Source organism: Rhodococcus sp. 15-649-2-2, from assembly GCF_002258645.1.
Lineage (GTDB): Bacteria > Actinomycetota > Actinomycetes > Mycobacteriales > Mycobacteriaceae > Rhodococcoides.
Window position 1 is genome coordinate 230,685 of sequence record NZ_NPFM01000031.1, and the last position, 115,343, is coordinate 346,027.

Annotated in this window: 95 protein-coding genes, 1 tRNA gene and 1 riboswitch (2 of these 97 cut by a window edge); of the genes, 40 read left to right on the forward strand and 56 right to left on the reverse strand. The window is 65.0% G+C overall.

Translation table 11 applies throughout. The features are described from left to right. The 6 genes from CH305_RS21860 to CH305_RS21885 all read right to left on the reverse strand — a co-directional run. Nucleotides 1–5,475 carry the 5' portion of a non-ribosomal peptide synthetase gene (locus CH305_RS21860; RefSeq protein ID WP_094704885.1) on the reverse strand. The gene continues 21,303 nt to the left of window position 1, outside the view, so the window shows 5,475 of its 26,778 coding nt (coding positions 1–5,475); its start codon is at nucleotides 5,473–5,475; the stop codon falls past the left edge of the window. A 667-nt stretch (nucleotides 5,476–6,142) separates the two neighbouring features. Beyond that, on the reverse strand, nucleotides 6,143–7,741 hold the full coding sequence (gene lnt, locus CH305_RS21865; RefSeq protein WP_094704886.1) for an apolipoprotein N-acyltransferase: 1,599 nt from the start codon (nucleotides 7,739–7,741) through the stop codon (nucleotides 6,143–6,145). After that, entirely contained in the window at nucleotides 7,731–9,326 is a 1,596-nt protein-coding gene (locus tag CH305_RS21870; protein WP_256983953.1) for an amidohydrolase, read from the reverse strand. The genes lnt and CH305_RS21870 overlap by 11 nt, the downstream gene beginning before the upstream one ends. A gap of 17 nt (nucleotides 9,327–9,343) precedes the next feature. Next, on the reverse strand, nucleotides 9,344–9,880 hold the full coding sequence (locus CH305_RS21875; protein ID WP_032403436.1) for an FxsA family protein: 537 nt from the start codon (nucleotides 9,878–9,880) through the stop codon (nucleotides 9,344–9,346). Nucleotides 9,881–9,961: 81 nt separating this feature from the next. Then, the gene (locus CH305_RS21880) at nucleotides 9,962–10,618 is read right to left on the reverse strand and encodes a response regulator transcription factor (RefSeq protein WP_032403435.1); all 657 of its coding nucleotides are present in this window, start codon (nucleotides 10,616–10,618) and stop codon (nucleotides 9,962–9,964) included. 33 nt (nucleotides 10,619–10,651) lie between these two features. Continuing rightward, entirely contained in the window at nucleotides 10,652–11,815 is a 1,164-nt protein-coding gene (locus tag CH305_RS21885) for a sensor histidine kinase (RefSeq protein ID WP_094704887.1), read from the reverse strand. A 17-nt stretch (nucleotides 11,816–11,832) separates the two neighbouring features. On the opposite strand from CH305_RS21885, the gene CH305_RS21890 reads away from it, so the two are divergent. The 3 genes from CH305_RS21890 to CH305_RS21900 are packed head-to-tail and all read left to right on the forward strand — an operon-like array spanning nucleotide 11,833 to nucleotide 15,501. Further along, complete coding sequence (locus tag CH305_RS21890) at nucleotides 11,833–12,600, forward strand: TSUP family transporter (RefSeq protein ID WP_094704888.1); 768 nt, start codon at nucleotides 11,833–11,835, stop codon at nucleotides 12,598–12,600. Between the two features lie 10 nt (nucleotides 12,601–12,610). After that, entirely contained in the window at nucleotides 12,611–14,137 is a 1,527-nt protein-coding gene (locus CH305_RS21895) for a TldD/PmbA family protein (RefSeq protein ID WP_094704889.1), read from the forward strand. Beyond that, nucleotides 14,134–15,501, forward strand: coding sequence for a metallopeptidase TldD-related protein (locus CH305_RS21900; RefSeq protein ID WP_094704890.1), 1,368 nt, complete (start codon nucleotides 14,134–14,136; stop codon nucleotides 15,499–15,501). Before CH305_RS21895 ends, CH305_RS21900 begins: the two co-directional genes overlap by 4 nt. Before the next feature lie 12 nt (nucleotides 15,502–15,513). On the opposite strand, the gene CH305_RS21905 is transcribed toward CH305_RS21900, so the two are convergent. The 3 genes from CH305_RS21905 to cobN form a co-directional block, all read right to left on the reverse strand. Next, the gene (locus tag CH305_RS21905; RefSeq protein ID WP_032403691.1) at nucleotides 15,514–15,939 is read right to left on the reverse strand and encodes a VOC family protein; all 426 of its coding nucleotides are present in this window, start codon (nucleotides 15,937–15,939) and stop codon (nucleotides 15,514–15,516) included. An 86-nt stretch (nucleotides 15,940–16,025) separates the two neighbouring features. Beyond that, nucleotides 16,026–16,406 (reverse strand): PPOX class F420-dependent oxidoreductase, encoded by a 381-nt coding sequence (locus tag CH305_RS21910; RefSeq protein ID WP_094704891.1) that lies wholly within the window; start codon nucleotides 16,404–16,406, stop codon nucleotides 16,026–16,028. Between the two features lie 18 nt (nucleotides 16,407–16,424). Beyond that, nucleotides 16,425–20,030, reverse strand: a complete 3,606-nt coding sequence (gene cobN, locus CH305_RS21915) for a cobaltochelatase subunit CobN (RefSeq protein WP_037150435.1) — start codon at nucleotides 20,028–20,030, stop codon at nucleotides 16,425–16,427. A gap of 73 nt (nucleotides 20,031–20,103) precedes the next feature. Then, nucleotides 20,104–20,179: riboswitch (cobalamin riboswitch) on the reverse strand. A gap of 82 nt (nucleotides 20,180–20,261) precedes the next feature. Here cobN and cobG point away from each other — a divergent pair. From cobG to CH305_RS21930, 3 genes are read left to right on the forward strand one after another with little or no spacing between them, the layout of a single operon-like run. After that, on the forward strand, nucleotides 20,262–21,392 hold the full coding sequence (cobG, locus tag CH305_RS21920) for a precorrin-3B synthase (RefSeq protein WP_094705238.1): 1,131 nt from the start codon (nucleotides 20,262–20,264) through the stop codon (nucleotides 21,390–21,392). 54 nt (nucleotides 21,393–21,446) lie between these two features. Continuing rightward, complete coding sequence (locus CH305_RS21925; protein ID WP_037150438.1) at nucleotides 21,447–22,073, forward strand: precorrin-8X methylmutase; 627 nt, start codon at nucleotides 21,447–21,449, stop codon at nucleotides 22,071–22,073. After that, the gene (locus tag CH305_RS21930; RefSeq protein WP_094704892.1) at nucleotides 22,070–23,560 is read left to right on the forward strand and encodes a precorrin-2 C(20)-methyltransferase; all 1,491 of its coding nucleotides are present in this window, start codon (nucleotides 22,070–22,072) and stop codon (nucleotides 23,558–23,560) included. The genes CH305_RS21925 and CH305_RS21930 overlap by 4 nt, the downstream gene beginning before the upstream one ends. Here the strand turns inward: CH305_RS21930 and CH305_RS21935 are convergent. Genes CH305_RS21935 through CH305_RS21945 form a run of 3 tightly spaced genes read right to left on the reverse strand, consistent with a single transcriptional unit; the run spans nucleotide 23,546 to nucleotide 26,273 of the window. Then, nucleotides 23,546–24,307 carry a cobalt-precorrin-6A reductase gene (locus tag CH305_RS21935; RefSeq protein ID WP_094610361.1) on the reverse strand — a complete coding sequence of 254 codons (762 nt, stop codon included), beginning with the start codon at nucleotides 24,305–24,307 and terminating at the stop codon, nucleotides 23,546–23,548. The genes CH305_RS21930 and CH305_RS21935 overlap by 15 nt on opposite strands. Further along, nucleotides 24,286–25,542, reverse strand: a complete 1,257-nt coding sequence (gene cbiE / locus CH305_RS21940) for a precorrin-6y C5,15-methyltransferase (decarboxylating) subunit CbiE (protein ID WP_256983955.1) — start codon at nucleotides 25,540–25,542, stop codon at nucleotides 24,286–24,288. Before cbiE ends, CH305_RS21935 begins: the two co-directional genes overlap by 22 nt. Then, nucleotides 25,515–26,273, reverse strand: coding sequence for an SDR family NAD(P)-dependent oxidoreductase (locus CH305_RS21945; protein WP_032403425.1), 759 nt, complete (start codon nucleotides 26,271–26,273; stop codon nucleotides 25,515–25,517). Before CH305_RS21945 ends, cbiE begins: the two co-directional genes overlap by 28 nt. A gap of 64 nt (nucleotides 26,274–26,337) precedes the next feature. Here CH305_RS21945 and CH305_RS21950 point away from each other — a divergent pair, with 64 nt between their 5' ends. After that, nucleotides 26,338–26,751, forward strand: coding sequence for a TIGR03618 family F420-dependent PPOX class oxidoreductase (locus CH305_RS21950; RefSeq protein ID WP_032403688.1), 414 nt, complete (start codon nucleotides 26,338–26,340; stop codon nucleotides 26,749–26,751). 19 nt (nucleotides 26,752–26,770) lie between these two features. Here CH305_RS21950 and CH305_RS21955 read toward each other — a convergent pair whose 3' ends face one another. Together CH305_RS21955 and CH305_RS21960 are read right to left on the reverse strand one after the other, a co-directional pair. Next, nucleotides 26,771–27,361, reverse strand: coding sequence for a nucleotidyltransferase family protein (locus CH305_RS21955; protein WP_230592491.1), 591 nt, complete (start codon nucleotides 27,359–27,361; stop codon nucleotides 26,771–26,773). Beyond that, a complete protein-coding gene (locus tag CH305_RS21960; RefSeq protein ID WP_094704893.1) occupies nucleotides 27,358–28,500 on the reverse strand; it encodes a Xaa-Pro peptidase family protein in 1,143 nt (380 codons plus the stop codon). The genes CH305_RS21955 and CH305_RS21960 overlap by 4 nt, the downstream gene beginning before the upstream one ends. Before the next feature lie 27 nt (nucleotides 28,501–28,527). On the opposite strand from CH305_RS21960, the gene CH305_RS21965 reads away from it, so the two are divergent. Further along, nucleotides 28,528–29,505: a 5'-3' exonuclease gene (locus CH305_RS21965; protein ID WP_094705242.1), complete on the forward strand. Its 978-nt coding sequence runs from the start codon at nucleotides 28,528–28,530 to the stop codon at nucleotides 29,503–29,505. Between the two features lie 18 nt (nucleotides 29,506–29,523). Here CH305_RS21965 and CH305_RS21970 read toward each other — a convergent pair whose 3' ends face one another. The 7 genes from CH305_RS21970 to pafA form a co-directional block, all read right to left on the reverse strand. Further along, nucleotides 29,524–30,564 (reverse strand): DUF4333 domain-containing protein, encoded by a 1,041-nt coding sequence (locus CH305_RS21970; RefSeq protein ID WP_094704894.1) that lies wholly within the window; start codon nucleotides 30,562–30,564, stop codon nucleotides 29,524–29,526. Nucleotides 30,565–30,705: 141 nt separating this feature from the next. Beyond that, a complete protein-coding gene (locus CH305_RS21975) occupies nucleotides 30,706–33,480 on the reverse strand; it encodes an RNA helicase (RefSeq protein WP_052058382.1) in 2,775 nt (924 codons plus the stop codon). 27 nt (nucleotides 33,481–33,507) lie between these two features. Beyond that, nucleotides 33,508–34,479: a twin-arginine translocase subunit TatC gene (tatC, locus tag CH305_RS21980; protein WP_032377889.1), complete on the reverse strand. Its 972-nt coding sequence runs from the start codon at nucleotides 34,477–34,479 to the stop codon at nucleotides 33,508–33,510. Between the two features lie 110 nt (nucleotides 34,480–34,589). After that, entirely contained in the window at nucleotides 34,590–34,856 is a 267-nt protein-coding gene (tatA, locus tag CH305_RS21985) for a Sec-independent protein translocase subunit TatA (protein WP_032377888.1), read from the reverse strand. Nucleotides 34,857–34,941: 85 nt separating this feature from the next. Beyond that, nucleotides 34,942–35,937: a YafY family protein gene (locus CH305_RS21990; protein ID WP_094704895.1), complete on the reverse strand. Its 996-nt coding sequence runs from the start codon at nucleotides 35,935–35,937 to the stop codon at nucleotides 34,942–34,944. Continuing rightward, nucleotides 35,934–36,926, reverse strand: a complete 993-nt coding sequence (locus tag CH305_RS21995; RefSeq protein WP_037150446.1) for a YafY family protein — start codon at nucleotides 36,924–36,926, stop codon at nucleotides 35,934–35,936. The genes CH305_RS21990 and CH305_RS21995 overlap by 4 nt, the downstream gene beginning before the upstream one ends. A gap of 94 nt (nucleotides 36,927–37,020) precedes the next feature. Beyond that, nucleotides 37,021–38,379, reverse strand: a complete 1,359-nt coding sequence (gene pafA / locus CH305_RS22000; RefSeq protein WP_170944814.1) for a Pup--protein ligase — start codon at nucleotides 38,377–38,379, stop codon at nucleotides 37,021–37,023. Nucleotides 38,380–38,477: 98 nt separating this feature from the next. Here pafA and CH305_RS22005 point away from each other — a divergent pair, with 98 nt between their 5' ends. After that, on the forward strand, nucleotides 38,478–39,947 hold the full coding sequence (locus CH305_RS22005; RefSeq protein ID WP_094705244.1) for a bifunctional phosphatase PAP2/diacylglycerol kinase family protein: 1,470 nt from the start codon (nucleotides 38,478–38,480) through the stop codon (nucleotides 39,945–39,947). A 35-nt stretch (nucleotides 39,948–39,982) separates the two neighbouring features. Here CH305_RS22005 and prcA read toward each other — a convergent pair whose 3' ends face one another. The 5 genes from prcA to arc all read right to left on the reverse strand — a co-directional run bounded on the left by prcA (nucleotide 39,983) and on the right by arc (nucleotide 45,435). Next, a complete protein-coding gene (gene prcA, locus CH305_RS22010) occupies nucleotides 39,983–40,768 on the reverse strand; it encodes a proteasome subunit alpha (protein WP_094704896.1) in 786 nt (261 codons plus the stop codon). Next, complete coding sequence (prcB, locus tag CH305_RS22015) at nucleotides 40,765–41,706, reverse strand: proteasome subunit beta (protein WP_032403418.1); 942 nt, start codon at nucleotides 41,704–41,706, stop codon at nucleotides 40,765–40,767. The genes prcA and prcB overlap by 4 nt, the downstream gene beginning before the upstream one ends. Further along, complete coding sequence (locus tag CH305_RS22020) at nucleotides 41,703–41,897, reverse strand: ubiquitin-like protein Pup (protein WP_008716348.1); 195 nt, start codon at nucleotides 41,895–41,897, stop codon at nucleotides 41,703–41,705. The genes prcB and CH305_RS22020 overlap by 4 nt, the downstream gene beginning before the upstream one ends. A 194-nt stretch (nucleotides 41,898–42,091) precedes the next feature. Beyond that, a complete protein-coding gene (gene dop, locus CH305_RS22025; protein ID WP_032403417.1) occupies nucleotides 42,092–43,591 on the reverse strand; it encodes a depupylase/deamidase Dop in 1,500 nt (499 codons plus the stop codon). 80 nt (nucleotides 43,592–43,671) lie between these two features. Then, entirely contained in the window at nucleotides 43,672–45,435 is a 1,764-nt protein-coding gene (gene arc, locus CH305_RS22030; protein WP_032403683.1) for a proteasome ATPase, read from the reverse strand. 184 nt (nucleotides 45,436–45,619) lie between these two features. Here arc and CH305_RS22035 point away from each other — a divergent pair, with 184 nt between their 5' ends. Further along, nucleotides 45,620–46,105: a hypothetical protein gene (locus tag CH305_RS22035; protein WP_032403682.1), complete on the forward strand. Its 486-nt coding sequence runs from the start codon at nucleotides 45,620–45,622 to the stop codon at nucleotides 46,103–46,105. Between the two features lie 39 nt (nucleotides 46,106–46,144). Here CH305_RS22035 and CH305_RS22040 read toward each other — a convergent pair whose 3' ends face one another. Beyond that, complete coding sequence (locus CH305_RS22040; protein ID WP_032403681.1) at nucleotides 46,145–47,005, reverse strand: tRNA (adenine-N1)-methyltransferase; 861 nt, start codon at nucleotides 47,003–47,005, stop codon at nucleotides 46,145–46,147. Between the two features lie 344 nt (nucleotides 47,006–47,349). On the opposite strand from CH305_RS22040, the gene CH305_RS22045 reads away from it, so the two are divergent. After that, nucleotides 47,350–48,189: a RecB family exonuclease gene (locus tag CH305_RS22045; RefSeq protein ID WP_094610428.1), complete on the forward strand. Its 840-nt coding sequence runs from the start codon at nucleotides 47,350–47,352 to the stop codon at nucleotides 48,187–48,189. Next, entirely contained in the window at nucleotides 48,186–48,998 is an 813-nt protein-coding gene (locus CH305_RS22050) for a thioesterase family protein (RefSeq protein WP_179278374.1), read from the forward strand. Before CH305_RS22045 ends, CH305_RS22050 begins: the two co-directional genes overlap by 4 nt. Before the next feature lie 13 nt (nucleotides 48,999–49,011). On the opposite strand, the gene CH305_RS22055 is transcribed toward CH305_RS22050, so the two are convergent. The 5 genes from CH305_RS22055 to metH are packed head-to-tail and all read right to left on the reverse strand — an operon-like array spanning nucleotide 49,012 to nucleotide 54,826. Beyond that, a complete protein-coding gene (locus CH305_RS22055) occupies nucleotides 49,012–49,368 on the reverse strand; it encodes a PaaI family thioesterase (RefSeq protein WP_094704897.1) in 357 nt (118 codons plus the stop codon). Continuing rightward, entirely contained in the window at nucleotides 49,369–50,220 is an 852-nt protein-coding gene (hisG, locus tag CH305_RS22060; protein ID WP_094704898.1) for an ATP phosphoribosyltransferase, read from the reverse strand. A gap of 49 nt (nucleotides 50,221–50,269) precedes the next feature. Further along, nucleotides 50,270–50,533, reverse strand: coding sequence for a phosphoribosyl-ATP diphosphatase (locus CH305_RS22065; protein WP_032378490.1), 264 nt, complete (start codon nucleotides 50,531–50,533; stop codon nucleotides 50,270–50,272). Between the two features lie 59 nt (nucleotides 50,534–50,592). Then, a complete protein-coding gene (locus tag CH305_RS22070; protein WP_032403416.1) occupies nucleotides 50,593–51,264 on the reverse strand; it encodes an HAD family phosphatase in 672 nt (223 codons plus the stop codon). After that, on the reverse strand, nucleotides 51,257–54,826 hold the full coding sequence (metH, locus tag CH305_RS22075) for a methionine synthase (RefSeq protein ID WP_094704899.1): 3,570 nt from the start codon (nucleotides 54,824–54,826) through the stop codon (nucleotides 51,257–51,259). Before metH ends, CH305_RS22070 begins: the two co-directional genes overlap by 8 nt. Nucleotides 54,827–54,978: 152 nt before the next feature. Here metH and CH305_RS22080 point away from each other — a divergent pair, with 152 nt between their 5' ends. From CH305_RS22080 to CH305_RS22115, 8 genes are all read left to right on the forward strand, one after another. Then, complete coding sequence (locus CH305_RS22080) at nucleotides 54,979–55,893, forward strand: PAC2 family protein (RefSeq protein WP_052058405.1); 915 nt, start codon at nucleotides 54,979–54,981, stop codon at nucleotides 55,891–55,893. A gap of 101 nt (nucleotides 55,894–55,994) precedes the next feature. After that, the gene (locus CH305_RS22085; RefSeq protein WP_032377878.1) at nucleotides 55,995–56,342 is read left to right on the forward strand and encodes a hypothetical protein; all 348 of its coding nucleotides are present in this window, start codon (nucleotides 55,995–55,997) and stop codon (nucleotides 56,340–56,342) included. Further along, complete coding sequence (nirB, locus tag CH305_RS22090) at nucleotides 56,342–58,831, forward strand: nitrite reductase large subunit NirB (protein WP_094704900.1); 2,490 nt, start codon at nucleotides 56,342–56,344, stop codon at nucleotides 58,829–58,831. The genes CH305_RS22085 and nirB overlap by 1 nt, the downstream gene beginning before the upstream one ends. Next, nucleotides 58,828–59,127 (forward strand): Rieske 2Fe-2S domain-containing protein, encoded by a 300-nt coding sequence (locus CH305_RS22095; RefSeq protein WP_037150453.1) that lies wholly within the window; start codon nucleotides 58,828–58,830, stop codon nucleotides 59,125–59,127. Before nirB ends, CH305_RS22095 begins: the two co-directional genes overlap by 4 nt. Nucleotides 59,128–59,251: 124 nt before the next feature. Beyond that, nucleotides 59,252–60,727: a TIGR02677 family protein gene (locus CH305_RS22100; RefSeq protein ID WP_373454581.1), complete on the forward strand. Its 1,476-nt coding sequence runs from the start codon at nucleotides 59,252–59,254 to the stop codon at nucleotides 60,725–60,727. Beyond that, entirely contained in the window at nucleotides 60,724–62,139 is a 1,416-nt protein-coding gene (locus CH305_RS22105) for a DUF2398 family protein (RefSeq protein ID WP_094704902.1), read from the forward strand. Before CH305_RS22100 ends, CH305_RS22105 begins: the two co-directional genes overlap by 4 nt. Before the next feature lie 4 nt (nucleotides 62,140–62,143). Beyond that, nucleotides 62,144–66,328 carry a TIGR02680 family protein gene (locus tag CH305_RS22110; RefSeq protein ID WP_094704903.1) on the forward strand — a complete coding sequence of 1,395 codons (4,185 nt, stop codon included), beginning with the start codon at nucleotides 62,144–62,146 and terminating at the stop codon, nucleotides 66,326–66,328. Continuing rightward, on the forward strand, nucleotides 66,318–67,556 hold the full coding sequence (locus tag CH305_RS22115) for a DUF2399 domain-containing protein (RefSeq protein ID WP_094705248.1): 1,239 nt from the start codon (nucleotides 66,318–66,320) through the stop codon (nucleotides 67,554–67,556). Before CH305_RS22110 ends, CH305_RS22115 begins: the two co-directional genes overlap by 11 nt. On the opposite strand, the gene mshC is transcribed toward CH305_RS22115, so the two are convergent. The 5 genes from mshC to CH305_RS22140 form a co-directional block, all read right to left on the reverse strand. Continuing rightward, nucleotides 67,553–68,794: a cysteine--1-D-myo-inosityl 2-amino-2-deoxy-alpha-D-glucopyranoside ligase gene (mshC, locus tag CH305_RS22120; protein WP_032403410.1), complete on the reverse strand. Its 1,242-nt coding sequence runs from the start codon at nucleotides 68,792–68,794 to the stop codon at nucleotides 67,553–67,555. The two genes, CH305_RS22115 and mshC, sit on opposite strands and share 4 nt — an antisense overlap. A gap of 24 nt (nucleotides 68,795–68,818) precedes the next feature. Next, nucleotides 68,819–69,592: an SCO1664 family protein gene (locus tag CH305_RS22125; RefSeq protein ID WP_165430252.1), complete on the reverse strand. Its 774-nt coding sequence runs from the start codon at nucleotides 69,590–69,592 to the stop codon at nucleotides 68,819–68,821. Between the two features lie 35 nt (nucleotides 69,593–69,627). Next, entirely contained in the window at nucleotides 69,628–70,218 is a 591-nt protein-coding gene (locus CH305_RS22130) for a DUF3090 domain-containing protein (RefSeq protein ID WP_032378488.1), read from the reverse strand. Nucleotides 70,219–70,354: 136 nt separating this feature from the next. Beyond that, nucleotides 70,355–71,062, reverse strand: coding sequence for a histidine phosphatase family protein (locus CH305_RS22135; protein WP_094704905.1), 708 nt, complete (start codon nucleotides 71,060–71,062; stop codon nucleotides 70,355–70,357). Between the two features lie 20 nt (nucleotides 71,063–71,082). Then, on the reverse strand, nucleotides 71,083–71,913 hold the full coding sequence (locus CH305_RS22140; protein WP_094705250.1) for an undecaprenyl-diphosphate phosphatase: 831 nt from the start codon (nucleotides 71,911–71,913) through the stop codon (nucleotides 71,083–71,085). 259 nt (nucleotides 71,914–72,172) lie between these two features. On the opposite strand from CH305_RS22140, the gene CH305_RS22145 reads away from it, so the two are divergent. From CH305_RS22145 to CH305_RS22160, 4 genes are all read left to right on the forward strand, one after another. Continuing rightward, the gene (locus tag CH305_RS22145) at nucleotides 72,173–73,105 is read left to right on the forward strand and encodes an aldo/keto reductase (protein WP_032403407.1); all 933 of its coding nucleotides are present in this window, start codon (nucleotides 72,173–72,175) and stop codon (nucleotides 73,103–73,105) included. Nucleotides 73,106–73,177: 72 nt separating this feature from the next. Beyond that, a complete protein-coding gene (locus tag CH305_RS22150; RefSeq protein WP_179278390.1) occupies nucleotides 73,178–74,182 on the forward strand; it encodes an ABC transporter substrate-binding protein in 1,005 nt (334 codons plus the stop codon). Continuing rightward, a complete protein-coding gene (locus CH305_RS22155) occupies nucleotides 74,179–75,246 on the forward strand; it encodes an iron ABC transporter permease (RefSeq protein ID WP_094704906.1) in 1,068 nt (355 codons plus the stop codon). The genes CH305_RS22150 and CH305_RS22155 overlap by 4 nt, the downstream gene beginning before the upstream one ends. Further along, nucleotides 75,243–76,106, forward strand: coding sequence for a heme ABC transporter ATP-binding protein (locus tag CH305_RS22160; protein ID WP_094704907.1), 864 nt, complete (start codon nucleotides 75,243–75,245; stop codon nucleotides 76,104–76,106). The genes CH305_RS22155 and CH305_RS22160 overlap by 4 nt, the downstream gene beginning before the upstream one ends. Here CH305_RS22160 and CH305_RS22165 read toward each other — a convergent pair. After that, on the reverse strand, nucleotides 76,081–76,446 hold the full coding sequence (locus CH305_RS22165) for a hypothetical protein (RefSeq protein WP_032377866.1): 366 nt from the start codon (nucleotides 76,444–76,446) through the stop codon (nucleotides 76,081–76,083). The genes CH305_RS22160 and CH305_RS22165 overlap by 26 nt on opposite strands. 158 nt (nucleotides 76,447–76,604) lie before the next feature. Here CH305_RS22165 and CH305_RS22170 point away from each other — a divergent pair, with 158 nt between their 5' ends. The 3 genes from CH305_RS22170 (at nucleotide 76,605) to CH305_RS22180 (ending at nucleotide 79,063) form a co-directional block, all read left to right on the forward strand. Then, a complete protein-coding gene (locus CH305_RS22170; protein WP_094704908.1) occupies nucleotides 76,605–77,642 on the forward strand; it encodes a YncE family protein in 1,038 nt (345 codons plus the stop codon). 35 nt (nucleotides 77,643–77,677) lie between these two features. After that, a complete protein-coding gene (locus CH305_RS22175; protein ID WP_032403404.1) occupies nucleotides 77,678–77,899 on the forward strand; it encodes a DUF5703 family protein in 222 nt (73 codons plus the stop codon). A 93-nt stretch (nucleotides 77,900–77,992) separates the two neighbouring features. After that, nucleotides 77,993–79,063 (forward strand): quinone-dependent dihydroorotate dehydrogenase, encoded by a 1,071-nt coding sequence (locus CH305_RS22180; protein ID WP_094705254.1) that lies wholly within the window; start codon nucleotides 77,993–77,995, stop codon nucleotides 79,061–79,063. 60 nt (nucleotides 79,064–79,123) lie between these two features. On the opposite strand, the gene CH305_RS22185 is transcribed toward CH305_RS22180, so the two are convergent. Both CH305_RS22185 and CH305_RS22190 read right to left on the reverse strand, forming a co-directional pair. After that, nucleotides 79,124–79,651 carry a YbhB/YbcL family Raf kinase inhibitor-like protein gene (locus CH305_RS22185; protein WP_032377863.1) on the reverse strand — a complete coding sequence of 176 codons (528 nt, stop codon included), beginning with the start codon at nucleotides 79,649–79,651 and terminating at the stop codon, nucleotides 79,124–79,126. A gap of 16 nt (nucleotides 79,652–79,667) precedes the next feature. Further along, nucleotides 79,668–81,026 (reverse strand): M20/M25/M40 family metallo-hydrolase, encoded by a 1,359-nt coding sequence (locus CH305_RS22190; RefSeq protein ID WP_080734375.1) that lies wholly within the window; start codon nucleotides 81,024–81,026, stop codon nucleotides 79,668–79,670. 179 nt (nucleotides 81,027–81,205) lie between these two features. On the opposite strand from CH305_RS22190, the gene CH305_RS22195 reads away from it, so the two are divergent. From CH305_RS22195 to CH305_RS22215, 5 genes are all read left to right on the forward strand, one after another. Beyond that, nucleotides 81,206–81,291 (forward strand) — tRNA-Leu (locus tag CH305_RS22195). A 145-nt stretch (nucleotides 81,292–81,436) separates the two neighbouring features. Continuing rightward, entirely contained in the window at nucleotides 81,437–82,897 is a 1,461-nt protein-coding gene (locus tag CH305_RS22200; RefSeq protein ID WP_176458313.1) for an SDR family NAD(P)-dependent oxidoreductase, read from the forward strand. Nucleotides 82,898–83,021: 124 nt separating this feature from the next. Beyond that, nucleotides 83,022–84,518 carry a glutamate-cysteine ligase family protein gene (locus CH305_RS22205; RefSeq protein WP_094704909.1) on the forward strand — a complete coding sequence of 499 codons (1,497 nt, stop codon included), beginning with the start codon at nucleotides 83,022–83,024 and terminating at the stop codon, nucleotides 84,516–84,518. A gap of 43 nt (nucleotides 84,519–84,561) precedes the next feature. Next, entirely contained in the window at nucleotides 84,562–85,827 is a 1,266-nt protein-coding gene (locus CH305_RS22210) for a trans-acting enoyl reductase family protein (protein ID WP_094704910.1), read from the forward strand. Between the two features lie 40 nt (nucleotides 85,828–85,867). Beyond that, nucleotides 85,868–87,133, forward strand: a complete 1,266-nt coding sequence (locus CH305_RS22215; RefSeq protein ID WP_094704911.1) for a CoA transferase — start codon at nucleotides 85,868–85,870, stop codon at nucleotides 87,131–87,133. A gap of 33 nt (nucleotides 87,134–87,166) precedes the next feature. Here the strand turns inward: CH305_RS22215 and proP are convergent, their stop codons facing one another. Then, the gene (proP, locus tag CH305_RS22220; RefSeq protein ID WP_242640151.1) at nucleotides 87,167–88,576 is read right to left on the reverse strand and encodes a glycine betaine/L-proline transporter ProP; all 1,410 of its coding nucleotides are present in this window, start codon (nucleotides 88,574–88,576) and stop codon (nucleotides 87,167–87,169) included. A 308-nt stretch (nucleotides 88,577–88,884) separates the two neighbouring features. Between proP and CH305_RS22225 the strand changes: the two genes are divergently transcribed. Both CH305_RS22225 and CH305_RS22230 read left to right on the forward strand, forming a co-directional pair. Further along, nucleotides 88,885–89,355: an OsmC family protein gene (locus tag CH305_RS22225; protein WP_094705256.1), complete on the forward strand. Its 471-nt coding sequence runs from the start codon at nucleotides 88,885–88,887 to the stop codon at nucleotides 89,353–89,355. Beyond that, nucleotides 89,352–90,428, forward strand: coding sequence for a nucleoside hydrolase (locus tag CH305_RS22230; RefSeq protein WP_094704912.1), 1,077 nt, complete (start codon nucleotides 89,352–89,354; stop codon nucleotides 90,426–90,428). The genes CH305_RS22225 and CH305_RS22230 overlap by 4 nt, the downstream gene beginning before the upstream one ends. On the opposite strand, the gene meaB is transcribed toward CH305_RS22230, so the two are convergent. From meaB to mutA, 3 genes are read right to left on the reverse strand one after another with little or no spacing between them, the layout of a single operon-like run. Further along, nucleotides 90,405–91,439, reverse strand: a complete 1,035-nt coding sequence (gene meaB / locus CH305_RS22235) for a methylmalonyl Co-A mutase-associated GTPase MeaB (RefSeq protein ID WP_249305453.1) — start codon at nucleotides 91,437–91,439, stop codon at nucleotides 90,405–90,407. The genes CH305_RS22230 and meaB overlap by 24 nt on opposite strands. A gap of 2 nt (nucleotides 91,440–91,441) precedes the next feature. Then, the gene (gene scpA / locus CH305_RS22240; RefSeq protein WP_037150476.1) at nucleotides 91,442–93,712 is read right to left on the reverse strand and encodes a methylmalonyl-CoA mutase; all 2,271 of its coding nucleotides are present in this window, start codon (nucleotides 93,710–93,712) and stop codon (nucleotides 91,442–91,444) included. Further along, nucleotides 93,709–95,598 (reverse strand): methylmalonyl-CoA mutase small subunit, encoded by a 1,890-nt coding sequence (gene mutA / locus CH305_RS22245; protein WP_094704913.1) that lies wholly within the window; start codon nucleotides 95,596–95,598, stop codon nucleotides 93,709–93,711. Before mutA ends, scpA begins: the two co-directional genes overlap by 4 nt. A gap of 169 nt (nucleotides 95,599–95,767) precedes the next feature. Between mutA and CH305_RS22250 the strand changes: the two genes are divergently transcribed. Genes CH305_RS22250 through CH305_RS22260 form a run of 3 tightly spaced genes read left to right on the forward strand, consistent with a single transcriptional unit; the run spans nucleotide 95,768 to nucleotide 97,621 of the window. Then, nucleotides 95,768–96,484 (forward strand): TVP38/TMEM64 family protein, encoded by a 717-nt coding sequence (locus CH305_RS22250; RefSeq protein ID WP_094704914.1) that lies wholly within the window; start codon nucleotides 95,768–95,770, stop codon nucleotides 96,482–96,484. 31 nt (nucleotides 96,485–96,515) lie between these two features. Next, complete coding sequence (locus tag CH305_RS22255; RefSeq protein WP_094610381.1) at nucleotides 96,516–97,115, forward strand: hypothetical protein; 600 nt, start codon at nucleotides 96,516–96,518, stop codon at nucleotides 97,113–97,115. Continuing rightward, a complete protein-coding gene (locus CH305_RS22260) occupies nucleotides 97,112–97,621 on the forward strand; it encodes a hypothetical protein (RefSeq protein WP_094610382.1) in 510 nt (169 codons plus the stop codon). The genes CH305_RS22255 and CH305_RS22260 overlap by 4 nt, the downstream gene beginning before the upstream one ends. 12 nt (nucleotides 97,622–97,633) lie before the next feature. Here CH305_RS22260 and CH305_RS22265 read toward each other — a convergent pair whose 3' ends face one another. The 3 genes from CH305_RS22265 to CH305_RS22275 all read right to left on the reverse strand — a co-directional run bounded on the left by CH305_RS22265 (nucleotide 97,634) and on the right by CH305_RS22275 (nucleotide 100,151). Then, a complete protein-coding gene (locus CH305_RS22265; protein ID WP_032377853.1) occupies nucleotides 97,634–98,818 on the reverse strand; it encodes an SPFH domain-containing protein in 1,185 nt (394 codons plus the stop codon). A 3-nt stretch (nucleotides 98,819–98,821) separates the two neighbouring features. Next, nucleotides 98,822–99,253, reverse strand: a complete 432-nt coding sequence (locus CH305_RS22270; protein ID WP_032378478.1) for an NfeD family protein — start codon at nucleotides 99,251–99,253, stop codon at nucleotides 98,822–98,824. Between the two features lie 88 nt (nucleotides 99,254–99,341). Beyond that, a complete protein-coding gene (locus CH305_RS22275; RefSeq protein WP_094705258.1) occupies nucleotides 99,342–100,151 on the reverse strand; it encodes a DUF3097 domain-containing protein in 810 nt (269 codons plus the stop codon). Nucleotides 100,152–100,227: 76 nt separating this feature from the next. Between CH305_RS22275 and CH305_RS22280 the strand changes: the two genes are divergently transcribed. Next, complete coding sequence (locus tag CH305_RS22280) at nucleotides 100,228–101,058, forward strand: hypothetical protein (RefSeq protein WP_176458314.1); 831 nt, start codon at nucleotides 100,228–100,230, stop codon at nucleotides 101,056–101,058. Between the two features lie 25 nt (nucleotides 101,059–101,083). Here CH305_RS22280 and CH305_RS22285 read toward each other — a convergent pair whose 3' ends face one another. The 8 genes from CH305_RS22285 to CH305_RS22320 all read right to left on the reverse strand — a co-directional run bounded on the left by CH305_RS22285 (nucleotide 101,084) and on the right by CH305_RS22320 (nucleotide 109,938). Further along, nucleotides 101,084–102,166, reverse strand: coding sequence for a ferrochelatase (locus tag CH305_RS22285; protein ID WP_094704915.1), 1,083 nt, complete (start codon nucleotides 102,164–102,166; stop codon nucleotides 101,084–101,086). Between the two features lie 102 nt (nucleotides 102,167–102,268). Then, entirely contained in the window at nucleotides 102,269–103,093 is an 825-nt protein-coding gene (gene inhA / locus CH305_RS22290; RefSeq protein ID WP_032377850.1) for an NADH-dependent enoyl-ACP reductase InhA, read from the reverse strand. A 60-nt stretch (nucleotides 103,094–103,153) separates the two neighbouring features. After that, nucleotides 103,154–103,876 (reverse strand): 3-oxoacyl-ACP reductase FabG1, encoded by a 723-nt coding sequence (fabG1, locus tag CH305_RS22295; protein WP_094704916.1) that lies wholly within the window; start codon nucleotides 103,874–103,876, stop codon nucleotides 103,154–103,156. Nucleotides 103,877–103,942: 66 nt separating this feature from the next. Continuing rightward, complete coding sequence (locus CH305_RS22300) at nucleotides 103,943–104,935, reverse strand: VWA domain-containing protein (protein ID WP_032403389.1); 993 nt, start codon at nucleotides 104,933–104,935, stop codon at nucleotides 103,943–103,945. Continuing rightward, on the reverse strand, nucleotides 104,932–105,930 hold the full coding sequence (locus CH305_RS22305; RefSeq protein WP_256983957.1) for a DUF58 domain-containing protein: 999 nt from the start codon (nucleotides 105,928–105,930) through the stop codon (nucleotides 104,932–104,934). The genes CH305_RS22300 and CH305_RS22305 overlap by 4 nt, the downstream gene beginning before the upstream one ends. Next, the gene (locus CH305_RS22310; protein WP_094705262.1) at nucleotides 105,927–107,189 is read right to left on the reverse strand and encodes a MoxR family ATPase; all 1,263 of its coding nucleotides are present in this window, start codon (nucleotides 107,187–107,189) and stop codon (nucleotides 105,927–105,929) included. The genes CH305_RS22305 and CH305_RS22310 overlap by 4 nt, the downstream gene beginning before the upstream one ends. 256 nt (nucleotides 107,190–107,445) lie before the next feature. Continuing rightward, nucleotides 107,446–108,957, reverse strand: coding sequence for an NlpC/P60 family protein (locus CH305_RS22315; protein ID WP_037150674.1), 1,512 nt, complete (start codon nucleotides 108,955–108,957; stop codon nucleotides 107,446–107,448). Nucleotides 108,958–109,395: 438 nt separating this feature from the next. Further along, complete coding sequence (locus tag CH305_RS22320) at nucleotides 109,396–109,938, reverse strand: DUF6676 family protein (protein ID WP_032403388.1); 543 nt, start codon at nucleotides 109,936–109,938, stop codon at nucleotides 109,396–109,398. Between the two features lie 347 nt (nucleotides 109,939–110,285). Between CH305_RS22320 and CH305_RS22325 the strand changes: the two genes are divergently transcribed. Beyond that, nucleotides 110,286–113,096, forward strand: a complete 2,811-nt coding sequence (locus CH305_RS22325; RefSeq protein WP_032403387.1) for an aconitate hydratase — start codon at nucleotides 110,286–110,288, stop codon at nucleotides 113,094–113,096. A 113-nt stretch (nucleotides 113,097–113,209) separates the two neighbouring features. Next, the gene (locus CH305_RS22330) at nucleotides 113,210–113,776 is read left to right on the forward strand and encodes a TetR/AcrR family transcriptional regulator (protein ID WP_032403386.1); all 567 of its coding nucleotides are present in this window, start codon (nucleotides 113,210–113,212) and stop codon (nucleotides 113,774–113,776) included. Between the two features lie 31 nt (nucleotides 113,777–113,807). On the opposite strand, the gene CH305_RS22335 is transcribed toward CH305_RS22330, so the two are convergent. Further along, nucleotides 113,808–115,343: the 3' portion of an ABC-F family ATP-binding cassette domain-containing protein gene (locus tag CH305_RS22335; RefSeq protein WP_032377844.1), read on the reverse strand. It continues 96 nt past the right edge of the window; 1,536 of the gene's 1,632 nt are visible here — the last part of the coding sequence; its start codon lies off the right edge, out of view; the stop codon is at nucleotides 113,808–113,810.

Sequence of the window (115,343 nt, forward strand, 5' to 3'; positions counted from 1 at the left end):
CGGAGCCACGCCGAGCGAGATGAGGTGCCGAGCGAGCTGATTGGCACGCTCGTCCAGTTCGAGATACGTGATGCGCTCGTCCTCGAACACCAGCGCGGTCGAGTACGGACTGCGAAGCACCTGCCGGTCGAACAAGCTGCTCAGCGTGACGCCGCTATCTCCGGCCGGGATCTGCTGGTGGACCGAAGACGATTCGATCAGTCGTGCGGTGTCGTTCCACTCGAACAGAACGAGTTCCCGTTCTGCGGCGGAGAGGATGTCGATGTCGCCGGTCCGGACGTCCGTCGATGTGCCGATGGTGGAGACGATTCGCAGGAAGCGGTCGACGAACCGATCGATGGTGTCGGGATCGAACAGATCCGTGGCGTAGGTGAAGGAGGCCGACAACGCACCGGACTCGTCGGCGGGGTTCTGATCGACACGCAGTTGCAGGTCGAACTTCGCTGTGTCGGTGCTGATTTCCTCGAACTCGACGGTGAGATCGGGCAGTTCCAGCGTGGCCGCGGCGTTGTTCTGGAATTCGAGGAGAACCTGGAACAGCGGTGAATGATCGGTCGATCTCGCCGGATCGAGCACATCGACGAGTCGCTCGAACGGAATGTCGGTGTTGTCGAAGGCAGCGAGATCGGATCGTCGGGTACCGGCCAACAACTCGCCGAAAGTCGCGTGCGGTTCGACCTGTGTACGCAGCACGAGCGTGCCGACGAACATACCGACCAGATCGTCGAGGGCTGCATCCCCTCGGCCAGCGATCGGGGTTCCGATAGCGATGTCGCGGGTGCCGCTCAACCGGGCGAGCAGCAAAGCGAGCGCGGAGTGGACCACCATGAACAGCGTCGACTCATGTTCGGCCGCAACCGAAGACAATCGAGCGGCGACATCGGCCGGAATGGTGAACGGGGTGACGCTGCCACGCATCGACTGCCGAATGGGCCGTGGTCGATCGAGCGGCATCGGCAACACGTCGGGTAGATCTGCCAGTGCCGACTGCCAGAAGTCGATCTGCCGCGATGCCACGGATGTGGGGTCGTTCTCGTTGCCGAGGACGGCATGTTGCCACAAGGCGAAGTCCGCATACTGCACGGCCAGGGGATCCCACATCGGAGCCGATCCCGCAGACCGGGCGCCGTAGGCGACCATGACGTCGCGCGCCAGCGGTGCCATCGAGGCACCGTCGGCAGCAATGTGGTGTACCACGATGGCGAGCACAAAACTTTCCGCGCCGGTCCGATACAGCACGGCCCGGAATGGAAGATCGACCGTGACGTCGAATCCTGTTGTCGCAGAGGTGCGGACGAGTGCGTCTACCGACGCGGCGTCGACCTCGACGAAGTCGAGTGGGAGGTTGGGTCCGGTGACGTCCTCGACCGGGGTGATGACCTGGTTCGGCAGATCTCCCACGGTGGGAAACACCGTCCGGAGAGATTCGTGGCGCGACAGCACGTCGCCGATGGCCGCGGACATCGCGGTGACGTCCAGGCGACCCGTCAAACGGACGGTGAGTGGAATGTTGTACGCGGGCGAGGCCACGTCGAACTGGTTGATGAACCACATTCGCTGCTGAGCGAGAGAGAGCGGAACGGACTCGGGTCGTTCGACAGCCACGAGTGCCGGGCGGCGGTGCAACGAGGCACCCTTTGCCTCCGCACGTTCTGCCAGTGTGCGCACCGTCGATGCCTCGAACAGGTCGAGAACTTTCAGATCGGTTCCGAGGGCAGAATTTGCTCGCGCGATCAATCGCGTTGCCACCAGCGAGTTTCCGCCGAGATCGAAGAAGCTGTCGGTCACACCGACCCGATCGACCTCGAGAACGTCGCAGAAGACAGCTGCCACAGCGGCTTCGTACTCCGTCTGCGCGGCCTCGAACGCACCGTGCGATCCGAGTTCCGGTTCGGGTAGTGCGTTTCGGTCGAGTTTGCCTGCCGGAGTCAACGGAATCGACTCGAGCATCACCAACGCCGACGGCACCATATGCGCCGGCAACACCGACCCCACATGCTCCCGCAACGACGCCGCATCCAGAACCGTCCCGGCCACCGGCAACACATACGACACCAACACCGTCGCCCCGGCCGCACTCTCACGCCCCACAGTGACCACAAAATCGACACCCGGCACAGCCGCCAACACCGAATCGATCTCACCCAACTCGATCCGGAAACCACGCACCTTCACCTGAAAATCGCTACGCCCCACATACTCCAACGCACCCGACGCATTCCACCGCACCACATCACCGGTGCGATACATCCGCGAACCCGCACCACCGAACGGATTGGCCACGAAACGCTCCGCCGTCAAACCCAACCGAGCGTGATACCCACGAGCCAACGCCGGACCCGCCAGATACAACTCACCCACCACACCCACCGGCACCGGATTCAACCGCGCATCCAACACCACCTCCGCGAAACCGATAGTCGGAGAACCGATATCGACAGACTCCCCCACCACCAACGCCGACGAAATCGACGAGAAAATCGTCGCCTCCGTCGGACCGTACGCATTGAACATCCGCCGACCCGGCGCCCACCGCGCCACCAACTCCGGCGCACACACATCACCACCGGTGACCACAACCTGAACCGAATCCAACCCCACCGGATCCACCGACGCCAACGCCGCCGGCGTCACGAACGCATGCGAGACCCGCTCCTGCGCCAACAACGACGCCAACTCCACCCCACCGAACACCAACGGCGGAGCAATCACCATCGTCGCCCCACCCGAAAACGCCAACACGAACTCGAGAATCGACGCATCGAAACTCGGCGAGGCAAACGCCAACACCCGAGACGACGGACCCACACCGAACCGAACCCGCTCCTCAGCAGCCAAGTTCCCCACACCACGATGAGTGACCACCACACCCTTGGGCACACCAGTGGACCCCGACGTATAAATCAGATACGCCGCATCATCGAGACGCAACACCCCCGAACGCTCGGCATCCAACACCGGAGCAGCCGACCGAAACGCCAGATCCGCCACCACATCCGGATCATCGAGCACCACCCACGACACCCCACCCACACCCGACACCGCACCCACATGAGCACCCAACGTCACACCCACCACAGCACCCGAATCGACCAACATGTGCTCGATCCGATCCACCGGATAATTCGGATCCACCGGCAAGAACGCACCACCGGCCTTCGCCACCGCCCACACCGCCACCACAGACTCCACCGACCGCGACAACGCCAACGCCACGAACGACCCCGGACCCACACCACACGACATCAACATCCGCGCCAACCGCGACGACGCCGCATCCAACTCACCGTACGAAAGCACCCGCGAACCCGACACCACCGCAACACCACCGACACCAGCCACACCCACTGCACCAGCCAACAACTCCGGCAACACCACACCCACCACAGACCGCGGACCACGAACCGGAGCCAGTCGAGCACGCTCGGCCGCGGACAGAATGTCCACGTCCCCGATCAGCAGCTCGGGTGCATCCGTGAGCGCGTCGAGAATCCGGACCACTCGGCGGCCGAATTGCGACATGCTCGCGGCGTCGAACAGTTCTGTGGCGTAATCGAAAACGACACCGACCGAATCGGACTCGTTGACGGTGACGACCAGATCCATGTCGACCCCGTCGTGCGGCAGAGCCGCGGGACCGAATCGAAGCGCAACCTGAGCCAACGGGCTGTGCGAGCCGGACCGAGACAGACCGAGCGCGTCGACGACGTCTTCGAACGACACGTCACCGTGTGCGAGTGCAGCGTCGAAATCGACCTCGGTCGAAGCGACGAAGTCGCCGAAAGACTGCCGTCCGTTCGGGTTGGTCCGCAGAACGACGGTTTCGCCGCTGTCGGCGGGCACGGCGATCGAGACGTCGTCGGTGTTGGCAAGGCGTGAAAGAAGCACGGCGAGAACGGATTCGAACACCACGAACGGCGTTGTCGACCGGTCGGCGGCCAGTTGTTCGACTGCGGCCCAGGACGTGGATCCGAGGGTGATTTCGTGCGATGCGCGAACATGGCCGATACGCGAAGGACGGACTCGATCGGTGGGGATGCCGATCAGGTCCGGAGAATCGGAGAGTCGATCCGTCCAGTAGGCGAGCTGAGCGGCGGCGCGTCGGCGTCGACGGCCTTCGTCGGCGCTGTCCGGATGTACTTCGGCGACAACGACATCGGGGGCGGCCGCAATGAATGCTTCGGCCATATCCACGAAACTCGAATGGTGCGCCGTGAGGTCGTCGTCGTCGTATCGGTTCGGGTTGGCCCTGAAATCGACGAATGTTCTTGCAGGTGAACCACTCTGGTACACGTTGACCAGAAGGTCCTCCACCGGCCCCGACGTGACGATGTTGAACTCGCCGACAATGGAACCGAGGTTGATCTGCTGGTGGAACAGCATCATGTTGACCATCGGCCCGGTGAGCTGCTTGTCGCTGCCCGAGGCCGCCAGCTCGCGCCGGATGTCCTCGATGCTGAACCGCTGGTGCCGAAGCGCGCCCATCAACTCGAGCTGGACCTGCTGTACCAGTTCACCGACGGTGGCGTCCTCTCGGACGTGCATCGGAATCGGTGCGACGTTGACCAGCATTCCGCCGGATCGGCGGAGCAACGCCGTGGTTCGGGCGGACACAGGAATGTTGACCAATACGTCGTCTCGTCCGGTCATTCGCGAGAGGTAGCAGCCGAACGCGGCGATGAACACCGCGGCCGAGGTTCCGCCCTTGGTGGAGTCGGAGTCTTCGAGAGCGGTGACGACGTCGGCGGGCAGAGCGATGCTGCGCAACTTGCTGGCGGCAATCGTGCGGCCGTCCGTGTTCGACAGAGTTGCTCCGTCGTGAATGTCGGCGGCGCGGGCGACCCAATATTCCTTGTCGGACTCGAAGCGTGTCGACGTCCGATACTCCTGATCGAGCTCGTACAGACGGCGCAACTCGGCCGCCTTGTTGGGCTCGGGTTCGGAGTGCTCGACGGCGGCTGTGTACAGCGCTGCGGTGCGGTTGACGAGGGTCATGGCACCGTAGCCGTCCAGGGCCACGTGGTGGATCTTGCTATACCAGAGGTTGCGCTCGTCCTCGACCTGAATGATCCAGCTCTCGACCAGCGGATCGTTCTCCATGTCGACCGGCTGCACGTAGTTGTGGTCGATCCAGCGCAGCGCCGAGGCCATGGGATCGTCTTCGCCGCGCAGGTCCAGGTAGTTCACGGATTGGTCGATGGAGTGATCGACCAGCTGAACGGCCTCTCCGTCGACTTCGGCCAGACGGAGGTAGGCGGACTGGAACTCGTGTCCGGCCTGAGCCGACGCTTCCTGCAGCACTGCTATGTCGAGGTTGCCTCGCAGGTCGACGTACTGGGCGATGCAGACTGCAACATCAGGGGCGAGCTGCTGAGCGAACCACATTCCCCGCTGGGCGGACGAGAGTGGGAAGCCGTTTTCGAAACCGGTGCCGGTCGGGGGCGTCTGAGACCCACCGGTTGTTGTTGCACGCATTCACTTGCCCTTCGGCGGCACGGTCGCGGTGGCGAAATCCGACGCCGAATTCATCGGCTCGAAGGTTTCGGTCCGGTTCGGGGTGTCGAGCCGCGGCGGCTGGTGCGCGCGATTGAGCAATTCTGGCTTCCGTTCTGGTCTGCGTTCGTGTCGGTTCACACACGCTCGATGTACTGAAAGGGCTCGTATTGCTTCGTCGCGCATCGCCGACCGGATTGAAACGGGGCGGCTCCCTGGTTCTACCGCTTCGACCGAACTGTGAGTTCGCAGGACGAGCGTGAGACGACGACCAATTGGATAAGTGTCTGCGACACGAGCTTCCCCTCCCCGAACAGGTGTCCGGCACGAACGCAACGTCGATGCCGACCCTTCGATCCCATTACAACGTGTGGCCGGAGCTGTCCAGCCCGTCCACCCACTGAAGCCGCACCCGAAAATCGGCCTCCAACACCTCCAGCGGCTTACAAAGATACAACATTGGCGGGAGCCTTTTGTGCAGTCGTCATAAGAAGCATCGACGACCGCTTCCAGCCTGTTACAGGAGTGACCGTGTTCGCCACTCGAACGTGCCCTATTCGATCGAACGAATGACTTCTCGAGAGGAAGGGGCGTCACGTCCCGGTATTTATCCGGCGCAGCGATCGGTAAAATGCCGCATTTACCGACTTCATGTTTGTTTGTGTGGCAACTCGCGCCGCCTGATCAGCAGGGTCGCACCGAGTGCACCGACAGCAGAAAGGCACAGGATCAGCTCTGATCCGAAGCCCAGCCGAGTGGCGACGGTGTGCGTTCGACGCAGTGCAACACTCGAAACGAGTACGTCGGGGGTGAACAGCGGCGTCTGTTGCAACACGGCGCCGTTGGGCGAGACTATCGCGCTGACCCCACTCGTCGCGGCCACCACGACAGTCCTTCCGTGTTCGACGGCTCGTACTCGCGACATCGCAAGTTGCTGGTAGGTCATTTCGGTGTCGCCGAAGGTCGCGTTGTTGGTGGGGATGGCAATGAATTCCGCGCCGGACCTGACCGATTCTTCGAGGGCGCGATCGAATGCGACCTCGTAGCACGTCGCTATTCCGGCGGCTATTCCCGCGGCGTGCACCACGCCGTTACCACTGCCGGGGACGAAATATCCCGCCCGGTCGGCATATTCCGAAAACAAACGGAAAAAGCTTCGGTAGGGCAAGTACTCGCCGAACGGTTGAATTATCTTCTTGTCGTGCCTCTCGCCGGGGCCGTCGTCACCGTTCCAGGCAATGACGGAATTCGAGTTCGTGCCATCGGCATTGACGAGCACCGTGCCCACGAGGATCGGCGCGCCGACCGCAACCGATGCTCGAGTGATGAGAGTCGCAGCATCGGGATTGCGCAACGGATCGATATCGGACGCGTTCTCCGGCCACACCACGAGATCCGGAGCCGGTTGTCTGCCCGCCTCGACATCGGCGGCCAGTGTCATGGTCTCCCGTACGTGATTGTCCAGAACTGCGCGGCGCTGTGCGTTGAAATCCAGACCCAATCGCGGAACGCTCCCCTGCACGGCCGCGATGGTGACCGTGCGTTCGCCGTCCTCCGCGTCGTTTGTGTGCAGGGTCGGTAGCAGAGCCAGCGCGAAGATGGACGCGACCGTCGTCGCGGCCACGGGAACGACGAAGGATCGCACAGTGCGCGGACGGCAGCTCGCCAGGATCAGCGCTGCCAGGCCGGTTCCGGTCAGGGCCACCCCGAAAGTGAGCAGCGGCGCGCCTCCCACGCTCGCCAACGGCAGCAACCAACCCTCGGGTTGCCCGAAAGCCAGCCGACCCCACGGGAAGCCGCCGAACGGAACACTCGACCGCAGCCATTCGGTCAGACTCCACGCCAACGCCAACGACAGTGGCCACCAGGCACTTCGCGCTGCAACCACACCGAGAACCCCGAACAATCCGACGAAGACGGACTCGGCGGCAGCCAACGCCAACCACGGCATCGGCCCCACGTACACACCGATCCACGGCAGCAGCGGAACGAAGAATCCGAGGCCGGCGGCATACCCGTAGCCGAAGCCTGCCTTCAGTGACACCGATCGTCGACCGCCGAAGCCGGTCAACACCAGCGCCAGTACCGCAATGCCGATCGGTGCCAGGAACCACAGGGTCCGAGGAGGGAAGCTTGCGAAGATCAGTACACCGGCACCGACCGACAGCAGGGTCGACACGGTGGCCCTGCGTAGACGATCACCCCGTGACGGCGTCGTCGCGACCGCCGGAACTCTGTCACTGTTCATGGATGACCTTGCCGCGATGCACGGTCATCGAACAACGCGGGCTTTCGGCCGACGCGTCGAGGCTGGGCAGCGGTGACACCCCGGCACGTGGGTCCGTCGACCAGCGTTGGACGCTGTCTTTGGGGGCCCGCACAACGAGTTCGTCGACGTCCCACACCGCGAAGGATGCAGGCGCACCCGGCACCAGCGTGCCCGCCACGCCATCTCGGACTCCGCCCGCGCGCCACGCTCCCCGCGTCGCTGCGGAGAACGCAGCTCGGGGTGAAACGGCACTGCCCGCCGTGTGGTGGTTGACGGCGGCCCTCGCCGTCGCCCATGGGTCGAGGCGCGTGACCGGTGCGTCGGAACCGAAAGCGAGGGCAACGCCGGCCGAGGCCAATCGGGCGAACGGATGGAGTGCGGAACCGCGTTCGGCACCGAGCCGTGCCGCATAGAGTCCTTCGGAACCGCCCCACAGTGAGTCGAACAGCGGTTGCACGCTGGCGATCACGCCCCACGAGGCCAGGAGATCGGACTGTTCCGGTGTCACCATCGACAGATGTTCGAGTCGGTGTCCGCATGCAGCAACGGCAGGTGTGCCGAGTTCGGCCACCACACGCGCGAAGGCAGTGACGGTGGCCGTGACCGCGGCGTCTCCGATGACGTGGAAGCCGGCTTGGACCCCGGCCGCGGTACAGGCCGAGATGTGCGCGGTGATCGCGTCGACGTCGAGGTAGGAGACTCCCGTTCCTGGGCCGTCGGCATAGCGAGACGACAACCATGCGGTTCGCGACCCCAGCGAGCCATCGACGAAGATGTCGCCTGCCAGGCCGTGCGCGCCGGTGTCTGCGAGCAGCTGCCGTGCCTGCTCGGCCGTGTCGACCGGCTCGCCCCAGTAGCCGCGCACTTCCACCCCGTGTGCGGTAGCCATCAGTTCACGGAAGTCGTCGATTCCCGACACGATCGGGCCCCCGCATTCGTGCACGGCGACGATTCCCTTGGCTGCTGCGTCGTCCAGCGCCGCCTTACGGGCCCGGGTGCGGGTGTCCGTGGTGAGCATGGCGCGAGCCGCCAGCCTCGCGAGGTGGTGTGCGTCGGCGGTGAGCGGGGACTGTGGCGAGAACCCCGTGGCGGTGTCGATACCGGACGCCGCCGCCCGCAACGGCGTCGAGACGGCAGCCGAGTGCGAATCGACTCGCGTGAGGTACACCGGCCGGCCCGGAGCTGCTGCATCGAGATCGGACGTCGTCGGTGACCGCCGTTCGATCCACTCCGATTCGTCCCAGCCGTGCCCCCACACCAGCGCGTCGGACGTCTTCGCTGCGAACTCGGCGAGTGCACGCATGCAGTCGTCGAGGGATCGGCAGTGAGACAGATCGAGTCCGATCAGGGACAACCCCAGATCGGTGACGTGTACGTGTGTGTCGACGAAAGCCGGTGCCACGAAGGAGCCGGCCAGGTCGGTGACGGGCACTCCGGGATGAAGCGCACGGCCGGTGCGATCCTCACCGATCCAACTGACGACTCCATCGGTCACGGCCATGGCGGTGGCGTCGGAGGCCATCGGACTGTAGATCCGTCCGCCGCAGAACAATTCGGTGGTCACGAACGACCAGTCTGCCCCTACCGATGCGGCTTCCGGAAATCCCCGGTCGGCCGATCGTCACGGTCCGCCTCGATCACCTGACCTTCGAGGACGAGTGCAGAACCCGCCGCCGATGACGCTGTGCCCGTGGTTTCGACGCGATCGTCGAGGATCTCGCCGTCGATGACGGTCGGACGCATGCGCCGCGTCGCAGTGGCGACCTGCGGCAGCCAACGCGCAGCCGCCCACATCACCGCCGGGCGCAACAGCCACCGAGTCGGCGGAATCAGCAGCAGCAAACCGATCACCGTGGTCACCAGGCCGGGGACGAACATCGCCACGGACCCCGCCGCGAACAGAGCGCCGTCGGCCACTGCGCCGCCGGCCGACCGCTCACCGCGCGATGCTCTCCGCAGACCGTCCAATACGCGTCTACCCTGCGATCGCACCAGCAGCGAGCCGATCAGCGATCCACCGATCAACAACACCACGGTCCACAGCACACCGAGCGCGCTCGAGACGGCGACCAGTGCGGCGACCTCGACGACGACATAAAGTACGAACAGAGCGAGCATGACGGTCCTTTCTTCGCTTCACCGGTACAACGCTCGAGCCGACGAAATCGCTCCCGAAGTGCCCTGTTTGCCGAGAAATTCTCAGGAACCCGGTCGTACGAGACCGGTCTCGTACGCCAGAACGACCGCTTGTACTCGGTCGCGCACGTCCAATTTCGTCAGAATCCGCCCGATGTGCGTCTTGATCGTCGCCTCGGACAGGTGCAGTACCGCCGCGATCTCGGCATTGGACAGACCGGTCGCCAAGTGCACCAGTACCTCCCGCTCACGACCGGTCAGTGCGTCGAGAACCGACGCATCGGTGGTCGAAACGGACTGGGCGACGAACCGCGAGAGCAGCCGCTTGGTGACCTTCGGTGAGACGACGGCATCGCCTGCGGCCACGCTGCGAATTGCGGATACCAAATCCTCTGGTGGTGTGTCCTTGAGCAGGAATCCACTTGCGCCCGCCCGAAGCGCTCCCAGGACATGCTCGTCGAGATCGAATGTCGTCATCACCAAAACCCTTGTATCGGAACCGGATTCAGTGATAGATCGAGTGGCGGACACACCGTCGATGCCGGGCATGCGGACGTCCATCAACACCACAGCCGGTGCCAGCCTGTCCACGGCCTCGATGGCACCGGCACCGTCGGATGCCTCACCGACCACTTCGATGTCGTCCTGGGCCTCGAGCACCATGTTCAATCCCATGCGCATGAGCTCTTGATCGTCAACGACGACAACGGTGATCGGCACCGATCCAACCTAGCTGTAAAAGGCACCTAGCCTTCACTCGATCGGCAGCGTCGCTCGCACGAGCCAGCTGCCGTGTGGAGTGCGGCCCGCATGCAGCGTGCCCTGCAGCACGGCCACCCGCTCCCGCATCCCGAGCAGTCCGTGTCCCCCGCCGTCCACGGATGAGACCGCGTCGGTGCCGGTGCCGTTGTCGGAGATCTCGACGGTGACAACATCTTCTTCCCGCACCACTTTGACGACGGCACGGGGTGCGTGGCCGGCGTGCCGCAGAACGTTGGTGAGCGATTCCTGCACCACACGGTGCACTCCCAGGCTGATTGCCGGGCTGATGTCGTCGAGATTTCCGGTCTGCTCCAGCTCGACGTACAACCCGGCGCGGCCCATCATCTCGACCAACCGGGCAAGGCCGGCTGTGCCGTAGTGAGGCATGTCGTCCGAGTCCGGGGAGGTGCGCATCAGCGCGACGGTTCGGCGCAGCTCTGCCAGCGCAAGCCGACCGGTCGCGGAAATGTTGGCCACAGCCTGCTCGGCGCGCTCGGGATTGCGCCGGATGGCGTACGAGGCGCCGTCGGCCTGAACCACCATGACACTGACGCTGTGGGCGATGACGTCGTGAAGTTCACGCGCGATGCGCGTACGTTCCGCGATCACGGCTTCCTCGGCGCGGCGGTCTCGGTCGTACTCGGCGACGACCAGTCGAGCCTGAGTCGCCTCGTCGTAGGCCCGCCGAGCACCGAGAAACTCTGCCGCGAGCCAGGACAGCGCGTAGAGAAGCGCACCGAACAACAGTGTCGTGAAGATCGGCTGGTCGAACAGCAGCATGGACGCTACCGAATACGCCGCGAGAGCAACGGCGTAGACGGCACCCTGAACTCGTCCTACGTACGCAACCAGGGTGTACAGCATGATCGGCAGGGCCAGCGTCGCCGGGTGACCGTTGACGGCGTCGCCCACCATGGCGCCCGCGATATCGCAGATGCCCGTGGCCACCAGAGTGAAAGCCGCGATCGACCGGGGAAAGCGTCGCCGCCATGCAACGGGTACCGCCAACACGACCGAGAACACGAGAAACAACGGCCCGTTCAGTCCATCGGCAGAACTGACGAACACCAAGATCTCGACGACGAACAGTCCTGCCGCCAGCAATGCATCGGCTACGAAGGGCTGCCCACGGAGCCACAGGCTGAAACGACGCATGTGATTGAGTTTGCCGTATGACTGCCGCGGACTGGGGACTGCTCATGGTGGCTGCGACAGCCGCTGGCTGGGTCGACGCCGTGGTCGGTGGAGGCGGCCTGATCCTGTTGCCCGCGATCCTGCTCGTGGCACCACAAATGACGCAGCAGGCGGCGCTCGCGACAAACAAGGCGACGGCGGTATTCGGTACCGTCGCCGCAGTCGTGACCTTCGCTCGGAAGGTCTCGCTGAACTGGACAGTCCTGGTCCCGGCCGGTGTCCTCGCCGCGGTGACCTCGGCGGCCGGTGCTGCCGCAGTCTCGCTGATCGACCGCGAGCTGTTCATCCCGATCATCATGGTCGTTCTCGTCGGCGTGGCAGTACTCGTGACGTGTCGCCCTACCATCGGTCGAACCGTGGCGTCGTCGCCGCCGACGCATCGCAAAGTTCTGATCGTCGTCGGTCTCGCGGCCGCGGGAATCGGTTTCTACGACGGAATCCTCGGGCCCGGAACCGGCACGTTTCTCATCATCGTGTTCGCCACGATGCTCGGAACGGAATTCGTGCGCAGTGCTGCAATGGCCAAGGTGATCAATGTCGGATCCAACGTCGGAGCCCTCGCGTTCTTCGCCGCCACCGGCAGCGTGTATTGGCAACTCGGAGCTGCCATGGCGGTGTGCAACGTGTTCGGGGCGGTGGTCGGGTCCAGAACAGCGGTCGCCAGAGGTGCCGGTTTCGTCAGAATTGTCCTGCTCGTCGTCGTGGTGGGGATGGTCCTCCGACTCGGGTGGCAGCAGTTCGGCTAGCGTCGGTGCAGTGACGAGACAACCGGATCGGTCGGTCGACGCCGACTTCCTCGCCCTGCCCCTGCGGGCCCTCGCGGATGCCGCACTGAGCACAGCGCGCTCGGCCGGTGCCACCCATGCCGATGTACGCGTGCAGCGATTGACGACACAGTCGATCTCGCTGCGCGACGGCTCGGTTCAGTCCTCGGTCGATGCCGGGGAGATCGGCCTCGCCGTGCGGGTCGTGGTCGACGGGACCTGGGGGTTCGCCTCCCATGCCGAACTCGGCACCGACGCAGCGTCCGAGACAGCCCGCAAGGCAGTCGAAGTGGCGACGGCGCTCCGTGCGCTCAATCGTGAACGGGTCGAGCTCGCGTACGAGCCTGTCTACTCGAATGCGACCTGGGTATCGGACTACGACATCGATCCGTTCGAGGTACCCACCGCCGACAAGGTAGGGCTGCTCGCGGAGTACTCGTCCCGCCTGGCCGCGTCGGACGGCGTCGACCACGTCACCGCGTCGGTGCTGCAGGTCAAAGAGCAGTCTTTCTACGCCGATCTGGCCGGCAGCAGCATCACTCAGCAGCGGGTGCGGCTGCATCCCCAGTTCGAGGCAACAACCGTCGACCGGTCCGTCGGTGCTTTCGAAACCATGCGTACCCTCGCGCCACCGGTGGGACGTGGTTGGGAATACCTCGGTGAAACCAGTACCTGGGACTGGGCCGACGAATTGGCCCGGATTCCCGAATGGCTGGCGGAGAAAGTGAAGGCACCGACCGTGGTGGCCGGACCGACCGACCTCGTCATCGACCCGACCAATCTGTGGTTGACCATTCACGAGTCCGTAGGTCATGCAACAGAATACGACCGAGCCATCGGTTACGAGGCAGCGTACGCAGGCACGTCTTTCGCAACGCCGGACCAGTTGGGGACGTTGCGGTACGGATCGCCCATCATGCATGTCACTGCCGATCGGACCGAAGTCAACGGCCTGGCCAGCATCGGTTACGACGACGACGGAGTGGCCTCGCAACGGTGGGATCTGGTCCGCGACGGGACACTCGTCGGCTATCAACTCGATCGCGTCTTCGCCCCTAGGCTCGGGCTGGAGCGGTCCAACGGGTGCGCATACGCAGACTCTCCTCATCACGTTCCGATCCAGCGCATGGCGAACGTGTCGCTGCAGCCGGACCCGAACACCGACCGAACGACTGCCGACCTCATCGGTGCGGTGGAGGATGGCCTCTACGTCGTGGGCGACAAGTCCTGGTCGATCGACATGCAGCGGTACAACTTCCAGTTCACCGGTCAGCGCTTCTACCGCATTCGCAACGGCGTGCTCGACGGCCAAGTGCGCGACGTTGCGTATCAGGCGACCACCACCGAATTCTGGGGTTCGATGGATCTGCTCGGCGGACCGTCCACCTGGCGGCTCGGCGGTGCCTTCAACTGCGGCAAGGCGCAGCCCGGCCAGGTTGCCGCCGTCAGCCACGGTTGCCCGTCAGCACTGTTCCGCGGCGTCAACGTTCTCAACACCCGATCGGAGGCAGGTCGATGATCGCCGCACAACACGTGATCGAGCGCGCCCTCGCCTGCGCGAGCGTCGACGACACCATCGTGATCGTCACCGACTCCAGCGACGCAACACTGCGGTGGGCCGGGAACTCGATGACCACCAACGGAATCGCGACCTCGCGGCGCTGGGAGGTGGTCTCGATCGTGCGAGACTCGACATCCGTTCGAGTGGGCACTGTGTCGTCGACGAGTGTCGATCCGGACGACATCGAGGCCGTGGTACGCGCGAGTGAGGCGGCGGCGCGATCGGCGGAGCCCGCCGACGACGCGATGCCCTTGCTGCCTCGAGAGTCGGCCTCGGACCCGCAGGACTGGGACCGCCGAGCGCAACACACGTCGATCGATGTGTTCGGCTCCCTGGCAACGGAATTGAATGTCGGGTTCGACGGTCGCGATGCCCTGTACGGATTCGCCCAGCATCGGGTCGACAACGTCTGGCTCGGGACCTCGACCGGCCTGCGTCGTACTTTCACGCAGCCGACCGGATCGATCGAGATCAACGGCAAACGATCCGGGGCCAGCGCTTGGGTCGGTACCGGCACCACGGACTTTCGGGATGTGTCTGCCGAGAACATGTTGGACGAGCTCTCCACCCGGCTCGGCTGGGCGCAGAACACCGTCGAGCTTCCGGCAGGACGATACGAGACGCTGCTACCGCCGTCGGCCGTGGCGGATCTGATGATCTACCTGATGTGGACCATGGAGGGACGTGGTGCGCAGGAAGGCCGCACCGCGCTTTCGGGTGCAGGCGGAACGCGCGTGGGCGAGAAGCTCACCGCTCTGCCGCTGACGTTGTACTCGGACCCGCGCGCAGTCGGTCTCGAGTACGCGCCGTTCGTGGTGGCAGGATCGTCCAGCGATTCGGTGTCGGTGTTCGACAACGGCATGGACATCGAGCGGGTGGACTGGGTACGTGACGGATCGGTCTCTGCTCTGGCGTATCCGCGCGCATCGGCCGGCAAGTACGGAGCACCCGTCGCGGTGCCGGGTGAAAATCTCGTCATGACGGGCGGCACGGACGCAGACCTGGACGCGATGGTGGCCGACACCGAACGCGGATTGCTCCTGACGACACTCTGGTACATCCGTGAGGTCGATCCGACCTCACTGTTACTCACCGGACTGACCAGGGATGGCGTCTACGCCATCGAGAACGGTCGAATCACCGGTGCTGTGAACAACTTTCGGTTCAACGAAAGCCCGCTGGATCTGCTGCGTCGCGTCACCGAAGCGGGTGCAACGGAAGCGACACTGCCGCGCGAGTGGAAGGACTGGTTCACCCGCACGGCGATGCCGCCGCTGCGCATTCCCGATTTTCACATGTCCTCGGTCAGCGCCGCTCAGTGAGGTAGGTCCGGGCTACTTATCGGGGCCGGAGAGCTCGAGCGCGATGTTGTCCGGGTCGCGGAACTCCACGATGGACAGCCCGGGCCCTGCGTCCTTGATGCCTTCGTGGGCGATGCCGAGATCGTCGAGCGTTTTGACGGCGTCTTCGAGTGCGGCTCGCGTGTCCACGGTGAAGCTCAAGTGGTCGAGCCCGCAGCGGTCTTCACCGAAAGTGTCGTCGCTCGGTGCGACCGGACGCAGGCCGAGCAGTCCCCCGCCGAACTTGTAGATGACTCCACCGAACAGGAACCACAGCGCCTTCTTGGTCTCCTCGTCGGCGTCGGGATCCCAGGCGTATGCGACCTCGAAGCCGAACACCGAGTCGTAGAACGACCTCGATCGCTCGATGTCGCGAACGGTGAGACGGACGTGGTTGTAGTCGGTCACTGCGATAGGCACGTGATACTCCATTCCGGCAGCAGGGGAAGCTGCCTCGTGAAGCATTCGGAACCGCGCATGCGAGCGATGGTGCCGATGTGTCGATTTCAGGCTGCGGTGATCGACAGCCCGACCGAGCCGCTCTTTCCTCGACGCAGCACGCTGCCCTTCACGGTGAGCCAGCCCAGGATTCCGTACTTCGACGCGACAGCTGCGCGGGCCTTCGCGGTGCCGGTCGCGTCGAGAATCTCGGCGGTGGCGTCCACTGCGTCGCCCTGCGGATTGCCGCGCATGTCGCACGCCGCAATCGTCACCTGTGGGTTGCGGCGAATGCGTTTGACCTTCCACGAATCGGCAACCGTCCACATGAGTAGTCGGTCACCGTCGAGCGCACCCCACAGCGGCGTCGGCACCCCGGTGCCGTCCTTCTTGAACGTCGTCAGCAGTACGTACTTGCCCTTGGCAATGTCTTCGAACGTGGCGGCCATACCGCTCAGAGTACGTCGCTACTCCCCTTCGAGCTCGCCCTCGGTCTCGAGGTAGATCTGGCGCAACCCGTCGAGAACCTGCTCGTTCGGCTCGGCCCACAACTTCCGTTCCACCGCCTCGAGCAGGCGTTCGGCGATGCCGTGCAGTGCCCACGGATTCGACTGCTGCATGAACTTCTGGTTTTGCTCGTCGAGCACGTAGGTTTCGGCCAGCTTCTCGTACATCCAGTCCTGTACGACTCCCGTGGTGGCGTCGTAGCCGAACAGGTAGTCCACCGTGGCCGCCATCTCGAACGCGCCCTTGTAGCCGTGCCTGCGCATGGCTTCGAGCCACTTGGGGTTCACCACGCGCGCACGGAACACCCGGGCGGTCTCCTCCGAGAGGGTGCGGGTGCGTACCGATTCCGGACGCGTGCTGTCGCCGATGTATGCCTCGGGCGACTTTCCGGTCAGCGCGCGCACAGTCGCCACCATGCCGCCGTGGTACTGGAAGTAGTCGTCGGAATCGGCGATGTCGTGCTCGCGTGTATCGGTGTTCTTGGCGGCAACGGCGATGCGCTTGTACGCGGTGCGCATATCGTCCGACGCAGGGACGCCATCGAGGCCGCGGCCGTACGCGAAACCGCCCCATGTGGTGTAGACCTGAGCCAGGTCGTCGTCGCTACGCCAGGTCTTGCTGTCGATCAACTGAAGCAACCCGGCACCATAGGTACCCGGCTTGGATCCGAAAATTCTTGTTGTGGAGCGTCTTTCGTCACCGTGTTCAGCGAGATCGGCCTGCGCGTGTGCGCGGACGTAGTTCTGATCGGGCTCCTCGTCCAATGCGGCGACCATCCGTACCGCGTCGTCGAGCAGGGCGAGCACGTGGGGAAACGCGTCGCGGAAGAAGCCGCTGATCCGGACCGTGACGTCGATACGAGGACGACCGAGCTCGCCGAGATCGATCACCTCGAGCCGAGTGACCCGGCGTGACGCCTCGTCCCATACCGGCGACACGCCCAGCAGCGCGAAGACCTCGGCGATGTCGTCGCCGGAGGTCCGCATCGCAGACGTGCCCCACACCGACAGGCCCACCGACTTCGGCCACTCCCCGTGATCCTGACGGTATCGAGCGAGCAATGACTCCGCCATCGCCTGACCGGTCTCCCACGCCAGTTTCGACGGCACTGCCTTCGGGTCGACCGAATAGAAATTGCGCCCGGTAGGTAGGACATTGATCAGTCCGCGCAGCGGTGAACCGCTCGGCCCCGCCGCGATGAACCCGCCGTCGAGAGCGTGCAGCACTTGCTCGATCTCGCGTGCGGTTCCGCGCAGACGCGGTACCACCTCGGCGGCGGCGAACTTCAAGATCTCTGCGACCACGTCACCATGTTCGCCTGCAACGCGCTCGGCCTCGTCCGGATTCCACTGCGCGGCCTGCATGGCTGCGACCAGACCGTGCGCCACGGCCTCGATGCTGTCGACGCGCGTGCGTTCCTCGTCGCCGTCCTCGCTGAGCCCGAGAGCTTCGCGAAGTCCGGGGACCGTCTGCTCGCCTCCCCACATCTGCCGAGCACGCAGCATCGCCAGCACCAACTCGACCTCGGCATCGCCGACGGGCTCCTGGCCCAGGATGTGCAGCCCATCGCGGATCTGCACGTCCTTGATCTCGCACAGCCATCCGTCGACGTTGAGCAGCATGTCGTCGAACACTTCCTCGTCGGGGCGCTCCTCGAGCCCCAGATCCTTGTGCATCTGGGCCGCGGTCATGAGCGTCCAGATCTGCTGACGAATCGCGGGCAGCTTGGCTGGATCGAGCGCCGAGATATTCGCGTGCTCGTCGAGCAACTGCTCGAGCCTCGAGATGTCTCCGTAGCTCTCCGCGCGCGCCATCGGGGGAATGAGGTGATCGACGAGAGTGGCGTGTGCTCGGCGCTTGGCCTGCGTCCCCTCCCCCGGATCGTTGACCAGGAACGGATAGATCAGCGGCAGATCGCCGAGGGCCGCATCGGTTCCGCAGGAGGCGGACATGCCGAGCGTCTTACCCGGCAACCATTCGAGATTGCCGTGCTTGCCCAGATGAACCATCGCATCGGCACCGAAACCGCCGTCTGTCTCGGTAGCGGAAATCCATCGGTAGGCCGCCAGGTAGTGGTGGCTCGGTGGAAGATCCGGGTCGTGGTAGATCGCGACGGGCTTCTCCCCGAACCCGCGCGGCGGCTGAACCATGATGACCACATTGCCGAATTGCATTGCTGCGATGACGATCTCACCGTTCGGATCGGCAGAGCGATCGACATAGAGATCGCCCGGTGGCGGGCCCCAATGCTCGATCACGCCGTCGCGCAGATCAGACGGGAGCTGCTCGAACCAGGTGCGATACCGCGCCGCCGAGATGCGAATGGGGTTGCCCTCGAGCTGAGCGTCGGTGAGCCAGTTCGGATCCTGGCCACCGCGGGCAATCAGCGCGTGGATGAGTGCATCACCGTCGCGAGCAGCCAGACCGGGCACCGAATCCGGGCCGTCGAGCGGCCCGAGGTCGTAACCGGCAGTGCGCATGTCCGACATCAACGCGATGGCGCTGGCGGGAGTGTCGAGGCCGACGGCATTGCCGATGCGGGCATGTTTGGTGGGATACGCCGAGAACATCAGGGCGATTCGGCGGTCGGCGGCCGGGATGTGTCGTAGCCGTGCATGGCGAACGGCGATGCCGGCGACGCGCGCTGCTCGCTCGTGATCCGGAACGTACGTGGTCAGCCCGTCGTCGTCGATCTCCTTGAACGAGAACGGAACCGTGATGAGACGGCCGTCGAATTCCGGGACGGCAACCTGTGTGGCCACGTCCAGCGGCGACAGCCCGTCGTCGTTCTCGGACCACGTCGCGCGTGAGCTCGTGAGGCACAGACCCTGCAGGATCGGAACGTCGAGAGCCGCGAGTTCGGCGACGTCCCAGGCCTCGTCGTCGCCACCTGCCGACGCCCCGGCAGGTTTCGTCCCGCCCGCTGCAAGCACCGTCACGATCAGGGCATCGGCCGACTTCAGCGTCTCGAGCAGGTCTGACTCCGCCGTGCGCAACGACGCACAGTAGATCGGAAGGGCCGTGGCACCGGCGTTCTCGACCGCGGCGGCGAGGGCATCGATGTACGTGGTGTTTCCGGCCAGATGCTGGGCGCGGTAATAGAGGATCGCCACCGTCGGACCGTCGGAGTGCGGGGTGGAGTTCCGTTCGAGGTGCCCCCACGTCGGCAGGTGCCGCGGAGCATCGAAACCGTGACCGGTGAGCAACACGGTGTCGGAGAGGAAGTTGTACAGCTGGCGCAGGTTGTCCGACCCGCCCTCGGCCAGATAGTTGTGTGCTTGCGCGGCGACGTTGGCCGGCACCGTCGAGATCTCCATCAGATCCGCATCCGGTGCCTGCTCACCGCCGAGAACGACAACCGGAAGCCCGGTGGCGAGTACGGCGTCGATGCCCGCCTCCCACGAGCGGCGCGATCCGAGAATGCGCACGATGATCAGCTCGGCCGATTCGGCCATCGACGGGATGTCCTGCGCCAGAAGGCGAGATGGATTGCCCCAGGTGAAGTCGGCTCCACTGGCACGGGCACTGAGCAGATCTGTGTCCGACGTGGACAGCAACAAGAACACGGGTAACGCCCTCCTCGGGGGTTTTCGCGCCCCTGAACTAGGTGAATCTTCTCTTCGGTTCGTCGGCGAGAGGGTCTGACTCCGGCCCGTGCACCCGAAGTGCAGGGCCGTTACAGTGGCGCGACCGTACCGGATTCTCGCCGGTTTCCTCTCGGCCTGAGCCGTGTCGACAGAATGCTACCGGTGCGAGCGGCACATCGGTCCACCCGTCGCGCTTGTAGCCTGGTGAACATGAGTTCGCCTGACAGATCGGTGCCCGACGGCTGCCCAGGAGCGCTGACGACGCACCTCGCTGCGGACGGTCCGCTTGCGCGGATCAGGCTGCCGGGTGGCCTGGTGCTGCCGAAACAGATGCAGGTCCTGGCGCGGGCTGCAGAGGAACTGGGCGACGGGACGGTGGAGCTGACGTCCCGGGGCAACGTTCAGCTGCGGGCGGTCTCGGACCCGGTCGCCCTGGCGAGCAGGTTGGCCGAGGCCGGATTGCTACCGTCCGCAACGCACGAGCGGGTGCGCAACATCCTCGCCTCACCACTCTCGGGACGGGTCGGCGGTCTCACCGACGTGCGTGCGCTCGTCCGCGAGTTGGACGAAGGGCTCTGCGCGCGCCGCGACCTGGCCGAACTGCCCGGGCGAACGCTGTTCGCCCTCGACGACGGGCGCGGCGACATGGGCGGACTCGAACCGGATTTCGGTGCTTACGCCCAATCCGACGGGTCGTACGCGCTGCTGCTCGCAGGCCGGGACAGCGGAGTTCGAGTGGATCGAGACAGCGTGGTGCCGACGCTGCTGAACTGCGCCGCAGCCTTCGCGGAATTGCGAGAATCCGAATGGCGGTTGGCCGAAGTCGACAACGGCGTCGATCGAATCGTCGAACTGCTCGGGCTCTCTGCGGGCACTGCGCTGCCGTTGCCCACACCTGTCGAGGTACCACCGATCGGCTGGCTCGACCAGGACGACGGACTGGTGGCCCTGGCCGCAGGACTTGCCAACGGCGTTATCGGCGCACGACTGGCCGAGTTCCTCGCCGCCATCGACCGACCGGTGATCGTGACTCCGTGGAGGTCGCTGATCGTGTGCGATCTGGACGAGGAGCCCGCCGAACAAGTTGTCCGGGTGCTGGCCCCGATGGGCCTGATCTTCGACGCGGAATCACCGTGGATCCGGGTGAGCGCGTGTACCGGATCGCCGGGCTGTGCGAAGTCGTTGGCCGACGTCCGATCCGACCTGGAGGCGGCCGTCGACGCCCGGATGACTCCGCGTGACGAGCGGCAACACTGGTCCGGGTGCGAGCGGCGCTGTGGGCGACCGAAAGGTGAGGTCACCGACGTGATCGCGACAGGAATCGGCTACCAGGTGTCCTGAGCACCGGGAGACCGGCTTCCGGCCGAGGGGTCCCTCTCCCCTATCGTGACACGCATGCACGACTACGTCCGCGACGGCGCGGAGATCTATCGCCAGTCCTTCGCAACCATTCGAGCCGAAGCAGATCTGTCTCGATTCGCGCCGGATGTCGCCCAGGTCGTCGTACGCATGATCCACGCTGTCGGTGAGATCGACCTGACCGAGACGATCGGATTCACGCCCGACGTGGTGGGTTCCGCTCGAACCGCCCTGCGCGCAGGCGCACCGGTGCTGTGCGATGCCAACATGGTCGCCGCCGGCATCACTCGTCGCCGTCTTCCGGCCGACAACGAGGTTCTGTGCACCCTGTCCGATCCTCGGGTACCGGATTTGGCTCGGAGTATGGGCACCACGAGAACCGCTGCCGCGCTGGAGTTGTGGGGCGAGAAGCTCGGCGGCGCCGTCGTCGCCATCGGAAACGCGCCGACCGCACTGTTCCACCTGATGGAGATGCTCGCCGACGGAGCCCCGAAGCCCGCAGCCATCGTCGGCGGCCCGGTGGGATTCATCGGCGCAGCGGAGTCGAAAGAAGATCTGATCGCAGCCGACCTCGGCGTGGAGTATCTGGTCGTCCGAGGCAGACGTGGTGGCAGCCCCATCACCGTCGCCGCAGTCAATGCCATTGCGAGCGAACAGGAATGACCGCTGTCGGAAAATTGTGGGGAGTCGGCGTCGGCCCGGGTGACCCGGAGCTGTTGACCGTCAAGGCTGCTCGTGTGATCGCCGAGGCCGATGTTGTTGCATTCCACAGCGCTCGACACGGCCGCAGCATCTCGCGCGCCCTCGCGGCCGGGTACATGCGTGACGGTCAACTCGAGGAGCACCTGGTGTACCCGGTGACCACCGAGGCGACGGCTCATCCCGGTGGGTATCAAGGTGCGATCGACGAGTTCTACGAGTCCGCTGCTGCACGGCTCGCCGCTCATCTCGACGCCGGTCGGTCGGTTGCGCTTCTGGCCGAGGGCGATCCGCTGTTCTACAGCTCGTACATGCACATGCACAAACGCCTGGCGCACCGGTTCGAGGTCGAGGTGGTTCCCGGCGTGACCTCGGTCAGTGCTGCGTCGGCGGCGCTGGCAACTCCATTGGTGGAGCGCGACGAGGTGTTGACCGTCCTGCCCGGAACACTGCCTACCAACGAACTCACACGCCGACTACGCGGTACCGACGCCGCGGTCATCATGAAACTTGGGCGAACTTATCCGACAGTGCTCGACGCACTGGAACGATCGGGCAGACTGGACGAGGCGCGATACGTCGAGCGGGCCAGTACACCCGATCAACGCGTCCTCGATGCCGCCGACGCGGACGACGTCCCGTACTTCTCGATGATCGTGGTGCCGAGCCCCTCCAACCGAGCCGAAACACCCACCAGCACGGGCGAAGTGGTCGTCGTCGGCCTCGGTCCAGGCGACGAAGCATGGACGACGGACGAGGTGCGGGCCGAACTGGCCGCCGCCACCGATCTCGTCGGTTACATCACCTACATCGACCGGGTACCGCCGAGGCCCGGGCAGATACGGCACGCGAGCGACAACAAGGTCGAATCCGAACGTGCGGCGTTCGCCCTCGACCTCGCCAAACAAGGACGGCGAGTAGCCGTGGTGTCCTCGGGCGATCCGGGGGTCTTCGCGATGGCGACAGCGGTCATAGAGGTTGCAGCCGAACAACAGTGGAGTTCGGTGCCGGTACGAGTGGTACCGGGAATGACCGCCGCGAACGCCGTCGCGAGCCGGGTGGGAGCACCCCTCGGCCACGACTACGCCGTGATATCGCTCTCCGACCGACTCAAGCCATGGAACGTGGTGGCCGGGCGTCTGTCGGCGGTCGCCGCAGCCGACATGGCGATCGCGATCTACAATCCCGCTTCGAAGTCGAGAACCTGGCAGGTTGCAGCCATGAAAGATCTACTGCTCGAGCATCGTTCACCACAGACGCCGGTGGTGATCGGACGCGCGGTGGGCAGTGTGCAGGAATCGGTGCGCACTGTGACGCTCGGAGAACTCGACCCCGAGTCGATCGATATGCGGTGCCTGCTCATCATCGGATCCTCGATGACCACGGTGGTGGAGACCGGAAGCGGTCCGAAAGTCTTCACCTCCCGACGGTACCCGTCAGTAGACGCGTAACCGGTTCGTCAACCAGTCCACGGCGGAATCCACCTCGTACACGATCGGTGCCGAGGTCGGTGCCTCGGGACGGGCGATCATGAGGACCGGGATCGATGCTGCCCTCGCCGCATCGAGTTTGGCTCGAGTCATGTCGCCGCCGCTGTTCTTTGTGATCAACAGGTCGATTCGGTTGTCTGCGAGCACCTTCGACTCGTGGTCGATGTCGAACGGACCGCGACCGAGCTGCAGCGTCATGTGCGGTGGTACCGGACCGGTCGGAGGATCGATCGTCCTTACCAGAAACCACGAGTGATCGACCCTCGCAAAATGGTGAACGCCCTGCCTGCCTGTCGTGAGAAACACCCGGCTGCCGGGGGTGATCGCCGACGCCGCGTCGGGCAGCGAGGGAACCGTGGTCCACCGATCGCCTTCGCCCTCGGTCCACGGTGGCCGCGTCAGTACGAGGAGTGCGACTCCCGTTGCCTCGGTGGCATGCACGGCGTGCGCTCCGATGGTGGATGCGAACGGGTGTGTCGCGTCCACCACTACGTCGATCGCATTGTCTCGCAGCCACATCGCAAGGGCATCCGGTCCACCGAACCCGCCGATTCGGGTCCGACCGACGGGCAGTATCGGCTGTGTGACCCGCCCGGCCAGTGAGGTGACGCTGTCGACGTCCCGAACCCGATCCAGCGCCGCCGCGAGTGCCCGCGCCTCTGTGGTACCGCCGAGAATCAGAACCTTCACGGTTTGATCGCACTCCATTGAGTAACCGGTAAGTGTGGCCTCCACGTCGTGAACGCGCCCAACGGCTCACCGCGATAGATCTGGAATCTGCGGAGCTCTCCGCCGTACTTCGCCGCCGCGGTCAGCAACAACGAATCCGATTCTGCAGTCACCGAATTGGCGACCACACGCCCCCCTGTGCGCACCGCGTTCCAACACGCCTCGAGCATGTCGGCACCGGTCAATCCACCACCGATGAACACCGCGTCGGGCACCGCGTTCACGGCCGAGACGCCTCCGAAGCTCTCGGGTGCCGCGTTGTGCACGATGAGTCCCGGAACTCCCAGGTGCCGAGCGTTGCGCTCGATCTGATCACGCCGCGCCTGCGAACTCTCGAACGTCACTGCGCGGCAGGATCTGTCGGTACGCATCCATTCGATGGCAATGGTTCCTGATCCGCCTCCGATGTCCCACAACAGTTCTCCGGGCGCAGGTGCCAACGCGCTCAGGGTCAGTGCTCGAACCTCCTGCTTGGTCATCTGGCCGTCACCGGTGTATGCGGAATCGGCCAGGCCGGGTACGCGAGCGTGGCGGGGTGCGTCGGGATCTTTCACGCACTCCAGCGCAACGACGTTGAGCGGGTCGGTGCCCTCGAACGTCGAATCTCGCGCTCGACCGTGGACAATTCGTTCGGCCGGTCCGCCGAGCTGTTCGAGCACAGTCATCGCGGAGTCTCCGAACCCGTTGCCGGACAACAGCCCCGCCACCTCACCCGGTGTACTGCTCCCCCGACTCAACACGATCACTCGGCGACCGTCGGCCAAGTCCGGCAACAGTGTCTCGATCGGCGTGTTCACCAGAGACACCGTCGGGGTGTCCTGCAGTGCCCACCCCAGCCGCGCGCATGCCAACGACACGGAGGACGGTGCCGGGTGCATGCGCAGTCGCTCGGCACCGAACTCGCGCACCAACGTCACCCCGATGCCGTGGAACATCGGATCCCCGCTGGCCAACACACAGACGTTCGACGCCTCGTAGGCGTCGAGCATCGACCGCAGATTCGGTAGCAACGGGCTCGGCCACGTCCTGGTCTCGGTGCAATGCGGCCGGACACTCGCAATCTGGCGTACCGAACCGAACACCACATCGGCCTTCTCGACAGCCCCGCGGGAGGTCGCAGGCAGTCCGTCCCAGCCGTCCGCGCCGATTCCGACGACGACTATCGGCCGGGGCATCGGAACCGTCATCAGCGGGGCATCCTGCGCCAGAGCCATTGTGGCAGTAGACGCATGGCGAAGAAGACCGGGCGAAGAATGCCGGGGATCCACACGCTGTTCCGTCGTTTGTTCAGTGCAGACACCACGAGGTCGGCGACCTGATCAGGGGTACTCGACATCGGAGCCGGGTCCATTCCTTCGGTCATGGACCCGATGACGAACCCGGGGCGGGCGAGCAACAGGTGCACTCCGCTGCCGTGCAGCGAATCGCTCAGTCCGCTCGCGAATCCGTCGAGGCCGGCTTTCGCGGACCCGTACACATAGTTTGCGCGGCGCACTCGTACACCCGCCACCGACGAGAACACGATCAGGTCGCCGGTGCCCTGCGCCCGAAGAAGTGTCGCGGCGTGAGTGAGTACGGAGACCTGCGCCAGGAAGTCCGTGGTGATGACGTCGAGCGCATGCTGGGCGTCGTTCTCGGCGCGCGCCTGGTCGCCGAGGATGCCGAAGGCGAGAACCACGATGCCTATCGGACCGTGTTCTCGGGCCATCGCGCGCAGGAGTTCGGCGTGGGTGTCCATCGCGTTCGCGTCGAATTCGACAGTGTGGACTGCGCCCGCGCCTGCCCGTTGCACCCGGACTTGTTCTGCTGTCAGCTCATTGCTACGTCTCGCGGCCAGTACGACGGTTCGCCCCGGTGCCAGTCGGGTGGCCACCTCGAGCCCGATCTCGCTTCGTCCGCCCAACAGCAACAGCGTTCCGGGTGCGGGTTCTGCTCGTCTGCTCACGCCGATCAGTCTGGCCGATCGAACCCGGCTCGTGGCAGTCGGGGCACGTCACTACAGTCGGGTCATGGCCGCAACCCCCGCAGACGCGACTGCCCTCACCGACGACGCGCTCGAATTCCTCACCGAGCGGCATCTCGCCACACTGACGACGCTTCGACCGGACGGGACGCCGCACGTCGTTGCCGTCGGCTTCACGTACGACTCCGATGCTCGAATTGCGCGGGTCATCACCAACGACGTGTCACAGAAGGCGATCAACGCCGGCCGCGGTGCCTACGCCGCCGTCACTCAGATCGACGGCGCCCGCTGGCTGACCATGGAGGGACCGGCTTCGGTCCGCAGCGATCGAGATTCCGTCGTCGACGCCGAGAACCGTTACGCCAAGCGCTACCGCGTTCCGCGGGAGAATCCGACCCGAGTGGTCATCGAGATCCAGGTGCGACGGGTACTCGGGAGTCGTTCGCTACTCAGCCGCTGAAGCGCAGTCGGCTCCCGCGTCAGGCGAGGTCCGCCGGCCAGGGTAGGACGGTCAAGTCGGGCCATTCCGTCGTCCAGCGGGCGGCTTTGGCCTCGTACACATGCTGCATCGGCACGCGCGGATTGGGCCGCACGATTCCCGCGAACAGATCCTCGAAACCGTGTGGCGCGTAGACGACATCTCCACCGTCCGCATCGGTGGTGATTCCGAAACAGCATGTGGTGGAAACGAAATGGTCGATCGCGTCCTCGGTGCTGTGGAACGGTGGGATCCGACTGCCGAAGTGCTTCTCGTACCACAGATGTACGCGTGCTTCGTTGCGCACTTCGACGTCCACCCCGAGGTCGGCGAACAGTGAGGCCGCGGTCTCGATCACCTCGTTCTCGGCGCCGTAGGACAGATCGGAGTCGTCGAAGTAGAAGAAGTCGTAGTCACGAATGCCCGCCTGTGGATCTCGATCGGCCAGGTGGTTCCAGACAGTCTGGAAGAGGCCACCCGCCGTCAGGTACCACCCGGGAAGCCCGAGTTGCGGGGCACGTCGAAGTATCTCGGCCACAGCAGGATTGGCCCTTACGACCGACACGAACTCGGCCTCGCGCACAGTTGTCACACCGGGAGGACGGCCAGACCGTGGGGCCGAAGATTGACCGATTCACACCCGTCCGCGGTAACGACGACGATGTCTTCGATACGGGCACCCCACTGTCCTCGGAAGTAGATTCCCGGCTCGATGCTGAACGCCATCCCCTCGGTCAGGGTGATGTCGTTGCCGGAAACGATGTATGGCTCCTCGTGCACAGACAGTCCGATTCCGTGACCGGTGCGGTGCAGAAACGCCTCGCCCAGCCCGGCGTCCACCAGGACGTCGCGGGCAGCCGCATCGATGGACTGCGCCGTGACCCCCGGCACCACCGCGTCGACAGCTGCTTGCTGCGCCCGCTCCAGCACCGCGTAGAGGCCCGCGATCTCCGCTGTCGGCTCGCCGAGACTGTAGGTGCGGGTCGAGTCGGAGTTGTATCCCGGTGCAACGGGCCCGCCGATGTCGATCACGACGATGTCGCCTGCCTCCACGACACGATCGGACACCTCGTGATGCGGATCGGCACCGTGTGGGCCGGACCCGACGATGATGAATTCGGGTGCAGTGTGCCCCTCTTCGACGATGGCCGTGGCAATGTCTGCAGCGATCTGCGCTTCGGTTCGGCCCACGCGAAGCCATTCCCCCATACGGGCGTGCACTCGATCGATGGCGTACCCGGCTCGCCGTAACGCGTCGATCTCGGCCTCGTCCTTGACCATCCGAAGTTCGCGGAGCACATCCGTGGCCAGCACCGGCACAGTTCCGAACACCTCGGCCAGCGGCACGAAGTGCAGTGCGGGCATCGCGTCGGCGACGGCAGTCTTCGTTCCGGTCGAAACCGCCGCAGCCACCAGCGCGTACGGATCGACGCCGTCCACCCAATCGACGAGGTTCAGTGACAGATCCGCAGCCGCGGAATCGCCCAGCGCGGCCAGCTCGAGCCGCGGCACGACAATACTGGGAGTGCTGCCGTCGGCCGGCACGACCAGGGCGATGAGACGCTCGAACGAACTGGCCTTCGAGCCGATCAGATACTGCAGATCCGGGCCCGGCGTGATCAGCAGGGCATCCAATCCCGCATCCGATGTCAGACGCGCAGCTCGCGCGAGCCGCGACGCGTAGACGTCACTGGAGAAACGTGAGGAACTGACCGAAGAATCGACACTCATGCCTCCAGGCTAATGCCGTACGGCAAGATGAGCCCCATGACCGCCCCCGGAAAGTCGCCGTTGCTGCTCCTCGACGGTGCGAGCCTGTGGTTCAGGGCCTACTACGCACTGCCCGAGTCGATTACGGCCCCCGACGGACGACCCGTCAACGCAGTCCGTGGTTTTCTCGACATGATCTCGGCGCTGATCGCACGAACCGAACCCAGTCGGCTGGCCGTGTGCCTCGATCTGGACTGGCGGCCGCAGTTCCGAGTCGATCTCGTGCCGTCCTACAAGGCGCACCGTGTGGCCGAGGCTGCCCCGGAGGTCGCCGAGAGCGAAGAGGTTCCGGAGACATTGACTCCTCAGGTGGACATGATCATGGACGTTCTCGCCGCGCTGGGTATTGCGACCGCAGGCGCGGAGGGGCTGGAGGCAGACGACGTGCTGGGCACCTTGGCTGCGCGCGAGCGACAGGACCCGGTGGTCGTGGTCAGCGGGGACAGAGATCTGTTGCAGGTCGCGGCGGACGAACCGAACGAGGTTCGGGTGTTGTACGTGGGGCGAGGGTTGGCCAAGGCCGAATTGTTCGACCCCGCATTGGTTTCCGAACGCTACGGAGTTCCTCTGCACCGCGCGGGCGCGGCCTACGCCGAGCTCGCACTGCTCAGAGGCGACGCCTCGGACGGCCTGCCAGGAGTGAAGGGCATCGGGGAGAAGACGGCCTCTACCCTGATGCTCCAGTACGAGTCGGTCGCTGCATTGCGTGACGCGGCACTCGATCCGTCGTCGGACATGGCCAGGGGAATCCGGGCGAAGCTGGCCAACGCGAGCGACTACCTCGATGCGGCCCTTCCCGTCGTCCGAGTGGTCACCGACGCCGACGTCGTCTTGTCGAAGTCGGACGAGATCCCGGCCGAGCCCGCCGACGTCGACGCACTGAATGAACTTGCCGAGACCCTCGGAGTGGAAAACGCCGTTGCCCGCCTCGTCACTGCGATGGCGGCCACGGCGTCGAAGAACTGACAGGACGGTCGAGCAGATCTACTTTGGTAGCGAGACCTCGTAGTTGGCGTCGTCGTCCAGGAAAGTCAACGTCACCTTCTTGAACGCCCCGTCGACCGTCAGGGTGCAATCGACGCTTGCGCCCTTCTTCACCTCGATGTTCTGGGGGCACGACACCCCGGAGACATCGGACGCGCCGTAGGACTCGGTGACCACCTTACGGACGCCCTCTTGGGCGGCCGCAGTATCGAGCGTGGTCGAGCGGCCGAATGCCAAGAACGAGACCAGTGCGATCACCGCGACGACCGCAATGACGACACCCACGATGATCAACGGTTTCTTCGACTGCGATCCGGCCGGCCGGGGGCCCTGCTGACCGGGTACTTGCTGATTCGGATACTGCTGATTCGGGTTCCACGGCTGCTGCCCGTACTGGCCGGGACCGTACTGACCACCACCGAATTGCTGTGGGGCATAGGGATTCTGATAAGCCGGATCACCCGACGGCGGTGTGCCCGTCCCGGGATAGGGCGCGCCGTACTGCTGGCCGGCCGGGTACTGCGCGGTGGGATTCTGACCCGCCGAGGCCGGTGGATTCTGGCCTTCGGGAAACTGCCCCTGTGGGTATTGCCCCTGTGGGTACTGGCCCTGGGGATAACCGCCCTGTGGATACTGGCCCTGCGGGTACTGACCCTGGGGGTAGCCCGCTTGCGGATACTGGCCCTGCGGATACCCGGTCGGTGGGTACTGGCCCTGTGGGTACTGACCGCTCGGCTGCGGTGAATTCTGCCCGTACGCGCCCGGCGTGGACTCTCCGTACGGAGTGGTCGGCGCTACGGGCGGTTGCCCGTACTGGCCCCATGCGGATGGTGTCGGGGTCTGCGAATCCGGTGCAGGAGTGGAGCCTGCGGAATGACCAGGAGACGCAGGAGTGGAGCCTGCGGAACGACCAGGAGACGCAGGAGTGGAGCCTGCGGAATGACCAGGAGATTCGGGAGTATCTTTCGCGGCACCGTCCTGCTGGTCGGGTGTGCGCGACCAACTGTTGTCGGGGTCGGTCGGACCGTATGGGCCGCTCATCTCGCCTCCACTGAAATTTCGGATTCGTCGGGGGTACAGTAGCCCGACTGTACGACGTCCCGCTGTACCGACCCGGCAGTCCGATTCGCTGCGACTGCGTCGGGTTCATCTCTACCGGGCCACTCCATCACACCGCTCCTGTCACGCGGCGTCGACGGCGACCACGCCGCGGCGCAGGGCTGCGACGGCGCGCGCCGCCGTTCGCGACAGTTCCGGCTCCGGGGCCGCGAGCCGAACCTGATCGAGCAGATCTATCACCTGTCGGCACCACCGCACGAAGTCTCCACCCGAGAGAGCTTTGCCGTTGTCCCCGGCCGTGACGAGGGCGTCGACCAACGAGTGATCGGACGCCCACTTGTAGATGGCCTTCACGAAACCCATGTCGGGCTCTCTCGTCGGCGGGAGCTTGTGCCGAACTTCGTCCGAACGAAGCTCGTGCCACACCCGGACCGTCTCGGTGAGTGCATGTCGAATGGGACCCGTCGGACCGTGCGGGGTGATGTCCCCCTCCGACCTCGACTCGTAGACGACGGCCGAAACGACCGCTGCCAACTCGGCAGGTGACAGGCCCTGCCACAGACCACCGCGGAGGCATTCCGCCACGAGCAGGTCGGACTCCGAGTAGATCCGGCTCAACCTGGCACCGTCGTCGGTGACCTTGGGATCCTTACCCGGCGTCACGTACCCGCGGTCGGCGAGTAGAGCCAGGATGCGGTCGAAGGTGCGAGCAAGAGAGTTCGTCGTCGCCGATACTTTCTGACGCATCGTTTCGGTCTCGCGGGCAAGCCGGTTGTAGCGCTCACCGGTACGACCGAGTTCGTCACGATCGGGTCGTGCGTGCACCGGATGCGATCGAATGGCTCGGCGAAGGGTGGCCAGCTCCTTGTCGTCCGCTGCTGTCGACTTTCGTCGGATGCGGTCCGACGGCTGCGATATTCCGCGCGTGACCAGTGCTGCCGCGAGATCGCGCCGGGTCCTCGCGGTGCGATGGTCGACGAACCGCGGTAGCCGCATCGTTCCCAGTGACGTTGCCGGCGAGGGGAAGTCCGCTGCGGAGAGTCGACCCGCCCACTTGTCCTCGGTCAGCACCAGCGGACGCGGATCGGCCCGGTCGTCGTCCGGTTCCAGCACGACGGCAAGGCCGCTGCGGCGACCGGTCGGCACCGAGATCACATCGCCGCGGCGCAGGGCGCGCAGCGAATCGACAGCCTTGTCTCGTCGATCGGAGCGGCTCTGGCGTTCGAGGGTCTTCTCGCGATCTTTGAGTCGTTCGCGCAGCCGCGCATACTCGAAGTATTCGCCGTCGGGTCCGCCGAGGCGTGCACCGAGCGCGTCCAGCGTCTGCATGTTCTTCTCGATACCCCGGACCATGCCGACGACGGAGCGGTCGGCCTGGAACTGAGCGAAGGATCGCTCGAGCAGCAGACGCGAATCGGCTGCACCGAACTGCTCGATCAGGTTGATCGACATGTTGTACGCCGGCGCGAACGAACTGCGCAGCGGAAAAGTACGGGTCGACGCGAGCCCGGCGACTTCGGTCGGCTCGGTGCCCGGCTGCCACAGCACGACGGCATGGCCTTCGACGTCGATACCGCGGCGCCCGGCTCGACCGGTCAACTGGGTGTACTCCCCCGGGGTCAGCTCGGCGTGCGTTTCACCGTTGAACTTGACGAGCTTTTCCAGCACCACCGTTCGGGCCGGCATGTTGATGCCGAGCGCCAGCGTCTCGGTGGCGAACACCGCTCTGACCAGGCCCTTGACGAACAATTCCTCCACGGTGTGCCGAAAGACCGGCAACATACCGGCGTGATGGGCGGCGAAGCCACGCTCGAGTGCATCGCGCCACTCCCAGAAGCCCAGAACCTCCAGGTCTTCCCGCGGAAGTTCCGAGGTGTGCTTCTCGACGATGTACCGAATTTCTTCCGCCTGCTCGGGCGTCGTCAACACCAGACGCGAGCGCATGCATTGAGTGAGTGCACCGTCGCACCCGGCGCGACTGAAGATGAACGTGATCGCGGGGAGCAAACCCTCTTCGTCGAGTTTGGCGATCACATCGGGTCGGGCCAGCGGCCGGTTGTTGGCCCCGCTGCCCTGACCGCCACCGCGGCCTCCTCCGCCCCCTCGACCGCCCCGGCCTCGGCTGTGCGGCGCGTGCCAGCGGTCCATCGAGTCGAGAGACTGGCGCTGCTTGACGTGCCGAACGAGTTCGCGGTCGACCACGACCTTCTGGCTGCCGTCGGGTGACTGCGCCCTGGTGTCGAACAAGTCGAACAACCGGCGTCCCACCATGATGTGCTGAGAGAGAGGTACCGGTCGGTTCTCGTCCACCACGACGGTGGTGTCACCGCGAACCGTGCTCATCCACGCGCCGAACTCCTCGGCGTTGCTGACCGTGGCCGACAGACTCACCAGGCGAACATCGTCGGACAGGTGCAGGATGACCTCTTCCCACACTGCCCCCCGGAAGCGATCGGCCAGGTAGTGCACCTCGTCCATCACGACATGAGAGAGTCCGCGAAGCGCGTCCGACGATGCGTAGAGCATGTTTCGCAGAACCTCCGTCGTCATGATGACGATGGGGGCATCGGGGTTGATCGACGAATCTCCGGTGAGCAGGCCCACCGTGTCGCGGCCGTACCGTGCAGTCAGCTCGGCGAACTTCTGATTGCTGAGCGCCTTGATCGGTGTGGTGTAAAAGCACTTTCGCCCGGCTGCGAGGGCCAGGTGGACGGCGAACTCACCGATCACAGTCTTGCCTGCACCGGTAGGGGCACAGACCAGGACGCCGTGTCCGTTCTCCAACGCGGTACACGCATCGACCTGGAACCGATCGAGCGGGAAACCCAGTTCTGCCGAGAAGCGTTGCAGCTCAGTGGGCTTCGGACTCGGATGGACGTCCGTCGTAGTGTCCGTCATGCGCTGGTCCCCACGCATCGGCCGAGGTCAGATGGTGTCGTCGTACTGTGACTGGGTTCGGGTTGCAGCACCGAATCCGCTGGGCGGCGGTGTCGGAGCGACAGCGTGTGGGGACTCGATCGTACTTGCGCCTTCGATACGTGTTGCTTCGTCATCTGACACATCACCCCATTCGTCTCTTCTCTTGCGCAACTTACGCTTGTCGTGAATTCGCGCAATCTGCACTGCCATCTCGAAGAGGACCGTCAACGCCAACGCCAGCGCCAACATCGAGAACGGGTCCTGCCCCGGTGTCGCGATGGCGGCGAAGACGAACAGACCGAAGATCAGACCCCGACGCCACGCCTTGAGTCGTTCGTAGGTCAGCACGCCGACGAAATTCAGAGCAACCACGAGCAGTGGAATCTCGAAGCTGACACCGAAGATGATGAGGAGGTTGATCAAGAATCCGAAGTACTGATCGCCACTCAGTGCAGTGATCTGTACGTTGTCGCCGATCGACAGCAAGAAGTGCAGTCCCTTGGCCACCACGAAGTACGCCAGGATGGCACCGGTGACGAACAGTGCAGCCGCGCCGGTGACGAAGGAGACGGCGTATCGCCGTTCGTTGGCATACAGGCCAGGCGTGATGAACGCCCAGATCTGATAGAGCCAGATGGGGCAGGCAAGCACGACCCCGGCGGTGAACGCGACCTTGAATCGCAGCAGGAACTGATCGAACGGTCCGGTCGCGAGCAGTCGACATTGGTCGTCGTTGCTCAAGTTCGCGCGGAGGTTCGGATCGAGTGTGCAGTACGGACCTCGAAGAAGGTCACCGAGACTTTCGACGCCGAATATCGTGTGCGAGTACCAGAAGAACCCGAATGCCGTGGTGACGGCGACGGCAACGAGCGACCACAGGAGCCGCGTCCGCAGCTCGTACAGATGATCGACCAACGACATCGTGCCGTCGGGATTGACTCGGCGCTTGCTACGCCGCGGATCGAACGGAATGCGCATGGTGTTGTACGGTCAGCCTTCTTCGGTCGGCCGACGGCGCCGGGCCGTCACCGACAGCAGTGAACCTTCGGTGCCCACGTGGCACCGAAGGTGTGCTGAGCGGTCTGCGCTCAGGCAGACTTCGCGTCGTGCTGTGCGTCGACGTTCGTAGGGGCAACGGGCGCAGGCGGAGGCAGCTGAGCAGGCGCGGCCGGCTGCTGTGCCGTCGTGGTATCGGTGTCGGATTTGCCGTCGTTCTGCATTTCCTTCACCTCGCTCTTGAAGATGCGCAACGAGCGGCCGAGTCCACGAGCAGCGTCGGGCAGCTTCTTGGAACCGAACAGAATGATGACGACCACCGCAACGATCGCCCAGTGCCAGGGACTGGTGAATCCCATGTGAACCTCCTGAGATCAGATGAATCGAGCGTACCCGACTACGGGTGACACCTTCAGCAGCGGCGAGCAGCGGTTTGCCCTGCGTTCATGTCGTGACGGTGCCGTCTGCGCTGGTCGAGTCCAGCTCGGAGTACACGTCCAGCGCAGAACGTGCGCGTTCGCGGACGGAGTTCACCAAGGATTCAGGTGAAAGTACCGTGACGCCGCCGCCGAACCCGAGTGTCAGACGGGTCATCCACTGCAGAGTTGCAAATCGCATCGTCACCTCGATCGATCCGTCGGAATCGGCTGCGACCTGTGTCATCGGGTAGTAGTCCAGAATCCAGGTGTAGGTGGGCGACACCTTCAGTCGCGCCTGCGACAGTGAGGGATCGTCGTTGAAGATCTCGAAGGCGTCCTCGTCCTGAACCGACTCCGGCGGTGCAGCGGGCTCGTTCCGTTCGACAGCCGAGTCGATGCGGTCGAACCGGAAAAGTCGAACGCCCTCGGCTCCTCGGCACCACGCCTGCAGATAGCTGTTGTCGTCGACCACGACCGTCCTGATCGGGTCGACAGTTCGTTCGGTGACGACGTCTCGTGACGCGGAGTAATACGTCAGGTCCAATGCGTGCCGATTTCGCAAAGCAGATCGGACAGTGCTCGAGACTGCCCCCTCCTCGGTGCCGACGCTGTCGTGATCGGACGAGAGTGGCACGTTGGCCGCCGCGGAGCCCGCCGCGGTTTCGATCTTCGCGATCGCTCGCTGCGCGGCGGACGGATCGACCATGCCGGGCATCGACGTCAGCGATCGGAGCGCGACCAACAGGGCCGTGGCCTCGGTCGACGTCAGGCGTAGTGGACGATCGATCCCCGCGGAGAACGTCACGTCGATGCTCTCCTCGGAGAACGAGAGATCGATGAGGTCACCCGGCCCGTAGCCGGGTAGACCGCACATCCAGAGTTGGTTGAGATCGGCCATCAGCGTTGCCGTCGACACACCCAGCTCGCGCGCGGCCTCCTCGGCGCTCAACCCCGGATTCGCCATGAAGAACGGCACCATGTTGAGGAGCCTGGCCAAGCGGACCGACAGACGCGCGCTCATCGCTCGTTCTCCACGTCGGCTGCCGTCTGAAGAGTCGAGATCACATCGGCCCGCAATTCCGCGGGTTCGAGCACCACCGCATCAGCCCCGTGGCCCGCGATCAACCGCGAGATCCAATCCCAGGACCGCACGGGAACCTCGACGACCGTGCCGCTCCGGGTGCCCAGACTCTGCGCGCCCACGATCGTTCCCATCCGGCGAAGCTCCAGTGCCCTGCCATCGTGCAACCAGACTCGTGCTGTGCCCGACACCGAGGACGTCCCTGCTACGCGACGGACGATGTCCTGCAGGTCGATACCGTCGGGTTTGCGGACACTCTGCGGCGAGCCGAACGACTTGACCTCGTCACCGATGCGGGAGAGGCGGAAGGTTCGGGTGTCGTCTCGGTCCACGTCGTGTCCCACCAAATACCAGCGGCCGCGGAACGTCACGACACCCCACGGCTGGACGGTTCTGGTGGTGAACGGATCCGTCAACGACGGTCGGTGCTCGAACCGCACCGATTTGCCTTCGTCGATGGCGGCCAGCAGCGCACCGAGTGCAGGTTCGGAGCCCCTGGTCCGTGCGGGAACCGCGGTCACCGCCGCCGCGGACTCGTTCTGGTCGACCTGAATACCCGCGGCGCGAAGTTTGAGAAGCGCACTCTGAGCGGCCGACGTGAGTTCGGGCGATTCCCAGAGTTTGACGGCGACAGCGACAGCGGCCGACTCCTCGCTGGTGAGGTCGATGTCGGGCAGCTCGTATGCGTCGCGATTGATGCGGTAGCCCTCGACGCCGCCGAACCTGGTTGCGGCTCCGGTTTCCAAGGGAACGCCGAGGTCACGAAGTTCGTTCTTGTCCCGCTCGAACATTCGACTGAAAGCCTCGTGGCTGGACGAGTCGTCGTATCCGGCCACGCTGTCACGAATCCACTCCGCGGTGAGGAACTGACGCGTCGACAGCAGGCAGATGACAAGATTCATCAGGCGTTCGACTTTGGTGGTGGCCACGACTGTCGAGCCTAGTTGCTCAACTGGTGCCGGAGCGGTAGCGACCCGAGTCGTCGGAGCGGTAGCGACCCGAGCTGCCGTATATCCACCGGGCTTACATCGACGCGATCAGTCTCTCCACACGCTCGTCGACCGAACGGAACGGGTCCTTGCACAACACGGTTCGCTGCGCCTGGTCGTTGAGCTTGAGGTGCACCCAATCGACCGTGAAGTCGCGACCCGCCTCCTGCGCGGCGGTGATGAACTCACCTCGCAGTTTGGCCCGCGTGGTCTGCGGAGGGAGGTCGACCGCTTCGTCGATCTGCTCGTCCTCGGTGACTCGCTTGGCCAAGCCCTTGCGCTGTAGCAGGTCGAACACTCCACGCCCGCGTTTGATGTCGTGGTAGGCCAGGTCCAGTTGAGCGATCTTGGGATCGGAGAGCTCCATCGAGTACCGATCCTGGTAACGCTGGAACAGCTTGCGCTTGATGACCCAGTCGATCTCGGTATCCACCTTCGCGAAGTCCTGCGTCTCGATGGCATCGAGGGTCCGCCCCCAGAGGTCGACCACCTGCTCCACCTGAGTGTTCGGCTCCCGCGTCTTCAGGTGTTCGACGGCCCGGGCGTAGTACTCCCGCTGGATATCGAGGGCGCTGGCCTGCCGTCCCCCCGCGAGCCTCACCGGGCGCCGTCCGGTGAGATCGTGGCTGACCTCGCGGATGGCGCGAATCGGATTGTCCAAAGCGAAGTCTCGGAAAGATACTCCTGCCTCGATCATTTCGAGGACGAGGGCCGCCGTTCCGACCTTGAGCATCGTCGAGGTCTCGGCCATATTCGAATCGCCCACGATCACGTGCAGCCTGCGGTACTTCTCGGCGTCGGCGTGGGGCTCGTCGCGAGTGTTGATGATCGGCCGCGACCGAGTGGTGGCAGAGGAGACGCCTTCCCAGATGTGCTCGGCACGCTGTGACAGGCAGAACGTGGCCGCTTTCGGCGTCTGCAGGACCTTGCCTGCGCCGCAGATCAATTGACGCGTGACCAGAAAGGGAAGCAGAACGTCCGAAATCCGAGAGAACTCCCCCGCTCGCTGTACCAGGAAGTTTTCGTGGCAGCCGTACGAGTTGCCGGCGGAGTCGGTGTTGTTCTTGAACAGGTAGATATCGCCGCCGATGCCTTCCTCGGCCAGGCGCTGCTCGGCGTCGATCAGCAGATCCTCGAGAACACGCTCGCCCGCCCGGTCGTGGGTGACCAACTGCAGCAGGCTGTCGCACTCGGCCGTCGCGTACTCGGGGTGCGAGCCGACATCGAGGTACAGGCGGGCACCGTTGCGAAGGAACACATTCGAGCTTCGCCCCCACGAGACCACCCGGCGGAACAAGTAGCGAGCCACTTCGTCCGGACTGAGGCGTCGATGTCCGTGGAAAGTACATGTGACACCGAACTCTGTCTCGATGCCCATAATTCGTCGCTGCACACTTCGACACTACAACGCAACCTGCGATTCGATGTGTCGGAGCGCCCCGATGTCGTCCGTCCGTGAAGATGCTGCCGCGCGTGCCTAGGCTGGGTGTCATGACACCCACGCCTACCTCTGTTTCGACGGCCGTTCATGCGTGGGACCTCTCGCTGGTGGCACGGAGTGCAGCGTTGCGGTCCAGCCGAGCGGATGCGGGCCTGCGCGCGCTGAGTAACGCGGCCGATCACGGTCGTCTGTGGCTCGGCGTTGCTGCTGTGCTCGTTGCCGCTGGTGGGCCTGCACGCCGAGGGGGTGTTCGTGGACTCGTGGCGCTCGCGGGCGCGAGTGCCAGCGCCAACGGTCTGCTCAAGCCGTTGTTCCCACGGACTCGTCCCGGTTCCGAGTCGGTGCCCGTGCTGCGTCAGGTACTGGCTCCACCGGTGTCCTCATCTTTTCCGTCCGGTCACTCGGCTTCTGCCGCGGCTTTCGTGACGGCCGTTGCCATCGAATCTCCGCTGGCAGGAATTGTTCTGGCACCCGTTGCGGCCGCTGTCTGCTACTCGCGTGTCCACGTCGGTGTGCACTGGCCCACCGACGTCATCGCAGGTGCCGCCCTCGGCTCGGCCATCGCGCTGTCCACCCGCCGATGGTGGGCTGTGCGTTCGGAAAAGCCCGCCGATCTGGGCTCACCGGTCGAGGTCCCGCCACTTCAGGGGGGACGGGGGCTGCTCGTGCTCGTCAACCCAGGGTCGGGTGATGGCTCCGAGTCGGTGCCCGAGGCGATCCGTCGCGCACTTCCCGAGGCAGATCTGTTCGTTCCGGATCCGGAACTTGATTTCAACGAGCAACTCGAACAACGAATTCGGGATACGTCGCCGCGGGCACTCGGCGTCTGCGGCGGCGACGGAACGGTGGTCAGCGTCGCCGCGTCGGCAGCGCGCAGCGGGTTGCCTCTCGCCGCGTTCCCCGGTGGCACTCTCAATCACTTCGCCCGTGACACCGGCCTGACCGCCGTCGAAGACACCGCAGCAGCCATCGAGGCGGGCACGGCCGAACTGGTCGATATTGCCCAGGTGGCCATCGACGGCCGCAGAGTGTCGTTCGTCAACACCGCTACCTTCGGCGGATATCCCGACTCGGTGCGGTTACGTCAGAAACTCCAGAGCCGAATCGGCAAATGGCCTGCGGCAGCCGTTGCGATGACGAGGGTACTGGCCGCCGCGGAGCCGCTGAACATCGAACTCGACGGCACCGGGCATTCGGTGTGGATGCTCTTCGTCGGCAACGGCAACTACGTGCCGACCGACCAAGTTCCCATGTCGCGCAGCAGCATTCACACCGGCACCCTGGACGTTCGTTTCCTTCCCTCCGAACCCAAGGCGTCGCGAACCAGATTGCTGTGGGCGACGGTGACGGGCACCCTGGGCTCCTCACCGGCCTACGTTCGCCGAGCAGTGAAGCAGCTGACGGTGGAGGTGGAAGGCGCTCCCGTTGCACTCGCCGCCGACGGCGAAGTGGTAGGCGACGGAACGTGGTTCGAGTTCACCAGTGACAAGAACGGCCTCGCGCTCTACCGGAAGCGGTAGGGCACGAGGCCGTCTGGGTGCGATCTGCGAACCAGCTACGAGGGACCCACCTCGGGCACACCGTCGACTGTGTCGGTGGTGGCCTGTACGGCTGGTGCCGAAGCCGGCAACATGTCCTCCAACGCAGCTCCTGCGATGCGTCGGAACGCGCGCCGAGGCCGACCTTGGTCCAGTACAGCCACTTCGAGCGCGGATACCTCGAGAACCTTCTTCTCGGGCTCACCGCCTGCAGCGGGCGGTACCGCGGGTCCCGCGGTGAGTGCATCCACCGCAACGCGCACCGCATCGGCCAGATCGAGTCCGGGACGGTAGGTGTCCTTCAACGCTGCGACGATGGGCTCGGTCGTTCCGCCCATGACGACGAAATCCTGTTCGTCGACGATGGACCCGTCGTAGGTGATGCGGTAGAGCTGCGTTGCCATCGGCTCGTCCTGATGCGAGACCTCCGCGACACAGATTTCCACTTCGTAAGGCTTGAGCTGCTCCGTGAAAATCGTGCCGAGCGCCTGTGCGTAAGTCTTGGCGAGCGACCTGCCGGTCACATCCCGGCGGTCGTAGGTGTACCCCTTGATGTCGGCATGCTGAATACCGGCTTTCCGGAGATTCTCGAACTCGTTGTACTTCCCCACGGCCGCGAAGCCGATCCGGTCGTACAGTTCGCTCACCTTGTGCAGCGCCGTCGAGCGATTCTCGGCCACGAACAGCACGCCGTCCGCGTAGGTCAGTGCGATGACGCTCCGGCCACGGCCGATTCCCTTGCGCGCCAATTCCGAACGATCGCGCATGATCTGCTCGGCTGATGCGTAGTACGGCATTGTCATGGTGCGCTACCCCCTTCGCTCACTTGCTGACCGGACCGGGTGTGATGCTCGGCACCGCCGGTGTGCGCGGCACTCTCGGTCCGCTCCGCGAGAACGGAATGCGCTGCGGCCGACACGCGGTCGTGTGCAACGTCGTCCGCGCCGACGCTCGTGATTGCCACTGCCGTCGGATAGATCCCTCGGGTGACGTCAGGTCCGCCTGTGGCGGAGTCGTCGTCGGCGGCGTCGTACAGCGATTCGACCGCTGCGCGAAGCGCTTCGTCCTCGGTCATTCCGGGGCGATAGAGCTTCTTGAGTGCCGACTTGGCGAACAGTGATCCCGACCCCACCGCGTGATAGCCCGAGCGCTCCTCGTAGCGCCCGCCGACCACGTCGTAGGACACGATGCGCCCGGCACTGTCCGGGTCCGAGATGTCGATGTCGAACCCGACCAGCAACGGGACGGCGGCCAATCCTTGCATTGCGGCACCGAGGTTGCTCCGCACCATCGACGACAGCTTGTTGGCCTTGCCGTTGAAGGTGAGTGGAACCCCTTCGATCTTCTCGTAGTGCTCCAGTTCGACCGCGAAGAGCCGTACGAGCTCGATCGCGATGCCTGCGGTTCCGGCAATGCCCGCAGCGGAGTACTCGTCGGTGACGTAGACCTTCTGCATGTCACGGTTGGCGATCAGATTGCCTTGAGTGGCGCGCCGATCACCAGCGATCAGGACCCCACCCGCGTAGGTGAGGGCGACGATCGTCGTCCCGTGCGGAGCGATGCCGGACTTGTCGGAGGTGCCGTTGGCAGCGTGGGACACCAGGTCTGCGGCCAGACCGCTCTCGGGCAACAGATGGGGGGCGTGCTGACGGAGGTAGTCGGAGAACGACGAACTGCTCGATCCGAGCGGGATCGTCATGCCGTCACCGGCCGACCGTGGGTCCGAACGATCCACCGTCACTGGCCGCCCTTCTGCACGTAGGCACGAACGAAGTCCTCGGCGTTCTCCTCGAGGACGTCGTCGATCTCGTCCAAGAGGTCGTCGGTCTCCTCGGCCAGCTTCTCGCGCCGCTCCTGCCCACCGGCTCCGGTGTCGCCTGGGACCTCATCGTCGTCGCCGCCGCCAGAGCGCCGTGTCTGCTCCTGTGCCATAGTCGCCGACCTCCTCCGTGTATCGAGAGAACACATCTACTGCACGTTCATCGATTCATCCGAGATGCACCGTTGTGGATGTGCAAGTGCAACCGAACGTTCCGCCGAAAGTGCACGGACCTTTACCCTACCGACAGACCGGCCGCGCGGGTCGTCGAGACACCATCGAATAGTCGGACTGCGTTGCCGGGTTCTCAGTTGGTGAGCTGATCGACGAGCTCGGCGGCACTGTCGACAGACTCGAGCAGCGCACCGACGTGCGATTTGGTACCGCGCAGCGGTTCGAGTGTCGGGATGCGTACCAGTGAGTCGCCACCCAGGTCGAAGATGACGGAATCCCAGCTCGCCGCAGCGATATCGGCCCCGAATTTGCGGAGGCACTCGCCGCGGAAGTAGGCCCTCGTATCCTCCGGCGGGTTGCCGACGGCATCGAGTACCTGCTGCTCCGTGACCAGTCGATCCATCGACCCACGAGCAACCAGCCGGTTGTACAGGCCTTTGTCGAGCCGAACGTCGGAGTACTGCAGGTCCACCAGATGAAGGCGCGGCGCCGACCAGCCCAGGCCCTCGCGCTGGCGGAAACCCTCCAGCAGACGCAGCTTCGCGGGCCAGTCCAGCAGGTGGGCGCATTCCATCGGATCGCGTTCGAGGAGGTCGAGCACCATGGCCCACTTGTCGAGCACGTCCAGGGCCCGCGCGTCGTCGCTCCCCTCGGCGGCCACGAATTTCGCGGCCCGCTGGTGGTAGATGCGCTGGAGCGCAAGCCCGGTCAGCTCGCGCCCGTCCGCGAGAGCCACTGCCTTGCGCAGAGTCGGATCGTGGCTGATCTGGTGGACGGCGGTCACCGGTCGGGCGAGCTGGAGATCGGACAGATCCACTCCGGCTTCGATGAGGTCGAGTACCAGCGCGGTGGTGCCCACCTTGAGGTAGGTCGACATCTCCGCGAGGTTCGCGTCGCCGATGATGCAATGCAGGCGGCGATACTTGTCCGCATCCGCGTGCGGTTCGTCGCGCGTGTTGATGATGCCGCGCTTGAGTGTGGTCTCGAGGCCGACCTCCACCTCGATGTAGTCGGCTCGCTGAGAGAGCTGGAACCCGGCCTCGTCGCCGGACTGGCCGATTCCGACGCGTCCCGATCCCGTGATCACCTGCCGCGATGCGAAGAACGGCGACAGACCGGCGATGACGGCCGAGAACGGCGTCTCGCGCGACATCAAGTAGTTCTCGTGAGTGCCGTACGACGCGCCCTTGCCGTCGACGTTGTTCTTGTACAGCTGCAACCGCGGGGCTCCTGGCACGCTGGAGGCGTGGCGAGCGGCGGCCTCCATGACGCGCTCCCCGGCCTTGTCCCAGATCACAGCGTCCAACGGATCCCGTACTTCCGGGGCCGAGTATTCGGGGTGAGCATGGTCGACGTACAGACGGGCACCGTTGGTGAGAATCATGTTGGCCGCGCCGATCTCGTCGGCATCGATGACCGGTGCAGGGCCGCTGAAGCGTCCGAGGTCGAAGCCACGGGCGTCACGTAGCGGCGACTCGACTTCGTAATCCCATCGTGTGCGCTTGGCCCGCGGTACCCCTGCAGCGGCCGCGTAGGCCAACACTGCCTGGGTGGACGTCAAGATCGGATTGGCGGTGGGTTCGGTGGGCGAAGAAATGCCGTACTCGACCTCGATACCGATGATGCGCTGCATGAGTCGAGCCTAGACGGCACGCAGACACAGAACGGGGCGCGCCCTGTGCGGACGCGCCCCGATGTTGTTCTGTGCAGGATCTACAGGTACTGGCCGGTGTTGGCCTCGGTGTCGATTGCCCGGCTCGCGCTGGCATTCTTACCGGTGACCAACGTGCGGATGTAGACGATCCGCTCGCCCTTCTTACCGGAAATTCGCGCCCAGTCGTCGGGATTCGTGGTGTTCGGCAGATCTTCGTTCTCGGCGAACTCGTCGACGATGGAGTCGAAGAGGTGCTGGATCCTCAAACCGGCGTTGCCGGTTTCGAGAACCGACTTGATGGCGTACTTCTTCGCGCGGTCCACGATGTTCTGAATCATGGCACCGGAGTTGAAGTCCTTGAAGTACAGAACTTCCTTGTCGCCGTTGGCATATGTCACCTCGAGGAAACGGTTGTCGTCGCTCTCGGCGTACATGCGCTCGACGACCCGGTCGATCATCCCTCGGATGCAGGCCGCGCGGTCACCACCGAACTCGGCGACATCGTCGGCATTGACCGGCAGCGAGTCGGTCAGGTACTTGGAGAAGATGTCCTGTGCCGATTCGGCGTCGGGACGCTCGATCTTGATCTTCACGTCCAGGCGACCGGGCCGCAGGATCGCGGGGTCGATCATGTCCTCTCGGTTGGAGGCACCGATCACGATGACGTTCTCGAGCCCCTCCACACCGTCGATCTCGGCGAGCAGCTGCGGAACGACCGTCGTCTCGACATCGGACGAGACACCCGAACCGCGGGTGCGGAAGATCGAGTCCATCTCGTCGAAGAACACGATGACCGGGGTGCCCTCGGACGCCTTCTCCCGTGCGCGCTGGAAGATCATGCGAATGTGACGCTCGGTCTCGCCGACGAACTTGTTGAGCAGTTCGGGACCCTTGATGTTGAGGAAGAACGACTTCGCTTCCTTGGCGTCCTGCCCGCGGGCCTCGGCGATCTTCTTGGCCAACGAGTTGGCAACCGCCTTGGCGATCAACGTCTTTCCGCACCCGGGAGGGCCGTAGAGCAGTACACCCTTGGGTGGACGCAGGGAGTACTCGCGAAACAGATCCTTGTGCAGGAACGGGAGTTCGACGGCGTCGCGAATCTGCTCGATCTGTCGACCGAGACCACCGATGTCCTCGTATCCCACGTCCGGCACCTCTTCGAGGACCAAGTCCTCCACCTCGGCCTTGGGGACACGCTCGAAGGCGTAGCCGGCCTTGGTGTCGACCAGGAGCGAATCGCCGGGACGGAGTTTGCGGGACGGTTCGTCCGGGTCGATGGGGCCGTCGTCGTTGACCATGTCGATCAGCGGCTTTGCCAGCCACACGACGCGCTCCTCGTCGGCGTGACCGACGACGAGAGCCCTCGATCCGTCGCCGAGAAGCTCACGCAGAGTGCTGATCTCACCGACCTGGTCGAAGGTGCAGGCCTCGACGATGGTCAACGCCTCGTTCAGCCGCACCGTCTGGCCCGGCGCAAGCGAGTCGGCTTCGATGTTGGGCGAGCACGTGAGGCGCATCTTTCGGCCGGACGTGAACACATCGACGGTTCCGTCGTCGAACACACTCAGCAGAACGCCGTAACCGCTCGGCGGTTGGCCGAGTCGGTCGACCTCCTCGCGAAGCGCGATGAGCTGTTGTCTGGCCTCTTTGAGGGTGTCCATCAGCTTGGTGTTGCGGAGCGAGAGCGAATCGACACGGCCTTCGAGCTCGCGTACCTGTTCGGGGGACTCCCCCAGTTGACGGCGCAGTGAAGCGGCTTCGGCTCGCACGGCGTCCAGTTCGGCTCTGGCCGCGGCCACATCCGGATTGTCTGTTGAGCTCATGAGCGACTCCTCCCAGTGACGATCTATCAACGCTACCGGCACCGGCCCGAATGTGCGGACCGACACCACGATCGGGCGTGCCTGCTGCATGCCTCGACTGCACACCAACCGAGGCCGGGGTCATGTTAGCCTCACCTGACCAAACGGTGGACGGACTACGGAAACAGGGGCTTCACCAGTGAAGATGCGCATATTCTCCGCCAGCGTCGCACTCACGGCGGCGGTGATGTCGGTGGCCGGGTGCAGCACCGCAGATGAATCCGATCACGCCGATCACAATTCGACGTCGGCCGCAGATTCTGTCGGCACGACGACCGACGTGCCTGCTGTTGCGGCACCGACCTCCGATGAACTCGAATCCTCGCTGCTGCAGCTGGTGGCACCGGACGTCGACGCGGCAACCAAAGCGGCCGCGGTCGAGAACGGTCAGGCGCGTCTGACGAACCTCGACACCATGACCGCCGCGCTGGCGAACTACGGCACGATCACGTTCGAGGTTGCCGAGCCGACTGTCGAGGGCGAGACGTCCACGGCCGACGTGGCGATCGCCACCCCACGAGGGACGGCAGCGCCCTCACCGCAGACCTGGGTCCTGATCGACGGCAAGTGGAAGCTCTCCGACGCCAGCACCTGCCAGATCCTTGCGATGGGGCAAGCACCCTGCGCCTGAAGTCCGGGCCCGCCAGTCGAGCGAGACCGCCGCGATCGGTCAGCCCTTACCGGACCGACGCTGCGGCTTGGGGGTGACGGTGCCCTCGGCGAGGCGTCGAACGCTCACGAGGAATGCCGTGTGCCCCTGCATACGGTGCTCGGGCCGAACCGCCAGTCCCACGACGTGCCAACCTCGGACCATCGACTCCCACGAACGGGGTTCGGTCCAGCATTCCTGTGCGCGTAGGGCTTCGACGACCTTGGACAGCTGCGTCACCGTGGCGACGTAGACCAACAGCACTCCGCCCGGAACGAGAGCCTTCGATACGGCAGGCAGTGCGTCCCAGGGAGCCAGCATGTCGAGAACCACCCGATCCACCTGCTCCCCCGGTCGATCGACACCGAACTGATCCACGTCGGCCACCGTCAGGTGCCAGTTGGACGGCCGCTCGCCGAAGAACGTCTCGACGTTCTTGATCGCGTAGTCGGCATGGTCCTGGCGGATCTCGTAGGAGATGACCGTTCCTTCCGTACCCACCGCACGCAGCAGCGAGCACGTCAGAGCGCCCGATCCGGCACCGGCCTCCAGAACGCGGGCTCCGGGGAACATGTCGCCCTCGTGGACGATCTGCGCTGCATCCTTGGGGTAGATGACCTGCGCGCCGCGCGGCATCGACAACACGTAGTCGGTCAACAGCGGCCGAAGCGCAAGGTACGGGGTGCCGTTGACGGAGGTCACGACGCTGCCCTCGTCGGCACCCAGCAACTTGTCGTGAGTGATTCCGCCTCGGTGGGTGTGGAATTCCTTGCCCGCCTCGAGCACCACCGTGTAGTGCCTGCCCTTGCCGTCGGTGAGCTGCACTCGATCTCCGACGCGGAACGGCCCACTGCGGGCGGGTCCGGTCGGAACCGGTGCGATGGAGTTCTCGTCCGCAGTCGGGACCTGGTCGAGTTCGATCTCGTCGACCGTGGCAGTGACCACATCGTCCGCACTCGGAACCGGGACATCGACGAGCGCGTCGACCTCGGGCCCGTCGGTCGACGCGGACGCGGAATCACCGGTGGACACAGCGGAACCTGCTTTCGTTGTTCGGTTCGACGATCTACCGGAGCGGGCAGGCGTCGGGGACGACTCGACGTGCCAGACTACGGCCTTGACCGAAGTTGTCGGACCAGCGGCATAGTCTCGCAGTCGTGAGTATTTCCGTGTCGACACCCATCGACTTGCCTCTACTCGACCTCGGCGACAGCGCGCGACCGCCGCTGGCGGTGCCGAGCCCCCGCAGCACGCCGGCGTTGTCGCCCTCCCGCGCAGGCGATTTCAAGCAGTGTCCTCTGCTCTACCGCTTTCGCGCGGTCGACCGCATTCCGGAGGTGTCCACCGAAGCTCAGGTCAAGGGAACTGTGGTGCATGCCGCACTGGAGGCTCTCTACGCGTTGCCTGCGCAGGACCGAGTGCCGACGACTGCGCGCGACCTGGTGGATCCGGCGTGGGAGCGAGTGGTTGCCCAGTCGCCCGCCATCGAGTCGTTGGTTCCGGCCGACGAGCGGACGGCTTTTCTCGATCGCGCTCGGGCTCTGGTCGCCGGATACTACGAACTCGAGGACCCTACTCACTTCGAGCCCGAGTCCTGCGAGCAACGGGTGGAGATCGATCTGGACGACGGCACGCCGCTTCGGGGATTCATCGATCGAATCGACGTCGCACCCAACGGCATGATCCGCGTCGTCGACTACAAAACCGGTCGGGCACCGCGGGAGTTCACCGAGTCCAAGGCGTTGTTCCAGATGAAGTTCTACGCCTTGATGATCATGCGCATGCGCGGAGTCGTTCCGGCGCAACTGAAATTGATGTATCTGGCCGACAAGCAGGAACTGACCTACGCTCCCGACGAAGACGAGCTGCGCAGGTTCGAGCGCATGCTGTCCGCCATCTGGAAAGCGATTCTGGCCGCAGGCGAGACCGGTGACTTTCGCGCCAAGAAAGGCGCACTGTGCAAGTGGTGCGACCACCAGGCCCTGTGTCCCGAGTTCGGCGGCACTCCTCCGCCGTACCCGGGTTGGCCGCAGGTCGCATCGGAACAGACGGAGCCCGAGCTGTGACCATTCCGGACGCCTTCTTCGTTCCCGCCGGTGTCGGCAAGGACGGCTTCGAGAGGGTCACGGCCACCGAGAACACCGTCAGTCTGTGGGCACCGACGATGCAGCACGGCGCTCCGCCGTCCGCTCTACTGGTCCGTGCACTCGAGCGCGTCGACGCTCGGGAGGACACCCGTATCAGTCGAGTCGCGGTCGACATACTCGGTCCGATTCCGGTCGCGGACATCGAGATTCGGGCATGGACGGAGCGCCCCGGGGGCAACGTCGAACTCGTTGTTGCCGAATTGTGGGCGGAAAGTTCGTCCGGCACTGTTCGGGCGGTGGCTCGCGGCAGCGCGTGGCGTATGCGCACCACACCGACGGAGGACGTCGAACACGTCGGCGACCCGGTGATGAAGCCGGTGGGAGACGGAGTCGACTACACCTTCGGGGGCACGTGGTCGTCGGGCTATCTCGACGCCGTCGAGTTCAAGATTCTCACCGGGCTCGGTGCCGATGGTCCCGGCGAGATCTGGGCCAGGCCCAAACCTGTTCTCGTCCAGGGTGAATCGATGACTCCGCTGGAGCGACTGTTCTCGATTGCGGACATCGCGAACGGAATCGGCGCGAAATTACCGATCGACGAATGGACCTTCTTGAACACCGACCTGACAGTGCACGTGTTCAGGGTGCCTCAGGGTGACTGGGTCGGAGTCTCGGCCGAAACCTCCACCGGTCCGGACGGAATCGCCATGTGTGCTGGCACTCTGAGCGACGAACTGGGTCCGGTCGGCCGAATCGCGCAGACGGTCCTGGTCCGGCGTCGCAACTGACGGCAGCGACCGATCAGGACGTGCGCGCTGTCACGACGGTGCCCTGAGCCACCGCGACAATCCGTTCCGTGTCCCCGTCGATCGAATACACGGTGCAGTGGCAGACAGCCTGGTTTCGGGTCGACGAGACCGCGTGCGCGCGGGCGATCAAATACTCGCCGGTTGCCGGCCTCGCGAAATCGACGGTGCAGTGAGCGGTCACCGCGTCGCCGCCGAGCGCGATTCCGCCGGCGAACGTCACGGCATTGTCGGCCAGATAGCTGATGACGCCACCGTGCACGAAGCCGTGTTGCTGTCGGAGCTCGGGTCGGTTACTAAGGCGAACCTCTACGATGCCACCGTCGGTGGAGACGAGTTGAGCCCGCCGGATCTAGAAGGCGCGGCACGACCTGATGTCGGACGCCAGGATAGCCTTTGCCCCCAACTCGGCGAGCTCGTCCATGACGTTGTTGTGAACTTTGCGAGAAACCATGGCGCGCACGGCAACCCAGTTGTCGTCGACCATCGGCGCCAGCGTGGGCGACTCGATGCCCGGGGTGATCTTGACGGCCTCGTCGAGAATCGACTTAGGGCAGTCGTAATCGAGCATCAGGTACTGCTGTGCGAATACGACGCCTTGCACGCGGGCGATGAGCTGCTTACGCGCGGAATCGGTACCCGGGGTGCCTGCGCGCTCGATGAGTACGCCCTCCGAATCGCAGAGCGATTCACCGAAGGCCACCAGGTTGTTCTGGCGCAGTGATCGGCCCGATTCGACGACGTCGGCAATGGCGTCGGCGACCCCGAGCTGGATGGAGATCTCCACCGCGCCGTCGAGGCGGATGACCGTGGCCTCCAACCCCCGCCGGGCCAAGTCCGCGCGCACCAGATTGGGGTAAGACGTGGCGATGCGGAGTCCGCCCAAGTCCTCGGGTGCCCATTCCTTGCCCGCGGGCGCCGCGTAGCGGAACGTCGAGCGGCCGAATCCGAGCGCCAAGCGCTCTTCGACGGCAGCACCCGAATCGAGGGCCAGGTCGCGGCCGGTAATGCCCAGATCCAACTGGCCGGATCCGACGTAGATCGCAATGTCCTTGGGGCGGAGGAAGAAGAACTCGACGCCGTTCGCTGGATCGAGAACCGTCAGGTCCTTCGAGTCGCTTCGGCGCCGATAGCCGGCCTCGCTGAGAATCTCTGCGGCGGACTCGGAGAGAGCGCCCTTGTTGGGTACGGCTACGCGCAGCATGGAGTTTTCCTTCTTCGGTGAGTTCGTGGGAGACATGCGGGTCCTCGACTCACAGATGTCGGTAGACGTCCTCGAGCTCGATGCCCCTGCCCACCATCATCACCTGGACCCAGTACAACAGCTGCGAGATTTCCTCGGCGAGCGCCTCGTCGCTTTCGTGCTCGGCTGCGATCCACACTTCGCCCGCTTCTTCGAGAACCTTCTTGCCCTGAAAATGAACTCCCGCATCCAACGCTGCGACGGTGCCCGAGCCCTCCGGGCGGGTCTTCGCGCGGTCGGTGAGCTCGGCGAACAGGGAATCGAAAGTCTTCACGGATTCGTATTCTTTCACGTCGGTATCCAGCGGAATCAATTCGGTCGAGATTCGAGGAATCAGGCTGCCCAGGCCCGCCGGACGTCGTCGGCGGTGAGACCGACAAGACCGTCACGAATGGTGTACCCAGGAGCCGGCGGCACGGCGATCTCCGAGGGAACCACCAGCACGGGGCATCCTGCAGTGTGCGCGGACAGTGAGCCCGTAGGCGAGTCCTCGACCGCGAGGCAGGCTCCAGCGTCCACGCCGAGCAGTGCGGCACCGCGCAGGTACGGCGCTGGATGCGGTTTACCGACCTCCACCTCGTCGCCGGTGACCGTGATGTCGAAGTATTCGCGGCCCAACGTGTCCAGAGCTCGCTCGACCAGACCGCGCTCGGTGTTGGTGACGAGCCCGGTGGACAGACCCATCTCGCGAACCAGAGCTAGCGCATCCTTGGCACCGGGCCGCCAGGGAATACCCTCGGCGAACAGGTCCCCGACACGGGTCGTCAGCCACTCACGACCCTCGGTCAGGTGCTCGTCGGTGACCTCGACCGATGCGTGTGCCAGGACCTTGCGTAATGCATCCCACATCGAATTTCCGAGGGTGCTCTCGCGCACTTCTGCGCTGAGTTCCGTCCCGAGATTTCGTGAGTACTCACCGATCGCGACGTCCCAGATCTTCTCGGAATCGAGCAGTGTGCCGTCCATGTCCCACAGGACACCCTGCAGGTGAATTCCACTAGACATTGAAGTACTTGGCCTCCGGGTGATGAAGTACGAACGCATCGGTCGACTGTTCGGGATGGAGCTGCAGCTCCTCGGAGAGCTTCACGCCGATTCTCTCGGGCTCGAGCAGAGCGGCGAGCTTGATCCGGTCTTCCAGATCGGGGCATGCCCCGTAGCCGAACGAGTAACGAGCACCGCGGTATTCGAGTTTGAAGTACCCCTCGGCCTCGGTGGGATCCTCCGCGGCGACCGATTTGCCGTCGGACAGTTTCAGTTCTTCGCGCACTCGACGATGCCAGTATTCGGCCAACGCCTCGGTGAGCTGGACACCGATTCCGTGCACCTCGAGATAGTCGCGGTACGAGTCGGCAGCGAACAGCTCGTTCGCGAAGTCGGCAATGGGCTGGCCCATTGTCACCAGGTTCATCGGCAGAACATCGACTTGGCCGGATTCTCGTGCAGCCGTACGCGACCGAACGAAATCCGAGATGCAGAGGAATCGGTCACGGTGCTGACGGGGGAACGTGAACCGGAAGCGTTCGGGTGCATCGGGTTCGGGCTCGGTGAGCACGACGACGTCGTCGCCCTCGGAGACCGCCGGGAAGTACCCGTACACCAGTGCGGCGTGTGCGAGTATGCCGTCGGTGCTCAGGCGATCCAGCCAATACCGCAGGCGCGGTTTGCCTTCCGATTCCACCAGGTCTTCGTAGGTGGCACCTTCACCCTTGCGAGCACCGCGCAGGCCCCATTGCCCGAGGAACAGCGCACGCTCGTCGAGCAGACCCGAGTAGTCGGCCAAGGACACGCCTCGGACGATGCGAGTACCCCAGAACGGCGGAACCGGGATGTCGATATCGGCTGCGACATCGGATCGTTCGGGCACGACGACCGGTGCCTCCGCAGCCTTGCGCTTCTCCGCGATGCGCTTGGACCGCTCATGGCGTTCCTTGCGCTCGGCGGCCTTGGCCTTCGCTTCGAGTGCCTCCGGACTGTCGGGAGCCGGACCCCCACCGCGTTTGGTGGTCATGATGGTGTCCATCAAACGCAGGCCCTCGAATGCGTCTCGCGCATAGTGGACGTCACCCTCGTACACATCTTGCAGATCGTTCTCGACGTACGACCGCGTCAACGCTGCTCCACCGAGCAGGACCGGGAACTGTTCCGCGACGCCCTTGGAGTTGAGTTCGATCAGGTTGTCCTTCATGACGACTGTCGACTTCACCAGCAGCCCGGACATCCCGATCACGTCGGCGCGCTTGTCTATCGCGGCTTCGAGGATGGTCGAAATCGGTTGCTTGATACCGAGATTGACGACCTCGTAGCCGTTGTTGCTCAGGATGATGTCGACGAGGTTCTTCCCGATGTCGTGGACGTCGCCCTTGACGGTACCGAGCACGATACGACCCTTGCCGTCGTCGTCGGTCGCCTCCATGTGCGGCTCCAGATACGCCACCGCAGCCTTCATCACCTCGGCGGAGGCAAGCACGAACGGCAACTGCATCTGACCGGAACCGAACAGCTCCCCCACGGTCTTCATGCCCGAGAGCAACGTCTCGTTGATGATCTCCAGCGGCGGCTTCTCGGTCATCGCGGCATCCAGATCGACGTCGAGACCGTTGCGTTCGCCGTCGACGATGCGGCGTTCGAGTCGCTCGAACAGTGGCAGGCGACCCAGTTCCTCAGCGCGAGATTCCCGGGCCGATGCTGCCGAGACGCCCTCGAACAGCTGCATCAGCTTCTGCAACGGGTCGTAGCCTTCGCGGCGGCGGTCGTACACCAGATCCAGAGCGGTCTCGCGCTGCTCGTCGGGAATCTTGTTCATCGGCAGGATCTTCGACGCGTGCACGATGGCGGTATCGAGGCCGGCCTGTGTGCACTCGTGCAGGAAGACCGAGTTCAGCACCTGGCGTGCAGCGGGATTGAGACCGAACGAGATGTTCGACAACCCGAGGGTGGTGTGCACCTTCGGATACTTCTCCTTGAGCTGCCGGATCGCCTCGATGGTCTCGATGCCGTCGCGTCGAACCTCTTCCTGGCCGGTGGAAATCGGGAAGGTGAGGGTGTCGACGATGATGTCCTCGTGGCGCAGGCCCCAGTTCTCGGTGATGTCGGTGATCAGGCGATCTGCGACACGCACCTTCCATTCGGCCGTACGGGCCTGGCCTTCCTCGTCGATGGTGAGGGCGACGACGGCGGCACCGTGTTCCTTGACCAGACGCATGATCTTCTGGAACCGCGAATCGGGCCCGTCGCCGTCCTCGTAGTTGACCGAGTTGACGGCGCTACGGCCGCCGAGGTGCTCCAGACCGGCTTCGAGTACGGCCGGTTCGGTGGAGTCGAGCATGATCGGCAGCGTCGACGCGGTCGCCAATCTGCTTGCGAGCGCGGCCATGTCGGCGGCACCGTCGCGGCCGACGTAGTCGACGTTGAGGTCCAACATGTGCGCCCCGTCGCGCGTCTGATCCTTGGCGATGTCGAGGCACTTCTCGTAGTCCTCGGCCAGCATCGCGTCGCGAAATGCCTTGGAGCCGTTGGAGTTGGTGCGCTCACCGATCATCAGGATGCTGGCGTCCTGCTCGAACGGAACGGCAGAGTAGAGCGAGGAGACACCCGGCTCCGGCGCGGGCAGGCGCTCGAGCTTCGTGGCTGAGTGCACCATGTCGGCAACCTGACGGATGTGCTCGGGGGTGGTTCCGCAGCAACCGCCGACCAGAGCCAGCCCGTACTCGTTGACGAAACCGCTCAGCGCCGTGGCCAGTTCGGGTGCGGTCAGCGGGTACTCCGCTCCCTTTGCACCCAACGTCGGCAGACCGGCATTGGGCATCACCGACACCGGCAGCCGCGAATGCTTGGACAGATGGCGCAGGTGCTCACTCATCTCGGCCGGACCGGTGGCGCAGTTGAGGCCGATCATGTCGATTCCGAGCGGTTCGAGCGCAGTGAGCGCTGCACCGATCTCGCTGCCGACGAGCATCGCACCCGTCGTCTCGACCGTCACGTGGGTGATGATCGGAATACGGACGCCCAGCCTGTCCATCGCGTGCTGGCTACCGATGATCGCGGCCTTGACCTGAAGCAAGTCCTGGCATGTCTCGACCAAAATGGCATCGGCTCCGCCGTCGATCATTCCCAGAGCGGCTTCGGTGTACGCGTCGCGCAGCCGGGCGAACGGAGCATGTCCGAGTGTAGGGAGCTTGGTCCCGGGGCCCATCGAACCCAGGACGTATCGGTCCATCCCGTCGCGGCCGGGGCCCATTTCGTCGGCGGTCTCGCGGGCGAGCCGGGTGCCTTTCTCGGCCAACTCGCGAATTCGATCCTCGATGTCGTAATCGGCCAAGTTGGGCAGGTTGCATCCGAACGTGTTCGTTTCCACGGCGTCCGCACCGGCTGCGAAGTACTCGCGGTGGATCTCGCGCAGCACGTCGGGCCGGGTGGCGTTCAGAATTTCGTTGCATCCCTCGAGACCGAGAAAATCGTCGAGAGTCAGGTCGGCGTCCTGGAGCATCGTGCCCATCGCTCCGTCGCCGATGACAACGCGACGTGAAATCGCATCGAGCAGACCGGGCTTGTGTTGATCGGGCATCACTACAGAGTAGTGGGCACCGCAGTTCCCTCGGGTCGTAGGCTGTCGTGGTGAGTCCCCGAAACCTCGATGGCCAGTCCCCGAACGACGACGTTACCGAAAATACGGACATTCCGGGTGCCGACTCGGCCGTGCCGCTCGACGCCGCGTTGATCGAGGCCGTCCACGACGCTGTGGCCAATGCCACAGACCTCGACGATCTCGACGAGGACATTCCCGAGTTACGCTCCCCCATCCTGGTGGCTGCTTTCGAGGGCTGGAACGACGCGGGCGATGCGGCGAGCGGTGCCGTCGAGCACCTCGAGCTGATCTGGGATGCCAGTCCTCTTGCCGAGCTGGACTCGGAGGACTACTACGACTACCAGGTCAACAGACCGACGGTTCGCCAGGTGGATGGTGTCACCCGTGAGATCGAGTGGCCGTCGACTCGGTTGTCGGTGTGTTCGCCTCCCGGCAGCGACCGTGACGTGGTGCTGCTGCGCGGCATCGAGCCGAACATGCGGTGGCGCAGCTTCTGCGACGACCTGCTCGAGTTCGTCGAACAGCTCGGCGTCGAGACCGTCGTCATCCTGGGAGCACTGCTGGCCGACACCCCGCACACCAGGCCCGTTCCGGTCACCGGCACCGCCTACAGCACCGAGTCGGCCGAACAGTTCAATCTCGAACAGACCCGATACGAGGGCCCGACGGGAATCACCGGCGTGTTGCAGGACGAATGCGTGAAGGCCGGCGTCCCTGCGGTGTCGTTCTGGGCCGCCGTGCCCCACTACGTCTCGCAGCCGCCGAATCCCAAGGCGACCGTTGCATTGCTGCAGCGGGTCGAGGACGTGCTCGACATCGAGGTACCGCTCGGCGAACTTCCCACCCAGGCCGAGGAGTGGGAAGAAGCGGTCAACGAGATGACGAAAGAGGACGAGGAGATCAGCGAATACGTGCGCAGCCTCGAAGAGCGCGGCGATGCCGAGGTCGACATGTCCGACGCTATAGCGAAGATCGACGGCGACGCCATTGCAGCCGAGTTCGAGAAGTACCTGAGGCGCCGCGGCCCCGGCAACTTCGGACTCTGACCCGAGCGCACACGATGAACCGGGGCTCGGTGAGGTATTTCTGATGCCGACGTAACGTCACCGCATCGGTGGCGTCACCCCGACACCGCAACCTCGTGGGTATGGCCAGCACACCACGATTTCTGCAAGGCGTCTTCTCCTTCTCCGGCAACGGCCTGGACAAGCCCGAGTTGATCGATCCCAGCTTGAGTTTCGTCGTGCCCGAGGGTGTGACGGCCCAACCGCTGTACTTCCGGGGTGGAAACTCCAGCGACGAACTCGTGGTCGTGACTCTGCTGCGCGACGGTAGCCCGATGCGCATCTTCCCGATGGGAGCCAAGAGCGGGGTCAACATCCCCCTCCGTGTGGTCGAGGACGTCGATCCGGACACCGTCCTCGAGTTGGTCGTCGCTGCCCCGGCCGGAACCACCGGAGAGGTCGTCGTCGATTTCGGTCTGGTGCTCGTCTGATGACTGCAGGCAAGCAGAGGCTGTTGGTGATCGGCAACGGAATGGCCGGTGCGAGAACGGTCGAGCAGATCCTCGAGCGTGACGGCAGCTCGTTGTTCGAGATCACGATGATCGGCGACGAGCCGTACGGCAACTACAACCGAATCATGCTTTCGCACGTGCTGTCCGGTGAGACCACCGTCGATGACGAGGATCTGATCCTCAATCCCATGAGTTGGTACAGCGACAACGGCGTGACACTGCACGTGGGCGATCGTGCCGTGTCGTTGGATCGATTCTCCAAGACCGTTGTGTGCGAGAGCGGTCGGTCCGTCGACTACGACGTGCTGATCATCGCAACGGGAAGCAACACGTTCTTCCCGAACATGGACGGTCTCCGCGAATCCGACGGCAGACTGGCACGCGGCGTGTTCGGCTTCCGGACCATCGCAGACACCAATGGCATGCTGCAGATGGCAGAGTCTCGCGACGACGTCTGCGCCGTCGTCATCGGCGGCGGACTGCTCGGACTCGAAGCCGCGTACGGTCTGCGGACCCAGGGGCTCGACGTGAACGTGGTGCACTCCCCCGGACACTTGATGAACCAGCAGCTCGACGAGCGCGGTGGACGAGTGCTGCGCAACAAGATCGAGTCGCTCGGGGTCGGAGTGCACACCTCGAAGAGAACCACCTCGGTGTTGCGTTCCGAGGACGGTGTCGTCACCGGCGTCGGGTTCAACGACGGCACCTCGCTTGCTGCGGACATGGTCGTCGTCACCGCCGGTATCCGCCCCAGTGTCGACTTCGCTCGCGCCGGCGGTTTGGTGATCGAACGAGGAATCGTGGTCGACGACCAATTACGTTGCGAGGACGAAGGTTCCATCTACGCCGTCGGTGAATGCTGCCAACATCGCGGCGAGGTCTACGGCCTCGTTGCGCCACTGTGGGAGCAGGCCGTCGTATTGGCCGACGTGCTCACGGGTGCGAATCCCACTGCGGCGTATCATGGTTCGCGTCTGACGACCAAGCTCAAGGTGGCCGGTGTCGACGTCGCCTCGATGGGGATCACTGCCCCCGAGCGCGACGACGACGAGTTCGTCCAGTTCTACGAGCCGCGCAGTGGCACGTACAAGTCTGTGATCGTGCGGGGCAACAAACTGGTCGGTGCCACTCTGCTGGGCGACATCTCCAAGGCCAACTTCCTGACTCAGGCATTCGACGAGAAAGTACCCCTGCCCGACGAGCGCATCAGCATGCTCTTCGATATGGGAACTCCCTCTGCGGCAACAGGAGCCGCGGAATTGGCCGACGACGTCCAGGTGTGCAACTGCAACGGTGTCACGAAGGGTGCCATCGTGGCCTGCGTGCACGCGGGTGCCAAGAATCTGAGCGACGTGACCGCGAAGACCCGCGCGGGCAAGGGGTGCGGCTCGTGCAAGGGGCTGGTGAAAGACATCATCGCGTGCGCAGCGGGCGGTGCCGTCGAAGCAGACCCCACCGCGGACTGGTACGTGCCGTGTATCCCGATGACGAAGCCGGAACTGATCGACGCCGTCCGAGCGCAGGATCTGCGGGCGGTGTCGCAGGTGTTCACAACGCTCGCGACCGACGGCCTCGAGGACGCCGCCGCCAAGATGCCGTTGGCGTCGTTGCTGCGGACCGTGTGGGGTCCGGATTGGGTGGACGAGCGCGGCGCGTTGTTCATCAACGATCGTGTGCACGCCAATATCCAACGGGACGGCACGTTCTCGGTGGTGCCGCAGATGAAGGGTGGCGTCACCACACCGGATCAGCTGCGAAAGATCGCCGACGTCGCAGACAAATACAGCGTTCCGCTGGTCAAGGTGACCGGCGGACAACGCATCGACCTGCTCGGCATCAAGAAGGAAGACCTGCCGAAGGTGTGGGGCGATCTGGACATGCCCTCGGGGTTCGCGTACGGCAAGAGCATGCGCACGGTGAAGACCTGCGTGGGCAGCGACTTCTGCCGCTTCGGCCTCGGCGACTCGACTGCTCTCGGTATCGCCCTCGAAGAGCGGTTCCAAGGCCTGGAGACTCCGGCGAAGTTGAAGCTCGCGGTAGCAGGCTGCCCTCGCAACTGTTCGGAGGCACTGTGCAAGGACTTCGGCGTCGTCTCGGTGGGCGAGGACAAGTGGGAGATCTACGTCGGAGGCGCGGCAGGCGCACACATTCGCAAGGGCGATCTACTGGCTGCCGTGACGGGGGCCGAGGAGGTTCTGACCGTGGCAGGCAGGTTCATTCAGCACTACCGCGAGAACGCCCAATGGCTCGAGCGAACGTACGCGTGGGTTCCGCGCCTCGGCCTGGAAGAACTGCAGAGCGTGCTGATCGACGACCGTGACGGCATCGTGGCCGGACTCGACGAGCGAATGCAGGCATCGGTGGACGGCTACGTCGACCCGTGGCAGGACCGCGCGGCACCCAGATCACCCGCGCAGTTCACCCCGTCGCTGCCACTGCTTCCGCTGCCACAGGTACCGGTCCGATGAGCGTGCCGGTGGGGGCGGTCGAGGACCTGACGCCCGGTGAGGGCAGGGCCTACGTGGTGGACGGCAAGCAGGTGGCTGTGTTCCTGCTCGGTGACGGTTCGGTGCGGGCGATGGACGCCATCTGCCCACACAAGGGCGGGCCACTGGCGGACGGTCAGATCGACGGATCCATCGTCGTCTGCCCACTCCATCAGTACACGTTCTCGCTCGACGACGGCTCCTGCCCCAGCGGCATCGACTCCGTGCGCACCTACCCCGCCGCAGTGGTGGACGGGAAAGTGACCGTCGAGCTCTAACCGGCACGGTTGAACGACCGAGACCCGTGGCCAGGGTCATTCCGCAGGCTCCACTCCTACCCCCTACCCTGTTCCAGTGAGCGATTCAGGTGAGGACGCACGGCTGGGCGCCGTGAACGCGTTCGTGGAGGAGGACCGTCTCGGTCTGTTCTCGTTCGCCGTTGCCGAGAAGCGATCCGAGTACCTGGCAGTCCTGCGGGCCTTCGACACCGCACGAGCCAATTACGTCGTCCTGCTGCACTCCGGAGACGTGGCCGACCTCATCGCCCGCAGCCCCGGTCGGCACGCCGCACTGACCACACTCGACATCGCGCCCCTCCTCGATCGGCTCCACGCCTGGGGCCTGCTCGAACGCAGCTACGACGGCACCCGCGCGGCGACCCTCGCCGAATACCGCAACCGTCACTTCGTCTACCAGTTCGGCCAGGCCGGCTACAAGGCGTACCGCGCGGTCGAGGACGTGCTCGGCGCCCGCCTGGACGACGCGTCACTGTCGCGGATGGTGTTGCCCGAGCTGCTGGCCGACATGCACGAGCTGGCCGAGGCGAACCGTCAGGCCGACGGCGATCGCATCTACCGCAAGCTGAGCAGACTCGATTCGACGCTGTCGGAGATGGCGACCCGCGCCGCACATTTCTACTTGGTGCTGGGCGATCTGGTGCGCACCACCGAAATCACTCCCGAGTCGTTTCTGGTCCACAAGGATGCGTTGCTGACGCACATGCGCGAGTTCAGCTCGGATCTCACCCGCTACGCCCCGAAGCTGGCGGAGGCGATCGCGCTCGTCGAGAGCACCGGCATCGAGGAGCTCGTCGAGCGCGCCGCGATCAGCGACGAACGAGTATTTCTCTCCGTCGACGAACGGCGAGCCGACTGGACCGACCGCTGGGCCGGCCTGTCGCACTGGTTCGTCGCGGCGGAGTCCGAACTCAGCGAGTCCGAGCGACTCCGCGAAGGCACGATGAGCGCGATTGCCGCCGTGCTGTCGCTCCTACGCCGCGTCACGGAGACCCGCAGGGGTGGCGTGAGCAGGGAAAGCCAATTGCGGCATCTGGCCGGTTGGTTCGCGGCCACGCCTACCGAGGACAGCGCACACGCCCTGTTTCACGCAGTGTTCGGTCTCGGCAGGCCCAGGCACCTGTCGATGGTGCATCCCGATGCCGACATCATCTCCACGTCCCGATCGTGGTGGGAGGCTCCACCGGTCGAGATTTCCCGCACCCTGGCCGAGACCGGCCGCACCCCGACTCCCGGCGTTCCGGGTCGGGTGCAGCGCAACGACGGCGGCATCAGGCGGCTTCGGGAGCAGCAACTGGACGCGCAGCGATCACGCAGTGCCGCAGCGCAGTCGCTTGCGTCGGCCGGAATCCACGACCGAATTCTGAACGAGCAGGAAACCGAGGTGCTGTTGAGCCTGCTGAACGCTGCACTCACGGCGCGGGTACGGGTGAGTGGGCGGACCTCCGACTCGTCCGGATCGGACAGCGGCGTGCGCTTGACGCTGAGTGACAGCGACCGTTCGACGATCGTGCGGACCAGCCGGGGACGCCTGCATCTGGACCGCCTGTCTCTCGATGTCAGTGAGGTCGCTCGCCGATGAGAGCTCGCGAAATCTCCACCCTCGCACTGGATTCCTACCAGCGGGCCGCCCGGGTCGCGCTGTCGAATCACCTGGTGACCACGACGTATCCCGATAGGATTGCGCTGCCTCTGCTGCGCAGATGGGCCACCGAGTTACGCGAGGACCTGCTCGAACTGTTCGGATATCGCCTCGAGGTCACCGAGACCACGGCACGTCTGTACCCGGTGATCGATCGGCTCGACGACAGTCAACCCGCCCGAACAGCCACCGACCGAATCTTCGACCGACGTAGATACGCGTATCTGGCACTGGCACTGGCGGCACTCGGCAGGGCGGGCAACCAGATCACCCTCTCCGAGCTTGCCGATCATGTTGCGGCAGAAGCAAGTCAAGTAGACGGAGTAGAGCTGACGACCGACCGAGCGAGCGACCGAGACGCATTCGTCGACGCGATCGGCTGGCTTGCGACCCGCGGTGCGATCGCATTGGCCGACGGTGACGCCACCGGTTGGGCGAACAATCCGTCCGCAGGCGAGGCCCTCTACGACATCGACCGGCCTGTCGTCGTCGCTCTCTTCCGGCCGCCTCGCGCCGTCCAGCATCTGCGATCGATTCGCGGTCTGTTGGCCGGCACGGACGCCGCGATCGATCTCGACGACTCCGATCAAGGACACACCGACTCCGGACGCGAAGCAGACCCGAAGGAAACGCTACGTGCAGTACGCCGATCGTTGGTCGAGCAACCGGTCGTCTACCTCGACGATCTCGACCCGGACGGCCGCACTGCCCTGGCCGCATCGCGCACCGTTGCCGACGTCGAGTTGCTGACCGGTCTCGTTGCCGAGCGCCGTTCCGAGGGGGTGGCACTCATCGACACCTCGGGTCGGCTGTCGGACCACCGCTTCCCCAGCACCGGAACCATTGCCCAGGTCGCGTTGTTGATCGCCGGTGAAATCTCGGACCGAGTGATCGATCCGGATGCACCCGCGCTGGCGACCTACCCCCTACCCGACGGTGACGCCCTGATCGAGCAGTTGGACAGTGCCATTCCCGACGGTGGGATCTTCGGTGATCTCGCCGAGTTCGGGTTCGGTTCCGACGCAACGACATTCGACAGTGTGGACGAGAAGAAGCTGTATCCGTTGATCGAGGACAGTTGGTTGACCACGGTCGTCGATGATCTCGTCGAACGTTTCGGCCGCACCTTCGCTGCTCAGTGGCAGAGCGATAGGGACGGCCTACGGCTGCGTGCACTGGCACTACTGCATCGACTTCGCCTGGTGCACTGCGTGTCCGGCGGCGCGCTGGTACTGCCGGTGATCGCGCGCTACCGAGACGTGATGGTCAGCGTGCGTGATCGGACCCCGCAGGACTCACTGTTCGGCAACGGACAATCCCCCAGCACCGATCCATCCGAAGTAGAGGCTTGAGTAGATGACCGCACACTCGACACGTTTTCGGCCGACACGAGCAGGGATCGTCAACCTGTGGGACTACCGCGATCAGGAATTCTCCTTCGCCGACGGTCGACTGGTGCTGCGTGGGCCCAACGGATCCGGGAAGACCAAAGCGCTCGAAGTACTGTTTCCCTTCGTCCTCGACGGGCGCATCGAACCGCGCCGACTCAATCCGTTCGCCGGTGAAGAGCGAACGATGAAGTCCAACCTGCTCTACCGAGGGCAGGAAAGCGCTCACTCGTACGTGTGGATGGAGTTCGGCCGCGGCCCGCGTGCGGACCCCGAATCGGTGACCGTCGGCATCGGCATGCGGGCCAGCCGTCAGAACGACAAGGTGACCCGCTGGTACTTCGTTGCCGACGGCCGAGTTGGCGTCGACTTCTCGTTGTTGGGCTCCGACGACCGGCCGTTGACGAAGAAGCAGTTGGCCGAACAACTCGGCAGCGACGCCATCACCGATCGTCCGGTTGACTACCGCGCCGCGATCGATGCCCGGATGTTCGGGCTCGGCGCGCAACGTTACGACCAGTTGATCAATCTGATTCTGACACTTCGCCGTCCGCAGTTGGCCAAGAATCTCGATCCGAAGGGACTGTCCCAGGCGCTGACCGACGGTCTGCGTCCTCTCGACGAGCAACTGGTGCTCGAGGCCGCACGATCCTTCAGCGACATGGAGGAGGTGGGACGTGCGTTGGAGGGGCTGGCGCAAGCCGATCAGGCAGCCAGGAACTTCGTCTCGGTCTACTCCAAATACCTTCGGGTGCAAACTCGTTCGGATGTCGAGCAAGTCTCGCGCCGGCTCGAGACCGTAACCCACGCGACCACTGCACACTTCGCGGCGTCGGCGCTGAAGGACCGTCGACTGGTGGAGCGGGCGGTCGCCGAAACGCGATTCGACGAGGCCGAGCGCGCGCTGGATCAGGCCGTCGCAGACCGCGAAACACTGCAGCGCTCGAGCGCGTACGAGGGCAAGCAGCAACTGGACGACCTGGCCGAATCTGCGGCAAAGCTGGAAGTGTCGACGGCGCAGCAGGCCGACCGGGCACGCAAAGCGCAAGCAGAACTGGAACAGCGCACCGCCGAGGCCGCTCGGGCGGACGCCGCACTCCGGGATTCCGTCGCCGGGGCGACCCGCGCGGAGGAAGAGCTGCAGACTGCGGCCGAGGACGCGGGCATCGTGTGGACACCGCTGCCGGGTACGGCTCGCAGTGACCAGATCAGTACCGCTCTTCGCGGGCACGCCGAGGAGCGGGACGGTGACGTGCGCGCGGTTCGTGAGGCGCTGGCAACCGTCGAGAAGGCGTCCACGGAACGTGCTCGCGCGGAGAAGGCTGCAACGAAGGCGCGCGACTTGCTGGAGGCAGCGGCGGCAGCGGTCACCGAGGCCGAGGCGACCGTGGATCTCGAGAAGGCGCAGTTCGCTTCGGGACTGCGGACCTGGTGGTCGAACAACTCGGCGCTGTACTCCTCCGCGGGCATCACCTCCGCTGTGTTCGACGCCCTCGACGCGGCGTTGGCAGGCATCGGCGACGACGACGCCCCGAGCCTGGAATCGGTGCTCGCCGAGCAGACCGCAGACGGTATCGACGCAATTCGTGCCCGGCAGGCACAGGCACGCGTCGACGTGTCCACGCGCTCGGTCGAACTGAATGCGCTGCGCGACGAACTGTCTTTGGTTCGAGCCGAACACGACGACGCCCCACCGCCGTTCGCTGCGCGGACCGACAGCCGTGCAGATATCTCGGGCGCACCGCTGTGGCAGCTGGTTCGATTTTCCGACGCGGTGTCCCCTGCCGACGCGGCGGGGATCGAATCCGCGTTGCAGGCCGCCAATGTGCTCGACGGTTGGATCCACCCGACCGCGGACTTCCCCGCCGACGCAGACTCGGAGCAGTATCTGGTGCCGCTACCGGAGGCCTCGAGGCCTTCCGGGGCAACGTTGGCGTCCGTTCTGGAACCGGAACCCGGAACGGCCGTACCGGCGTCCCGAGTCCTGGATTTGCTCGAATCCGTTGCATTGCAGCAGGAGCCGAACGATCGATCGGGCGGCGCTGTCGCGGTAAGTGTCGACGGCCGATACTGGCAGGGTGTGCAGCGGGGTCGACACGCGAAACCGGACGCCGAGTACATCGGTGCCACGGCGCGGGCTCGCCGGCGGGAGCAGCGCATCGCCGAACTCGGCAGCGCGATCGATACGGCAACGGCCGCGCTCGAGACCGCGACGGCCGACGAGCTGGCGGCACGCGAGCGGGTGCAGGCTCTGGGCGCGGCCGCCAAACAACTCCCCCGTGTCTCGTCCATCGTGAAGGCACAACGCGCTGTCACGGCCGCCGCTGGAGCGCTGCGCACCTCGAAGGACGGTTCCGTAGCCGCCGACCGCGAATTCGATCAGGCGATCGCGGATCTGTCCGCGAAGGAGAAGCAACTGCGCACCGTCGCCGTCGCCCATCGCACCCCTCACATCGGACGCGATGTCGATGCCCTTGCCGCAGCGATTCGCCATTTCGAGCACCAGGGCGCGGTGGTCATCCGCAAGCGCAGCGACCACACGCGCGAGAGCGAGCGGGCCCGCGAAGCCACCAACCGCCTCGAGGAAGCGACCGGTCTGGCCGAGGAGCTCGCCGAGGAAGCCGCGATAGCCGACGAGAACTACCGGCAACAGGTGCAACGCCTCGAGCTCCTGAGCGAGAAGCTCGGTGCTACCGCCGAACAGATCGACACCGATCTCGAGAACGCACGCGAACGCATCGAGAAATGCCGCGTCGAGCAACGGGCAGCCCGAAAAGCGGACAAGGAAGCCGGCGAAGCGATCGGCAAGGCCGAGGGTGCCTGCAACACGGCACTCGAAACCCTGCGCGCCGCGGTCACCGAAACCCTGACCGATGCGGTGCGGCTCGCGCCGTACGCCCGCAAGGATCTGCTCGCCATCCTCGGCGTCCACGAGACGTACGCGTGGCCGGCCAGTGACTCGGCGTGGCTGACGGTCGAACAGATCCTGTATCGAGTTCAGCAGGCCGACGGCCCGGACGACGTCGATCCGGTGCTTCCACCGGTGGTGAGCGCGTTGCATTCGGCACTCGACGCGGCGACGGCGTCGGTGAAAGTGAGTGACTCGAGCCGGAAGTCGACCCGAACGGCGCTGACGAGTGCGCTGCAGGAGTTCGACTCGCAACTGGCCGCATCGGGTCAGGACTACCGTCTGCAGTGGGATGCGCCGGACGGTTTGACGGTGGTACGAGTGCAGGACGAGCAGGGCTATTCGTCGGTCGGAGACTTCGCCGACCGAATCGGTTCGGCCAGGGCCGACCAGGAACTGTTGCTGACCGAGCAGGAGCGCCGGATTCTCGAGGATGCCCTGCTGACCGGTCTGGCGCAGCAGATCCACGAGCGCACTGTCGACGCCCGCGAGCTGATCGCTCAGATGTCCGCCGAGATGAAGCAACGCCGGATGTCCTCGGGCAACACGATCGGCGTGCACTGGGTGCTCGCGGACAACCTCGACGACGGGGCGCGGGCGGTGTCCAAACTGCTGGACCGCGACGCCTCGGCGCTGAACCAGGACGACCTGGCCGCGATGCGCGCCCACTTCGCGTCGGAGATCAGGATTGCCCGTGCCGCACATCCGGAACGGTCGTACCCCGAGATCCTTTCTGCGACACTGGACTATCGCCGTTGGCGGGTGTTCGCCTTCACGCTCATCAGTGGGGACGGAAACGAGGATCGCCTGACCGTCGCCCGGCACAGTGCGCTCTCCGGCGGCGAGCAATCTGTGTCGCTGCACCTGCCGCTGTTCGCGGCAGCGCACGTGATGCTCTCGTCCGCCGATCCGCACTCCCCTCGTCTGCTCGCTCTCGACGAGGCGTTCGCCGGTGTCGACGACAACGGCCGCAGCGAATTGTTGGGCCTGAGTGTGCAATTCGACCTCGACCTGTTCATGACCGGCTACGACCTGTGGATCACCTACGCGGACGTCCCCGGTTGCGCGCACTACGACCTGGCGCATTCGACGGCCGAGAACACCGTCAGTGCAGCGCTTCTGGTGTGGGAGAACGGCGAACTGTTCGCCGAACACGACGGCACCGACCTCGCGGCCGCACTCGGATCACCGTTGACGCGCCGTGTGCCGACCCGAACCGAAGGCGGGCTGGAGTTTGTCCAGTAACGGCGAATGGCGGGGCAGCGCGGAATTGTCTGCGCTGCTGGATGCTGCGCGAAAGAAGTTGGAGTCCAACTGGCTTCGGGTCGGTGGCAACATCACCGTCGATCTGAGCGATGCCCCGGAGTTGTGGCGTCTGTGCAGCGCCATCTCTCGGTCCAACTCCAGTCTGCATTCTCGGGCGCGGAGCACCAAGCTCGACCTCGAGCGGTTCGACGCGTGGCTGAGCCATCCGCTCAATGGTGGCGCCGGATTGATCGACACTCTCACCGAGCAGGCCCCGTTGCAGGACAAGAAGCGCATCGCTGCGGACAAGGCTCAGATGCGGGCGGACGCTCTGGATCGAGCCAGGGAGGTACTCGGCGGTGGTACCGATCGCGAGTGGATCGAGTACTGGATCGCATCGTTGCTCAATCAGGACGGCACGCTCGGCGGCCGCGTCGCCGTCGATGCACTGGCGGTGGCAACGCAGGTCCTGGCCCTGCTTCCGGTGGACGGGATGTCGCTCACCGAGCTGGCGGAACTGGCCACCGGTGATACCAAGGCCCTCGCGGGCGGTGGAGCTGCGAAGCTCGTCCTCGACGCACTGTCGCTGCGCGAGAACGTGCCTCGACCCGTCGACCCGGTGGGCATCAGGGCGCTGTGGGAGACGGCCGGGGTGTCGGTCGACGCACTGTCGAGTCGGGTCCTGGTTCTCGGCTACCGCGTCGACGAGAACCACACGGTGGCTCGTTGGCTCAACGACGCAGCGGACGAGGGCGTGCCTTTTCCCGTCACCGTGGACATGCTCGCGCGTGGCCCGCTCACGAACAGCTCGTCGAGAGTGTTCGTCTGCGAGAACATCGCTGTGCTCGCTGCTGCAGCCCGAACTCTCGGCTCGAGCAGCGCAAGCGTGATCTGCACCGACGGCCAGCCGTCGGCCGCGGTGCATCGGCTGCTGGCTTCGCGCGCTCCCGACACCGCAATCCAGTGGCGTGCCGACTTCGACTGGGCCGGACTGCACATGGTGAAACGAGCCGTGGATCGATACGGCGCGTCACCGTGGCGAATGGATGTCGATTCCTACCGGCACGGACTGGATGCGCGGAATTCGGAACCACTGAAGGGACATCCCACGGACAGTCCGTGGGACCCGGAACTGGCTGCCGCACTCCGTGATTCGGGTCGTGCGGTCATGGAAGAACGACTGATCCCGGATCTGCTGGCGGATCTACGCCTGGGGCCCGCGAACTAACGCAGCGGCACTCCGAGCAGCGCGTCGACGGCATCGGCGAAGGCACCGGGTGCACCTGCATCCGATCCACCCCGCTCGACTGCAAAACTAGCCCACGCGTCGAGAGCGTCGAGCGCCTTGGGTGTGTCGAGGTCGTCGGCCAGGTGCTGCCGGAGCCGGTTGATCACGTCGTCGGCCGACGCCGCCGCCTCGAGCGCCGCTGCCCGACGCCACAGCGCGAGCCGGGTGTGAGCCCGTTCGAGGACCTCGTCGGACCACGGTCGATCCTGCCGGTAGTGACCCGCCAACAGCCCGAGACGCACAGCGGCCGGATCGACGTTCTCGGCGCGGAGCTTGGAGACGAACACCAGGTTGCCGCGGCTCTTGGACATCTTCTCGCCGTCCAGCCCGATCATTCCCGTGTGCACGTAGTGGCGGGCGAAGCGGGGATCGCCGGTCGCAGCCTCGGCGTGGGCCGCAGAGAATTCGTGGTGCGGGAAGATGAGATCGCTTCCGCCGCCCTGGATGTCGAAGCCGGTTCCGATGCGATTGAGTGCGATTGCAGCACACTCGATGTGCCAACCCGGTCGGCCGGGGCCCCACGGCGACGGCCACGACGGTTCGCCGGGACGCACCGCGCGCCACAACAATGCGTCGAGTGAATTTCGCTTGCCTGCGCGATCTGGATCGCCACCGCGCTCGGCGAAGAACGTGTCCATCGTGGGGCGGTCGTATCCGGACTCGTAGCCGAATTGCTCGGTGGCGTCGGCGCGGAAGTACACGTCGGGGTACTCGGCGTCGTCGACGACGTAGGCGGCCTTGGACGCAACCAACTTCTCCACCAGTTCGACGACCTCGTCGACGGACTCGACGGCCCCGATGTAGTCGCGAGGAGGGATCACCCGCAGAGCTTCCATGTCGGCGCGGAAGAGCTCGATCTCGCGTGCCCCCAGGTCGCGCCAGTCCTCACCGTCGCGATCGGCACGCTCGAACAGCGGATCGTCGACATCGGTGACGTTCTGCACGTAGTGCACGTCGACACCGGCATCCCGCCACAACCGGTTGATCAGGTCGAACGTCAGGTATGTCGCTGCGTGTCCCAGATGGGTGGCGTCGTACGGGGTGATGCCGCAGACGTACATGCGGGCGGTCGAACCCGGGGTGACGGGACGGACCTGGCGGTCGGCGGTGTCGAACAATCGAAGCGCTGGACCCTGTCCTGGGATTGTCGGGATCTCCGGGCTGGACCAAGAATGCATGCAGCCGAGCCTATCCGAGCCCGATCAGAAGGCGGGCCACGGTATGGGTCTGCTCGAACGAGGCTCCGGCATGACCGGGCGTGCAATGAGCTCCTGCGCCCGATCGAGAACTGCGATGGCTTCGGTCAGCGTGATCTTGTCCACCAGACGCGGGGCGGTGACGGCGTCGAAGGTCTCGACGAACCGAACGACGTCGTTCATCAATGCGTCGTCCACCGCCTGGCCGGCCCATCCCCACAGCACCGTGCGCAACTTGTTCTCAGCGTGCAGGCAGATGCCGTGATCGACCCCGTACACGTATCCGTCGAGCCCTTCGAGCGCGTGTCCGCCTTTGCGGTCGGCGTTGTTGAGGATCACGTCGAGGACTGCCATCCGCTGCAGACGCGGATCGTCGGCGTGGATCAGCGCGATCTCTTCTCCGTCGCCGTCGTACGCCTGCAGCACCGGAATCCATCCTGCGGGTACCAGATCGGGTCGACAGATGTCGACGAGATCGACCCGTCCTTCGGCGTGAACCTCGGGTGTGTCGATCCACTTCTGCACCATTCCGGGCCCGAACGGCCCGTCGCGCAGAACCGTCGGAGGTATGACACCCCAGCCGAGCGACTCGGATATCTCGTAGGACGCAACCTCGCGGCCGGCGAGAGTGCCGTCGGGGAAGTCCCATAGCGGCACCTCCCCGCGAACGGGCTTGTAGACGCACCGGACAGACGAATCGCCCTCGCCCGCTTCGCACACCAACGTGGCGTTGCTGGCCGAGACCACCCGCCCGACGATCGTGAGCTCGCCGGTCTCCATCGTTTCGCGGCCCTCGAACGGAGGCGGGTCGACGGTCAAGACTCGTCGACCTCGGTCACTGGTCCGAACGTCGCACCGCGGCGATATCCGTTGGTTCTGATGCAGACGTGTCCCTCGGGTGCCAACGGCTGTCCGCACAACGGGCACGGCGCGCGACCCGCTGCGATCACGCGCTCGGATCGGACCGCGAATTCGCGGGCCTGAACCGGAGTCAGGAACACTCGGACTGCATCGGGGCCTTCGTCGGTGTCGTCGAGTACGACGGATTCGTCCACCTCGACCTCACTGACAGCAAGCAGTTCCACCACGACTGCATTGGCATCGGCGTCCCAGCCGAGTCCCATCGTGCCGACACGAAATTCGGTGTCGATCGGTGTCAGAAGCGGGCTGGTGTCCACCGTGTCCGTTTCCTCGGCCGGCACATCGGCTCCGAATCTGCGGTGCACTTCCTCGAGCAGAAGTCCCACCCGGTCGGCCAGGACCTGAACCTGCTGCTTTTCCAGCGCGACCGACACCACTCGTGCGTCGTGCACCGCTTGCAGAAAGAACGTTCGGTCGCCCGGTTCACCAACGGTCCCGGCAACGAAACGATCAGGGGTGCGAAAAACGTGTATTGCGCGCGGCATTGCACCTCCTAACGACTCGAACTACTCCGCGTGGCACATCGCGGAACCTTCATTATCGGCCACAGATCGACCACGGACGGTATTGCTTGCTCTCCAGCCTGCCACCGATGGGGGCTTCGGTGCCGAATCGCCCGCCTCAGCTGCCGGCTCCACCGCCGACTACCGCGTCGGAAGAGCTCGAATTGTCCGATTCCGACGTGTCGGGCTCCTCGGCTTTCGGCACGAATGCACTGAGATCGGACCCGGTGTCGTTGGTCCGCAGAACGAACGGCCGCATCGAGGTGTATCGAACGACACTGATCGACGCCGGGTCGGCGACGATGCGCTGAAAGGAGTCCAGGTGGGCACCCATCGCGTCCGACAGCACCGACTTGATGACATCGCCGTGTGAGCATGCCACCCACAGCACGTCCCGGCCGTGCTGCGCAGCCAACCGGGCGTCGTGCTCGCGCACGGCCTGCACCGCGCGCTGCTGCACCGTCGCCAGGCCTTCGCCGTCGGGAAACACAGCTGCCGATGGATGCTGCTGAACCACCTTCCACAGGGGCTCTGCCAGTAATTCCTTGATCGTCCGGCCGGTCCATTGTCCGTAGTCCACTTCCACCAGACGGTCCTCGACCACCGGCGACATGCCGAGCCTGGCCGCCAAGGGCTCCACTGTCTGCTCACACCGGAGCAACGGCGAACGGACGATCTCGGCGACCGGAAGCTCACCGAGGCGGTCCGCGACCGCCTGCGCCTGCTCGCGCCCACGGTCGTCGAGTTCGATGCCGGCACTGCGACCTGCGAGAGTGCCCGCGGTATTCGAGGTCGATCGGCCGTGCCGAAGCAAGATGACTGTCATTGCTCTGAGCCTAGTGGGGCTCAGGTAGCCGATACGACCCCGCCGGCCAGCAAACCGAGCACCACGACGCCGAGCACGATGCGGTATCCGACGAACCAGTACAGCGAATGGTTCGCGACGAATTTGAGCAGCCAGGCAATCGAGGCATAGCCGAGGCCGAAGGCGATGACGGTTGCCACCAGCAATTGTGGGCCGGACGCGGCCAGTCCCGTGCCGACCGGTTCGAAGGCGTCGGGCAGCGAGAACAATCCGGAGGCGGTCACCGCCGGAATGGCGAGTAGAAACGAGAATCGCACTGCTGCCTCGCGTTCGAGGCCGAGGAACAGGCCGGCGCTGGTCGTCGCGCCGGAGCGAGACACTCCGGGAATCAATGCCAGACACTGCGCCAGACCCATCACGATGCCGTCGCGGGTGGTCAACTTCTCGATCGGGCGTTCCTTGCGACCGACCTTCTCCGCGACCGCGATGACGATGGCGAACGCGATGAGCATGAACGCGATGAGATACAGGTTGCGGGCACCGGTTCGGATCTGATCCTTGAACAGCAATCCGAGAACGCCGATGGGAATGGTGGCGATGATCACGTACCAGCCCATCCGGTAATCGAGACCGCGTTCGTCCGTCTTCGACAGTCCGACGAACCAGGCTTTGACGATCCTGACGATGTCGCGCCAGAAGAACAGCAGCACAGCAGCTTCGGTGCCGAGCTGAGTCACGGCGGTGAACGAGGCACCCGCGTCCTCGTTCCAGAACACTCCGGACACGATGCGGAGGTGGCCCGACGACGAAATAGGTAGGAATTCCGTCAGGCCCTGCACTGCACCGAGAATGATCGCCTGCAGCCACGTCATGTCGATCATGCGGCACCCCCCTCCGACATCGACATCTCCGTTACGGAAGCGGATGGACTGTTCGTTACCGTTGCGCGGCCGACGGCACGCCCCCTGAATTCGCGATTCACGGGCACGACCGTACCCGGCGAGGCAGGTTCGTACCGAGCCGAGCGACGCGGCGCGGCACATTCACAGACAGCGGCCGGGCGCACTACTGTGCACTGGCGGCAGTGCAGTTGGACACCGACGATCACACGTAAAAGGACATTCGGCACATATGAAGCAGAGATCGGTCGGCACCAGCGGACTCCGAGTCTCCAGACTCGGCCTCGGCACCCTCGGCTGGGGCAGCGGAACCGACGGTGACGATGCCGCAGCACAGCTGTCGGCGTTCGCCGAGGCCGGCGGCACCCTGGTCGATACGTCACCGGCGTACGGGGACGGTCGTGCGCAGCGAGTACTCGCCGAGTTGCTCGACGACGTGGTCCCCCGGCACGAACTGGTGATCAGCAGTGCAGCGGGACTGAACCCGCGCCACGGCCGGTACGACGTCGACTGCTCACGACGTGGTCTCCTCGGACAGCTGGATGCCACGCTGCGAGAGCTCGGAACGGACTATCTCGACTTGTGGCAGGTCGCGGCCTGGGACCCGATGACGCCTGTCGACGAGGTCGCGGCGACGCTCGACTATGCCGTCACCAGCGGACGGGTGCGCTACACCGGTGCCCGCGGCTACCTCGGCTGGCAGTTGGCAACGGCAGCGGGAGCAGCCGATACCGGTCGGATCGTGGCCACGCAGGCAGAATACTCCCTGCTTGCCCGCGGGATCGAGGACGAGTTGGTTCCCGCAGCACATCACCACGGCATCGGCGTCCTGGCCGCAATTCCCCTCGCGGGCGGCGTGCTGACGGGCAAGTACCGCAACGGAATTCCTGCAGACTCGCGCGGTGCCGACGAGTTGCACGCCGAATCCGTGCTGTCCTACCTGACCGATTCTGCTGTCAGCATCGTCGACGCTGCCGTCACCGCTGCCGACGGGCTCGCGACCTCTCCCCTCGTCGTGGCGCTCGCATGGGCTCGGGATCGTCCGGGTGTGAGCAGCGCGATCGTGGGTGCCCGCGATCTTGCCCAGCTGATGGGCGCATTGATGGCCGAAGAACTCGAACTGCCGGCGGCCATTGCGTCCGCCCTGGACGACGTCAGCGCCTGATCGGTCGCGTCGTTCTCACCGAGAAACTTCGGGGGCGACCAGAAACATCGGACAGGCTAACCTTCGGTGGTGATCGTCGAACGCCTAACGGCCGTGCTTGTCGTCGCCGCACTGTCGGCCGCCTGCTCCGTGACCACGCCCGACGCCGGGCCCACCGGCACATTCGGCCCCCGCACCGCCGTCGTCGAAGACCCGAATCCGGAACCGGTCGCCGAGAACCCGGCGGCGGTGCTACCCGCCACCGTGACCGGATTCGACGGCGTCGCCGTCACGGTGACCGACAACAGCCGCATCGTCGCTGCCGACCAGTACGGCACGTTGGCCGAGACGGTCTTCGCACTGGGACTCGGTGACAAACTGGTCGGACGCGACACATCGGCGGCGTTTCCGGCGGCACAGGACGTGCCCGATGTCACTCCCACCGGCCACTCGTTGAGCGCCGAGGGAATCCTGGCGCTCTCGCCCACCGTCGTACTCACCGACACCAGCATCGGTCCGCGCGCAGTGCAGGACCAGATCCGAGCCGCGGGCATCCCCGTCGTGTACTTCGACCCGACCCGAACGTTGACCGGGGTCGCCGACCAGATCGAAGCCGTCGCCGCCGCACTCGGGGTACCCGACGCCGGCCGCGCGCTCGCCGAACGTGCGAACGCCGAGATCGACGAAGCTGCCGACGACACCCCGACATCGGACGTACCGCTGAAGATCGCGTTTCTGTACATGCGTGGTCCGGCGATCAAGATGCTCGCCGGACCCGGCTCGGGAGCCGACGCGCTGATCGAGGCGCTCGGGGCGACGGACGCGGGTGTCCAATCCGGTCTGACCGAACAATTCGTACCGGTGACGAGCGAGGCACTCATCGCCGCGGCACCCGACGTCATCCTGATGATGACAAAAGGACTGCAGTCGATCGGCGGTATCGAGGGACTCGAGCAGATTCCAGGAATCGCACAGACCCCGGCCGGTCGAGAACGCCGCGTGGTGGACATGGACGACGGCACCATTCTCAGTTTCGGCCCCAACACCGGCAAGGTGCTGCGAGCACTGTCCGCAGCCGTGTACGACCCGCCGTCATGACCGAGGCATCACCGATCGGGGCGCGAACGGACACACGCCGGGTCGTCGTGACGTTCGGCGTATCGGTCGTGGCGTTGGTTGCCCTGGCGCTGATCTCTGCCGTCGTCGGGCAAGTGCCGACGTCGCCGTTGGAAGTGCTGGGAAGCCTCGCCCATCGGGCCGGTCTCGACATCGGTCCGATGCCCGCTCACCCCAGCGGCGAGGTGACGTTGTGGCAGGTCCGATTTCCTCGATTGACCCTCGCAGTGTTCGTCGGCGCGTGTCTCGGGTGCGCGGGCGCACTGCTGCAGGGTGTGTTCGCGAATCCTCTGGCCGAGCCAGGCGTTGTGGGAGTGTCCTCTGGGGCAGCCGTCGGTGCCAGTTCGGTCATCGTCCTCGGTGGTAGCTTCGCCGGGGTCTGGAGCGTGGCTCTGGCCGCGTTCGTCGGCGGGCTGATCACCACGATCGCGGTGTATTTCCTGGCGCGCAACGCCGGCCGCACCGAGGTGGTGACCCTCATCCTCACCGGCGTCGCAGTCAATGCCTTCGCAGGCGGTGTGATCGCGTTCTTCACCTTCGTCGCCAGTCCCGCTGCCAGGGATCAGATCGTGTTCTGGCAACTGGGGTCCTTGGCGGGCGCAACGTGGCAGTCGGTGGCTGTGGTCGCCCCACTGGCGGTACTCGGGATCGCAGCCTCGCTGGTGATCGCTCGCCGACTCGATCTGTTGGCGCTCGGGGAGAACGTGGCGCGTCATCTCGGAGTGAACGTCGAACGTCTCAGACAATTCGCCATCGTGATCGTCGCCCTGCTCGTGGCATCCGGTGTCGCGTTCACCGGAATAATCCTGTTCGTGGGCCTGGTCGTTCCGCATGCGATGCGGATGGTGCTCGGCCCATTGCATCGCGTCCTCATTCCGGCCAGCGCGCTCGCGGGAGCCATCGTGTTGCTCGCTGCCGACCTCGTCACGCGCACCCTCGTCGCGAACGTCGACCTCCCCCTTGGCATGGTGACCTCCCTGGCCGGGGCGCCGTTCTTCTTCTGGCTGCTTCGTCGCACTCGCGCTCGGCAAGGCGGTTGGGCATGATGCGGCGATTCGGCCGGGTTCGCAACGACATCCCTACTGCCCCGACGACGGGCTCGAACACGATCGTCGCTCGCGGAGTCAGCGCGCGGCTGGGCGAGAGAACGGTGCTCGACGACGTCCACCTCGACGTCGTCGCCGGCGAGATTCTGGCGCTCGTAGGACCCAACGGCGCGGGAAAGTCGACGCTGCTCTCCGTCCTGTCGGGTGACACCGAGCCCGGTACCGGATCGGTGGTGGTGGCGTCGCAATCACCGACCCCACTCGGAACCCAGCCGTACCGGTCCCTCGATCTGGCCAGAAGACGCGCGGTGCTGCCGCAGCACCACACTGTCGGATTCGCGTTCACGGCCGAACAGATAGTCCGGATGGGCCGTGCCCCCTGGGTGGGAACGGCCGAGGCACGCAACGACGATCTTCGGGTCCGATCCGCGATGGCTGCATGCGACGTCTCGGGCTTTGCACGTCGGCCGTTCGCGTCGTTGTCCGGGGGTGAACAGGCTCGGGTTGCGCTGGCACGGGTGATCGCGCAGGACACCGCGACGATCATGCTCGACGAGCCCACCGCTGCGCTCGACCTCGGACATCAGGAGTCCGTCATGGCTGTGGTGCGCTCCCTCGCAGCCGCGGGCCGCGCCGTCGTCGTCGTGTTGCACGATCTGGGTCTCGCAGCGGCGTACGCCGATCGCGTTGCGATACTCGACTCGGGTTCACTCGTTGCCGTCGGTCCGCCGCGACAGGTGCTGACCTCGGAGCTGCTCGCTCGCGTGTACGGACACCCCGTCGACGTCTTCGATCACCCCGACACCGGTGAACAACTCGTCGTTCCCCGTCGAGTCAGAAACCCTCGAGCACGGAGTTGACACGATTGAAGAAGGCTCGGACTGCCGTCGTGTCTCGCTGTGACGCATCGGACAGCTGCTGTGCATGTGCGACCGCGTCACGCACGACGCCGATGATGCTGCGTTCGTCGGTCAGATCGATCTCGGTGACCGAGTGTTCGGAAACCGCTTCGACCTCGGACCGATCCGGCACCGGGGATCGTACGTCGGCTCGGTAGATCTCCACGTACAGCGTGCTGCGGTGCACTCTGAACGCGAACGCCCGACCGTCGTCGGTGTGCCCGAAACCGTTCGCATGCGTTCCGGCATTCACTTCTTCGACGACGAAGTGTGCTTCTTCGGATTCCACGTCCACTCCCATGTCGTGCACTCACCTCGGACGATCACGCTACCGCCTCGCCCGGCACGGCCGGGGACACCCGATCCGGCACGGTCGATTTCACCGGGATCGTCGCACGCTGGTACAGATGTGGCATCGCCACAACAGGGCAGTGCCACCAAGGAAGTAGGTTCGGTTCCATGCGAACACCGTCGGCTCGTACGCTTCGAGCGGCAGTTGCATCCGCACTCGCCGTGGTCACAGTGTTGTCGGTGAGCGGGTGTTCGAGCGACGACGAGAATTCCGACGAGATATCGGTCGAACCGCAGCCACCGGCCCAATCCCCCGCAGCGGCTGTGACTCCTGCCGGAATCGTCACCGACTTTGCGCCCGTCAGCGCGCTCACCTTCGATCCTGTCACCCGGACGCTCGTTGCGCTGACCGACTCATCGACTTCGGTGAGTCTGGTCGGCACCGACGCGGCGGCGCAGACGCGTGTGATCGACCTGGGCTCTGTCGGAGCAGAACTGGTTGCCGGTCGGGATTCGACCGTCCTGGTTCCCCTGAACGGTTCGGTGGCAAGGATCGACGTCGCTGACGGGCAGCGCACCGATCTGGCCGTCGAATCGAATGCCCTGTCGGCTGCCGACCTGCCCGACGGCACCACTGCCGTCGGCGACGACACCGGCACGATCCGCGTCCTGGACGCGAGCGGACAGGTGACCCGGACGGTCTCCGGGGGCAGTGTCACCTCTGCCGATGCGCTGGCCAGTACGCCGAAGGGCGTCTCGGTTCTCGATCGCAGACAGACGTCGGTGACCGATCTGAATCTGGACGACGGCACCCTCGGAGTGGCTCTGCGGGCCGGCGAAGGTGCTGCGGAAATGACCAGCGACGAATTCGGGCGGCTTCTGGTCACCGATTCGACCGGCACGGAGTTGCTCGTCTTCACCTCGCACGACCTGCTCATGCGGCAACGGTTTCCGGTCGGGTCGAAGCCCTGGGCTATCGCCTACGATGAACAGTCCGGCGTCGCGTGGGTGACACTGCCCGCCCTCAACGAAGTGGTCGGATACACACTCGATACCGGAATTCCCGTCGAGACCGAGCGGTTGGCCACCGTGCGGCAGCCTGACTCGATTGCCGTCGACGACAACACCGGCGACCTGTACATCGGATCGGCAACCGGCGACGGGCTGCAGCGCATCCCTTCCGCGGGTCGTCAAGGAGGCACGTGAACGCACACGAGAGTTCGACACCGGGCCGAGCCAAGATGCCCATCGGATGGGAAGTGTCCCCATCCGACGATTGGGAGTACGTTCCGCTGCGGCTGCCCCCGGACGTCACTCGGGTCACGGCGTCGATGAGGCTGGCGATCCAAGCGGAGTTCGGCGGCTGGGAACTGTCGCGGGTTCGGCTGTACACCGACGGCAGCCGGCGTGTTCTGCTCAAGCGGAAGAAGACTGCGCATCACATCCCGGAGCCCGGAATCTGATCGTCACAGCAGTACTGTTCGACCGCAGTGGAAGTTCGACCTCAACATGTCTACCGAGCCGGATCGATCGGAAAGAAGACCGTGGGAGACCGTCTGTACCGCGCGCTGTTGCGCCTGATGTTCCTCGTGCCACCGGAACGGATTCACCACCTGGCGTTCGGTGTACTCCGCGCGGTGGCTGTCGTACCGCCGCTGCGCCATCTGGCCGGGAAGTTGTTCGTGGCCGACGACCCGCGCCTGCGCTCGACGGTGTTCGGCGTCGACTTCCCAGCTCCGCTCGGTCTCGCGGCCGGCTTCGACAAGAACGCCGACGGCATCGATTCCTGGGAACCCATCGGATTCGGGTTCGCCGAGATCGGCACCGTGACAGCGCAGGGCCAGCCCGGTAATCCGACCCCTCGACTGTTCCGGTTGCCCCTCGATCGCGCCATCGTCAACCGCATGGGTTTCAACAACCACGGTGCAGAACATGCCGCTCAGCGATTGCGCTCGAGGCGCACCCGCATCCCGATCGGTGCCAACATCGGCAAGACGAAGATCGTGGAGCCCGCCGATGCTGCTGCGGACTACACCGCCAGCGCTCGTTTGCTGGGGCCGCTGGCGGATTTCGTCGTGGTCAACGTGAGCTCTCCCAACACCCCGGGGCTCCGTGACCTGCAGGCCGTCGAATCACTGCGACCGATCCTGGCGGCGGTGCAGTCGGTGGTGTCCGTGCCGGTGCTGGTCAAGATTGCCCCTGACCTCTCCGACGAGGATATCGACGCCGTGGCCGACCTAGCCGTCGAACTCGGTCTCGACGGCATCGTGGCCACCAATACGACGATCTCGCGCGCAGGCCTGCGCAGCGATGCGGAAATGGTTGCCGGAATGGGAGCTGGAGGCCTGTCCGGCGCACCGCTGGCAGAGCGGTCACTCGAGGTGCTGCGTCGTCTCTACCGCCGAGTGGGTACGCAGCTGACGTTGATCTCGGTCGGGGGAATCGAGACCGAGGCGCAGGCCTGGGAGCGGATCACCGCAGGCGCTTCCCTGGTGCAGGGCTATACAGGGTTCATCTACGGCGGCCCGCTGTGGATCAAGGGCATTCACCGGGGACTGTCGGCGCGCCTGGAACAGAACGGGTTCGCCACGATCGCCGACGCCGTGGGTTCGGCGAACAGGCCCTGATCCCCTTGTGCGCGTTTTGCGTAGCTGGAGCTACGCAAAACGCGCACGACAGGGCCGAGGTCAGGCCTCGTACGTGCCGGTGATGACCGCACGGCCGATGGCGTGCGAGAACAAATTGAAGCCGAGGTAGGCCGGGGTGGCCGTCTCGTCCACTTCGAGTCGCTCGACGTCCACCGCATGGACGGCGATGAAGTACCGGTGCGGTCCGTGACCCGCCGGCGGAGCCGCTCCGATGTAGCGGAACAGGCCCGCGTCGTTCTTCAGCGTCACCGCGGTGCTGGGCACTCCGGTGCCGCCGTCGTCGCCTGCGCCCGACACCAGTGACGTCGTCTCGACGGGGATGTTCGCCACTGCCCAGTGCCAGAATCCGGACGCAGTGGGAGCGTCGGGATCGTAGACGGTGACAGCGAAGCTCTTGGTTCCCTCGGGGAAGCCGGACCAGGACAGCTGCGGAGAGTTGTCGTGCCCACCGGCTCCCATGATTCCGCTGACCTGCTGAGCGGCCAACGCCTGGCCGTCCTCGACGTCCTCGGACGTCAACTCGAAGGACGGTAGGTCCGGAAGCGAGTCGTATGGGTTGTACGCCACGATGGTTCCTTTCGTGTCAGCTGTGCATCAAGAAGTGTTCCAGTACCTGTGTACCGAACTCCAACGACTCCACGGGTACTCGTTCGTCGATGCCGTGAAACAACGCCGCGAAATCCAGCTCCGGTGGCAGCTTCAACGGAGCGAAGCCGAAGCAGCGAATACCGATGCGCGCGAACGCCTTTGCATCGGTACCCCCGGACAGCATGTACGGAACAGTTCGGCCGTTCGGATCGTGCGCGAGGACGGCCTCGTTCATCGCGTCGACGAGGTCACCGTCGAAGGTGGTCTCGTAGGGTTCGAGCTTGGTGATCCATTCCCGTTCGACGTTGGGGCCGATCAACTCGTCGACCTCCTTCTCGAAGGCCGCCTGCCGCCCGGGCAGCACCCGGCAATCCACTACCGCCGTCGCGGTCTGCGGAATCACGTTGGCCTTGTATCCGGCCGAGAGCATCGTGGGGTTCGCGGTGTCACGCAGAGTCGCTCCGACGATGCGCGCGATGCTGCCGAGCTTGAGCAGGGTGCCGTCGATATCCGGCGAGGTGGGGTCGAAGTCGAGGCCGGACTCCTCGGAGACCGCGTGCAGGAACTGGGACACCGATTCGGTGAGGACCAACGGAAACGTGTGATTGCCGAGTTTGGCGACGGCCTCGGCCAGGTACGTCACGGCGTTGTCGTCGTGCAGGAACGATCCGTGGCCGGCGCGGGCCTTGGCGGTGAGCCGCATCCACGCCAGGCTCTTCTCCGCCGTCTCGACCATGTAGAGCCGCTTCTCGGTGCCGTCCGGGCGAGCGACGGTCAGCGAGAACCCGCCGACTTCGCCGACTGCCTCGGTGACGCCCTCGAACAGGTCGGGTCGATTGTCGACCAGCCAATGCGATCCGTACTTGCCACCCGCCTCCTCGTCGGCGAGGAACGCGAAGAGGATGTCGCGCGGCGGCACGGTTCCGTTCGATTTGAATTGCCGGGCCAGCGCAAGGGCCATACCGACCATGTCCTTCATGTCGACCGCACCACGACCCCACACGTACCCGTCCTCGACGGCGCCGGAGAACGGGTGCACGCTCCAGTCGGCCGGCTCGGCCGGTACGACGTCCAGGTGGCCGTGGACCAGTAGTGCACCGCGCGAGGAGTCCGCTCCGCGCAACCAGGCGAACACGTTGCCACGGCCGGGAGCACCGGATTCGACGTACTCGGTCTCGTACCCCACCTCCTCGAGCTTGCTCGCCACCCACTCGGCGCATTCCTTCTCGCCGACCGTGGTCTCGAGTTCTCCTGTGTTCGACGTATCGAATCGAATGAGGGAACTGACCAGATCCACGACTTCGTCGAGGGCGACGGTGGGGTTGTCGGTGGTGCGATGTCCGGGGTTGCTCACTTCGTTGGGCACACCGTTGTTCCTACCACCAGAATCCGCTGTGGGCACCACCGGCGAACGCCTTCGGACATGAACTGACGTGCGGATTTGGGTTATCGGGAACCCGTCGGATAATCTAACGCAGCGCACAGCGGCCGGTTGTGAATGCAAGGTTGAAACGTGCGACACGAGTCGCGCTGGTCCGAGTGGCGGAATGGCAGACGCGCTAGCTTGAGGTGCTAGTGTCCTATTAACGGACGTGGGGGTTCAAGTCCCCCCTCGGACACCGTCTGAAAGATGTAGGCAGACAAAGATTTTCAAAGATCTGAGTTGAGACAGACGAAACGGACCCTGATTCTTCGGAATCGGGGTCTTTTTCGTTCTCCACTCGCCTCGTTCGGCTCGACCGGGCAGATGCTAGGAGATTGACGATGGACTCGATCGACCCCACCGATCTGGAGACGTGCCTGCGGGTGCTGCAGCAGGCCGCCGAATTGGACAAGAATCATCCTGATTCCATTGCCGTTCAACGTGCCTCCGGTGCCATGTTCAAAGATCTCAAGCGTGCCCGACGCGTCGCCGCGCGCAATGCCGTCAATGCCGCCGATCGTGCTGTCGTCGCTGCAACCGCAACCGGATCGCCGGACCGCATCGACGACGAGACTGCGGGTCTTTCGCTCACCTCGCGCGCCGAGGGCGACATCGCGGGCACGCTGATCAAGGCTCGCCCCTGCTACATCTGCAAGCAGCGCTACACCGATGTCGACTCGTTCTACCACCAGCTGTGCCCGGAGTGCGCGGCGCTCAATCGCGGTAAGCGCAACGCGCGGACGGACCTGTCCGGACGACGCGCGTTGTTGACCGGAGGTCGGGCGAAGATCGGGATGTACATCGCGCTTCGACTGCTTCGGGACGGTGCACACACGACCATCACCACCCGCTTCCCCAACGATGCGGTTCGGCGATTCGCTGCGATGGACGACAGCGACCAGTGGCTGCATCGTCTTCGCGTCGTCGGGATCGATTTGCGTGATCCGGCTCAGGTTGTGGCCCTTGCCGATTCGGTTGCTGCGGAGGGACCGCTGGACATTCTGATCAACAATGCCGCACAGACCGTCAAGCGCTCCCCCGGTTCGTACAGCGCACTGGCCGACGCCGAGGCCGAGCCTCTGCCGGCCGCCTTGGCCGACGGGGCGGGCCCGGAGCGCATCACGTTCGGCAAGACCAGTGATGCCCACCCCGCGTCGCTCGCGAGTTCGCTGCCGGCAACGGCGCTCGGCGGGCAGCCGGCCGCAGTGCTGAGTGCGGACGACGTGGCCTCGCTCGCCATGGTCGCGGGCTCGGTGACGGCCGAGCGAATCGAGAGTGGGCTCGCTATCGACGCAGGCGGTCTGGTGCCCGACCTGGCCGAGACGAACAGCTGGATCCACACAGTCGAGCAGGTCGACCCGGTCGAGTTGCTCGAAGTGCAGCTGTGCAATTCCGTTGCCCCGTTCATTCTCGTGTCGCGTCTGCGTCCGGCAATGGAGGCCTCGGATGCGCGACGCAAGTACGTCGTCAACGTCTCGGCGATGGAGGGCCAGTTCGGCCGCGCATACAAGGGACCGGGCCATCCCCACACCAACATGGCGAAGGCCGCGCTGAACATGCTGACGCGAACCAGCGCGAAGGAGATGCTCGAGAGCGGGATTCTGATGACCGCCGTCGACACCGGCTGGATCACCGACGAGCGTCCGCACCCCACCAAGATGAGGCTGGCCGACGAGGGATTCCACGCTCCGCTCGACCTGGTGGACGGTGCGGCTCGGGTGTACGACCCCATCGTGCAGGGAGAGCTCGGAAACGATCTGTACGGCTCCTTCCTCAAGGACTACCAACCGTCACCGTGGTGATGTCGGCCTTCGACTGTGGAGTAATTTCGGTGTGCGTGCCCCAGGGCGAAGACGGGCTGCGATACTCGAAAAGCCGTTACGTGTGAGCGATCGGCCCTTCTTCACGCACCGATAGGCGGTCACCATGGGCGAGGACGTCGAGCGTCGCAAGTTCACCAGGCAGGATCGACACGAGTTTCGTCAGAAAGTTCAGGACTGTCTCGACGCCTTGGCAATCATGCTGGCCGACGAGACCTTCCACGTCGGTGAGCCGCAGATCGGCATGGAGATCGAGCTCAATCTCGTCGACGACGACATGGCACCTTCGATGGCCAACGCCGCCGTGCTCGACGCCATCGCCGACCCCGACTACCAAACCGAACTCGGCCAGTTCAACATCGAGATCAACGTCGATCCTCGGCCGTTGCGTGGTGCCTCCATCGCAGAACTGGAAGAGGACCTGCGGCGCTCGCTGAACGCAGCGGACGAACGCGCCCGCACCTCGGGTAGTCGTCTCGCCATGATCGGCATGCTCCCGACCTTGGACGAAGAACACTTTCAGCACCGCTGGCTGTCGGCCAATCCTCGCTACGACCTACTCAACCAACAGATCTTCGCCGCTCGCGGCGAGGACATCGAACTGAAGATCGGTGGTGTTCGACTGCCCGGTGCCGCCGCTACCGAGGACCTGGACATCGTCACCGACACCATCCTTCCCGAGGCTGCGTGCACCTCCGTTCAGTTGCATCTGCAGGTCGCGCCCGACGAGTTCGCGTCGTATTGGAATGCGGCGCAAGCACTCTCGGGAGTTCAGGTGGCCCTTGGCGCCAACTCGCCGTTCTTCGCCGGCCGCGCGCTGTGGCACGAAACTCGCATTCCGCTGTTCGAGCAGGCCACCGATACCCGCCCCCAGGAGCTGAAGAATCAAGGTGTGCGGCCACGGGTGTGGTTCGGCGAACGATGGATCACGTCGATCTTCGATCTGTTCGAGGAGAATTCCCGCTACTTTCCGGCGTTGCTGCCCGTGTGCAGCGACGAGGACCCCAAGGCAGCTCTGGCCGAGGGAAAGACGCCGTCGCTGTCCGAGCTGCGCATGCACAACGGAACCGTCTACCGGTGGAATCGTCCGATCTACGACCGGTCCGGCGACGGTCACCACATCCGGCTCGAGAACCGCGTCCTCCCGGCCGGACCGTCGGTGGTGGATACCCTCGCCGATGCCGCGTTCTACTACGGCACGGTGCGAGCACTGGCGGATGCCGATCGACCGTTGTGGTCGCAGATGTCGTTCGACGCTGCGGAGGAGAACGTGCACTCCGCCGCACGCGGCGGCTTCGATTCGATGCTGTACTGGCCCGAGGTCGGCTGGGTGAGTCCGCAAGAACTGGTGTTGCGTCGGCTGCTGCCGATGGCCGATGCCGGATTGGCCGCCTACGGAGTGGACACGGCCGTGCGCGACCGGTACCTCGGCGTGATCGAGGCCCGTTGCCTGGCAAAGCAGTCCGGGTCGGTCTGGCAACGAAACTCGGTCGTCGCCCGCGAACGTGCAGGCGACAAGCGGGATCGAGCTCTCGCCGGAATGCTGGGCGACTACGTCACGCAGATGAACTCCGGAGAGCCCGTACACACCTGGACCAACTGACGGCGCTTCGACTCGGTGAGGCAACCGCGTTAGTGTCGCTGCTATGAACTCGCCTGCTTCGGACTCGACCATCGGCCCCGATCGCACCTACGACATCGTCGTCTACGGAGCCACCGGCTTCGTCGGGAAACTGACGGCGAAGTACCTTGCCGAGCACGCTCCGGCCGGCACACGCATCGCTCTGGCCGGTCGTTCGACCGCACGGGTACATGCTGCGCAGAAGGAACTCGGACCGAAGGCCGCACACTGGTCCGCACTGGAAGCCGACGCCACCGATATCGCGTCGCTGGACGCCATGGCCCGGTCCACCAAGGTCGTCATCACCACGGTCGGCCCTTACGCGAAGTACGGTTTGGCGCTGGCAACGGCCTGCGCCGAAGCCGGCACGGACTACGTCGACCTCACCGGCGAGGTCCTGTTCGCCCGCGAGAGCATCGACGCCAATCACGAGATCGCCCAGCGCACCGGAGCACGGATCGTCCACTCGTGTGGATTCGATTCCGTTCCGTCCGACATCGGAGTACATGCCCTGTACGAGGCCGTCACGGCCGACAACGCAGGCGAACTCACCGACACGACGCTGGTGGTCACCTCGATGTCCGGTGGAGTCAGCGGCGGCACCATCGACTCGCTGCGAGGACAGATCGAGGCGATGAAGAAGGACAAGCGGGCACGACGGATCGCCGCTCGACCGTACTCACTCAGCCCGGACCGAGGCCTGGAGCCGCAGCTCGGCCGTCAACTCGACACCGTCCTGATCGACGGTAAGAAGATCGACCCGAGCCTCCGCGGATGGAAGGCACCGTTCGTGATGGCCTCGTACAACACACGCGTCGTCCGGCGCAGCAATGCACTTCGTGATTGGGCATACGGCAAACAGTTCCGCTACAGCGAAGTGATGAGCGTCGGGTCGTCGTTCGCCAGTCCGGTACTCGCCGGAGCGCTCTCGGCAGGGCTGTTCGTCGGAGTGTCCGCCATGACGGTATTGCCGGGTAAGGTCCTCGACCGTATCTTGCCCAAGCCAGGAACCGGTCCAAGCGAGAAGGCCCGCGAGAAGGGCCATTTCACCGTCGACCTGTACACCCTCACCACCTCGGGTGCTCGCTACCGGGCTCGGGTCAAGGCGTCGGGCGACCCCGGCTACAAGGCAACCGCGGTGATGCTCGGGGAATCGGCGCTGGCGCTGGTGCTCGGTGGGGATGCATTGCCGAAGGCCAGTGGCGTTCTGACTCCGGCCACCGCGATCGGCGACGTTCTCATCGACCGTCTCAACGCGGCCGGGATGGAGATCTGGGCCAAGCGGAACTGATGTCGGGAACAGCAGTCCCATCGGCACGGGGCCTGCCCCCGTGAGTGCATGGCTCGCAGCGACACTGCCGGTGGCGACCATCGCTGCCGAGTCGGTCGGTGCCCTCGGTACCGCAGTCGGCAGGCTGCGGGGTGTTCTCGGACCGTCCCCCGCCGGCGCGGGCCCGACCGCGTCGGCGGAGCGGATAGCGGCATCGTTCATGAGTGACTCGATGCTGCGCCTCGACGGCGCACCGGTGCAGCCGTTCGCAGATCTGTCCGGCTTCTTCCTCGCGTCCGACGGCTGGGTGAGAACTCACGCGAACTATCCGCACCACCGGACCGCGCTACTCGAGACAGTCGGTCTCGACGATGGTTGCGGCACAGATGAATTCGCGGCGCGGGTGGCGGGTATCGCCGCTGCAGAGCTCGAATGGTCGTGCGCACAGAACGGCGCTCTGGCAGTGCAGGTCCGCACCGAAGACCAGTGGTCCGCTGAGCCTGCAGGAACAGCGGCCGGGCCAGGTCCGGTGATCGCGCGTTCGGACGACACGGGCTCTGCCGCGTATCGAGTTCCCGAATTCCGAGGGACTACGGCTGCTCCGCTGGCCGGAGTGCGGGTACTGGACCTGACCCGCGTCATCGCCGGACCGGTGGCCACCCGCGCGCTCGCCCTGTTCGGTGCCGAGGTGCTTCGCGTCGATCCGCCCCACCGCCCCGAAATCACCTGGCAGCACATGGAAAATGGGCAGGGGAAGCATTCGGCGACGGTGGACATGAGCACGCATGAAGGACGTGCCGTGATGAACCGACTGCTCGAATTCGCCGATGTCCTGGTTACCGGGTACCGCCCGGGCGCTCTCGAGCGGTTCGGACTCGAACACCGAGCGGACGTCCTGCACGGACGGGTCAGTGCCTGGGGTACTCGCGGACCATGGTCGGGACGGCGTGGCTTCGACAGTCTCGTCCAGGCTGCCACCGGCATCTCGGTACTCGAAGGTAGTGGTGGAGAACTCGGGCGCCTGCCGGCCCAGGCGCTGGACCACGCGAGCGGGTACCTGCTCGCTGCTGGAATCGTCTCGGAGGTGGCCGATCGTGCATCCGGATTCGGGTCGGCCGCCACCGTCGAAGTGTCCCTGGCCCGGACGGCCGCCTGGTTGCTCGAATCACCCGGACGGGATCCCGATCACGGTCCGGCCGAGACCCCGACACCGGACTGTGTGGTCACGAACGGTCGCGTCACAGCAGCGCGTCCGGTGTTCGACGACTACGCCGACTACCCGTTTCCAGCACGCCCATGGGGAGCCGACGAGGCGCTCTGGTTGTGACGTGCCATCTGTCTCGTCAGGGCCAGGTTCTCGTCAGGGTCGTCCGGCCAAAGCCGATGCCTCGGTGTAGAGCTCCTTGGCTTCCTCTGTCGAATCCACCTGCGGCGGAGACCCGTCGAGCGGTTGCGTGGCGGATTCGCGCAGGAAACCGACTGCGATGAGTCCGATGACGCCGCTCACGATGAGGTAGTAGGCAGGAATCATCGGACTGCCGGTTGCACTGACCAGGGCCGACGTGACCAGGGGCGTCGTTCCGCCGAAGATGGAGACCGACAGATTGAACCCGATCGAGAGCGCTGCGTAGCGAATCCGGGTGGGAAACAGGGCAGGTAGCGTCGATGCGCTCGGTGCCGCGAAACACGCCAGTACGAGGCCGAGCAGGAGGCACGCGATCAGCGGCCCGACCCATCCGCTGCCACGTAGTAGAAGAAAGCACGGTACGGCCAGAACGATCTGTCCGACGGCACCGAACACGAATACCGGCTTGCGTCCGATCCTGTCGGTGAGTCTGCCCACGAGCACGATGATGCTCACCACGACGATCATCGCCGAAAGTACGAGCAAGTCGGCACTGAGCTGACTACGTCCGACAACTTCGGTGAAGTACGTCGGAAGATACGACGTCACCATGTAATTGGTCACGTTGTACAACAGCACGATTCCCATGCAGATCAGCAGAGCTCGCCAGTGATCGGTGAAGATCTTTCCCACCGACCTCCGTGCACTCTCCTGCGCTTTCACCTTGCTGTCGTGTTCGTCGAGTTGCTTACGGAATGCGGGAGTGTCCTCGAGCTTGAGACGTAGATACAGCCCGATGAGCCCCATCGGGCCGGCAACGAAGAACGGTATGCGCCAGCCCCATTCGACCATCGAGGCCTCGCCCAGCACCGCGTTGAGGATCGTCACCAGGCCGGAGCCCATTGCGTACCCGACGAAGGTGCCGAAGTCGAGCCAACTACCGAGGAAGCCACGCCGTTTGTCCGGGGAGTACTCGGCAATGAAGGTCGTGGCACCGCCGTACTCACCGCCGGTGGAGAAGCCTTGAACCAAGCGTGCGACGAGAAGGAGGATCGGTGCCCAGATTCCGATGGTCGCGTAGCTGGGGATGAGTCCGACGGCCAGGGTGCCGATGGCCATCATGATCATCGTGGCGGCGAGCACCTTCTGCCGTCCGATTCGGTCCCCCAACGGGCCGAAGAACAGGCCGCCCAGTGGCCGAACCACGAACGCTGCGGCGAACGTGGCGAACGTCGAGATGAGCTGAACCGCGGGCGTGGCGTCGGGGTAGAACACCTTGCCCAGGGTCGCCGCCAGGTAGCCGTAGACACCGAAGTCGAACCACTCCATCGTGTTGCCGAGGGCCGCAGCCGACACCGCGCGTTTGAGCATCGGTTGATCGACGACGGTGATGCTCTCCTCCGACAGCGCCGGCTTTCTCCGCATCCGATGGGAGAACGCGTCCCGTCGGAGGAGTTGGACATGCCGATGTCCCCATCGCGATTGTCGGGGTGACGACTCGGGAGATTCTGGACCTTGCGCAACCGTCATTGCTGCAACGTTAGCCAGGGGAATGACCGCAGATCAAACAACCAACACGACAAAAAGCGACATCGGTCCAGGTTTCACCAGGTCGGTGGTCGAAAGATCCGTTTTGCCTGGCCCCCTTGACAATTGGGGCAATACGGTCGATCCGGACATCGAGGGACCAGGTGGACCGTCGCCCCTCGGCCCGGTACTGGCACGATGGACTCGTGCCGAACCACAACTACGGACTCACAGTGAACTGGACGGGCAACCGCGGCGAGGGCACCTCGGGCGCCTCCTGCTACGACCGCGACCACGTTGTCTCGGCTCCAGGGAAACCCGACCTCGCTGCAAGTTCCGATCCCAGCTCCCGCGGAGATGCAGAGCGCTGGAATCCCGAGGAGCTCCTCGTGGCCTCGCTGTCGAGTTGCCACATGCTCTGGTACCTCGGACTGGCCGCCGCGTCTGGCGTGACCGTCACCGGCTACGTCGACTCCCCCACCGGGGTGATGACGGAGCACTCCGACGGGTCCGGGCAGTTCGTCGAAGTCACCCTGGCCCCGGTCGTGAGCGTGGCCGACCCGTCGATGGTGGCCCGCGCCGAGAAACTGCACGCATCCGCGTCGTCGAAGTGCTTCATCGCACGTTCGGTCAATTTTCCGGTTCGCCACACCCCGACCACGCAGGTGGCCGCATGACGGTGCCACTGATCGTCGACGTCGACACCGGGATCGACGACTCGCTCGCCCTGCTCTATCTGCTCGCCAGCGAGGATGCCGAGATCCTCGGTATCGCATCCACCGCGGGCAATGTGCCGGTGAACCAAGTGGCGGCGAACAATCTGGCCTGGCTCGACCTGTGTCGCGCGAGTGATGTCGAGGTTTCCCTCGGTGCGCAGGTGCCGCTCGTGGCACCGCTGATGACCACCGAGGACACTCATGGGCCGCAGGGCATCGGCTACGCGGAACTACCGGTCTCGTCGCGGTCGCTGTCGGAGCGAGACGCCACCACGATGTGGATCGAGCTGGTCCGGTCGCGTCCGGGCGAGATCACCGGTCTCGTCACCGGTCCACTGACCAATCTCGCGCTGGCGATCCGGCGTGACCCCGAGCTTCCTCGACTGTTGAAGCGTCTGGTGCTGATGGGCGGAGCCTTCCAACACCAGGGCAACACCACACCTACCAGCGAATGGAACATCGCGGTGGACCCGGAGGCAGCCGCGGAGGTGTTCGCAGCCTTCTCCGGACTACCTGCAGAGCGCCGCCCCATCGTCTGTGCGCTCGACATCACCGAGACCATCGAGATGACGCCGGAACATGTTCGGCGGCTTGCCGATCGGGCTGGAAGCTCTCCGGGCGAGGTGATCTCGCCCGACGATGCACCAGGTGTTCGGTCGACCGCGTCGAATCCGATCGTGCGGCACTTCTCCGACGCGGTGCGGTTCTACATGGAATTTCATCGCGATCACGATCAAGGATTCCTGGCGCACATGCACGATCCGTTCGCGGCCGCTGTCGCGCTGGACGCGGATATCGCCACCTACCGACACGCGACCGTCGACGTCGAACTCGTCGGAACCCTCACGCGCGGAACCACAGTCGCGGACTGGCGCGGAATGTGGGGCAGGGACGCGAACGTCGCGATCGCGACGCACACCGATCCGGAGGCGTTCTTCGACCGCCTGATCGATCGTGTCGGAGCTCTCGCCGCCCGGCTCTATCCCGCGACGCCGGCGGCCGACGCAGATTCAGGAATCGAACGCGTCGAGTAGCTCCTGCGCCGCGAGCGCGGCGGTCAGGGAACCGTCGCGCACCCGGGCCTCGACGTCGCTACGGATGGCCTTGACGGAGGGATTCTGCGCCAGCCGGCGCAGCAGCTGATCGTTGACCATCGTCCACGTCCAATCGACCTGCTGCTTGCGACGCTTCTCTGCGAATTCGCCTGCGTCACTGAGCACTTGCTGATGGCGCAGCACTGTATCCCAGTACTCGTCGAGCCCGGTGCCCTCGATGGCACTCATCGTCAACACCGGGGGCTTCCAGATCGCATCGTGCGGATAGATCAGCCGCAGCGCGCCCGCCAACTCCCGCGCCGCGTTCTTCGCGTCGGTCGCGTGCTTGCCGTCGGCCTTGTTGACGGCCACCAGATCGGCGAGTTCGAGAACGCCCTTCTTGATGCCCTGCAACTGATCTCCGGTGCGCGCAAGCGTGAGGAACGTGAAGCAGTCGACCATGTTGGCCACCGTCACCTCCGACTGTCCGACGCCCACCGTCTCGACCAGGATCACGTCGAAACCGGCTGCTTCGAGCAGGACGATGGTCTCTCGGGTCGCACGTGCGACCCCGCCCAGGGTTCCCGACGTCGGAGACGGCCGAATGTACGCGTTCTCCTGCACCGCCAATCGCGACATCCGGGTCTTGTCACCCAGGATCGAACCACCGGTCCGCGTCGACGACGGATCGACCGCCAGCACCGCGACCCGGTGCCCCTTCTCGATCAACCGCATACCGAGCGCGTCGATGAACGTCGATTTACCGACCCCCGGCACTCCGGTGATGCCGACCCGGTGAGAGCCACCTGCGTCGGGCAACACGCGAAGGAGCAGTTGCTGCGCCAGATCTCGATGATCCGATCGAGTCGACTCGACCAGCGTGATGGCACGCGCCAGGCCGGATCGCTCGTTCGCTCGGACCGACTCGGCCACCGCATCGATGTCGATGGTTCGGCCTCTCGGCGACGCTGCACCGGTCGAGGAACTCGTGTTGTCGTTCGGAGAACCCATACTCAGGCGTTGGCCTCGCGTGGTGCGTGCCCGAGCGCGACGGACAGCTTCTCCACCAGCCCGATCGCGGCGTCGGCGATAACGGTGCCCGGAGGGAAGATCGCCGCGGCGCCCGCCGCGTAGAGCTCGTCGAAATCGCCGGGTGGGATGACGCCACCGACGACGATCATGATGTCGCCGCGGCCGACGTCGGCCAAGGCCTGACGCAAGGCGGGCACCAGTGTCAGATGGCCTGCCGCCAGGGACGACACGCCGACCACGTGGACGTCGTTGTCGGCGGCCTGGCGGGCCACCTCCTCCGGCGTCTGGAACAGTGGGCCGACGTCGACGTCGAAGCCGATGTCCGCGAACGCCGTTGCGATGACCTTCTGGCCACGGTCGTGCCCGTCCTGACCCATCTTGCACACCAGCACACGGGGCCGACGGCCCTCGTCCTCGGCGAACTGCTCGACCAGCCCGGTGGCGCGGGTGATGTTCTCGGATTTACCTGCCTCGTCGCGGTACACACCACTGATTGTCCGGATTTCCGCCTGATGGCGCCCGTAGACCTTCTCGAGCGCATCGGAGATTTCGCCGACGGTGGCCATCTTGCGCGCGGCGTCGATGGCGAGAGCGAGCAGATTGTTCTCCATTCCCGGCTGATCCGAGGCCGCGGCCCGGGTCAGATTCGCCAGTGCTGCCTCGACTTCGGCCGTGTCGCGCTCGGCACGAAGGCGTTCGAGCTTCTCGATCTGCTCACGGCGGACCTTCGAGTTCTCGACCTTGAGCACCTCGATGGTGTCGGGCTCGTCGGGCACGTACTTGTTGACGCCCACCAGCGGCTGTCGGCCGGAGTCGATGCGAGCCTGGGTGCGGGCCGCCGCCTCCTCGATGCGCAGCTTGGGAATTCCTTCGCCGATGGCCTGGGCCATACCGCCCGCTTCCTCGACCTCGGCGATATGTGCCCGAGCCCGATTCGCGAGTTGGTGGGTGAGCCATTCGACGTAATGCGAGCCGCCCCACGGATCGATCGGGCGCACGGTGTTGGATTCCTGAGCGATGAGCAGCTGGGTGTTGCGTGCGATGCGGGCCGAGAAGTCCGTCGGCAGCGCCAGTGCTTCGTCGAGCGCATTGGTATGTAGGGACTGGGTGTGGCCCTGGGTAGCGGCCATGGCTTCGACGCAGGTACGCGCGACGTTGTTGAAGACGTCCTGTGCGGTCAACGACCAACCCGATGTCTGCGAATGAGTGCGCAGCGAACGGGATTTGGCGCTCTTGGGCTCGAATTGTTGGACGAGTTCGGCCCACAGCAGGCGCCCGGCGCGGAGCTTGGCGACCTCCATGAAGAAGTTCATTCCGATGGCCCAGAAGAACGACAGTCGCGGTGCGAACGTATCGATGTCCATACCTGCATCGAGGCCGGCGCGGATGTACTCGACACCGTCCGCGAGGGTGTAGGCCAGTTCGAGATCGGCTGTGGCACCGGCTTCTTGGATGTGGTAGCCGGAGATGGAGATCGAGTTGTACTTCGGCATCTTCTCGCTGGTGTACGCGAAGATGTCCGAGATGATGCGCATCGATGGCTTCGGCGGATAGATGTAGGTGTTGCGCACCATGAACTCTTTGAGGATGTCGTTCTGGATGGTGCCGGCGAGTTTCTCCGGCCCGACGCCCTGCTCCTCCGCGGCGGCGACGTACAGCGCCAGGATCGGCAGCACCGCTCCGTTCATCGTCATCGACACCGAGACGCTACCGAGGTCGATGCCATCGAACAGCTGACGCATGTCGTAGATGGAATCGATTGCGACACCGGCCATTCCGACGTCACCCTGCACGCGCGGATGATCCGAGTCGTACCCGCGGTGGGTGGCCAGGTCGAACGCCACCGACAGGCCTTTCTGGCCGGCCGCGAGGTTGCGGCGGTAGAAGGCGTTGGACTCGGCCGCGGTGGAGAATCCGGCGTACTGACGAATGGTCCACGGCTGGTTGACATACATCGTGGGATACGGCCCGCGGAGGAACGGCGGGGCGCCCGGATAGCTGTGCAGCGGATAGCCCTCGGCCTCCGCGGCGTCACGATCTGCCTCGGTGAACACCGGCTTGACGTCGATGCCCTCGGGGGTGGACCACACCACCTGCTCGGGAGTGTAGAAATTGGCCTTCGCACCCTGCTCCACATGAGCGGCAACGTCCTCGGCCGACGGCGGCGACGGCGTCGGCTCGTCGGGGTCGACCAGGGGCACGTCGGCGAAACTGCCGATGGTGTGCGAGATTCGGTTCTCGTCGGTCGTCACTTCGAGGCTCCCAGGGTGTCGAGAAGTTCGGTCAGCACGGCGATGGCATCGACCTTCGCGGTCAGGAATCCATCGGGGCGCGACGTGCCCTCGATGCCGGCGAAGATCTTCTCGGGTCCGGCGAGCAGAACCCGCGAAACACCAGCGGCGCGTGCTGCATCCACGGCAGTGGATGCCTCGTCGGCGTACCGCTTGTCGGTGCCGCACACCACTGCGACGGAGGCTCGAGAGGTCCCGACCGATCCGGCGATTCCGTCCACGGTCAGTGGACCTGGATTGACGGCCTCGATTCCGCCCGATGCCAACAGATTCGATGCGAACGTCGTTCGGACGTTGTGTTCGGCGACGCTTCCCAGCGGTATCAGGAGCACGGTGGGCCGCGAATCATGCTCGGCCAGAAAGGCATCCGACCGATCCCGAAGCGCCTCGAAGGCTCTGCCGTACCGGTGCACCGCCGAGCCCTGCTGCGCGGTCTGCTCGGGGCTCAGTGGAGCCTCGGCCAGATTGGGAAATTCGTTGACACCGGTCAGTGGGGTGAGCCGGTGGGCGATGTCGGAATCTCGCTCCGCACGGGTCTTCTCGATCGCCGCCACGAGTGAACCGTCGTCGACGGCGGCGCGGAATCCACCCGACGCTTCGACGGTCCGGAAGAACTCCCAGGCCTTCGCGGCGACCGCGGCCGTCAGCTCCTCGATGTACCAGGACCCCGCGCCGGGATCCAGCACCCGTCCCAGATGGGCTTCTTCGAGCAGCAGCAATTGGGTGTTCCTGGCGATGCGGGCCGCGAAGGTCTTCGACACCCCCGCCGCGCCGCCGTTCAGCGCTGCATCGAACGGCAGCACCGTCACCGAATCCGCGCCGCCCACCCCGGCACCGAAGGACGCGAGTGTGGTGCGCAGCATGTTCACCCACGGATCTCGTTGAGACATCATTGCTTCCGAGGTCACCGCATGCTGTGGAGCATCACCGGCGTCCGGGGATCCGCACACCTGCGCAACGCGCGCCCACAGTGTGCGCGCGGCCCTGAACTTGGCGATGGTCTGAAACTGATCGTCGGTGGCGGCGAACCGGAATTCGATCTGGCGCAGAGCATCCGTGATGCCGACGCCTGCGTTCGTCATGGAGCGGACGTACTCGAGGCCTGCGGCAATCGACGCACCGAGTTCCTGCGCGTCGCCGGCTCCGAGATTGTGGAAGACGGTGCCGTCGACGGTGATCGCGCGAACGGTCTCGGCGCGACCGATCGACTCGTGGACCAGCTCGAGTGCCTCGGTCATCTCGATCGTCGCGGTGCCCCCCAACTGCGCAGTGAGGGTGGACACTCCGAGTCGGATATCGACTGCGGCGCGATCGTCGATGTCGGCCGAGTCGAGAATCGAGAACAACGAGGCTGCCGCGGCGGATACGTCCTCGCGCGCATCGATCGTCAGCGGTGCGAGCTCGAGGAACACCCCGCGCAAAGCCTCCGGCAGCACGGCCGGGTCGACGCCGTGGCCGCCGACCGCCAACCACAGGGCGCTGGTGCCGTTGGACAGCGAGTCGAGAATCTGGGTGTTGAGAACGGACGCGTCACCGTCGGCTGCGTCACGGGCAGTCGAGCCGTGCCGAGTGCACACCTTCCAGCCCGCATTGACGTCGCGGTGGGGATCGCGACCACGTACGTACGGAAACTGGCCCGGTAGCGGACCTTCCGGTCGCTCGTCGAACGCTGTGTACAACGGGGAGACCGTGATCCCGTCGTAGGTCGTGGAATCGAGAAGATGTTCGGGATCGGCGGGCAGATCGGCCACCTCGACCCTGCGAGATTTGGCCAACACACCGGCCACTGACTTCTGCCAGGCCGCATGAGCACTGCGTGCGGCATCTTCGTGCGACGCGATGGACACGTGTGCTGCTCCCTCGGTTCGGCGGGCAGTTCTACACCCGACTTGAAGTGATGCTAACCCCACTTCATTGCAGGTTATCGTGAGGATCACCTCACGTTCGGTCGTACCGCTCGGTCGTCGAACTCCGAGATGGCGAAGGTGTCACCTTGCGCCGGTACGCTGGCCTCTCGTGACCCGGCACTTGCGCGACCTCCGACTGATCGCGCTGCTGGCGGTGATCGTCGTCTTCGCCCTCGTGGCCGTGTTCGCTCCCCATCCGAGTGTCGAAGAGATTCGCCAGTGGGGAACAGCCGTCGGGCCTGCGTTCCCGCTCGCTTTCTTCGCCGTGCACGCGATCGTGACCATCGCGCCGGTCCCGAGAACCCTGTTCACACTCAGTGCCGGAGTTCTGTTCGGGCCGCTGACCGGCCTGGCCGTCACTATCGGAGCGTCGACGGTCAGCGCAATCCTGGCTCTGTTGCTGGTCCGCGCGATCGGACGCGAGGCCGTGGCAGCTCGAATGTCCCATTCGGCCCTGGACTCGGTCGACGACAGCCTTCGCCGGAGAGGCTGGCTCGCCGTCGGCTCCCTGCGTTTGATCGCCCCGGTGCCGTTCTCGTTGGTGAACTACGCCTGCGGTGTATCGGCGGTGCGTCTCGTGCCGTTCGCCGTGGCGACCGCGATCGGCATGCTGCCGGGCACTCTCGGGATCGTCGTGATCGGCGGCGCCATCGGAGGTGAGACGCATCCGGTGCTGCTGGTGCTGTCCGCGGTCTGCATCGCGATCGGACTGAGCGGCCTGGTGGTGGATTGGCGGCTCTCGCGCGGCTCGAAGTCGGAGCGTGTTCCTGCCGGCAGTCAGCAGGGCGGGAGCCTTGACTCCGATGAATCAAGCCTTGAAGCTTGACTGTTCCAAATCAACGACCTAGCCTTGTCCAATGTTCGTTCTGACCGTGGACCAACGTCGAAGTAGACGTGATATCGATCGGGTGCCCGAACTGCTCGACCGGTATCGCGACCACGGGCTGATCCGTCCTTTCGATCGCACGGCAGGAGACGAAGTCCAAGCCGTGTGCGAGGACGCCGCCACCGTCGTCTCCATCGCGCTCGAACTGGTATCCACACCACAATGGAGCGTAGGAATCGGCATCGGTTCCGTAGAGCTTCCACTACCGGAAACCACGCGAGCCGGACGTGGTCCGGCTTTCGAGGCAGCTCGAGACGCTGTGACCAGAGCCAAGGGAACCCCCGCCGCGCTTGCCGTCTCCGGCCCCGAGCCCACTGCCGCCGAAGATGCGGAGACGGCATTCACCCTTGTTGCCCTCCTGATCGGCCGCCGATCGGACAACGGCCGCGAAGCGGTTGCACTCATGGAGGACGGGTTGTCGCAGACCGACGCGGCAGAGCGGTTGAAGATCAGCAAACAAGCTATGTCGCAACGACTCTCCGTCGCCGGCTGGCAGGTGGAGAACGCGGGCCGCACCCTGGCGACTCGATTGCTCGACACCGCGAACACGACGGGAAGCCATCGGCCATGATCGTTGCCACCCTGGTGCTACTGGCACTGACCGCAGGCGCCGCCACCATCCCCGCCGGCACCGGAATTCGCCGATGGTTGCCCACCGCCGCCGCGTCGAGTCTGCTCGCGGCAGCGGCGATCCTGGCCACGGTGGCCGGACCGGCCTACGGTCTCGGCCACGCCATCGGAGTGGTCCTCACCGTCCTCGCTGCGGCCCTGGGCGGAACAGCGATGGTACCCACCGTGTTTCGCGTCGCACGACGACAAAGCGACTCGACCGGAGACGATCCGGTCGAGCCGCTTCGTGGTGGACTGACCATCGGCATCCTCGAACGCGTGGCCGTTGCCGTGTCGATCCTCGCCGGTTGGCCGGAAGGGATCGCCATCGTGCTCGCAGTCAAGGGACTCGCGCGCTATCCCGAGCTGCGCGAATCCCATGCCTCCGAACAGTTCATCATCGGCACCTTCGCCAGCGTGCTGTGGGCCCTGGCCGCTGCCGGTGTAGGAACCGCCCTGTTCAACTGATCACCGAAAATCTCAGCGCTGTTCCGGCTCCGCCTCGGGCGACGCCGAGAGGGCACCGACGTCGAAGCCCTTCGAGAGTTCCGGAGACGCAGCCAACGACGTGTCGACCGGCTTGCGCGCCACTGCTTCTGCAGCCTTGACCGCCTCGGCGACCGCCGGATCGGTCTTGGTCTCGAACCATTCGGCTACCTCGTCCGAGTCGTCCTCGGGCTTGGGCTCGTTGCCCGCCGACTCGTTGGGCTCGTAGCGGAACACCCCGTCCTCGCCGGGAGCACCGAGTGTCTTGGCGAAGCCCTTGAGCGCATCGCCGAAATCGCTCGGGATCATCCACACCTTGTTGGCGTCGCCCTGAGCCATCTGCGGCAGCGTCTGCATGTACTGGTACGCGAGCAACTCGGGCGTGGGCTTGCCGGCCTTGATCGCACCGAACACCTTCTCGATCGCCTTGGCCTGACCCTGAGCTTCGAGGTACTTCGCGGCACGGTCACCCTGCGCTCGCAGGATGCGCGACTGCCGCTCACCCTCGGCGGTGAGAATCGCTGCCTGCTTGCCACCCTCGGCTGCAAGAATTCGACTCTGCTTGTCACCCTCGGCTGTCTTGATCGCCGATTCACGATGTCCTTCGGCAGTGAGGATGGTCGCTCGCTTCTCGCGATCGGCCTTCATCTGCTTCTCCATCGACTCCTGAATCGAGGGCGGCGGATCGATGCTCTTGAGCTCCACTCGGGCCACTCGCAGGCCCCATCGGCCGGTCGCCTCGTCCAGCACGACGCGGAGTTGACCGTTGATCGAATCACGCGACGTGAGCGTCTCTTCCAGCGTCATTCCACCGACGACGTTGCGCAGCGTGGTGGTCGTCAACTGCTCGACGCCGACGATGTAATTGTTGATCTCGTACACGGCCGATTGCGGATTGGTCACCTGGAAGTAGACGACGGTGTCGATCGACACGGTCAGGTTGTCCTTGGTGATCACCGGCTGCGGGGGAAACGACACGACCCGCTCGCGCAGGTCGACCTTGGCACGAATGCGGTCGACGAACGGTACGAGGACCGTGAGCTGACCGGACACGGTGCGCGTGTAGCGACCGAGTCGCTCGATCACGGCTGCCTCGGCTTGCGGGACGATCGAGATGGACTTGGCCATCAGCACCGCGACGAACACGACGATGACAGCCAGTGCGATGAGTGCTTCCACTGGCTACGGTCCCTTCCATACGACGGCGGTAGCGCCGTCTATTTCCATCACGGTCACGGTGGTACCCGGGGCATAGACCTCGGTCTCGTCGAGTGGACGAGCGGTCCACACCTCACCACCGAGCTTGATCTGGCCTTCGTGCGCAGTGACCTGCTCGAGCACCACGGCACTCTTGCCGGTGAGTGCCGCCATGCCCATCGGGGTATCGGGCGGATTCGCGAAGCGCCGCAACAGAATCGGTCGCAACCCGAGAACCAGCGCCAGAGACAGGACACCGAAGACGATCGCATCGGCCCACACCGGGAAATCCGTGAGAGCAGAGACACCGGCAGTACCCAGGGCACCGCCGGCAATCATCAGAAGGAAGAAGTCACCCGTCAGTGCCTCGGCACCGGCGAGCACCACTGCCGCTATGAGCCAAATGATCGCTGCCACAGCCTCCATCCAATCACGAATCGGACATCCGGCGGTGGAGTGAAGCCTGCGGAACGGCCTGACCTGGGCGTTCAGCAGTACAGAGCGTTCACTCGGTCACGAAGTCGACCAATTGTTCGACCGCTCCGATCAACGGTGCCTCGAGGTCACGAAAGCTCGACACCGACGAATACACCCGACGCCATCCCTCCCGCGGACTCCCCCACCCCAGCTCTCGGCAGATTCCGGTCTTCCAATCCTCGCCCCGCGGGATCTTCGGCCAGACATCGATACCGACAGCAGCAGGCTTGACCGCCTCCCAGACGTCGATGAACGGATGCCCGGTGACCAGCACGTGCTCGCCCAGCGACCTCGTCAACTTCGACTCCTTGGAGCCGGTCACCAAATGGTCCACCAGCACTCCGACGCGCCGGCCGGGGCCTGGACCGAAATCAGCCAATCGCTCCCCCAGGTTGTCCAGACCTTCCAGGTGCTCGACGACCACTCCCTCCACTCGAAGATCGTGGCCCCACACACTTTCCACGAGGGCCGCGTCGTGCACCCCTTCGACCCAGATCCGGCTCGTGCGGGCCGTTCGTGCCCGCAGTCCCTCGACTTTGGTGGACCCGGAGGCAGAGCGCGTCTGCTGCGGTGTCGCAGCGGCGGGCTTCGGGCGGACCAGAGTCACCCGACGGCCGTCGATCAGGAACGCGGCTTCGCGCAGGGCGAACAGACGCGTGGTACGGGCACCGTCCTCGAGTCGGACGAAGTCTCCGTCATAAGTGCGCTCGAATCCGACCACCGCACCGCAGTAACCGGTTCCGGCGTCTTCGACGACCAGTCCGCGCTCGGCCGGAACTTCCGGCGCCGGCACCTTCCGCATCCGACTGTGCCCTTTGAGAATGTCTCCGCCGTACATGTCGTTCACGGCGGTCAACGCTAGCGACACCGGCGTCCCGAGCACGGTTCGCCACGCCGACCTATGCTCGTGAGTCGTGTGTTCTTCGAGTGCGAGTCTTGCCCTGTGGGCCAGTTCCTGGCTGGCTGGTGCCAGCTCACCGGACGACGTCATCGACGCCATGTCCGAGTGGGCTCCGATGCATCTGGTGGGTGCGGGCGATGCGGGTGCGGCCGCGAGCTTCGGACTGCAGCATCCCGGTTACGTCGAGGGCATCGCAGGCCTGCTGCAGGCGATCAGGGCCACCGCAGGGGCAGAGATGCGGTCTGCAGTCGGAGACGACCGGGTCAGACTCGTTCTGCCTGCCCCAGGCGCAGTCAGCGGACTGCCGGCGAACACGGACTTCTCGCGCGCCGCCCTGAACGCCGGGCAGGCCGTGATAGTCGGTGCCTCGGGCAACCACGGGATCGGAGTGGTGCCGATCGTCGAGGGACCGGATGTGTTGCGCTGGACCGTGTATTCGATAGTCGTTCCCGAGCACGGCCATCGGGAACAAGGCTTGGGCGAGGCCGAATACGAGATGCGCGAGGCCGTTCGCGGCGCGGCGGACGCTCTCGCCCAGATGCAGTCGCTCCCCACCCGAACCCTGCAATCCGATCCACGCGCCCGCATCGCCGCACTGATCGCCGACGCGGCCCGGCATCGCTACCCCGCCGAGATGTCGGACAGGGCATTCCGGGTACTCGAATCGGCAGACCGGGTTGCGGCCATTCTGACCGTCGCGGCGGGGTCTGCTCCGTCGGAAGCCCCCACCGCGACAGCTGCTGCGGCGCGCGAGGAGTTGGTTCGGCCGCTGTGGGCTGCTGTCCGTACTGCCCGCACCATCGCGGTCGCGACGAGCATCGAAGCGGGGATGCACTCCGCTTGATTCCCGTCGGTCGTTCGATCGGCGACTATCGGGAAGCGGCCCCGGCAGGACGAGCCGGCCGGGTCGGTTGCTCGCAGCAGCCGACGGCGCAGCGATTTCCGTCCAGCGTCGAGCCGTAGCCCGGCACGCGTCCGAGCCCGCGGCAGTCGACACCGAGGCGGTACTCGTCGACGAGCTCGCGAATCATCTTGGAAAAACGCACATCCGACCCGGGGGTTCCAGCGCGGGCGAAGGCCATCCCGAGTTCGCGAGCCTTCTCCTCGGCCTCGGTGTCCAGATCCCACACGACCTCGAGATGGTCGGACACGAATCCGATCGGACACACGATCACCGACTCGACCGACCGAGCCGAGAGCGCTTCGAGATGGTCACAGATGTCGGGGTCCAGCCACGGAACCTGTGGCGGTCCCGATCGGGACTGCCACACCAGGTCGTAGTCCTCGACACCGGACGCGGCCGCAACGAGCCTCGAGGCCTCGGCTACCTGCCGGCTGTAGAGGTGACCGCCGTCTTCGGGCGGGCCCGCATTGGCGTCCGCGGCAGAGGGAATGGAGTGCGCGGTGAACACCAGGCGTGCACCGGCGCGGTGCTGCTCGGGCAGTGAGGCTCGCGCCGATGCGACGGCATCGGTGAAAGCGTCGACCATCAGTGGGTGGTCGTAGTACTGCCGGATCTTGAGCAGGTGCGGTGCACCGTCGCCCACTGCGTCGCGGGCTCGGGCGATGTCCTCGTGATACTGCCTGCACCCGGAGTAGCCGCCCCATGCCGACGTCGGGAACACCAAGGCGTTGCCGATTCCGTCCGACTTCATGGTCGCCACGGTGTCCTCGATCATCGGATGCCAGTTGCGGTTTCCGAAGTAGATCGGCAGATCGATTCCAGCCGAATCGAATTCGGCCTGCAATGCAGAGATGATGTTTCGATTGAGCTCGTTGATCGGGGAGACACCCCCGAAATGCATGTAGTGCTCGACGACGGCGTCGAGACGCTCGGGCGGAACACCGCGTCCGCGAGTGACGTTCTCGAGAAACGGGCGAACGTCGGCAGGCTTTTCCGGTCCGCCGAACGAGAGCACCAACAGTGCGTCGAAATCTCCAGGGGTGGTCATGAATCCATTGTGCCCCTGCCGCAGCAGGGCTGCGGCAGGGGCACAATCGGTCGACGAAACCTACGGTGAGCGAGCCCACGTCGGACTCCACTCACCGCGGCGTCACATGTTTTCGGGCAGGTACGTGTTGTGGCTCGCTCCACCGTCGACGTACACGATGGATCCGGTGGTGCCGGGCAGCCAATCCGACAGGAGCGCAACGATGGACTTGGCGACAACAGTGGGGTCGTTGACATCCCAGCCGATCGGGGCAGCACCGTCCCAGTACACGTTCAGCTGGTCCATCTTGGCCGCATCACCGGTTGCGGTACCCGCAATCGCCTTGGCGGCGAGAGTCCTGATCGGCCCTGCGGCAACAAGATTGGAGCGGATACGCTTGGCTGCGCCCACTTCCCGTGCCACGTAACGGTTCACCGACTCGAGGGCAGCCTTGGCCACACCCATCCAGTTGTAGTACGGCATCGAGGTGCGCGGATCGAAGTCCATTCCGACGATCGAGCCACCCTCGTTCATGACCGGGAGCACGGCGCGCGCGAGCGACGCGTAACTCCACGCAGAGATCTCGAATGCCCTCGCGGCATCGGGGCCGGGGCCGTCGAGGAACGGCTTGGCGTCCGGTCCCATCAGGGTGCGGGGTGCGAAGGCGATGGAGTGCAGGACCCCGTCGATGCCCTCGGGGGCCACTTCGCGTACTCGATCCGCCAGCGCGGCGAGGTGCTCCTCGTTGGTGGCGTCGAGCTCGATCGCCGGGGGCACCTCCTTGGGGAGGCGCTGCGCGATCCGGTCGATGAGCCGGAGCCGATCGAAGCCGGTGATGATCACCTTGGCACCCTGCTCCTGCGCCATGGCTGCGGCGTGAAACGCGATCGACGCGTCGGTGATGATGCCGGTGATCAGAATGGTCTTGCCTTCGAGCAATCCGCCCATAGTGCTGTTTTCCTTAATTCGGAGGTGTACGTCTATCGAAACCGTTGTGCGAGTGGGACTTCAGTGCCCCATACCCATACCGCCGTCGACGGGGATGACCGCGCCGGATACGTACGACGAGTCCGGTCCCGCGAGGAAGCTCACGACGGCCGCGACGTCCTCGGGCTGACCGAGACGTTGAAGGGGGATGAATTCCTTTGCCTTGCCGCGCAGGTCGTCCGAGAGCTCTGCGGTCATGTCGGTTTCGATGAACCCCGGGGACACGACATTCGCCGTGATGGACCGCGAACCCAGTTCCCTCGTGATCGACCGAGCCATGCCGATGACGCCCGCCTTGGACGCCGCGTAATTGATCTGCCCCGGTCCACCGGCCATGGCCACGACCGAACTCAGGAAGATCATCCGGCCCCAGCGTGCGCGCAGCATGGCGCGGTTGGCGCGCTTGGCGACGCGGAAGGCTCCGGTGAGGTTTGCATCGATGACCCGCTGGAACTGATCCTCGGTCATCCGCATCAGCAACGTGTCGTCGGTGATGCCCGCGTTGGCCACCAGCACCTCGACGGGACCCTGCTTCTCCTCGACCTCCTTGAAGGCTGCGTCGACCGAGTCGGTGTCGGTGACGTCGCAGACGACTCCTAACAGACCGTCGGGCGCTCCCGATCCGCGGTGGGTGACGGCCACCTTGTGTCCGTCGGCTTGAAGCCGTTGGGCGATGGCCAGACCGATACCCCGGTTACCTCCGGTGACGAGTACCGATCGCGCGATGAAGTCAGGTGTGGACATGCCTAGCAACCTATCTGTTCGTCCTGGAATGACAAAGCGAAACTTACTGGTGAGTAATAACAGCGATCACGGCAATCGTTGTCGCATCACCAAAGCCGAACCCAACCCCGTCGAGATGAACAGGACACCGAGAATCAACCACGGACGCGACGCGTCTCCGCGAGTGATCTCGAAACCGATCTGCTCCTCGAGAGTGTCGTACACGTCGCGCAGGTCCTCGAGCGACGACGCGGTGAAGAAGCTGCCGCCGGAGAGAGTCGCGATCTCGCGCAGGGACGGATCGTCTACGGGTACCGGCACTCTTTCGACCCCACCCTCGTCCTCGATTTCGACCGAGCCGTAGCTCGTGCCGAACGAGATGGTGGAGATCGGCACGCCTTTGTCCTTGGCTGCCCGCGCCGCGGTGTACCCGCCGCGTGGGTCGTCGAGGTTCTGCGGAACGGTCTGCTTGCCGTCCGAGAGCAGCACGATGCGCGCCGGAGGTGCCGCGTCGCCGCCGCCGAGGATCGCTCCGAGAGTGTCGATCGACTGCAGCGACGTGAAGATCGCCTCACCGGTGGCCGTTCGCTCGCTGAGCTGCAGCTTGTCGATGGCGGACTTGGTGGCTTCGCGGTTGGCCGTGGGCGATACCAGTACGGACGCGGTGCCCGCGAATGCGACCAACCCGAGGTTGATTCCTGGCGTCAGACCGTCGGCGAAGGACTTCGCGGCTTCCTGAGCAGCGGCCAATCGGGTCGGCTCGACGTCGGTGGCCTCCATCGACAGCGAGACGTCGATGACGAGCATGACGGTGGCCCGGTTGCGTGGGACGCGCTCGTCCGCCGTAGGACCCGCCATCGCGACCGTCAGAAACAGCAGACCGACCAGCACCAGAGCGGTGGGTAGGTGTCGCAGTCGGTTCGGGCGGGCGGGCGCGACCGACTCGAGCAGCTCCATGTTGGAGAAGCGAAGAACGTGCTTCTGCTTGCGCCGTTGGACCCAGATGTAGCCGACAGTGAGCGCGATGACGACGACGAGAAACCCGAGCCACCACGGGGAAGCGAAATCGGTCAGGCTCATCGCGTACCGGTCCGAGCAGTATTGGTGAAACCGGATCCGATGGTGTGTCTGCGCGCAGTGACGAAGCGGACGACGTCGGCGATCCAATCACCGTCGGTACGCATTGTCAGACGGGGCGCTCCGCAGCGCCGTAGCGCCTTCTCCACGTCGTCGCGGTGCGCTGCCGCGGCACGGGCGAAGTCTGCTCGCAGCCGAGGCGTCGTGCTGAATTCGCGGGTGCGGCCGGACTCCGGATCGTGCAGCACGACGTCGCCGACGTCGGGTAGTTCGAGGTCACGCGGGTCGAGTACTTCGACGGCCAGCACGTCGTGTCTGGCCGAGATGGCGCGAAGGGATCGTTCCCAGTCGATGGGCCCGAGAAAGTCACTGATCACCACCGCCATCCCGCGGCGTCGCTCCGGCCGCCGCAGAGCTTCGATGGCCGCCCGAAGATCGCCGCGTACCCCGTCCTCGGCCGAGGGCGTCGTGGCGATCGCACGCAGCATCGACTGGGTGTGTACGCGACCACCTCGTGCCGGAATGCGAGTGGTGCTGGCACCGGTGGCCACCACCGCGCCGATTCGATTACCACCGCCGCCCGACAGATGTGTGATTGCGGCCGAAGCCGCAACGGCCAGATCCCGTTTCTCGCACCCGGTGGTGCCGAAGTCGAGGCTGGCCGACAGGTCGACCACGAGCCAGGTCTCGAGTTCACGATCGGCCACGGACTGGCGCACGTGCGGATGCGTCGTGCGCGCCGTGACCGACCAATCCATCTGGCGAACGTCGTCGCCGGGCTGGTACTCCCTGGCGTCGCCTGGCTCGGAACCGGGACCTGGAATCAGCCCGAGATGGTCCCCGTGCAGTACCCCGTCCAGCCGTCGGCGCACCGTCAGTTCCAAGGTTCGCAACGCTGCAGCCAACTTCGGATCACGAAGCTCACCCGAGCGGAAGGACGGCGGCCGAGAAACGCCGGTACTGCCGGCAGTCACGGGAGCGGTGTCGGATCCGCTCACTGACCCGGCGTACCGATCGACGATCCGTCACCCGACGGCTTCTGCAGCGATGGTGCCGGCTGACCGTACTGACCGCCGCCCTGCGGAGGCTGCTGAGGTCCTGGCTGCTGCGATTGCGGCTGTATCTGTCCCTGTCCGGGAAATTGGCCCGGAGCGGGGAACTGGCCGGGAGCGGGATACTGCCCCTGGGCCGGATATTGCCCCTGCGGCCCGGCTTGACGGCCGTAGAAGTGCGGGCCGTCCGGACCGGCTCCGTTGCTCTGCGGCACCGGAACCGCCTGCGGCGACACCTGCGGCAAACCGACGGTCTGCAGCACTCGAGAGATGACCGTCTCGGGAGTCACCTCGTCCGCGAGGGCGTCGTAGGACAACACGAGCCGGTGCCGAAGCACGTCGGGAATGACCTCGAGCACGTCCTGCGGCACCACGTAGTCGCGTCCACGGAGCAGAGCGAGAGCCCTCGACGCCGCGATGATTCCGAGCGTTGCGCGCGGTGATGCACCGTAGGCGATCCAGCTGGCCACGTCGTCCAGGCCGAACTGCTCGGGCGTACGTGTGGCAGCGATGACCCGAACGACGTAGTCGACGAGCGCATGGTGCACGAACACCGAGCTGGCCAGATTCTGCAGCCGAACCAACTCGACCGGGTCGAGGATCTGCTTGGGCTCGGGTGCCTTGATGCCCATGCGATAGACGATCTCGCGTTCTTCCTCGACCGTCGGGTAGTCGACGACGATCTTGAACAGGAATCTGTCGCGCTGAGCCTCGGGAAGGGGGTACACGCCCTCGTTCTCGATGGGGTTCTGCGTTGCCATCACCAGGAACGGATCGGGCATCGGGAAGGTCCGGCCACCGATGGTGACATGACGCTCCGCCATGACCTCGAGCAACGCGGACTGCACCTTGGCCGGTGCCCGGTTGATCTCGTCGGCCAAGACGAAGTTCGCGACGACTGGGCCGAGTTCGGTGTCGAACTCCTCCCGGCCCTGACGGTAGATCCGGGTTCCGACGAGGTCGGTCGGAACCAGGTCGGGAGTGAACTGGACTCGCGAGAACGAGCCGCCCACAACGCGCGCGAACGTCTCGACGGCAAGTGTCTTGGCTACGCCCGGGACGCCCTCGAGCAGTACGTGTCCGCGGGCGAGTAATCCGACCAGAATGCGTTCGACCAGGCGATCCTGACCGACGATGACGCGTTTGACCTCGTACACGGCCTTCTCGAGAAGCTGGACGTCCTCGGCCAGGCCTGGGCTGTCCACCCGCTTCGGCTCCCCACCCTGTGGATCACGAGTCGAGGTCTCGACGTGAGCCGACTCCTCGTCGTTCGAAATCCGGCCGTCACGTGATGTCACCAAGAATTCACCGCTTTCAGTCGATCATCGTCGGGCGCGTGTCGATACCGCCGCGATCAACTATTCCAGGTGATCGCCGAGCGCGCCGAAAGGCACCCCCGCAGCGTGGCCGGAGTGGAGCCTGCGGAACGACTCGAGAGGCCGGAGTGGAGCCTGATCGTGCTCAGGACACCATGCGCACTGCGTAGGGAGTCATGCCGCTGTATCGCACGTCGGACACCTTGACCACCGAACCCGACTGTGGGGCTTCGAGCATCTTGCCGTCGCCGAGGTAGAGCGCAACATGCTGGCTGGCGTTCGGGCCGTAGAAGATCATGTCGCCGCGCTTCATGTCCGAGGACGGCACTTGCTTGCCTGCGGTGTACTGATACCCGGTGTAGTGGGGCAACGAGATGCCGAGGCCGGCAAAGGCGTAGATCATCAGGCCGGAGCAGTCGAACCCGACCTTGTTGTAATCGCCGTAGCTGTCCGCGACGCCGCCGTCCCTGATGCCCTTGGTCGGACCGTTCTCGTCGCCGCCGCCCCAGGAATACGGCACTCCCAGTTGGCTCATTCCGCGGTCGATCGCCAGCTCGACGGCCGCGCTTCCGGTCACCGACGGCGTGGTGGACGTCTTCGGTTTGGTCGGTGTCTTCGGCTTGGTAGGCGTGGTGGTGGTCGAGCTGTCCGTGTCGGTCGTCGCGCTCGAATCGTCGTCCACGTCCACGTGCGAGCGCTGGCCCTCTGCGATGGCCGCTGCGCGCTGCTGCGCCGCGAGGTTGGCCGACACGCGGGCAGCTGCCTGCACAGCAGCTTCCTTCGCTGCGGCGGTGGCGGCCGCGATGGCCGCATCCTCGGCTGCCTTCTGGGCTTCCCAGTCGCCGTAGGCCGCGCGCTGACCCTGCAGGCCAGCGACATTGCTGCGCGCCGAATCGAGCTCGGTCTGGGCAGCGTCACGCTGAGACTCGATCGCTGCTTTCTGATCGGCCTCGGCCTGCAGAGCAGCTTGTGCCTCGGCGATGGCCTGCTCGGCCTCGGCTTTCTTGGCCTCGGCTTCCGACGCCGCTGCATCTGCCTGCTGCTTCGAGTCCCGCGCCGCGGAGTCGCGATTCGCCTGTTCGGTCCGGGCCCGCTGGAGCCCGTCGAGCACCGCATTCTGGCTGTTGGACAGCACCTTGAGTACTTGGGCGCGATCCAAGACGTCGTCCGGTCCGCTCGAACCCAGGAAGGAGGCCATCGACGCAACACCGGAGCCCTGGGTGTAGCTGGACTTCGCGAATTCGTCGAATTTGCGTTGGGCTGCCTGAATTTGGGTGCCGGCATCGGCAAGTGCCTGTTGTGCTGCACCGACGACCGCGGCAGCGACGTCCGCTGCGTCGCGCGCATTCTGCAGATCCACGAGGGCCTTGTTGACGCCCTCCCGCTTCGAGGCAACCTCGTCGTCGAGTCGAGCGAGTTGCTGGTTGGCCGACGCGATCGCATCGATGAGCTGACCGACCTGGCCCAGGCGCGAATCGACAGCACTTCCGGCGGCAGCGAGGTCGCTGTCGGATGGGTTCGGCGGTGGCGGCGGCACGGCGGCGGCAACTCCGGGAAGGGTTGCCATCAACGCGATGACGAGGCCGGTGCCTACCAACACGAATCGGGTACGGACGAGCGCTTTACGGCGGGTGGCGCGGACTGGACGTCGGCTCACGAATATCTCCCTCGGGTCCGGCATTCAGTCAGGTCCGAGTCGAACCGTCGTGCCGCCGACGCGCTTGCCGTTCCCACCCCGATCGCAGGTGACGGTGAGCGCTATCGCCGGGCGGGAAAGAAGCACGCAGCGACACGACAGGTGCGAACCACGTCAGTCACACCCGAAGCAGTGGCCTCCCGAGTTCCCCACGGACGACACTCTGCCTTCTGCGACACTCCTTCCCCAGCAGTGCCAATGGCACCGTACGACACTTTGCACCCTAAAGAAACTCCAGTCCCAAATGACACATTTGTAATTCCACCAGGCACAACGCCGTGAACTCGGGGTTTGCCGGAAACAATTTTTCCGACTTTTTCCTGCGGCACGGTCACGCGATCACGGCCGGATCCAGGGTGTGGGGTGTCAGTCACCCGAACGACGCGTCGACGCGTCGTGTCAATTCTCGCCGGAGTCGCGATTCGCGCTCTCGGGTGCTGTCGCCCGAGCCCGGAATCTGCGGGCCTTGACAACTGCAGTCAGAGTGGCGACGGCAGCTACGACGACGACGAGTCCACCGGTGAGCAGACCCCACGGCGTCTGATCCTCGACGAGTGTGTCCACGAAATTGTCGGCCGCGACGATGTGGTTACCGGTGTAGGTGCGATCTTGACCGGCTTCGAGGGTGACCCGGCTGATCGAGTCGCTGAACGTGCCCACCTGCCCGGGGCTCAGGACCAGCACGGTGCCACCCTCGCGTGCACCGACAGCGGTGGCGAGGTCGCGCAGCTGCGAGTCGTGACGCGGTTCGTTCGGCACGATCACGATGCTCAGATCGATCCCATGGTCTTCTGCGCGAGCCACAGCTGCGGACAACGCTGATTCCTCGTCGGCGGGCGCACTCACGCCGGTCTCGCGGACCGTGGCGACGATGCTGTCGACGTCCAGACCTGCCGGAATATCGGTGGCAAGTGGGGAAACGGCGTGAATCGGTTCAGGCATCTCTCGTCCAGTCGGTAGGAACCAGTCGCGTGAAACCCTACGTCACAGTGCTCTCGATACCCGGGAGGCGTGCAACTCCGAGGCAGCAACTGAGGCCGCCCTTCATTGCGTCGCTCGAAACAGTACGTGAGGATTGTGACGCGGGTCGTTCTGTCGGCATCCGCCGAGAAACGGACCCGCACGTTTTCACAGGACAAGCGTACTGTTAGACTTCCATCGAGACGCTGCCCGAGCGTCCGCAGGCAATTCGTACGCTGGATGCCATGCCGAGACACACGGACAACGCCTCGCTTCAACCGTCGACACAGCCCCGTCGGCGGTGTGCCTCATAGACGAGTGGAGCTGAAGTGACCGCAAGTAATGATTCATTCGGTGCAAAGGGCACCCTCGAAGTCGGAGAGAACTCGTACGAGATCTTCCGACTGTCGGCTTTGCCCGGTGCCGAGAAATTGCCCTATGCACTGAAGGTCCTCGCGGAGAATCTCCTTCGCACCGAGGACGGTGCCAACATCACCGCCGACCACATTCGTTCGATTGCCTCGTGGGATCCGTCCGCGGAGCCGAGCTTCGAAATCCAGTTCACCCCTGCACGCGTCATCATGCAGGACTTCACCGGCGTTCCGTGCATCGTCGACCTCGCCACGATGCGTGAAGCCGTCACCACCCTGGGCGGCGACCCCAACAAGGTCAACCCCCTCTCCCCCGCCGACATGGTCATCGACCACTCGGTCATCCTCGACGTCTTCGGTCGCGCCGATGCTCTCGAGCGCAACGTCGACCTCGAGTACGAGCGCAACGGTGAGCGCTACCAGTTCCTGCGTTGGGGACAGGGCGCGTTCGACGACTTCAAGGTCGTCCCCCCGGGCATGGGCATCGTGCACCAGGTGAACATCGAGTACCTCGCGCCGACGATCATGACCCGCAAGGGCCAGGCCTACCCCGACACCTGCGTCGGCACCGACTCGCACACCACGATGGTCAACGGCCTCGGTGTGCTGGGCTGGGGCGTCGGCGGCATCGAAGCCGAGGCGGCCATGCTCGGCCAGCCCGTCTCGATGCTCATCCCCCGCGTCGTCGGCTTCAAGCTCTCCGGTGAGATCCAGCCCGGAGTCACCGCGACCGACGTGGTGCTCACCGCAACCGAGATGCTGCGCAAGCACGGCGTCGTCGGTAAGTTCGTCGAGTTCTACGGCGAGGGCGTGGCCGAGGTTCCGCTCGCGAACCGCGCCACCCTGGGCAACATGAGCCCGGAGTTCGGTTCCACCGCAGCGATCTTCCCGATCGACGAGGAAACCATCAACTACCTGCGCCTCACCGGCCGCAGCGACGAGCAGCTCGCGCTCGTCGAGGCGTACGCCAAGGAACAGGGCATGTGGCACGACCCGAAGAACGAGGCCGTGTACTCCGAGTACATCGAGCTCGACCTCAACACGGTCGTTCCGTCCATTGCGGGACCGAAGCGACCGCAGGACCGAATTCTGTTGTCCGAGTCCAAGGTTGCGTTCCGCAAGGACATCCACAACTACGTCGAGGAGAACCACCCGAAGCACGAGGGTGACAGCAAGCTCGACGAGGCCCTCGACGAATCGTTCCCGGCAAGCGACTCCGCTTCGCTGAGCTTCGCCGAAGAGGATTCCGTCGACGTTCGTTCTGCCGCATACGGTTCCGAAGGTCGTCCGAGCAAGCCGATCCGGGTCACCACCGACGAGGCAGGCGAGTTCGTCCTCGATCACGGTGCCGTCGTGGTCGCAGGCATCACCTCCTGCACCAACACCTCGAACCCCTCGGTCATGCTCGGCGCAGCACTGCTCGCCCGCAACGCCGTCGAGAAGGGCTTGTCCACCAAGCCGTGGGTCAAGACCAACATGGCCCCCGGCTCGCAGGTCGTCACCGACTACTACGAGAAGGCCGGCCTCTGGCCCTACCTCGAGAAGCTCGGCTACTACCTCGGTGGTTACGGCTGCACCACGTGCATCGGTAACACCGGCCCGTTGCTCGAGCCGATCTCGAAGGCGATCAACGACAACGATCTCTCGGTCACCGCTGTGCTGTCGGGCAACCGAAACTTCGAAGGTCGCATCTCCCCCGACGTCAAGATGAACTACCTGGCTTCGCCGCCGCTGGTCATCGCCTACGGCCTCGCGGGCACGATGGACTTCGACTTCGAGACCGACGCACTCGGCGAGGACCACGAGGGCAACCCCGTGTACCTCAAGGACATCTGGCCGTCCTCGCAGGAGATCGAAGACACCATCAAGTCGTCGATCAGCCGGGACATGTTCAGCAAGTCCTACGAGACCATCTTCGCCGGCGACAGCCGCTGGCAGAACCTGTCCACCCCCGAGGGCGACACGTTCGAGTGGGATCCCAAGTCGACGTACGTGCGCAAGCCTCCGTACTTCGACGGCATGACGATGGACCCGGCTCCGGTCGAGGACATCAAGGGTGCACGCGTGCTGGCCCTGCTCGGCGATTCGGTCACCACCGACCACATCAGCCCGGCAGGTCCCATCAAGGCGGGCACGCCGGCCGCGCAGTACCTCGATTCCCACGGGGTCGAGCGCAAGGACTACAACTCGCTCGGATCGCGCCGCGGTAACCACGAGGTCATGATTCGCGGAACCTTCGCGAACATCCGTCTGAAGAACCAGCTGCTCGACGACGTCTCGGGTGGCTACACCCGCGACTTCACCCTCGACGGTGGACCGCAGTCGTTCATCTACGACGCGTCGCAGAACTACCAGAAGGCCGGCATTCCGCTGGTCGTACTGGGCGGCAAGGAGTACGGATCGGGAAGCTCCCGTGACTGGGCGGCCAAGGGCACCTCGCTCCTCGGCGTCAAGGCCGTCATCACCGAGTCGTTCGAGCGCATCCACCGCTCCAACCTCATCGGCATGGGCGTCGTTCCCCTGCAGTTCCCGGCCGGTGAGAGCGCATCGTCGCTCAAGCTCGACGGAACCGAGACGTTCGACATCGTCGGCGTCGAAAAGCTGAACGAGGGCACCACCCCGAAGACGATGGCAGTGACCGCGACCAAGGAAGACGGAACCAAGGTCGAGTTCGACGCCGTGGTCCGTATCGATACCCCCGGTGAAGCGGACTACTACCGCAACGGCGGAATCCTGCAGTACGTCCTGCGCAACATGATCAGAGGCTAGTCACACGGCACTCTGACACGCCACGCACAGCGATGGGCCCGGAACTCGATACGTGTTTCGGGCCCATCGCCGTATCGGTACGGGCCCCTTCATCGAAAGTAGGAGTTTCACACGTGCCCAAGGTCAGCGAAGACCACCTGGCCGCTCGACGCAGCGAAATACTCGACGGTGCGCGCAAGTGCTTCGGAGAGTTCGGCTACGAGGGCGCGACGGTGCGACGCCTCGAGGAGGCGACGGGCCTCTCGCGCGGAGCCATCTTCCACCACTTCAAGGACAAGGACGGTCTCTTCCTCGCGTTGGCGCAGGAGGATGCTCGTCGCATGGCAGAGGTCGCGGCGGCGCAGGGTCTGGTTCAGGTGATGCGAGACATGCTGGCCCAGCCCGAGCAGTTCGAGTGGCTCGGAACGCGGCTCGAGATCACCCGACGGCTTCGAACCGACGCCGACTTCCGAACCAGCTGGGCCGAACGGTCGGCAGAGCTCACCGACGCGACCCTGGGCCGACTGGAACGGCAGAAGACGGCAGGAAAACTGCGTGACGACGTGCCCAACGATGTCCTGGCCGATTACCTGGACCTCGTGCTGGACGGTCTGGTCGCCCGAATCGCGTCAGGGCAGGGAGGGTCCAATCTTTCGGCCATTCTGGATCTGGTCGAAGAATCGGTCCGCAGGCAGGACTGAGCGGGATGTCCCGGGCGAGCCGGCCTGCGGGTCAGGCCAGCTGGATCAGTTCCAGGTATTCCTGCGACCAATGATCCTCGGTGCCGTCGGGAAGGAGGATCACTCGTTCGGGTGAGAGTGCCTCGGCGGCACCCGGATCGTGAGTCACCAGCACCACTGCACCCTTGTAGCTGCGTAGCGCGTCGAGGACCTGCTCGCGCGAGATCGGGTCGAGGTTGTTGGTCGGCTCGTCGAGCAGCAGCACGTTCGCGGCCGAGGACACCAGTCCGGCGAGTGCTAGACGGGTCTTCTCACCGCCCGAGAGTGTTCCTGCCGGCTGCTCGAGCTGGGGCCCGGTGAACATGAAGGCACCGAGAAGCGATCTGAGCTCCTGCTCGCCGGTGTCGGGTGCCGCATGCCGGATGTTCTCCCACACCGACGCGTGATCGTCGAGGGTGTCGTGCTCCTGGGCGAAGTAGCCCACACGCATGCCGTGGCCCGGCTCGATCTCGCCGGTGTCGGCTTTCTCGGTGCCCGCGAGGATCCGCAGCAGCGTCGTCTTGCCCGCACCGTTGAGCCCGAGCACGACAACTCGACTTCCTCGGTCGATGGCCAGGTCGACGCCGGCAAAGATCTCCAGCGACCCGTACATCTTGGTGAGGTTCTTGGCCATCAACGGTGTCTTGCCGCACGGAGCCGGCTCGGGAAAGCGAATGTGCGCAACCTTGTCGGATACGCGCTCCGCATCGAGGTTGGCCATCAGCTTGTCTGCGCGCTTCGCCATGTTCTGTGCCGCAACGGCTTTCGTCGCCTTGGCCCCCATCTTGGCGGCCTGGACGCGTAGTGCGCCCGCCTTCTTCTCGGCGTTGGCGCGCTCGCGACGACGCCGTTGCTCGTCCGTGGCCCGAGCGTCGAGGTACTTCTTCCAGTTCATGTTGTAGATGTCGGCCTCACCGCGCACGGCATCGAGGAACCACACCCGATTCACCACATCACCGAGCAGTTCGACATCGTGGCTGATGACGATGAGCCCGCCCTCGTGGTTCTGCAGGAATCCCCGCAGCCACGTGATGGAGTCCGCGTCGAGGTGGTTGGTCGGCTCGTCGAGCAGCAACGTGGTGTTCGAGCGCCCGCCACTGCCATCGGACGCGGCGAACAGAATGCGAGCCAGTTCGACGCGTCGGCGCTGACCACCGGACAGGGTCCGCAATGGTTGACCGAGGATGCGGTCGGCCAAGCCGAGGCTGTTGCAGATGCGAGCTGCTTCGCTCTCGGCTTCGTAACCACCGAGCGAAGCGAATCGCTCTTCGAGCTCGCCGTACTTGCGGACGGCCTTGTCGAGCAACGCCTCGTCGGCCACCTCGGCCATCAGCGCCTGCTGCTTCTCCATACTGTGCAGCAGAGTGTCCAGGCCCCGGGCCGAGAGCACTCGATCCTTGGCCAGCACATCGAGGTCGCCTTCTTTGGGATCCTGCGGAAGGTAACCGAGCTCTCCGGTGCGCACGACCTCGCCTGCATACGGCTCACCCTCGCCTGCCAGGATGCGCAGAGTGGTGGTCTTGCCTGCACCGTTACGGCCCACCAACCC

What these genes read in the sequence shown, in the direction of transcription:
- lnt (WP_094704886.1), bottom strand. Translation starts at nt 7,741, where the DNA reads ATGAACAGTGACAGAGTTCCGGCGGTCGCGACGACGCCGTCACGGGGT.
- CH305_RS21875 (WP_032403436.1), bottom strand. Translation starts at nt 9,880, where the DNA reads ATGCTCGCTCTGTTCGTACTTTATGTCGTCGTCGAGGTCGCCGCACTG.
- CH305_RS21885 (WP_094704887.1), bottom strand. Translation starts at nt 11,815, where the DNA reads ATGCGTCGTTTCAGCCTGTGGCTCCGTGGGCAGCCCTTCGTAGCCGAT.
- CH305_RS21890 (WP_094704888.1), top strand. Translation starts at nt 11,833, where the DNA reads ATGACTGCCGCGGACTGGGGACTGCTCATGGTGGCTGCGACAGCCGCT.
- CH305_RS21900 (WP_094704890.1), top strand. Translation starts at nt 14,134, where the DNA reads ATGATCGCCGCACAACACGTGATCGAGCGCGCCCTCGCCTGCGCGAGC.
- CH305_RS21910 (WP_094704891.1), bottom strand. Translation starts at nt 16,406, where the DNA reads ATGGCCGCCACGTTCGAAGACATTGCCAAGGGCAAGTACGTACTGCTG.
- cobG (WP_094705238.1), top strand. Translation starts at nt 20,262, where the DNA reads ATGAGTTCGCCTGACAGATCGGTGCCCGACGGCTGCCCAGGAGCGCTG.
- CH305_RS21925 (WP_037150438.1), top strand. Translation starts at nt 21,447, where the DNA reads ATGCACGACTACGTCCGCGACGGCGCGGAGATCTATCGCCAGTCCTTC.
- CH305_RS21930 (WP_094704892.1), top strand. Translation starts at nt 22,070, where the DNA reads ATGACCGCTGTCGGAAAATTGTGGGGAGTCGGCGTCGGCCCGGGTGAC.
- CH305_RS21935 (WP_094610361.1), bottom strand. Translation starts at nt 24,307, where the DNA reads ATGGAGTGCGATCAAACCGTGAAGGTTCTGATTCTCGGCGGTACCACA.
- cbiE (WP_256983955.1), bottom strand. Translation starts at nt 25,542, where the DNA reads ATGGCTCTGGCGCAGGATGCCCCGCTGATGACGGTTCCGATGCCCCGG.
- CH305_RS21950 (WP_032403688.1), top strand. Translation starts at nt 26,338, where the DNA reads ATGGCCGCAACCCCCGCAGACGCGACTGCCCTCACCGACGACGCGCTC.
- CH305_RS21960 (WP_094704893.1), bottom strand. Translation starts at nt 28,500, where the DNA reads ATGAGTGTCGATTCTTCGGTCAGTTCCTCACGTTTCTCCAGTGACGTC.
- CH305_RS21965 (WP_094705242.1), top strand. Translation starts at nt 28,528, where the DNA reads ATGAGCCCCATGACCGCCCCCGGAAAGTCGCCGTTGCTGCTCCTCGAC.
- CH305_RS21970 (WP_094704894.1), bottom strand. Translation starts at nt 30,564, where the DNA reads ATGAGCGGCCCATACGGTCCGACCGACCCCGACAACAGTTGGTCGCGC.
- CH305_RS21975 (WP_052058382.1), bottom strand. Translation starts at nt 33,480, where the DNA reads ATGACGGACACTACGACGGACGTCCATCCGAGTCCGAAGCCCACTGAG.
- tatC (WP_032377889.1), bottom strand. Translation starts at nt 34,479, where the DNA reads ATGCGCATTCCGTTCGATCCGCGGCGTAGCAAGCGCCGAGTCAATCCC.
- tatA (WP_032377888.1), bottom strand. Translation starts at nt 34,856, where the DNA reads ATGGGATTCACCAGTCCCTGGCACTGGGCGATCGTTGCGGTGGTCGTC.
- CH305_RS21990 (WP_094704895.1), bottom strand. Translation starts at nt 35,937, where the DNA reads ATGAGCGCGCGTCTGTCGGTCCGCTTGGCCAGGCTCCTCAACATGGTG.
- CH305_RS22005 (WP_094705244.1), top strand. Translation starts at nt 38,478, where the DNA reads ATGACACCCACGCCTACCTCTGTTTCGACGGCCGTTCATGCGTGGGAC.
- prcA (WP_094704896.1), bottom strand. Translation starts at nt 40,768, where the DNA reads ATGACAATGCCGTACTACGCATCAGCCGAGCAGATCATGCGCGATCGT.
- CH305_RS22020 (WP_008716348.1), bottom strand. Translation starts at nt 41,897, where the DNA reads ATGGCACAGGAGCAGACACGGCGCTCTGGCGGCGGCGACGACGATGAG.
- dop (WP_032403417.1), bottom strand. Translation starts at nt 43,591, where the DNA reads ATGCAGCGCATCATCGGTATCGAGGTCGAGTACGGCATTTCTTCGCCC.
- arc (WP_032403683.1), bottom strand. Translation starts at nt 45,435, where the DNA reads ATGAGCTCAACAGACAATCCGGATGTGGCCGCGGCCAGAGCCGAACTG.
- CH305_RS22035 (WP_032403682.1), top strand. Translation starts at nt 45,620, where the DNA reads ATGCGCATATTCTCCGCCAGCGTCGCACTCACGGCGGCGGTGATGTCG.
- hisG (WP_094704898.1), bottom strand. Translation starts at nt 50,220, where the DNA reads ATGCTGCGCGTAGCCGTACCCAACAAGGGCGCTCTCTCCGAGTCCGCC.
- CH305_RS22070 (WP_032403416.1), bottom strand. Translation starts at nt 51,264, where the DNA reads ATGTCTAGTGGAATTCACCTGCAGGGTGTCCTGTGGGACATGGACGGC.
- metH (WP_094704899.1), bottom strand. Translation starts at nt 54,826, where the DNA reads ATGCCCGATCAACACAAGCCCGGTCTGCTCGATGCGATTTCACGTCGC.
- CH305_RS22085 (WP_032377878.1), top strand. Translation starts at nt 55,995, where the DNA reads ATGGCCAGCACACCACGATTTCTGCAAGGCGTCTTCTCCTTCTCCGGC.
- nirB (WP_094704900.1), top strand. Translation starts at nt 56,342, where the DNA reads ATGACTGCAGGCAAGCAGAGGCTGTTGGTGATCGGCAACGGAATGGCC.
- CH305_RS22095 (WP_037150453.1), top strand. Translation starts at nt 58,828, where the DNA reads ATGAGCGTGCCGGTGGGGGCGGTCGAGGACCTGACGCCCGGTGAGGGC.
- CH305_RS22105 (WP_094704902.1), top strand. Translation starts at nt 60,724, where the DNA reads ATGAGAGCTCGCGAAATCTCCACCCTCGCACTGGATTCCTACCAGCGG.
- CH305_RS22110 (WP_094704903.1), top strand. Translation starts at nt 62,144, where the DNA reads ATGACCGCACACTCGACACGTTTTCGGCCGACACGAGCAGGGATCGTC.
- mshC (WP_032403410.1), bottom strand. Translation starts at nt 68,794, where the DNA reads ATGCATTCTTGGTCCAGCCCGGAGATCCCGACAATCCCAGGACAGGGT.
- CH305_RS22125 (WP_165430252.1), bottom strand. Translation starts at nt 69,592, where the DNA reads ATGGAGACCGGCGAGCTCACGATCGTCGGGCGGGTGGTCTCGGCCAGC.
- CH305_RS22130 (WP_032378488.1), bottom strand. Translation starts at nt 70,218, where the DNA reads ATGCCGCGCGCAATACACGTTTTTCGCACCCCTGATCGTTTCGTTGCC.
- CH305_RS22135 (WP_094704905.1), bottom strand. Translation starts at nt 71,062, where the DNA reads ATGACAGTCATCTTGCTTCGGCACGGCCGATCGACCTCGAATACCGCG.
- CH305_RS22140 (WP_094705250.1), bottom strand. Translation starts at nt 71,913, where the DNA reads ATGACGTGGCTGCAGGCGATCATTCTCGGTGCAGTGCAGGGCCTGACG.
- CH305_RS22145 (WP_032403407.1), top strand. Translation starts at nt 72,173, where the DNA reads ATGAAGCAGAGATCGGTCGGCACCAGCGGACTCCGAGTCTCCAGACTC.
- CH305_RS22155 (WP_094704906.1), top strand. Translation starts at nt 74,179, where the DNA reads ATGACCGAGGCATCACCGATCGGGGCGCGAACGGACACACGCCGGGTC.
- CH305_RS22160 (WP_094704907.1), top strand. Translation starts at nt 75,243, where the DNA reads ATGATGCGGCGATTCGGCCGGGTTCGCAACGACATCCCTACTGCCCCG.
- CH305_RS22165 (WP_032377866.1), bottom strand. Translation starts at nt 76,446, where the DNA reads ATGGGAGTGGACGTGGAATCCGAAGAAGCACACTTCGTCGTCGAAGAA.
- CH305_RS22170 (WP_094704908.1), top strand. Translation starts at nt 76,605, where the DNA reads ATGCGAACACCGTCGGCTCGTACGCTTCGAGCGGCAGTTGCATCCGCA.
- CH305_RS22175 (WP_032403404.1), top strand. Translation starts at nt 77,678, where the DNA reads ATGCCCATCGGATGGGAAGTGTCCCCATCCGACGATTGGGAGTACGTT.
- CH305_RS22200 (WP_176458313.1), top strand. Translation starts at nt 81,437, where the DNA reads ATGGACTCGATCGACCCCACCGATCTGGAGACGTGCCTGCGGGTGCTG.
- CH305_RS22205 (WP_094704909.1), top strand. Translation starts at nt 83,022, where the DNA reads ATGGGCGAGGACGTCGAGCGTCGCAAGTTCACCAGGCAGGATCGACAC.
- CH305_RS22210 (WP_094704910.1), top strand. Translation starts at nt 84,562, where the DNA reads ATGAACTCGCCTGCTTCGGACTCGACCATCGGCCCCGATCGCACCTAC.
- proP (WP_242640151.1), bottom strand. Translation starts at nt 88,576, where the DNA reads ATGCGGAGAAAGCCGGCGCTGTCGGAGGAGAGCATCACCGTCGTCGAT.
- CH305_RS22230 (WP_094704912.1), top strand. Translation starts at nt 89,352, where the DNA reads ATGACGGTGCCACTGATCGTCGACGTCGACACCGGGATCGACGACTCG.
- meaB (WP_249305453.1), bottom strand. Translation starts at nt 91,439, where the DNA reads ATGGGTTCTCCGAACGACAACACGAGTTCCTCGACCGGTGCAGCGTCG.
- CH305_RS22255 (WP_094610381.1), top strand. Translation starts at nt 96,516, where the DNA reads ATGTTCGTTCTGACCGTGGACCAACGTCGAAGTAGACGTGATATCGAT.
- CH305_RS22260 (WP_094610382.1), top strand. Translation starts at nt 97,112, where the DNA reads ATGATCGTTGCCACCCTGGTGCTACTGGCACTGACCGCAGGCGCCGCC.
- CH305_RS22275 (WP_094705258.1), bottom strand. Translation starts at nt 100,151, where the DNA reads ATGTACGGCGGAGACATTCTCAAAGGGCACAGTCGGATGCGGAAGGTG.
- CH305_RS22285 (WP_094704915.1), bottom strand. Translation starts at nt 102,166, where the DNA reads ATGACCACCCCTGGAGATTTCGACGCACTGTTGGTGCTCTCGTTCGGC.
- inhA (WP_032377850.1), bottom strand. Translation starts at nt 103,093, where the DNA reads ATGGGCGGATTGCTCGAAGGCAAGACCATTCTGATCACCGGCATCATC.
- fabG1 (WP_094704916.1), bottom strand. Translation starts at nt 103,876, where the DNA reads ATGTCCACACCTGACTTCATCGCGCGATCGGTACTCGTCACCGGAGGT.
- CH305_RS22300 (WP_032403389.1), bottom strand. Translation starts at nt 104,935, where the DNA reads ATGAGCCTGACCGATTTCGCTTCCCCGTGGTGGCTCGGGTTTCTCGTC.
- CH305_RS22320 (WP_032403388.1), bottom strand. Translation starts at nt 109,938, where the DNA reads ATGCCTGAACCGATTCACGCCGTTTCCCCACTTGCCACCGATATTCCG.